We start from the raw sequence: 111,112 nt of genomic DNA, 5'->3' as shown, positions 1-111,112 counted from the left end.
GCGCGGCTGAGCCTCTGGCTCGACGCCAGCCGTGCGCAGGACATGCTCGCTGCGCTGACGCAAAGGATGGCAGGGCAGGATCTGGCGGACCGGTTGCAGCTTGTGCGGTTGCTGATTGCCGATGGCGGTCCACGCCTTTGGACCTTGCTCACCTATGGTCTGCTGCACGGTTCCTGGGTGCATCTGATATCGAATGTCGTCTGGCTCGCGGCCTTCGGCAGTCCTGTGGCGCGTCGCCTTGGAACCGGGCGCTTCCTCAATCTGATGGCGCTTTCCACCATCGGCGGCGCTCTGCTGCACTGGTGGTCACGCGATCTCGATGTACTGCCTTTGGTTGGCGCCTCCGCCGCCGTTTCAGGAGCCACCGCCGCTGCGATCCGCTTCGTCTTCGCATCCGGCTTGCGCTTCGGCGGGTTGGCGGATGACGCTGTGGTGCGCTCGATTCCAGCCGAGCCCTTCGGGCAGCTCTGGCGCAACCCGCGCGCCTTGATCTTCATCGTGATCTGGTTCGCCACGAATTTCCTGTTCGGAGCGGGGCTTGTTCCGATCCTGGGCGAGGACACCAGCATTGCCTGGGAGGCGCATATCGGCGGCTTTCTCGTCGGACTCCTGGTCTTCCCGCTGATCGACCGCGGTGCGGTACGGCGCTGAGCGCTCCCCAAGCTGCCAATCGGACTGCCGAAGGCCTGCGGCTCTATGCCATTCGCCTTGCCGTCGCCCCGGTCTTCGCCCACACTCCCGATTCTGCGAAGGGCTTGCGACGGCCTTTTTGGCGACTTGACCCGTCATCGGCCGGGCAACGCTCCCGTTGATTTCGCGCGCCAGGGCGATGGTGTGCCAAACAGGAGGAACGCGTTCATGAACGTCGCGCAGATTCTCGGAAAGAAGGGGCACGATGTCATTTCGGTGCAGCCGCACCGTACGCTCGCGGAGGCAATCCGTACGCTCGGCGAGAAGCGCATCGGCGCTGTCGTGGTTGCTGGCGCCGACGGCGGCCTGCTCGGTATCCTGTCCGAAAGAGACATCATCCGCGCTCTTGCCGAAAGTGGGACGGCTGCATTGGAGAGCCCGGTCTCGCGGGTCATGACCGCCAAGGTCGTTACCTGCCGTCATGAGACCAGCGTTGACGAGTTGATGGAACTGATGACGGTGGGCCGCTTCCGCCATGTGCCGGTGCTTGAAAACGGGCGGGTCGCGGGCATCGTCTCGATCGGGGACGTCGTGAAGCACCGTGTCGCCGAGATCGAGGCCGAGAGCCGTGCGATGCGGGACTATATCGCGATGGCCTGAAGTCGTCGGCCTTGGGGAGGGGCGCGGCCGGAATCAGTCGGCCGCAATGTAGTTGCTCGCGACCATGGCTGCGATTTCGTCGAGCGCGCGCCTCGCGGCGACGCGGCCGAGTTCCATGGCCTCGTCGGCCCGATGGAAGTCGAATAGGCCGACCTTGGCGAGCTTGGGCCCGATCATGACGTCGGGTGGGTCGCCGGCCAACCGGGAGCGTGAGATACGATCCTGGGTGATGTTGAAGGCATCGACCATTACGCCGGCGAGGCCCGGCTGGTCGTTGCTGGCGCGGCCGAGGAAGCCGCGCATGCGCCGTGCTGCACCGCTGATGCCGTCGAGCCAGCGCGAAGTCGGGCGAATGTCGAGCTCCGGCAGGGGCGCGGGGTCCGGATCCGAGCTGTGGTTCTGGATAGTGGTGCCACGTCCCGAGAGATCGCTGTTGAGGTTGACGCAGATCACGACATCGGCGCCAAGGGCGCGTGCGGCGGTGACCGGCACCGGATTGACCAGCGCGCCGTCCATCAGCCAGCGCCCGCTGAGTTTGACCGGATCGAAGACGCCGGGCAGCGCGTAGGAGGCGCGCAGGGCCTCGACGAGCGGGCCATGGGTCAGCCAGATTTCGTGGCCGGTGCCGAGTTCGGTTGCCACGGCGACGAAGCGCTGGGGCAGGGCCTCGATGCGGATGCCGACAAGGTCGCGTTCAAGCAGCCGCTTCAGGCGACCACCGGAGATGAGCCCCGCTCCGCCGATGTGGAAGTCCATCAGTCCGACGACACGGCGCTTGGTCAGGCCCATGGCGAACTCGGTCAGCGCCGGCAGCTTTCCGGCGGAGAAGCAGCCGCCGACCACAGCGCCGATCGATGTTCCGGCAATGACGTCCGGGCCGAAGCCAGCTTCGGTCAGGACTTCAAGCACGCCAATGTGAGCCCAGCCGCGCGCAGCACCGCCACCGAGAGCAAGGCCGATCCTGGGTCTGCTGCCGCGCCGCGGCAGTGGTTCGATACTAAGGTCGTTCATAGAGGCCACGCCGCCGCCCATTCCAAAGGCCCGTCGAGCAATACCGTCCCATAACATGATCCCGACCCTCCGCGGGGGGATCATCGTCTCGCGAGAACGTGAGGAGAACCTGAACCGGACGCGCGACGGTTGCGCCTAACAAGTGGATTTGACAGAAAAATGTTAGATTGGTGAAAGGATTGCCAATGTGGCGCGTGCGTCACGTGGCGACAAGGGTGAGAGGTTCTGCCGCGGCACCGCGCAGCGGCTTCACCCGGTAAAAGCATGAGTGCCGACCGGTGTGGCAGCAGCCGCCGTCGCCCGCGACCTTCACCTTCAGCCAAATCGCATCCTGGTCGCAGTCGACCCGCATCTCGAGGATGGTCTGGACCTGTCCGGAGGTGGCGCCCTTGTGCCAGAGTGCCTTGCGCGAGCGCGACCAGTACCAGGCCTCCCCCGTCGCAATGCTGAGTTGAAGCGCCTCGGCATTCATATGGGCGACCATCAGGAGTTCGCCCGTCTCGGCGTCGGTCGTCACGCAGGTGACGAGGCCGCTCGTGTCGAAGCGCGGCGCCAGCGTTGTACCTTCCTCGAGCGCATGCTTGTCGGACAAAACGGGGAAGCTGGACATCGGCGGCTCCGCAACAGGACAAGGCGCATCCCGCGATGCGCCCTTGATCATTGCAGCGATGGTTATCGCCAACGCCGCATCGCACCAACCCTACAGGCCAGGCGACTTGACCATGGTGAAGAAGCGGACCTGTTCGGCAGGGTCCTTGAACACGCCGGTATATTGCGTGGTCAGCGTCGATGAGCCCTGCTTCAGCACGCCCCGCATCGACATGCACATATGTTCGGCTTCGACCAGAACGGCGACGCCACGGGGCTCGAGTGCCTTGTCGATGATCCGGGCGATCTGCGCCGTCATCGCCTCCTGTGTCTGGAGGCGCCGGGCGTAGACATCGACGATGCGAGCCAGCTTCGACAGGCCGACCACCCCCTTCGCGGGGTAGTAGCCGATATGTGCCTTGCCGACGAAAGGCACCATATGGTGCTCGCAATGCGAATGGAACGGGATGTCGCGGACGAGGACCATGTCCTGATAGTTTTCGACCTCCTCGAAGACGCGGTCGAGGATGTCGTCGGGATTTTCGGAGTAGCCCCTGTAGAATTCCTTGTAGGCCTTGGCGACGCGCTGCGGAGTTTCGAGCAGCCCTTCGCGAGATGGGTCGTCGCCCGCCCAGAGAATGAGGGTGCGCACAGCCTCCTCGGCCTGTTCCTGCGTCGGACGCCTGTCCAGAAACTTGTCAGCGGAGGGGCTCAGAGCCCTCTCGACGGACAAGGACTTAACCACAGGGATCATGTGGTGCCTCCCGTTACGGTTCGTGTCCCAAGGCCTAGCGATGCAGGTTCGGCGGGTCGCCGTGACATCGCGTCGCCTCGCATGAATTGCGACAAGTACTGCTCCTGCGGCATCATCGGGCGCTACCCATCTCCCGCACACAGGCGTTCCACCCTATATTGGAACCGCGCGCCGGTCATTCCAGAGCCGGCGAGGACCAAGTCATGCTGAGCGACGTCTACAACAAGCGAATCCTGGAACTGGCCGGAAACATCCCGCTGCTCGACCGATTGTCGGCGCCGGACGCGACCGCGACCGCGCATTCCAGGCTGTGCGGCTCCACCGTTACCGTCGATCTGACAATGGAAGACGATGTCGTCACCGGCTTCGGGCATGACGTCAAGGCCTGTGCGCTGGGACAGGCCTCCTCCTCGATCATGGCGCGCCACGTCATCGGTTCCACGGCCGGCGAGCTTCGCGCGGTTCGCGAGCAGGCTCGTGCGATCCTGAAGGAGAATGCCGATCCGCCCGCCGGCAAGTGGGGCGATCTCGCTGTCCTGGTGCCGGTTCGCGACTACAAGGCACGCCATGCCTCGACCATGCTGACCTTCGATGCCGTGGTCGACGCGATCGGCCAGATCGAGGCGGCGCGCGAGGCCGCAGCGCCAGCAGCCAAGGTTGCGGCGCTCAGGTGAGCCCCAGGGACTTTCGGATTTCGGGGCGTGTTTCGTCGAAGCGCTGCCTGAAAGCGCGATCCGCCAGAAGCGCCTCCGCAACCTGTCGACCGACTTTTTCGCCCGCCACGAGATCGCTGGCATAATGGAAGCCGCAAACCAGCCGGCTCTCGCCATAGCTTGTGATGCGCTCCGCGAACTTGTCCTTCAGCTCCGGAGCGGCATCGCTGAGCAGCGCGGCATAGAGCGCGGCAGTCGCGGCATGGCCGGCGGGGAAGGAGGTCCCTTCTGGCCTGCCGCCAGGGCAGGGCTTGACCCTGACCTTGTTCCACATCGCGAAGGGACGCGTTCGCGAAGTCATGCGGCGCACGCTGAGGAGCACGATGCCGAGTTCGATATTGGCTTCGCGGAAAAGCAGGCGAACCTCACGGTGTTCGGAGAGATGCGCGTCGATTCCCATGCCTTCGAGGAAGCGGGCGAGCGTCTGATATTGATCCGCGATCGCGGCCTTCTCGCGCTCCGGTGTCCGGTTCAACGTGATCTGAAGAACCTCTTCGAACTCCTTCCTGTGCTCGGGCGAATTCATTGCCGGTGGCAGGCCGATGATCTTGGCGACGTCGATCTTGCCGGGCTCAAGCCAGAGGAGGCTGTTCCTCTGCTGGCCGGGTGCTGATGTCATCGACAAAAGCAAGGCAGCGGGAACCAGAATGGAGGCCGCGCCGATGCGGAAGCGGGAGGCCGATCGCGGAGCGGAGCAAAGCATGAGCGAATCTCAAAATGAAACAGGTAATGACGAAGAACGATGAAATGACATCGGTGCGCATGTTGTCACGTCTTTTTGCGCGTGCGCCCCGTTCTGGCGCGCATTGGTTGATTCGCGGTTACCAGCTCAGCGTCTCGATGCTGATCGGACGGCAATGCCGACATTGGCCGAGCTGCTCGAACTACACGGACGAGGCGATCCAGCGCTTCGGGCTCTGGCGCGGCGGCTGGATCGGTGCCGCGCGGATCTGCCGCTGTACGCCGTTTGGCACCAGCGGCATCGATCTCGTCTGCGAAGAGCTGCCGCCGAACTCCGCCTGGTACAGGCCGTGGTCCTATGGTCGCTGGCGCGGAGTGAATGCGCCGCCTCCGCTCGACGAGTGATCCGCGACGTCGATTGCCTGCGGCTGCCGGCTGGTATAGGCGAGGCGGGCGAAATCGGCTCGATCCCATTCGGCGCTTCGCAAAGCGTGAAGCCCTTGAACCGGATGCGGGTCTTTGCGCGTTTCCCCGAACAGTATCCGGCCTTGGCTTACGGGGTTCGTTTCCCCGAGTGAGCAGGAGCGCGACCGATGACGATCTCCCTGACCTTTCCCGATGGCGCCAAGCGCGAGTTTCCTTCCGGCATCACCGGAAAGGAGATTGCCGGCGGCATTTCCCCCTCTCTGCTGAAGCGCACCGTCGCCATGGCGCTCGACGGCACCGTCGTCGATCTCGGCGATGCAATCGATCGCGATGCGAAGATCGAGTTCCTCAACCGCGAGGATCCGCGCGCGCTCGAGCTGATCCGTCATGATTGCGCCCACGTGCTCGCCGAGGCTGTGCAGGAACTCTATCCCGGTACGCAGGTCACGATCGGCCCGGTGATCGAGAACGGCTTCTTCTACGATTTTTTCCGGAACGAGCCTTTCACTCCAGAGGATTTTGCGCCGATCGAGAAGAAGATGCGCGAGATCATTGCGCGCGACAAAGCCTTCACCAAGGAAGAGTGGAGCCGCGACAAGGCGAAGCAGTTCTTCCGCGACAAGGGCGAGGCCTTCAAGGTCGAGCTCGTCGATGCGATACCCGAAGACCAGACGCTGAAGATGTACGCTCAGGGCGACTGGATCGACCTCTGCCGCGGACCGCACATGACTTCGGTCGGTAAGGTCGGAAACGCCTTCAAGCTGATGAAGGTGGCTGGCGCTTATTGGCGCGGCGACAGCAACAATCCGATGCTGACGCGGATCTACGGTACCGCCTTCGCCAAGCAGGAAGAGCTCGACGCGCATCTCAAGCAGATCGAGGAGGCGGAAAAGCGCGACCACCGCAAACTCGGCCGGGAAATGGACCTGTTCCATTTCCAGGAGGAGGGGCCGGGCGTCGTCTTCTGGCACTCGAAGGGCTGGCGCCTTTTCCAGGAAATCATTGCCTATATGCGTCGGCGGCTTGCCGCCGATTACGAGGAGGTCAATGCGCCGCAGATCCTCGACAAGTCGCTCTGGGAAACCTCGGGCCACTGGGGCTGGTATCAGGACAACATGTTCGCGGTGAAATCGGCCGGCGCGCTCGAGCATCCGAATGATCCGGAGAAGGACCAGCGCATGTTCGCGCTGAAGCCGATGAACTGCCCCGGCCATGTCCAGATCTTCAAGCACGGGCTCAAGAGCTATCGCGACCTGCCGATCCGGCTCGCGGAGTTCGGCGCAGTGCATCGCTATGAGCCCTCGGGCGCGCTGCACGGGTTGATGCGCGTGCGCGGCTTCACGCAGGACGACGCGCATATCTTCTGCGCGGAGAACGACCTGGCGGCGGAGTGCCTGAAGATCAATGACCTGATCCTCTCGGTCTATGCCGATTTCGGCTTTACCGACGATCTCGTCATCAAGCTTTCGACCCGTCCGGAGAAGCGCGTCGGTACCGATGCGATGTGGGACCACGCCGAAGACGTGATGACCAAGGTGCTGGATCTGATCGCCCGGCAATCCGGCAACCGGATCAAGACGGAGATCAACCCAGGCGAGGGCGCCTTCTATGGCCCCAAGTTCGAGTATGTCCTTCGCGATGCCATCGGGCGCGACTGGCAGTGCGGCACGACGCAGGTTGATTTCAACCTGCCGGAACGCTTCGGCGCGTTCTATATCGGCTCCGATGGCGAGAAGAAGACGCCCAGCATGGTGCACCGCGCGATTTGCGGTTCGCTGGAGCGTTTCACCGGCATCCTGATCGAACATCATGCCGGGCATTTCCCGCTCTGGCTCGCACCGGAGCAGATCCTGGTCTGCCCGATCACCTCCGAGGCCGATGCCTATGCCGAGCAGGTCACCATTGCCTGCATGAACCAGGGCCTCAGGGCACGCGCCGATCTTCGCAACGAGAAGATCAGCTACAAGGTGCGAGAGCACTCGCTCGCCAAGGTTCCGGTGATTCTGGCCGTCGGCAAGCGCGAGGCCGAGGAGCGCACGGTGACCATGCGCCGTCTCGGCAGTCAGCAACAGACGGTGATGAGCCTCAGCGAAGCACTGGCGGCGTTCACGGCCGAGGCGATGCCTCCGGATCTGGCTCGCCGCAAGGCCGAGATCGTGGCGTCCTGACGATGCGCATTCATGCGGGGCTCGCCAAATCCGGGTCCCGCATGCCAGAGTGTCGGGGATGCTGACGGGATCTTATCGCAAGCGGCTCGAAGCCGATTTGAGTCGCTGGGTCGCCGAGGGGCTGGTCAGCTCCGGCAGCGCGACCACAATTCGTGAGTCTCTGCAGCGTGATGGCGGCTTTCGACTGCCGGGTCTGCTCGGGATGCTCGGCGGGCTGCTCATTGCGGCCAGCGTTGCAGCCTTCGTTGCAGCAAACTGGGAGGAGATTCCGCGGCTGACGAAGCTGGCGATGATCCTGGCTGGCATCGTGGTCGCGCTCGGCCTTTCGGCCCGCCTCGAAACCCAAGGTTCCGAACTTGGTGCCGATGCTGCTTCGACCTGCGGCGTCCTCTGCTTTGCCGCCGGCGTCGCGCTCGTCGGCCAGATGTATCATTTGCCGACAGATTGGCCGGGTGGCGCGCTCCTGATCGCACTCGGTGCATTGGCGGTTGCCTTCCTGCAGCGCTCGGACGGCGCCTTGATCGTCGCGTTCATCGCGCTGGCAAGCTGGAGCTGGGGGCGCTGGCAGGATAGCGGCGGCTCGCTCCACCTCTATTTCCTGCTCGGCTATGTGCCGGCGCTGTGGATGGCATTGGGGCGCCGAGCCCGGCTCGTGCATCATGTCGCGGTCCTCTCGCTCGCGTGCTGGCTGGCGCTCGTGCCCGGCGACTGGCTGCGTGGTTCGTTCGACTATTGGCTCCTGGCCTATGGCCTCGCGCTCTCGACCTCCTATGTCGTGCTCGGCGCGGTGGCGCTGGATCGCGGCGGCCCGGCTCTCCTGACCGCCTGCCTGCCCTGGGGGGTGCTGGGGCTGATGGTGGTGCTTGATGTCGAGTTGATCCGCATCCTCGATTCAAGCTGGTCGCGCGGCGGGCAGGCGAGCTGGCCGGTTTATCTCGCCTATGCCGTCGCCGTACCTGGCGTGGTCGCCTTCGTCGCACTGGCACGCGAGCGGCGCTTCGCCGTTCCGCTCGGTATCGCCCTCCTGCTTGCACTCCTGGTGCCGACGATCTTCTGGATGGGCGGGGCGGTGCGCCTGCCCGGCAAGGTGGTGGTGGCGAGCCTTGTTCTGGCGAGTGCCGTGGGGCTGATCGCCGCCGGAGCGTTGGGCGGGATCCGGCGTCTGGTCGTGGCCGGTGCGGCATTGTTTGGGGTCGCCATCCTGATCCTGCTCTGGCAGACCATCGGCAGCCTTCTTGACCAGTCGCTGTTCTTCCTGATCGCGGGCGCGGTGCTGCTTCTGCTTGCCAGCGGTGCGCGTCGGCTCTTCGCGCGCCTCGCCCGGCCGGTTGGAGAGGCGGCGTGATGCGCGCGCTTGCCGCCGACCGGATCGTCGTCCGCGTGCCGGCCATGTTCCGGGCTCTCGTCTCCATGCTCGTGCTCTGCGGCGCGATCGGGATTATCGTCGAGGGCCGGGCCCGCATTCTGCGCTCCGGCAGCGAGGTGAGGCTGAAGACGGCCCCAGTCGATCCGCGCGATCTGTTTCGCGGCGATTATGTCGTCCTGAACTATGATATCAGCACGCTCGATCTTTCGGGGCTCCAAGGCGACCGCGACTTCGGTCGCGGCGATCCCATCCATGTTCAGCTCACGCCCGGCACCGATGGCTTCGCCCGTCCTGTCGGAGCCTACAAGATCAGGCCGCCGGTAAACGGGGCGGATGTGGTCATCGAAGGTCATGTGCTGACCGCTGGCGCGTGCCCGCGAGCGGAGAACGGTACGGTCGATTGCTCGCGAACCCGCAACGGAGTGCGTGTCGCCTACGGGCTCGAGAGCTATTTCGTGCCGCAAGGGACCGGGCTCGCGATCGAGCGCACGGAACGCAGCAGGCTCGAGATCGTTGCGGCGGTTGCGCCCTCAGGCAGTTCCGCGATCAAGCGGCTGCTGATCGACGGCAAGCTGGTCCACGCCGAGCCGCCCTTCTAAGGCATCGGCCCGAAAAGTGGATTGCGGTTTTCGGGAAAGCCGATGCAAACACAGAAGGTTAAATTGTTGGACCGGATACGATATCCGGTCCGATGATCTAGCGCAGGGCTCGCGCCCGCGCTGCCCAAGGGCAGTGCGTGTCTGTGCTTGAATGCCAATGTTCTCAAAGTGTTGCTGACGGGGCTCGCCAGTCGCGGAGACGTGATTGATCGAGCCGCCGCCATTTTCGGCGAGTGTGCGGCGGCCGCCATCTTCCGCGCATATTCCGGAGACACATAGATGTGATCCCGCTTCCCCGTAGCGGGGGAGTCGGTAGCGTTATATGAACGTGAGATGAACGGAATCGGCAGGTTCCGTTCATGTTTGGCCCGACCTGTCGGGCCGGGTGGTTGGCCTGAAACACCGATGGCCGTGTTCCGGAGAAGCTGCTGGTGTCGCATGTCCCGTCATTCGGGCACTACCTTCTTCGCGGTGCAGGAGCATTGGCCGCGACACCGGTGGGGCGCGACATGCGGATCGATGCTGTCCGCGGGCTCGTGCTGTTGATCATCTTCATCAACCATATGCCGGGAAACGTCGTTGCCACCGTGATGCCGCATAATTTCGGCTTCTCGGATGCGGCTGACATCTTTGTTTTCCTGGCCGGCGTCTCGGCCACGCTCGCCTATGGCTCGGTGATCGAGCGCCGCGGCCTCGGCATGGGAGCGCTGCGGATCGGCGGCCGCATCTGGACGCTCTACATTGCTCACATCGCGGTCTTCGTGATCGTCTGCGGGGTCGTGGCGCGGGCCGTGACGACCACCCAGAACCCGCTCTATATCGAAGCGATCAATATCCAGCCCTTCTTCAACGACACGCTGTCGGCACTGGTCGATGCGCTGACGCTGACCTACCAGCCTCATTATCTCGACATCCTGCCGCTCTATATCGTGCTGCTGGCTGCCTTTCCGCTGATCTATCGTGCGGTACGCTTCAACCCTGCGCTCACGCTCCTGGGTTCCGTACTGGTCTGGCAGGTCGCGGTCGCTTTCGAGGTGAACCTGCCGAATACCGGTACGCCGGGCTGGTTCTTCAATCCCTTCGCCTGGCAGCTCGTCTTTACGCTTGGCGTGGTGGTCGGGCGCGGCGTGCAGATCGGCGTCGCAATGCCAAGGTCGGCCATCATCGATGCCCTCGCGCTTGCTGTTGTCGCGTTCGCTCTGGTCATCAAGGTTTCATCGGGAAACCCGCTTGGCATCACGGCCCTGAACGAGTGGGTCGAGCACCTGCAGATCGGCAGCGACAAGACCAATCTGGCCTGGACGCGCCTGCTGCATCTGGCGGCTCTTGCCTGGCTCTTCGCTCGTTTCGTGCCGGCGCAGTCGGTGCTGGTTTGCGGAATGGTTGGACGGCGACTGGCAGTATTGGGCCGGCATTCCCTCGAGATCTTCTGCACCGGTATCGTGCTCGCGATCATCGGACAGATCATTCTTGCCGAAACCTATTTCGCACTGAGCATTCAGTTGCTGGTTTGTCTCGGTGGCATTACGATACTGACAGTGCTAGGAAATTTCCTGTCGTGGTATCAGTCCAACGCGCTCCGTGGTTCCGCAGAGAAGCCGGCTTCCGGGCTGCACGGTTCTGCGCCGCAATCCTGACGACAGTATTTGTCACCAGCTCGGTTCTGGCTGGACCCTTGACGCTCGCCGGCCGGGCCGATCTACGCTGCCGTTCGGGGGCAACCCAGGTTCCTTTCCAACCGATGCTCCCGGCCGCCAAGAAGGTCCTTCGGGAAACAGGCAAGCTCACCATCGTGGCGCTCGGTTCGTCGGCCACCGCCGGAGCAGGGGCCAGCGAGATCAGCCACAGCTATCCCTCGGTTCTCGAGGCCGAACTCAAACGCCGGCTGCCCGAGGCCGAGGTCAAAGTCATCAACAAGGGCGTTGGCGGCCAGTCGGCCTATGACATGCTGCAGCGAATGGACACAGAGATCCTTGAGGAGAAACCGGCGCTGTTGATTTGGCAGACGGCGGTCAACGACGCTGTCCGCGACATCGGCGAGGAGAAGTTGGCGAAAATCCTGCGCAAGGGCATTCACAAGCTCCGTGATGCGGAGGTCGACGCCATCCTGATGGATCTGCCCTGGCTGCCGCGCGAAGAGCGCTATCCGAAATATGACGACTACCGCGCTGTCCTGGCAAAGGTCGCGGAGGAGCAGGGTGTTTCGCTGTTCCCGCGCTACGGCATCATGAAAGGCTGGGCGAGATCGAAGCAGTTCACGGCCGAGGAGCTCGTTGGCATGGACGGGCTCCATATGGTCGATGCGGGCTATCGCTGCCTCGCAATCAGGATCGCGGACGGGATTGCCGCCGAACTGACCGGGGCCAAACTGGGGCTTGCGGGAGCTCCCGGGGCCAGCAACTGAGCGTGGCGACTCCTGGCGGAGTGCGGGGTCACTTCGTCGCGATGACCTCGATATCGCGATCGAGTCCGCTCTCGACCTTGAAGTCCTTCGAGAAGATCTGGCCTTCCTGACGCGCAATCAGCACGTAGTCGCCTTCGGCCAGGATTACTTGCGGGAAAGCACCGATTGCTTCGCGAATGACGTCGCCGCCGGGTGTCAGCACGCTGAAGGCGGTGCCGGCGAAAGCCTCGCCGCCGGGGGACGCGACGAGCTTCAGCGTTACCCGTGCGGCGCGGTGGTGCAGCGTGGCGTCGGTGACCTTCCCCGATTCCACGGTCACATCTGCTCGCTGGATTGCGTTGGAATCGCCGTAGGTCGAGACCACGTGATAGGTGCCTTCGGGCAAGCGGATCAGTTCGCCTGCCTTGGCATTGCCGACGAGGCGGCCTTCCGAATTCCCCTGCAACGGTACGAAGATCGAGAATGAGAGCTGCGCGGCCTGGATCGGCGTCTCGCCGATCGAGCCTGCGAGGGTGAGGCCGCCGGCGCTGATCGGAATCTGTTCGCGCGTTCCTTGCGGGCCGAGCACGACCCGCTTGGTGCCGCTGGCGAAGCCATAGGCTGCGTGCAGCACATAGGAGCCGGGCTCGAGGGAGAACACCGGCTCTGCATCATTCGAGCGGGCGACGATGCGCGGCGGCGAGCCGTCGACGGACTCGACCAGGACACGCCAGACGAGGCCGGAGCGGATCGGCTTGCGGTCAGTGGCGAATTGCGCGCTGGCGCTCAGATTGGCCGAGCCGATCGTCGCTGTGTTTCCCGGCGCCGGCAAGGGGGGGATCGCCGGGGTATTCGGTGGCGAGGGAGACAGTGGAACGATCTGTGCGACCGCAGCCGTCAGGGAGATGAGCAGCGCCATGACGGCCGAAGACAGGCGCGCCAGCATTCGCGCATGCGGCGCACTGGTCCGGACTCGTCTCTGGAAACGATCCAATTCAAACATGCTCATGGTCCTTGACGCCCTTGCGCCCGCGTCTGAGCAGGCTTGCTTGTCCTCTTCATGGCAAACCACTAGTTCAGATGCCAGTGGCGCTGGCGGCCCTGTCCGCTCCGCCGGCCGTTTCTCTCGCCCGGAAGTCTCATGACCGATACGCTCGCCCTGCTCAAGCTGCGCCGTTCGGTGCCGCCGCAATTCCTGACTGCTCCCGGCCCCAGCATCGACCAGCTCCGCGACCTGCTGACCATCGGCGCGCGCGTGCCCGATCACGGCAAGCTTGCGCCGTGGCGCTTCGTCCTGTTCGAGGGCGCCGCCCGCGAGATGGCAGCCGATGTGGTCGCAAAGGTGTTTCGCATCCGGAATCCCGATGCCGACGACGAGAAGGTTGCGTTCGAGCGGAAGCGCCTGACCTATGCACCACTGATCATCGGCGTGGTTTCGCGCGCGCGGCCACATGTCAAGATTCCGGAATGGGAGCAGGAGCTTTCCGCTGGCGCCGTCTGCATGAACATCCTCGTCGCTGCTCACGCGATGGGTTTTGGCGCTTCCTGGCTGACCAACTGGTTCTCGTTCGATCGCGACGTGCTCTCCGCGTTCGGGCTGGCTGATGACGAGCGCATGGCGGGCTTCATCCATATCGGCACGCCCGAAACCGTCCCCGCCGACCGGGACCGGCCGGTGCTCGCCGATATCGTCAGCCGTTACGGGGCCTGAGCCGATGATCTACTCAACCGCACTCCAGGACCACGGCCTGCCGCATGACCCGTTCAAGGCGATCGTGACGCCGCGTCCGATCGGCTGGATCACCGCGCTGAGTGCCAAGGGTGAGATCAATCTCTCGCCCTACAGCTTCTTCAACGCCGTCTCGTCGCGGCCGCATATCGTGATGTTCTCCTCCGAGGACAGGAAGGACGCGGTTTCCTTCATCGAGGAGACGGGTGAGTTCACTTGCTCGCTAGTCACCAAGACACTGGCGCAGCAGATGAACCTGACATCGGCTCCGCTGCCGCGCGGGGCGAGTGAATACAAGCATTCCGGGCTCGCAATGGCCGAGTCTAAATTCGTGAAGCCTCCGCGTGTTGCCGGTAGCCCGGCCGCACTCGAGTGCAAGCTGCTCTCCATCCAGCAGCTCAAGGACCTCGACGACCGGCCGGTGCCGCGCTGGATGGTGCTGGGTCAGGTCGTTGGTATCTTCATGGATGACGCCTATGTCCGCGACGGACGTTTCGACACGGCGGCGGCCCACCCCATCGCCCGCTGCGGCTACGCGGACTATGCCGAGGTCGACCACCTGTTCTCGATCATCCGCCCGACCGGCGGCTGAGCAGGGCCCGTGCCGCGGCCGCCTGACGAGGATGACGCCTGGCGAATGACCGTCAATCTGCTTGCGATCATCGCCACGCTTCTGCTGCTTGGCGCCGGAATCTGGCTGCTCTTCGAACTCGATCGCGCGCGGAAGGCCCAGGATTGCCTGTCCTCGACACAGCGCAACTGCCGCCAGATCCGCATTCCCTGATCGGATGGCCGAGAAATCGATTCTTCAGAATCGGTTGTGCCTGCTCATTGACCCAGTTTCTCGGCCCGCGCCTTCAGGCGCTGCGCCCTGACAAGGTGAGGGCGGTCGAGCATCTCGCCGTTGAGCCCGATCACGCCCACACCCGGATTGGCCGCGAACAGGGCGATGATGGCATCGGCCTTGGCGACGTCCTCAGGCGCCGGAGCGAAGACCTGGTTGATGACCGGAACCTGCGCCGGGTGGATCGCCATCTTGCCGGTGAAGCCGTCGCGGCGGGCGGCGGTGCATTCGGCGCGAAAGCCATCGGCATCACGGAAGTTTGTGAAGACGGTGTCGATCGCATCGACCTGTGACGATGCGGCGGCGAAGAGCGTGAGCGAACGGGCGAGGCGGTAGGGATCGGTATAGGAGCCGTCGCTCAGCCGGTTGGTCTCGGCGCCGAGATCGGCAGACAGGTCTTCCGCCCCCCAGGTCAGAGCCGCGAGCCGATGGGTTGCGCCGGCATAGCTGCCGAGGCCGAATATGCCCTTTCCGGTTTCGGTGGCGATGGGAATGATCCGCGTCGCGCCGTCCGGAAGTTCGCATTCGGCCTCGCGAACTGCGATCCGGGCCGCGAGATGCGAGACATCGGTGCCGCCCTCGGATTTGGGCAGCATGATCGCATCGGGAGCACCCGGCATGATCATGTCGAGATCGGCATCGCTGAGACTCGTCGTGAGCGCATTGATACGCACGATCAGGAGGGGCCGCTTCGCCTGCTGGCGAGCCGCCTTGAGGAAATCCAGACTGATTGTGCGGGCCAGGGCCTTGCCGTCGAGTGCGACAGAATCCTCCAGGTCCAGGATCAGCGCATCGGCGCCGCTCTCCAGGCCCTTCTGGAGCTTCTTCGGGTTGTCGCCCGGTACGAAAAGGAGCGAGCGCATCCGGTCAGACCGCGATCGTCGTGGCTTCGGGGTGCTTACGCATGAAGGCCTGGCGGCGGCACTGGGCGACCAGGGTTCCGTCCTGCTTATAGGCGCGATGGTGGAACTCGACGATCCCGGCATCGGGGCGCGAGCGGGATTCACGCTTGCTGACGATTTCGGTGACGCAGTTCACGGTGTCGCCCTCGAATAGCGGGGCAGGGAAGGTCACGTCGGTCATGCCGAGATTGCCAATGGTGGTGCCGACTGTGGTGTCGTTGACGGAAATTCCGATCATCAGCCCGAGCGTGAACAGGGAATTCATCAGCGGCTTACCCCATTCCGTCTCGGTGGCGCAGAAATGCGCATCGATATGAAGGGGTTGCGGGTTCAAGGTCATGTTCGAGAAGAGCATGTTGTCCATCTGGGTCACGGTGCGCGTAAGCCCGTGCTCGATGACCGCGCCGACCTGGAAATCCTCGAAATAGATTCCGCCGCGCTTGTGCCGCTTCACCTCGGTCATGAACGCTCCTCCAATGCCACATTCCGGCGCTGCGAGCCGGCTCGGTGATTCCGCGTGTTTAACGGTTCGCTTACCATAATCGGGCCAGTCTCCACAGGAGCTCCCGCACCTTGCGCTCGGGCTGCCCGAGAGTCTGCATGTTCCTGTTCACTACGCCTACGACTCGCGAGACTGCACCGGCCAATCCGGTCGTCAATGCCATTCGCGACGGCGCCGAACGGAGCGGTGCCGGCTTCGATTACCTGCTGAAGACGGCGCAGCGCGAATCGGCGCTTGATCCGGATGCGAAAGCCAAGACCTCGAGCGCCACGGGGCTGTTTCAGTTCATCGAGCAGACCTGGCTTTCGATGGTGAAGCAGGAGGGGCCGAAGCAGGGGCTTTCCGATTATGCCAATGCGATCAGCGCCGACGAAACCGGCCGGCTCAGCGTGCCCGACGCTGCAACGCGAGAAAAGATCCTGCAGCTGCGAAATGATCCGCAGGTTGCCGCTGTCATGGCCGGGGCGCTGACCCAGAAGAACCGCGACCAGCTTGCCTCGACGCTCGGCCGCCAGCCGAATGCCGGGGAGCTCTACATGGCGCACGTGCTTGGCTCGCGCGGCGCGAGCGACCTCATTCGCGCCGTCGGCAACGATCCGATGCGAATCGCAGCCAAGGACTTTCCCGAGGCGGCCTCGGCCAATCGCAACATCTTCTTCGACAAGGCCGGCCGCGCCCGTACGGCTCAAGAGGTCTATGGCGTTCTGGCGGCGAGCCATGCCAACACGCAGCTTGCCGCGGCAACCACGACAGGGAGCGTCAAGTCCGCTGCCGGTGCTGACCAGGCGGTGCCGATCGCTGCTGCGCTGGCGCCTGACCGGGCCAAGGGGCTGATCGGCCTGTTCTCGACCGAGGGCTCGCGTCAGCCGGTGTCGAAGGCGGTGGCCAATCTCTGGACCACGCCGCGCAGCGATGCTTCGCGCCTGGCGGCGCTCGATCCGGCCGACCGCTATTTCCCGCGGCAGGGCGCGAGCGACGCCGCGCCAACCACCGCCTCCGCCTCACCCGCGCCGGCGAATCCACCGACTGCCACAACCGCTCCCTTGCCGCCCTCGCGCCCCGTCGATCTGACACAGGCTGGCAACGCTGCCCCTAAAACCGCAGCGAAGCCGCGTCGTGCCCCGCTCGATCTTTCCGCCTTCATGGTCCAGCGGAGCGGCACATGATCGTTCGCCGTTTCCTGCTCTGGGCCCGCACGGCCAATGCCGAGGCCCGCGCCTCCGGCGCAGCAGCGCTCGCCGGCGCCTATTTGCACTCCGGCATGTCCGACGAGGATCGTCGCGAAGCCGAAACGGCGCTGATCGCTCTGATCGACGACCCGTCGCCCCTGGTTCGCCGCGCCATAGCCGAGGAGGTCGCGACCTCGCCGCGTGCGCCGCGTGCGCTGATCCTGAACCTCATCGCCGAGCAAAGCGAGGTGAATGCTCTGGTCCTGGCGCATTCACCGGTACTGACCGAAGCGGATCTCGTCGATGCGGCTGCCGTCGGCGATGCTCTGGCGCAACGCGCGATCGCACAGCGGCCCTGCCTGCCGACCAGCGTCTCGGCCGCGCTTGCCGAGGTCGGCTGCGAGGAAGCGCTGCTGGCCCTGGCAGGTAATCGCAGCGCGGGGATTCCGACATTCTCACTGGAGCGGATGTTCGAGCGCGCGGGCGGCTCCGGGGCCTTGCGCGAGGCGCTGCTTGCCCGGAACGATCTGCCCGCGGGGCTACGTCAGGCCATTGCAGGGCGGATGTCGGATGCGTTGGCGAGCTTCGTCTCCGACTGCGGCTGGCTGACGCCGGAACGCAGCGCAAGGCTGGCGCGCGAGTCGACCGAGCGGGTTGCCGTCGCGCTCGCAGCAGGCGGCGAAGACAGCGATGCGCCTGCGATCGTGGAATGTCTGCGCGAGAACGGCCGGCTGACCCCGGGGCTGATGCTGCGGTCGCTCCTGAGTGCAGAGCCAGCCCTGGCAGAGGCGGCGTTCTCGTCGCTCTCCGGTCTGCCGCTCGCCCGCGTGTCGGCGATCCTCCGGGACCGGAGCGGCGCAAGCTTGCGCGGGCTCTATCGCAAGGCCGGCATGCCGGACTCGTTGCTGCCGGCCTTCGCGGCGGCGATCGCTGCGTTGAACATATCCGGCTTCGAGCGTGTGAGCGGTACGCGGGGGATCGACCGCGCCATCATGGCAAGCGTCATGAGTCGCTGCGAGCGGCTCGAAGGCAGCGAGGCCGATTCGCTGAACGGGCTGCTGCGGCGGCTCGATGCCGAGGCGGCGCGCGAGGAAGCGCGGCTGATGGCGGATTCGTTTGCAGACGATGCGGCGTTCGCCTTGCTGGTCGAGGCCGATCCGTCCCTGCTCGTCGAACTCGACGAGGCGGATCTTCGAACCGCCGCCTGAGGCGTCGTCATCGGGCCGTCAGTAGCCGAATTGCTCGCGTAGGATGCGTTCATCCAGGCTGTGGCCGGGATCGTGCAGCATGACGAGGTCGATGCTCCGGTCGATTGCAATCGCGACGGAGACGACATTGTCGATCTGGATGTGGTCGGCCATGGCGCTGACCGGGCGTTTTGGTGCTTCGAGCACCTCGATCATGACCTGCGCCTGGTCGGGAAGCAGCGCCCCGCGCCAGCGCCGCGGGCGAAATGCGGCGATCGGGGTCAAGGCCAGCAGAGGCGCGTCGAGCGGCAGGATCGGACCATTGGCCGAGAGATTGTAGGCTGTCGAGCCCGCAGGTGTTGCCAGCAGGATGCCGTCGGAAATGAGTTCTTCCAGCCGTACCTGGCCATCGACCGAAAGCCGCAGCTTCGCCGCCTGGTAGGAGCGGCGCAGCAGGGACACTTCGTTGATCGCCCTGGCACGGTATTCCCGGCCATTCTCGTCGATAGCGAGCATTGAAAGCGGGTGGACGATGCTGCGATGGGCGGATTCCAGCCGCTTGGTCAGGCCACGCTCGCGGAACTCGTTCATCAAGAAGCCGACCGAGCCGCGATTCATGCCGTAGATCGGCTTGCCGGTACCGATGAAGCGATGCAGCGTCTGCAGCATCAGCCCGTCGCCACCAAGCGCAACGATGACATCGGCGCTGTCGCAATCGGCATTGCCGTAGCGCGCGACGAGCTTTTCCAGCGCGGCTTCGGCCTCTGGCGTCTCACTGGCGACGAAGGAGATGGCTGCGAAGCGCGCGGTCATCAAGGGGTCCGGATCAGCCAGGCTCAGGGGCAAGGAACGGCTGGCATAGCACGGCGGTGACAGAAGGGGCGAGCCAGGCGGACATAAAAAAGCCGGGGTCGCCCCCGGCTCGATGTGCGGCGATGCCGTATGTCTCAGATGGACGTGCTCCATTGCACGGGCACGAGCTCGAAACCGTTGCCGGATTTCGCGATGAAGCCGGTGGCCGGGAATGGCGCATGGTAGAATGCGACCTGCATCTTGTCGGCAGAGACCATGTCGAGCAGCTTGCGGCGTGTGGCGGCGGCCTGCGGGCCGTCCAGATCGAACACCGCCGACCAGTCCGGATTGCGCACGAAGAGGGCTGGGTGGTTGGTCGTGTCCGACATCACCATCATCCTTGCCGAGCCGGAGCTGAGCGCGAAGACGGTGTGGCCGGGCGTATGACCGGGGGCCGCAATGGCGGTGATGCCGGGCAGGATCTCCTTGCCGGCCTCGAACTGCTTCACATCCTTGGCGACTGGGCCGAAGACGCGGCGGACGCCGCCAAACGCCCCCTTCATGGCCTCGGGCGCGGCGCTCATCCTGGCGTCGTCCATCCAGAAGGCCCATTCCGCGGCGGGGACCATGACCTCGGCATTGGGGAAAACGGCCGAGCCGTCCTTCAGGCGGAAGCCGTTGATATGGTCGCCATGGAAATGGCTGAAGACGACGGTGGAGACATCCTTGGGATCGAAGCCGGCGGCGCGGAAATTGGCGAGCCAGGTTCCGGAGGTCGGCGCGCCCGAATCGCCATTGCCGGTATCGATCAGGATGACCTTTCCACCGCTCTGGATGGCGAGCGTCGTGAAGGTGATGTTCAAGGCATCGGCGGGCAGGAAGGCCTGCGCCATCGCCGTCTTGACCTCCGCGAGCTCGGCATTGCGGACGAAGCCTTCGAGCGGACGACGGGCGAAGCCGTCATTGATCGCGGTGAGGGTCAGGTCACCGATCTTGTAGCGATAGAATCCGGGTGCCTGATTCACGGGGGCTCCTTGCGCTTGAGCCGGTGTGAACCCGGCGGGCAAATCCAACGTAGCGGCAGCAGCGAGCGCGCCGGCACCGGCAATCACGGTGCGGCGCGACGGACTAAAAGGCAGCATTGCAGTCTCCCTAGGCACGTCTTCGGCCTGCGCAGCAGCCTAGCGTCCGATCTCTGGGCTTCAACCGCGCGGGATCGTTGCGAGGTCAACTTTCCGTGAGTGGTGCACTCTGGCCGTTCTGGCCGTCGGCTGGCTCGCGGTGCTCTTGCGAAGGCGAGCCGGCGACCATCAGCCCGTCATAGCGGGCGAGGGCTCGCAACATGGCCGCGCAAAGGGCCAATGAGCCAAGCATGGCGTTGCCCGAGCATTCCGCGACCAGGGCCTGGAAGGCCGCGCTGTCTTCCTCGGCCAGGCATTTCAGGCTCCAGCTCCAGTCCGGAGCCTTCTGGCGCAGGAGATTGATCGCGACGTCGATATTGGCGCTGACCAAGCCGAGCGCCTTCCAGAGCGAACCCTGCTGATAGATGCCGCCCATTGGCGTGCGGCGGCCGACGAGATGGCTCGGCTTGCGACGCACGGTGAAGCCCAGCGCTTCATAGATATCGGCATCGAGCGCGCGGTCGGGCCGCTCGGCGGTTTCGCAGCGCTCGGCCAGCGCAAGCAAGTGTTCCCGTCTGTCCATGGCCGTTCGCCTAGCCCGGAGGCTCTCACACCATTGCTTGCACGTCTGCGCCGCAGACCGGCCGCACGAAGCGAGCCAGAGATGTGTGGTGCCGGATGAGGGGATTGAACCCCCGACCTTCGGTTTACAAAACCGCTGCTCTACCGCTGAGCTAATCCGGCCCGGTCAGTCAGAAGCGGTTACCAGCCGCGCGCGGCGAGGGCAAGATCGGGAACTGCTTGCCCAAAGAAAAGCCCCGCCTCGAGGAGGCGGGGCTCGCATTCATCGGTGAGGGGCCGATCAGTTGTTGTCGTAGGTGAGGATGTCGCGATCCTTGGTCTCGGGCACGAAGAGCATGCCGATGACGAAGGTCATCATCGCGATCACGATCGGGTACCAGAGGCCGTAGAAGATGTCGCCGGTGCCGGCCACCATGGCGAAGGAGGTCGCCGGCAGCAGGCCACCGAACCAGCCGTTGCCGATATGGTAGGGCAGCGACATGCCGGTGTAGCGGATGCGGGTCGGGAAGAGTTCGACCAGGGCGGCGGCGATCGGGCCGTAGACCATCGTCACATAGATGACGAGGATCGTCAGGATGCCGATGATGGTCAGCGACTGGGCGTTGAACAGCGCATTCGTGAAGCCGGTCTTGACGATGCGGGCGTCGCCCGCCGCGGGATAGCCGGCGGCCACCGCTTCCTTCGCGATGCTGGCGGCGAATCCGGCATCGATCGCGACATCCTTGCCGTTGACCGTGACCTTGGCTGCGGTGCCGGCGGGGGCCGGGACCTGGGTGTACTGGATCGCCTGCGAGGCGAGCGTGCGGCGGGCGACGTCGCAGGGCTGGGTGAAGGTGCGCACGCCGACCGGGTCGAAGACCGAGCCGCAGGTCGCCGGATCGGCAACGACCTGGACCTTGACGTTCTCATGCGCGGCGGCGAGGCCGGGATTGGCAGCCTTGGTGAGCGCGCCGAAGAGCGGGAAATAGGTCAGCGCCGCGATCAGGCAACCGGCCAGGATGACGGGCTTGCGGCCGATCCTGTCCGAGAGCGAGCCGAAGACGATGAAGCCGCCGGTGCCGAGGATCAGCGACCAGGCGATCAGCACATTGGCCGAATAGAGATCGACCTTCAGGATGCTCTGGATGAAGAACAGGGCGTAGAACTGCCCGGTGTACCAGACCACGGCCTGGCCGGCGGTGAGGCCGAACAGCGCGAGCAGGGCGATCTTAGCGTTCTTCCACTGGCCAAAGGCCTCGGAAAGCGGCGCCTTCGAGCCGCTGCCCTCTTCCTTCATCTTCTTGAAGGCCGGGGATTCCTGCATCTGCAGACGGATCCAGACCGAGATCGCCAGCAGGAAGATCGAGGCCAGGAACGGAATGCGCCAGCCCCAGGCGGTGAATTCGGCCTCGCCCATGGTGGTGCGGATGCCGAGGATGACGATGAGCGAAAGCAGCAGACCGAGCGTCGCCGTGGTCTGGATCCAGGAGGTGTAGAAGCCACGACGGCCCGGAGGCGCGTGCTCGGCGACATAGACAGCCGCGCCGCCATATTCACCGCCGAGCGCCAGGCCCTGCAGCATGCGCAGCGCGATCAGGATCACCGGTGCGATCCAGCCGATCGAGTTGTAGCTGGGGAGCAGGCCGACCAGGAAGGTCGAGGCGCCCATGATCACGATGGTGACGAGGAAGGTGTATTTGCGGCCGATGAGATCCCCCAGGCGGCCGAAGAACAGCGCGCCGAAGGGGCGGACGAGGAAGCCGGCGGCGAAGGCGAGCAGCGCGAAGATGGCGCGCGTATTCGGATCGAAAGCCGAGAAGAAATGCGCGCCGATCATCACGGCGAGCGACCCGTAGAGATAGAAATCATACCATTCGAAGACGGTACCGAGCGAGGAAGCGAGAATGACGCGCTTCTCTTCCTTCGTCATGGGGCGTCGCGTCGCCGCAGCCCCCGATGTCTGTGCTGCCATGCTCATGGCGTTCTCCCCTGAATAGTGCCCGGCATCGGGAATATCCCCCGGGCTGCCCGTTTCCCTGTGGCTCGATTTCTTGCGACACGATGCCACTGCCTGCCGGGTGAAGTATCGCTTGCACTGATCCGGCAATTGCACAGGAATGCGCTTACGTGAAACGGTGTGCAATCAAGCACTTGGTCTTGCATCGTTCGGCGTAAGACTTAAGGCGTAGAGGTCTTGCCTCCATTTATGCGCCCAGCGGATTTTGCCGGATTGGCAGTGTGGCGCTGACCGTCCTATAGTCGGCACGAAGCTGAATTGATGCGGGGAAAGGGAGCGCGCCGATGCCGCGCATCCATGCAACGTTGCCGCTTCTAGCATTCATCGTTTTCCTGAGCCCTGCCAACGAGGCTGCTGCGGCTGGGCCGGGCAGGGCTTTCGCGCCGGCCGCGCCGCCGTCGTTTGCGCCGCGAATGGCTCCCGGCTTTCGGCACATGGCGCGCCGGAACGGAGCGATATTCCGGCATGGGCATGCCCGGCGCTTCCTCGGCCATCCGGGATTCGTCGGTGGTCCCTGGTACTCCCCCTTCGATTCCGGCCGCGACACCGTGATCCTGCAGGAGCGCGAGTCGGAGCGGACCGTCGATCGCTCCCTGGATTACACGCCGGTGATGGTGGGTATTCCGCGGCCGCCGACGCCCGAACCGGTGATCTACCGGCTGGAAGGTTCGCGCCAGCGGCCGGTCGTCCGCATCATCCGGTTCGGCGAACAGGGGGGCTATGCCCGCGCCGAGGAAGGCGCGCGCATCCGCAGTGTGCCCCGGCGCTGAACGTCGTCAGCGCCGGCGGCTCGCAGCGTAGAGCGCGATCGCGGTGGCGTTGGAGACGTTGAGGCTGGTGATCGCGCCCGGTACTTCCAGCCTTGCCAGGTGATCGCAGAGCTCCCGGCTGCGCTGACGCAGGCCTTTGCCTTCAGCGCCCATGACCATGACGAGCGGCCGTTGCAGGGTGATTTCGTCGAAGGCCGTCGCGCCCTCCGAATCAAACCCGATCCGCTGGAAACCGCGCTTGCCGAGCTGGTCCAGCGCATCGCCGAGATTGCGCACGGCGATCAGCGGGACATGTTCGAGCGCGCCGGATGCCGATTTTGCCAGCACGCCGGTTGCTGCCGGAGAATGGCGAATCGTGACGATCACTGCGGCGGCGCCGAAGGCCGCGGCCGAGCGCAGGATCGCGCCGACATTATGCGGGTCGGTGATCTGGTCGAGCGCGAGCACGATCGCATCGGCGGGCAGGCTGTCCAGATCCGGCGAGGGCAGGGGATCGCAGACCAGATAAAGTCCCTGGTGCACGGCGTCGGGGGTGAGCAGGCGGTCGATCTCGGAAGGGCGGACCAGCTCGGGTTCGAGCGGCAGCGCGCCGACCTCCTCGCTCAGCCGCTTCAGGGCGTTCTCTGTGGCAAGCAGGCGCCGAAAGCGCCGGTCAGGGTTGCGCAGCGCCTCGATGACGGGATGGACACCGTAGAGCACGGCCTCGTCGATATCGCCTGGCCGGTGCGGCGGAGGCCCGGCATCGCGGTCGCGGCGTGCAAAGGGCTTGCCGCCGGGCCTGGCCGGCTTGGAGCGGAACGGCGCGGGCATGGTGGACCTCCGAAGCGTGACAGCCCATGCCCTGCCATGACGGGCGGCGCTTTGCCAGCCTGGGCGACGGATTTTCCGTGTCGTGCAGCGGCGGGCGCTGCCGCAGGTAAGAGGGTTTGAGAAGGACCGAGATGGCCAAGACAGAGGATGTCGAGCGCTTCGTCGTGATTACCGGTGGGCCCGGTTCCGGCAAGACGACGTTGATCGAGGCGCTTTCAAAGCGAGGATTCGCGAGTTTTCCAGAAGCCGGCCGCGCCATCATTCGCGATCAGGTGGCGATCGGGGGGCAGGCATTGCCCTGGGCCGATCGTGAGCTCTTCGCCGAACTGATGCTGGGCTGGGAATTGCGTTCCCACGAGGCTGCCAGGGAACGGGCTGGGCGGATCATCTTTGATCGAGGGGTTCCCGATATTGCGGGTTATCTGAGTCTCTCGGGGCTTGCCGTTCCTGCACATGTGGACAACGCGGCAAGACAGTTCCGCTACAGAAGCGAGGTCTTCATCGCGCCGCCCTGGCGCGAGATCTTTGGGCAGGACGAGGAGCGCAAACAGGATTTCGCCGAGGCCGAACGCACCTACCAGGCGATGGTCGCGACCTATGGCGATTATGGCTACCGGCTGTGCGAAGTGCCGCGGTGTCGTGTCGAGGAGCGCGTGGATTTCATTCAGGCCCGAATTGCAGGCGATTCCTGAGGCTCGGGCCATGCCGGCACCGGGAAGGGGCCTGGGGAAGGATACAAGGAAACGTGGGTGAACGGTTTTTTGCCGTTGACACGCCGGAGCCCGGTCACCATAAGTCCGGCCGCGCCTGTTGCCCGTCACGAAAGTGAAACAGGCGCTTGGACGACGCTGCTTCACGGCGCGTGTCCGCGACACGGCGGGGGAATGTCCCGAGCGGCAAAGGGGGCGGACTGTAAATCCGCTGGCTATGCCTTCGCAGGTTCGAGTCCTGCTTCCCCCACCATCGTGTCCTGTCTATGTTGATGCTGCCGTCAGGCGGCGTCGCACCCGGCGCGGGTGTAGCTCAATGGTAGAGCAGCAGCCTTCCAAGCTGAATACGAGGGTTCGATTCCCTTCACCCGCTCCAATCTTTTCAAAGACTTACCTGCAATCGCGCAGCCAAGAGAATTCACCGGCCAACGCCGGGCCAACAGCCGCGCCCGAACGCCGCGCCGATGCGAGGGACGAATCACTGGGGATCGCGTCCCCGGCCGCGCGACGGGGGCTAGAGCCGCAGGCAGCAGACAGGTGCATGAGCAGGACGACCGTCGTCATCGCCACGCGGGCTCTGCTGGCGAGCATCGCATCGGCATCGGCTTTCTGTGGCGGCTAGACCTATGGGCCTGACGGCAAGCCGAGAGGGATCGCCATACTCGACTGCTTCCCGCCCAAGGCCGACAGCCAAAGCCAGACCATGGATGGCGCGGACGGCCAGGTGACCAGCCGGTCCTCGACCGACAACCAAGGCGCGACGGCGTTTTTGGCGCGCGGGTGGATGCAGTCGCGCGGCAGGTCAAAAAAATGTTGAGTTATCGAGCGATACATCGTCAATTTCGCCGGAGAAAAAGAACTATCTGAGACCTTACTGTGCCTCATATGGTTATCGAGATCGCGCGGCCGGGTAGCCGGATAAATTGAAACTGTTCGCAGCGAAGCTATTGAATATAGCTCGCAACAGGAGCCAGGACGATGGGAACGGTTCAACGGGTATGCCTGCTGATCGCCAGCGGGATTTTGTTGTCGGGCTGCCAGGCGACGCAATACAGGAGCGCGCAGCTTGCTCCTGTCTGTGCTATTCCGGTCAATCGAACAATCCAATCCATGTACTGGCCTGAATGCCTGTCGGTCTATTCGTCCTCAGACCGCTATTCGAAGCACTATTAGGAGCCGGCCGAGCGTTGGACGCGCGCTACCCGCCGACCAGCGTGAACCAGCCTGCCTCGTCGATCACCTGCATGCCAGCAGCAAGGCTGCGCGGCCGGGCACCGCGTGGCCAGCGCCTTGCGGCCCCGAGATCCCCCGAAGAGCTTTAGAGCGGGCTATCGCTTGCTGGGGGGGCAAGTTTTTCGCCTAAGTATTTGATAATGATTGTTAATTTCTGGCTTTCCAAGTTGAGCGCGGGGGGCGATTCCCTTCACCCGCTCCCTTCCCTGCAGGCATATGGGCCCATTCCAAGTTTCCTGACCCTGAGCCGGACTAACGCGTCGCCAATGTCGAGGTGGTGCGCTCATGGTTGCGCTCCTCCGGAGGCGCTATGCGCCGACAGTTGCGTTACGCCCACGCTCGGCCCGAAATACTGCCCTGCACGCCGCTCACCCCCCACGCGAATTCGGGTGGATGTTCAAGGCGCGCGATCTCGCCTAGTTCTTTTCGGCCCTTCAGCCGCACGGACTCGCGCGCCGCATGACCCTGACCGATATCGCGACGAGAACCTACAACCACGGCTGGCGGCTCGACCCGATCATTCGCAGCCTGCTCGACACGGATTTCTACAAGCTGCTGATGCTGCAGATGATCCGGAGCTTTCATCCGGATGTGCAGGTCACCTTCTCGCTGATCAACCGTTCGCGCCACTTCCGGCTCGCCGATCTCGTCGATGAGAACGAACTCAGGGCGCAGCTCGATCATGCCCGCGGTTTGCGCTTCAGCAAGAAGGAGTTGATCTGGCTCGCGGGCAACAGCTTCTACGGCAGGACGCAGATGTTCTCGCCGGATTTCCTGGCCTGGCTCGCCGAATTCCAGTTGCCGGAATACGAGCTCAGACGGGTGGACGGCCAGTATGAACTGCATTTCAGCGGTCCCTGGACCCACAGCACGATGTGGGAGGTGCCGGCGCTGGCGATCATCAACGAGCTGCGCGCGCGCCGGGTCATGGTTGGCCAGAAGCGCTTCTCGCTCGATGTGCTCTATGCCCGCGCCAAGGCCAAGATGTGGGCCAAGGTCGAACGCCTGCAGCAATTGCCGGAGCTGCGCCTCTCGGATTTCGGCACGCGGCGCCGGCACGGGCATCTCTGGCAGCGCTGGTGCATCGAGGCGCTGAAGGAGGGGCTCGGACCGCGCTTCACGGGCACGTCGAATGTACTGCTCGCCATGGACAATGATCTCGAGGCGATCGGCACCAACGCACATGAGCTGCCGATGGTGCTCGCGGCGCTGGCCGATAGCGACGAGACGATGCTGGCTGCGCCCTACCGCGTGCTTGAGGAGTGGAGCAAGGTCTATGGCGGCAATCTGCTGATCGCATTGCCTGACGCCTTCGGGACCGCGGATTTCCTGCGGCGCGCGCCCGACTGGGTTGCGGACTGGACCGGGTTCCGTCCCGATAGTGCCCCGCCGATTGCTGCCGGCGAGCAGATCATCGCCTGGTGGCGCGAGAAGGGGCGCGATCCGCGCGAAAAGCTGCTGGTTTTCTCGGACGGGCTCGAGGTCGCCGCGATCGAACGGGTCTACCAGCATTTCAATGGAAAGGTGCGCATGGCTTTCGGTTGGGGCACCGATCTCACCAACGACCTCGTTGGCTGTTCGCCGGACGGCTCGCGCGCGCTCGATCCGATGTCGCTGGTCTGCAAGGTGACGCGCGTGAACGGCCGGCCGGCGGTGAAGCTCTCCGATAATCCCGAGAAGGCCTCGGGAGAGGCAAGCGAGGTCGCGCGCTATCGGCGGGTATTCGGGGCGCACGCGGTATCTTCGCAATAAGGCGAAGCGAACGCCGGCACATAGGGGCGGTTTTCCAGCGAGCCCAATACCTTGGTCCAACTGGTGCAATGATTTCGGGATTGTTAACGCCCGCCAGTCGCATTTCGGGCCGGGGGGCTTTTCGACGCCATGATTCGATTTCTGCTTGCAGCCGTTCTGGGAACGGCGCTTGCCGGCTGCGTTACGCCGGACCGGGGACTGACCTTCTCGGAGATACGTGATCTCAGGATCGTCGACGTTATCGTCGAAACGCCAAAGCCTGTCGGCGGTCAGGCTGCCATAGTCTGGCCGAAGGCTGGAATGGCCTATGCCAGTACACAGATGCCGGTATCGACCCGCCCCGTTTCCGCGGGGCGTGATCCTGCCGGGGCGGGCAATGGGCCGACGCCGGAGGAGGCTGCGTGGGATGAGAAGTTCATGGCCCTCAGCCGGAGCGCGGCCGCCCAGACGCAGATGTACAGCACGCTGGCGCAGATCACTCGCGACAGCTTTCGCAAACGCTTTACCGAACAGCCTTCGGGCAAGCACGCGGCCAAGCTGAAGGTCGTGGTGAAATCGCTGATAGCTCCCGGTGGACAGGCGAATTTCAGCGCCGACGTGATCGTGCTCGATGGGGTGACCGGGCGGCCGCTGACGCAATACCCGAACCTGACTGGCGTCAGGGCCGCATCGACCGCGGTCGTGCCGGCCACGCCTGTGGGTATCCTCATCGGCTTTGCTGCGCTCGCCATTGCCGACCAGATTCGCGGTGATCCGGCGTACGAGGCGATAGACAGTGCCTCCGCGTCGTTCTCCGGTTGGCTCCTGCGCGAGTAGTTGCGGCCAGTTTCCGTCGGTTCGGGGCGGTAATCGATTGCTCTCGCGCAGGGGCGTGCAGTCCTTGGCGCTGCCCAATCATAGCAGCCGGCGGCATGGCGCCGGTGGGCTTTGCCTGGTGCCCGCGTGCTCGACCGGCGCCGATTGGCGGTCTCTTGCCAAGGCCCGGGATAGGGGCTGCGCGCCAAGCCGCTTCCGCTAACCCGCTGACCGACGGCGGCAGTCTTGAGATCACGCCCTGGGCGCAGGGCTGAGGCGGTTGGGGCGGAGCACTGCTTAGCGCGCGGCATCTCGCCCGCCATGGCTTGCATCGACGCGTAAAACCACCTAATGCGACCCCGTTTTCCGGCCGGGGATGGCCGTCGTCGAGGAAAAGGTGTCATGGCCAAAGAGAAGTTTGCGCGGACGAAGCCGCACTGCAATATCGGAACGATTGGTCACGTTGACCATGGCAAGACGTCTTTGACGGCTGCGATCACGAAGGTTCTGGCCGAGACCGGCGGCGCGTCGTTCACGGCGTATGACCAGATCGACAAGGCGCCTGAGGAGAAGGCCCGCGGCATCACGATCTCGACGGCTCACGTCGAGTACGAGACGGCGAACCGGCATTATGCGCATGTCGACTGCCCCGGCCACGCCGACTACGTGAAGAACATGATCACGGGTGCGGCGCAGATGGACGGCGCGATCCTGGTTGTGTCGGCGGCCGACGGCCCGATGCCGCAGACCCGCGAGCACATCCTGCTGGCGCGCCAGGTCGGCGTTCCGGCGCTGGTGGTGTTCATGAACAAGGTCGATCTCGTCGACGACGCCGAGCTGCTCGAGCTGGTCGAGATGGAGATCCGCGAGCTTCTGTCGAAGTACGACTTCCCGGGCGACGACATCCCGATCACCAAGGGTTCGGCCAAGGCTGCGCTGGACAACGTCTCGCCCGAGATCGGCCATGACGCGGTTCTCGAGCTGATGAAGACGGTCGATGCCTATATCCCGCAGCCGGAGCGTCCGATCGACCAGCCGTTCCTGATGCCGGTCGAAGACGTGTTCTCGATCTCGGGCCGCGGCACGGTGGTGACCGGCCGCGTCGAGCGCGGCATCGTCAAGGTCGGCGAGGAAATCGAGATCGTCGGGCTGAAGGACACCGTGAAGACGACGGTGACCGGCGTCGAGATGTTCCGCAAGCTGCTGGACCAGGGCCAGGCGGGCGACAACATCGGCGCGCTGCTGCGCGGCACGAAGCGCGAGGACGTCGAGCGCGGCCAGGTGCTGTGCAAGCCGGGTTCGGTGAAGCCGCACACCAAGTTCAAGGCCGAGGCCTACATCCTGACGAAGGAAGAGGGCGGCCGCCACACGCCGTTCTTCACCAACTACCGCCCGCAGTTCTACTTCCGCACGACGGACGTGACCGGCGTGGTGCACCTGCCTGAGGGCACCGAGATGGTGATGCCTGGCGACAACATCGCCATGGAAGTGCACCTGATCGTGCCGATCGCGATGGAGGAGAAGCTGCGCTTCGCCATCCGCGAAGGCGGCAGGACCGTCGGCGCCGGCGTCGTCGCCAGCATCATCGCCTGATCGACAGCACGCCATCGAGATCGGAAAGGGCGGCGGAAACGCCGCCCTTTCCTTTTGCTCACAGCCTTGTCGATATCGGTTCGTTTTCGACTTGAAATGCGCGGCGGGTTGGGGCAAAGCACTGCGCGACTACAGGGGTGTAGCTCAGTTGGTAGAGTACCGGTCTCCAAAACCGGGTGTCGCAGGTTCGAGCCCTGCCGCCCCTGCCAGTCTCGCGATCATGCTGCGATGACGCAGAACATCTTTGACGCCGAGACCTTTTTCCAAGGCTACAGTCAGATTCCGCGCTTGATCCACGGTCTCGATGGTGACCGCATGGGCTTTGCTGCACCGCTTCCTGCCGGAGCTGCGTAGCAAGCGCCAGATTGATTTCGGCTGTGGCTTTTTGCTGGTTCTGCTTTTCCTCCTGATCGCCTGCCGCAAGTTCCGGGCGCCTTGAGGCCGGCAAAGGCGCTTCGGATCAAAAGCGCTTGGCTAACGTGCCGGGGCGTTGTAAGAGGCCTAAAGACGGCGCGCGGCTCCCTGAGCCCCGCGCCGCGAATCTTTCAGGACGTCCGAATCGGGCGCGGCCCGAAACCGAGGTGACCACTCAATGGCGAAGTCCAACCCCTTCCAGTTCCTGCAGGAGGTGCGCTCCGAGGCCGCGAAGGTTACCTGGCCGTCGCGGCGCGAGACGCTGATCACCACCGGCCTCGTGCTGGCCATGGTCGTGGCTGCGAGCCTGTTCTTCCTCTTTACCGACACGATCATTCGCTGGTCGCTCGGTTTCATCCTCGGCGCACGCTGAGCGGAGTTTTGACGTGAGCACCCGCTGGTACATCGTCCACGCCTATTCCAACTTCGAGAACAAGGTCGCGCAGTCGATCCGCGATCAGGCGGCGCAGCGCAATCTCGCCGACAAGTTCGACGAGGTGCTGGTCCCGACCGAGAAGGTCGTCGAGGTTCGTCGTGGCCGCAAGGTGGACGCCGAGCGCAAATTCTTCCCCGGCTACGTCCTGGTGAAGTGCGAGATGACCGATGAGGTCTATCACCTGATCAAGAACACGCCGAAGGTCACCGGCTTCCTGGGGGCCGACAAGGCCAAGCCCATGCCGATCCCCGAGCACGAGGCGATGCGGATCAAGGGCCAGGTCGCCGAAGGCATCGAACGCCCGAAGCCGACGGTGGTCTTCGAGGTCGGCGAACAGGTCAAGGTCGCCGACGGCCCCTTCGCCTCGTTCAACGGTGTCGTCGAGGATGTCGATCACGCGCGTGCCCGCCTCAAGGTCGCGGTCTCGATCTTCGGCCGCGCCACGCCGGTCGAGCTCGAATACGGGCAGGTCGAGAAGATCTGATCGCTCTCTTGCGCGATCGCCGCATTTTTTCTGCGGCGGCTTGTTGGTTAAGCCACTTTTAAGCCATGCTGACGCAAGGTCCGCGCCGAAAATTCGGCGCGGGCTTGCATGTTTCCGAAGAGCTTCAAGGCAACTGTCGGTCAGCGTCTTGCCGTCTGGGGGGCGCTGCTTGGCCTTGTTGCGCTTCTCCTTGCGGCGGCTGACGTCATCAGCTCGATACGCCTGACACAGTTCTCGCGGGATCTTGTGGCCTATGCTGGCGCGGGCGATGCGCTTGCCGGGGCCGATTCCGCCTATCAGCGCCTGAACGCCTCGCTTCTGTCCGATAGTGGACCGCCTGCAGACAAAGCCGATATCGAAGTGGTGGCGCGGAGCATCGCCGATATCGCCATGCGCCTTCACGGCTCCGTCCATGCACGTGCGCAGGAGGCCGTCGATCTCCTCGGGGAGCTTTCGGGGCAGGTCGGATCGGACCATATCGGAGCCCGCGAATCGCTGAAGCGGCTTGCGGCGAAGCGAAACGAACTGCGCGTCGCCCTGAACGAGGGGATGACCGAGGTCAGCGGTCGGCTGGCTCTTCATGTCGACAGCGCCCGGCAGAACAAGCTGCTGCTGTCGCTGCTTGGCGTGTTCCTGGTCGTCCTGGTCATCACGCTGGAACATCGCTGGCTGGTGCGGCCGATCACGGGGATGGCGCGCGCCCTTGGCGCGGTCGAGCGGGATCGGGCGTGGATCGGCAAGCTGGCGATCCGGCGCGATGAGATCGGCATGCTGGCGCGGGCGCTGCTGGCGCATCTGCGGGGCGAGCAGGCCCAGCAGGAGGCGGCCAAACAGCGTCTCGAGGCGCTGTCGCACGAGGTCGAGCGGCGTGATCGTCTCCAACTGCAGGGGCAGGCCTTCCAGCAGCGCATCGCCTCGATCGCAACGGTGCTGGAGCAACATGCGGCGCGCATGTCGGGCGCGTCGGGCGAACTTGCACGCTTCTCGGGCTCCGTGGATGAGCGAGCGGCCACTGCCGCTGGTTCGACACAGCGGGCCTCGACCCATGTCGATGACGTCTCGTGCTCCCTGATCGATATCTCGCGCCTGTTGACGACGACGGCTGGCGAGGCGCAGCGGACGACCGAGGTTGCGACCGCTGCCAAGGTGCTGGTCGAGGAGGCCACCGCCGATACGGTCGTATTGTGCGAGGCGGTCGGGGCCATTTCGGAGATCATCACGATCATCGGGACGGTCGCGAACCAGACCAACCTGCTTGCGCTCAACGCCACGATCGAGGCGGCGAGGGCCGGAGAAAGCGGCCGCGGCTTCGCTGTGGTTGCAGCCGAGGTCAAGCAACTCGCAAACCGCTCCGCCGAAGCGACCAATCAGGTCCGGAGCGGGCTCGATTCCATCAATGTCGCGGCTCAGCGCATCACCATGCGGGTCGGTGCGCTGGTGACCTCGGTCAACCAGGTGGAGCGCGCTGCGGATTCGATCGCCGATCTGGCGCGCAAGCAGGATGCGAGCTCTCGCTCGATCAGCGAGAGCACAAGCAAGACCGCCGGTGATGTCCGTCTCGTGGCGGAGCAGGTCGATCAGGTCGCCGGGATGGTCGAGGATTGGCGCCGGACCGCCGAGACGGTCACGCACGCGTCCGCCGATCTCGGCCGCCAGGCCGCCGAACTGCGTCAAGCTGTTGATGGCTTCATGTCCGAAACGCAACGGATGCGCACATGACCGTGCCGATATCGCCGTCCCGCGAGGGGTTTGTCATGGGGGGTACCGCAGCTCGCGGGGGGCAACGCAGCTTCCCATTCCTGGCAAAGCTGCTGCATTGGGCGACCGCAGCGCTGGTCCTGGTGCTCTTCTGCTCCGGCGTCTTGATGAAGCAGATCGGCGATGGGCCGACGGCGGACACGCTCTACACCTTGCACAAGACGACCGGTGCGGGGCTGTTCGGACTCGTGCTCTTCCGCATGGCCTACAGGGTGCTGGCGCGCCTGACCGGGCACTGGCGGGAAGGGGGCGGGGACAGGGCGGTCCATGGTGTGCTCTATGCCGCGCTGATCATCGTGCCGGTGCTTGGCTGGGCCGGCGTTTCCGACTTTGGTGCGCGGGAACTTGCCTTCGGCCTGACGCTGCCGGCGATCTGGCCGGAAGAGGCCGGCTATTCCGAGCAATTGCTCAAGAGCCATGCCTGGCTTGCCTTCGCCCTGATGGGGCTGGTCGTCCTGCATATCGGCATCGCGCTCGGCGACTATGTTCAGCGGGGGGCGGGACGCCCTTCCAGGGCGGCGGCAAAGATGCCGCAGCGCGAAAGCTCTTCCCCTTCATTCCCGAATATGCCATAGGCCGCGCCTCACATGCGTGGAAGGCGTGCCGGTTTGCCAACCGGATCTCCTCGCCGCACCACGCTCTGCAACCACCCCGGCCCGGGACGCGTTTTGTCCGGGAGGGGTCGTCGTCGTTCCGGTAGGCACCGGTTCGGACGGCAGGAGCAGCCATCATGGCAAAGAAGATCACGGGCTACGTGAAGCTTCAGGTTCCGGCGGGCGCGGCCAATCCGTCGCCCCCGATCGGTCCGGCGCTGGGTCAGCGCGGTCTCAACATCATGGAATTCTGCAAGGCCTTCAATGCGAAGACCGCGCAGATGGAAAAGGGCATGCCGATCCCGGTGATCATCACCGCGTATCAGGATCGCTCCTTCACCTTCGAGATGAAGCAGCCGCCGGTGTCGTACTTCCTCAAGAAGGCGGCTGGCCTGACTGCGGGTTCGAAGACCCCGGGGCGCGGCGGCAATGTCGGCAAGGTCACCTCGGCGCAGCTCAATGAGATCGCCGAGAAGAAGATGGCCGATCTGAACTGCGACAACGTCGAATCGGCTGTGGCCATGATCCGGGGTTCTGCCCGGTCCATGGGCCTGGAAGTCGTGGGCTGAGGGGGACGGATCAATGGCACACGTCGGAAAACGCGTCGTCAAGGCCCGTGAGGGCATCGACCGCACCAAGCTCTACCCGCTCACCGAAGCCGTTGCCCTGATCAAGGGCCGCGCCACCGCCAAGTTCGACGAGACCGTCGAAGTCGCGATGAACCTCGGTGTCGATCCGCGTCACGCCGACCAGATGGTCCGTGGCGTCTGCAACCTGCCGAACGGCTCGGGCCGCGTCCTGCGCGTCGCCGTGTTCGCTCGTGGCGCCAAGGCCGAGGAGGCCAAGAAGGCCGGAGCCGACGTTGTCGGCGCCGAGGAACTGGTCGACATCGTCTCGAAGGGCACGATCGATTTCGATCGCTGCATCGCGACCCCGGACATGATGCCGCTGGTCGGCCGCCTCGGTAAGGTGCTCGGCCCGCGCGGCCTGATGCCGAACCCGAAGGTCGGCACGGTGACCATGGACGTGACCAGCGCTGTCGCGGCCTCCAAGGGGGGCTCGGTCGAGTTCCGCGTCGAGAAGGCCGGCATCGTGCATGCCGCCGTCGGCAAGGTCTCGTTCACGGCCGAGAAGCTCGAAGAGAACATCCGCGCCTTCGCGGATTCGGTTGCCAAGGCGAAGCCCGCCGGCGCCAAGGGCACCTATGTCCAGCGCGTCGCGATTTCCTCGACCATGGGTCCGGGCGTCAAGATCGAGCCGAACACGGTTCTGGGCGGCTGATAGACTCCAATGCGGCCGGCTTTGCGCCGGCCGCAAGCTCGTCTTGATCTCGCGGGATCAAGACACCACTTGGCAGAAGCGAGGGAAGTCGCTATGACATCCCGATGTTTCCATAAGTGATCAGGGCTTCCGCGTGCTTTGCACGAGGAGGTCCGTTTCGCGTTTTTCGACGGTTTACCGTCGAAGAATGGGTTTTTCGGGCGCGTGGAGCGATCTTCGTGCCGGAATCACCCAGTCCTGTCTGAGACTGCAGGTGCGCTTCGGGTTCGCCCGAGGGCATAATTTCGCCAAGAGGCCTGCATAGACGGTGCAAGAGCTTACCCGAGGTCGAGAGACCTCGAGACGGTTCGAACCATCTCGCCCGACCGTGGCTGATGCCGGGGAAGGGGACAGGGCACTGAGCGTCGCGCATGTGACCGGCCGGTGTCAATCGGCCAAGCCTGCGCGACAAGTGCAACTGGCGGCAAGGTTTCGTCTTGCCGCCTACCGGAGAGAGCCCAGTGGAAAGAGCGGCAAAGAATGATGCCGTCGCGACACTGAACGGCGTGTTCGCAAACACGTCGGTCGTTGTCGTGGCCCACTATGCGGGTTTGACGGTGGCACAGTTCCAGAAGCTTCGTCGCGAGATGAAGGCCAATGGCGCCACTGTTAAGGTCGCAAAGAACCGGCTGGCCAAGATCGCTCTTGAAGGCACCGACGTCGCGTCCATCAGCCCGCTGCTGAAGGGCCCCACCCTGATCGCTTATTCCAGCGATCCGGTCGCGGCGCCGAAGGTCGCCGTCGCTTTCGCCAAGGACAATGACAAGCTTGTCATCCTCGGCGGCGCGATGGGCAAGACCTCCCTGAACCCGGATGGTGTCAAGGCCCTGGCCACGATGCCCTCGCTCGACGAACTGCGCGCCAAGTTGCTCGGCCTTCTCCAGGCCCCGGCAACCAAGATCGCCCAGCTCTCGACCGCGCCTGCTGCAAAGCTCGCTCGCGTGTTTCAGGCATATGCCGACAAGGATGCGGCCTAAGGCCGTCTGCCAACCTGATCAACGTTCGAACCTCTTTATCGTAGGAACATACCATGGCTGATCTTGCTAAGCTCGTTGACGAGCTGTCCTCCCTGACGGTCCTCGAGGCCGCTGACCTCGCCAAGCTTCTCGAAGAGAAGTGGGGCGTTTCCGCCGCTGCCGCCGTCGCCGTTGCGGCTGGCCCGGCCGGTGGCGCTCCGGCTGCCGCTGTCGAAGAGCAGACCGAGTTCACTGTCGTTCTCGCCGCTGCCGGCGACAAGAAGATCGAAGTGATCAAGGAAGTCCGCGCCATCACCGGTCTCGGCCTGAAGGAAGCCAAGGATCTGGTGGAAGCCGCTCCGAAGCCGCTCAAGGAAGGCGTGACCAAGGACGAGGCCGAGAAGCTCAAGAAGCAGCTCGAGGCCGTCGGCGCCAAGGTCGAGCTCAAGTGAGCAGGGCCGGCTGATGCCGGTCCGACCCTAGTCGTACACGACAGTCCCGGGGCGGTCATCCGCCTCCGGGGCTGTTGCGTCGTTTCCGGCAAGTGGAATGCGGCGCAAGGAATGCAAGAGGCTTTCCGGGGCACAAGCCCTATCGGGAAGGCCAGTTCAGTTGATGTCGGCGCGCCGAGGCGCCGAACGGCTCCCCCGGCGGCCTGTGGCTGCCAAGACTGGTCCGCGAGCGGGCCGCCGGGTGAGCCGTCCGAGAGAGATCGCGAGGAACAACATGGTCAATTCGCTCCAGGGCCGCAGGCGCGTCCGCAAGTTCTTCGGAAAACTCAAGGAAGTCGCGCAGATGCCGAACCTCATCGAGGTTCAGAAGGCGTCTTACGACCAGTTCCTGATGGTGGACGAGCCCAAGGGCGGCCGCTCCGACGAGGGCCTGCAGTCCGTCTTCAAATCGGTGTTCCCGATCGGCGATTTCGCGGGCGCTTCGCTGCTCGAATTCGTGAAATACACCTTCGAGCCGCCGAAATACGACGTCGACGAATGCCGTCAGCGCGGCATGACGTTCTCGGCTCCGCTCAAGGTGACGCTGCGCCTGATCGTGTTCGATATCGATCCCGATACCCAGGCGAAGTCGGTCAAGGACATCAAGGAGCAGGATGTCTATATGGGCGACATGCCGCTCATGACGGATAACGGCACCTTCATCGTCAACGGCACTGAGCGCGTCATCGTCTCGCAGATGCACCGTTCGCCGGGCGTGTTCTTCGATCACGACAAGGGCAAGACCCATTCTTCGGGCAAGCTGCTCTTTGCCGCGCGCATCATCCCCTATCGCGGCTCCTGGCTCGACATCGAGTTCGACGCCAAGGACATCGTCTACGCGCGTATCGACCGGAAGCGTAAGATCCCGGTGACGTCGCTGCTGTTTGCTCTCGGCATGGACGGCGAGGAGATCCTCAGGCGCTTCTACAACCACATCACCTACGCCAAGGATAAGCAGGGCTGGCGCGTTCCCTACGATGCCGAGCGCATGAAGGGCTTCAAGGCGACGGTCGACATGATCGATGCCGACACCGGCGAGGTCGTGGTCGAGGCCGGCAAGAAGCTGGTCGCTCGTACCGCCCGCCAGCTCGCCGAGAAGGGCCTGAAGTTCCTGCGCGCGACCGACGAGGATCTCTACGGCCAGTACATTGCCGAGGATCTGGTCAACCCGGCGACCGGCGAGGTCTTCGCCGAAGCCGGCGAGGAGATCAGCGAGAAGCTGCTCAAGCTCTTGACCGATGAAGGCTTCGACGAGATCCCGGTGCTGGACATCGACCACATCACGGTCGGGCCCTACATCCGCAACACGTTGAACGTGGACAAGAACTCGCGCCGCGAGGAAGCGTTGTTCGACATCTACCGCGTGATGCGTCCCGGCGAGCCGCCGACGCTCGAGACCGCCGAGAACATGTTCCAGTCGCTGTTCTTCGACTCGGAGCGCTACGACCTCTCGGCTGTCGGCCGCGTGAAGATGAACATGCGTCTCGATCTCGACGCCGAGGACACCGTGCGCATCCTGCGCAAGGAGGACATCTTCGCGGTCGTCAAGGCGCTGGTCGATCTGCGCGACGGCAAGGGTGAGATCGACGACATCGACCATCTCGGCAACCGCCGTGTGCGCTCGGTCGGCGAGCTCATGGAGAACCAGTACCGTCTGGGCCTGCTGCGCATGGAGCGCGCCATCAAGGAGCGCATGTCGTCGGTCGATATCGACACGGTGATGCCGCAGGATCTGATCAACGCCAAGCCGGCGGCTGCCGCTGTGCGCGAGTTCTTCGGCTCGTCGCAGCTCTCGCAGTTCATGGACCAGACGAACCCGCTCTCGGAAGTGACTCACAAGCGCCGTCTTTCGGCGCTTGGCCCGGGTGGCCTGACCCGCGAGCGCGCCGGGTTCGAGGTGCGCGACGTGCACCCGACGCATTACGGCCGCATCTGCCCGATCGAGACGCCGGAAGGCCCGAATATCGGCCTGATCAACTCGCTCGCCACCTTCGCGCGGGTGAACAAGTACGGCTTCATCGAGAGCCCCTACCGCCGCATCCGCGACGGCCAGCTCACCGACGAGATCATCTATCTCTCGGCGATGGAGGAGGCGAAGTACAACGTCGCCCAGGCGAACGCCGCGACCGATGCGAGCGGCCGTCTGACCGACGACCTGATCGTCTGCCGCCGCGCCGGTGAAGTCATCGTCACGCCGGTCGACAAGGTCGACTTCATGGACGTGTCGCCGAAGCAGCTCGTTTCGGTCGCCGCGGCGCTGATCCCGTTCCTCGAGAACGACGACGCCAACCGCGCGCTGATGGGCTCGAACATGCAGCGCCAGGCGGTGCCGCTGGTTCGCGCCGATGCGCCCTTCGTCGGCACCGGCATGGAAGCGGTTGTCGCCCGTGACTCGGGCGCGGCCATCGCTGCCCGCCGCGCCGGCATCGTCGACCAGGTCGACGCGACGCGTATCGTTATCCGCGCCTCTGACGAGATGGACCCGACCAAGCCGGGCGTCGACATCTACCGTCTGCAGAAGTTCCAGCGCTCGAACCAGTCGACCTGCATCACGCAGCGTCCGCTGGTGCGCGTCGGCGACATGATCAAGAAGGGCGACATCGTCGCCGACGGCCCGTCGACGGAGCTCGGCGAACTGGCCCTAGGCCGCAACGTGCTCGTCGCGTTCATGCCGTGGAACGGCTACAACTTCGAGGACTCGATCCTGCTCTCGGAGAAGATCGTCTCGGACGACATCTTCACCTCGATCCATATCGAGGAATTCGAGGTCATGGCCCGCGATACGAAGCTGGGTCCTGAGGAAATCACGCGCGACATTCCGAACGTTTCGGAAGAGGCGCTGAAGAACCTCGACGAAGCAGGCATCGTCTATATCGGTGCGGAGGTCGCTGCGGGCGACATCCTGGTCGGCAAGATCACGCCGAAGGGCGAAAGCCCGATGACGCCTGAAGAGAAGCTTCTCCGCGCCATCTTCGGCGAAAAGGCTTCGGATGTCCGCGACACCTCGCTGCGTGTTCCGCCGGGCGTGCAGGGCACCATCGTCGAAGTGCGCGTGTTCAACCGCCACGGCGTCGACAAGGACGAGCGCGCACAGGCGATCGAGCGCGAGGAGATCGAGCGTCTCGCCAAGGACCGCGACGACGAGCAGGCGATCCTGGACCGCAACACCTTTGCGCGTCTGGCCGAGATCCTGACCGGCAAGACCGGCCTCGCCGGTCCGAAGGGCTTCAAGAAGGACACGGTCATCACCCGCGAGGGGATGAGCGAGTTCCCGCGTTCGCAGTGGTGGCTGTTCGCCGTCGGCGACGACGCCCTGATGACCGAAATCGAGGCGATGCGGAAGCAGTACGACGAGTCGAAGAAGCGCCTCGAGCAGCGCTTCCTCGACAAGGTCGAGAAGCTGCAGCGCGGCGACGAACTGCCTCCGGGCGTGATGAAGATGGTCAAGGTCTTCGTCGCGGTGAAGCGCAAGATCCAGCCGGGCGATAAGATGGCCGGCCGCCACGGAAACAAGGGCGTCGTCTCGCGCATCGTTCCTGCCGAGGACATGCCCTTCCTCGAGGACGGCACCCATGCCGACATCGTGCTGAACCCGCTCGGCGTGCCGAGCCGCATGAATGTCGGTCAGATCCTGGAGACCCATCTGGGCTGGGCCGCTGCCGGTCTCGGCAAGCAGATCGCCAAGGCCATCGACGTCTACAAGAAGGCGCATGACGGCAAGGCTCTGCGGGCAAGCTTCGAGGCCGTGTACGGTGACAACGAGATCGTTGCGTCGATGGACGATGCGGAGCTGGTCGAGATGGGCCAGAACCTGCGCCGCGGCGTTCCGATCGCGACCCCGGTCTTCAACGGCGCCAAGGAGTCGGACATCGAGCATCTGCTCGAGCAGGCGGGGCTCAACAAGTCCGGTCAGGTCACGCTCTATGACGGACGGACCGGCGAGCCCTTCGATCGCAAGGTCACGGTCGGCTACATCTACATGCTGAAGCTGCACCATCTGGTCGACGACAAGATCCACGCGCGTTCGATCGGCCCGTACTCGCTCGTTACCCAGCAGCCGCTGGGCGGCAAGGCGCAGTTCGGCGGTCAGCGCTTCGGCGAAATGGAGGTCTGGGCGCTTGAAGCCTACGGCGCCGCCTACACCCTGCAGGAAATGCTGACGGTGAAGTCGGACGACGTGGCAGGCCGCACCAAGGTCTACGAGTCGATCGTGCGCGGCGAGGACAATTTCGAGGCGGGCATCCCCGAGAGCTTCAACGTTCTCGTCAAGGAAATGCGTTCGCTCGGCCTCAATGTCGAATTGATCAGCAACAAGCAGAAGCCGGGCGAATTGCCGCCGGCGGAAGCTGCCGAATAAGGGGGCGGGCCCGTAAGGGCCGCCTCGAGACGAACACAGCATGCCGGCGACACTCACGCCGCCGGCTTATTCGCATGATGGCCGGGCAGGGCGGTTCACTCCCCCGCCGGCGGCAGGAGACAGGCGATGAAGCAAGAGGTCATGAACCTTTTCGGCCAGCAGCCGACACAGCAGGCGTTCGACGCGATCAAGATTTCGATCGCGAGCCCGGAAAAGATCCTGTCGTGGTCCTATGGCGAGATCAAGAAGCCCGAGACCATCAACTACCGTACCTTCAAGCCCGAGCGCGACGGCCTGTTCTGCGCCCGCATCTTCGGGCCGATCAAGGACTACGAGTGCTTGTGCGGCAAGTACAAGCGCATGAAGTTCAAGGGCGTGATCTGCGAGAAGTGCGGCGTCGAAGTGACGCTCGCACGCGTCCGGCGCGAGCGCATGGGCCATATCGAGCTCGCCGCTCCGGTTGCCCATATCTGGTTCCTGAAGTCGCTGCCGTCGCGCATCGGCCTGCTGATGGACATGCCGCTCAAGGAACTCGAGCGCGTGCTCTATTTCGAGTCGTATGTCGTCATCGAGCCGGGCCTGACGCCTCTCAAGGATCGTCAGCTCCTGTCCGAGGAGGAGTATGTCCGCTGCCAGGAAGAGTATGGCGCTGACACCTTCACGGCTATGATCGGCGCGGAAGCCATCCGCGAGATGCTGCGCGCGCTCGATCTCGACAAGATCAACATGGATCTGAAGCACGAGATCGCGACGACGACCTCGGAGCTGAAGCCGAAGAAGCTGATGAAGCGCCTCAAGATCATCGAGGCGTTCCAGGAGTCCGGCAACAAGCCGGAATGGATGGTGATGACCATCGTTCCGGTGATCCCGCCCGATCTGCGTCCGCTGGTGCCGCTCGACGGCGGTCGCTTCGCGACCTCGGATCTGAACGATCTCTATCGCCGCGTCATCAACCGCAACAACCGCCTGAAGCGCCTGATCGAGCTGCGCGCGCCTGACATCATCATCCGCAACGAGAAGCGGATGCTGCAGGAGTCGGTCGACGCATTGTTCGACAACGGCCGCCGCGGTCGCGTCATCACGGGTGCCAACAAGCGCCCGCTGAAGTCGCTCGCCGACATGCTGAAGGGCAAGCAGGGCCGCTTCCGGCAGAACCTGCTGGGCAAGCGCGTCGACTATTCCGGCCGTTCGGTCATCGTCGTCGGCCCGGAGATGAAGCTGCATCAGTGCGGCCTGCCGAAGAAGATGGCGCTCGAGCTGTTCAAGCCGTTCATCTATGCGCGCCTCGACGCGAAGGGCTACTCGACCACGGTCAAGCAGGCCAAGAAGCTGGTCGAGAAGGAGAAGCCGGAGGTCTGGGATATCCTGGACGAGGTCATCCGCGAGCATCCGGTGCTGCTGAACCGCGCCCCGACGCTGCACCGCCTCGGCATCCAGGCCTTCGAGCCGGTGCTGATCGAAGGCAAGGCGATCCAGCTTCATCCGCTGGTCTGCGCCGCGTTCAACGCTGACTTCGACGGCGATCAGATGGCCGTGCACGTCCCGCTGTCGCTCGAGGCGCAGCTGGAAGCACGCGTGCTGATGATGTCGACCAACAACATCCTGCACCCGGCGAACGGCCAGCCGATCATCGTGCCGTCGCAGGATATCGTGCTCGGCCTGTACTACCTCTCGATTATCTCGGATGGCGAGCCGGGCCAGGGCAAGATCTTCGGCGATTTCGGCGAGCTCGAATACGCGCTGCACGAGAAGGTCGTGACGCTGCATTCGAAGATCAAATATCGCTGGACCGGCGTCGGCCAGGACGGCAAGCCGTACACCAAGATCTACGACACCACGCCCGGCCGCGTGATCCTCTCGACCGCGCTGCCCGAGCACCCGGCCGTGACCTTCGACGTCGTCAACCGCCTGATGACGAAGAAGGAGATCTCCGGAATGATCGATGCCGTCTATCGCGGCTGCGGTCAGAAGGAATCGGTGATCTTCTGCGATCGCGTCATGGGCCTCGGCTTCAAGCACGCCTTCAAGGCCGGCATCTCCTTCGGCAAGGACGACATGGTCGTGCCGGAGAACAAGTGGGAGATCGTCGACACCACCCGTGCGCTCGCCAAGGACTACGAGCAGCAGTATCAGGACGGCCTGATCACCCAGGGCGAGAAGTACAACAAGGTCGTCGACGCCTGGGCAAAGTGCTCCGACAAGCTCGCCCAGGAGATGATGGCGCGCATCTCGACCGTGAAGAAGGACGAGACCGGCCGCGACAAGCCGATCAACTCGATCTACATGATGAGCCACTCGGGTGCCCGTGGTTCGCCAGCCCAGATGCGCCAGCTTGCCGCCATGCGCGGCCTGATGGCCAAGCCGTCCGGCGAGATCATCGAGAGCCCGATCATCTCGAACTTCAAGGAAGGTCTGGACGTGCTCGAGTACTTCAACTCGACGCACGGCGCCCGTAAGGGTCTGGCCGACACCGCGCTCAAGACGGCGAACTCGGGTTATCTCACCCGCCGTCTCGTCGACGTGGCGCAGGATGCCATCATCTCCGAGGTCGATTGCGGCTCGGACAACGGCATCAAGATGCGCGCCATCATCGATGCCGGTCAGGTCGTGGCTTCGCTCGGTATCCGCATCCTCGGCCGCTCCGCGGCGGAAGACGTCACGGATATCGACGGCAACGTCCTCGTGCCGAAGGGTACGATGATCGAGGAAAGCCATATCGAGAAGATCAACGCTGCCGGCGTCCAGGAGGTGAAGATCCGTTCGGTTCTCACCTGCGAGACCAAGAATGGCGTCTGTGCCACCTGCTACGGGCGCGATCTTGCCCGCGGCACGCCCGTCAACATGGGTGAGGCGGTCGGCGTCATCGCGGCGCAGTCGATCGGCGAGCCGGGCACGCAGCTCACCATGCGTACCTTCCACATCGGCGGCGCGGCGACGATCGCGGACCAGTCGTTCATCGAGTCCAATTTCGAGGGCACGGTGAAGATCCGGAACCGCAATGCGGCGCGCAACTCGGATGGCGACCTGATCGCCATGGCGCGCAACATCGCCATCGTGATCGTCGGGCCGGATGGCGCCGAGCGCGCGGTGCACCGTGTCCAGTTCGGCTCGAAGATGCGGGTCGACGAAGGCGACAAGGTCAAGCGCGGCCAGCGCCTGGCGGAGTGGGATCCCTATTCCCGTCCGATCCTGGCCGAGGTGGACGGCTCGGTCGGCTACGAGGATCTCGTGGACGGCATGTCGATCACCGAGACGACCGACGAGGCGACCGGCATCAGCAAGCGCGTCGTCATCGACTGGCGTGGTTCGGCCCGGACGTCGGATCTTCGTCCGGCGATCACCGTGCACGGCCCTGACGGCAAGGTTGCGAAGCTCGCCCGTGGTGGCGAAGCCCGCTACATCCTGCCCGTCGACGGCATCATCTCGATGGAGCCGGGCCAGATGACCAAGGCAGGCGACGTGCTCGCCCGTGTCTCGACCGACTCGGCCAAGACCCGCGACATCACCGGCGGTCTGCCGCGGGTGGCGGAGCTGTTCGAGGCGCGTCGTCCGAAGGATGCGGCGATCATCGCCGAGAAGGCCGGCGTCATCGGCTTCGGGAAGGACTACAAGAACAAGCGCCGGGTCACGCTGACCCCGCATGACGGCTCGGACGGGCTCGAGTACCTGATCCCGAAGGGCAAGCACATCCATCTCCAGGACGGCGACGTCGTCGAGATGGGGGACTACATCCTCGACGGCAATCCGGCGCCGCACGACATCCTGGCGATCAAGGGCGTCGAAGAGCTTGCGGCCTATCTCGTCAACGAGATCCAGGAGGTCTATCGCCTCCAGGGCGTGGGCATCAACGACAAGCACATCGAGGTCATCGTCCGGCAGATGCTGCAGAAGGTCGAGATCACCGAGTCCGGTGATACCGACATCATCACCGGCGACCAGATCGATCGCATCGAGCTGGAGGAGATCAACGCCAAGATGCGCGAAGAGGGCAAGAAGCCGGCCAGCGGCGTTCCGGTCCTGCTCGGCATCACCAAGGCGAGCTTGCAGACGCGCTCCTTCATCTCGGCGGCGTCGTTCCAGGAGACCACCCGCGTCCTCACCGAAGCGGCGGTCAACGGCAAGTACGATACCCTCGAAGGCCTCAAGGAGAACGTCATCGTCGGCTCGCTCATCCCGGCCGGCACCGGCGCCCAGGTCGCCCGCATCAAGCAGGTGGCGTTGCGCCGCGACGATCTCATCGTCGGCCAGAAGGCGGATGCGGCGGCCAAGGCCGCAGCTGCGGCGGCCGCTCTTCCGGCAGCCGAGTAAGGCACCGCCGAACACGACTTGCGAAAGGGCCGCCTTCGGGCGGCCCTTTTTGTTTTGTGCCTGCTCTCGGGGCTGTTCGTGGCGGTCTCAGCGACGAAAGGAGAATTTCGTCTCCGCGCCCAGCTGTGATCTAACATGTTAATCAGTTGGGAGGTCGTCCATGGACGGTCAGCGCTTCGTGAGTGCAGTGGAGGCGGTCTATGCGGCTGCGGCCACGCCGTCTCTTTGGCCGGCTGCTCTGCAGACTATTGCCGATTGCTTCGACGATGTTGGCGCTGTGCTGATCTACCAGCGGGACGATGGCAGCTACGGGATCATTGTCTCGCCGACCCTCGTCGAGGGGCAGAAGGAGTATGACCGGGACGAATGGTGGCGGCACGATGTGCGCTTCTCCCGCTCGCGCGAGCGGGGATACCTGACCCGGACCGATGCGATCACCGAGCGTCACATCGCAACGTCCGAGGAACTCGAAACCCTGCCGTTCTACAGCCAGTTCCTCAAGCGTCAGGGGCTGAAATGGTTCGCGGGCGTCAGCATCTCGCCGGATCCCCATGTCGCGGTTGCGCTCTCGGTCCAGCGCGCCGACAGCAAGCCGGCCTTCGCCGAGGAGGAGCTTGCGACGCTCAGCCAGTTGGGGCGGCATGTCGAGAATGCGCTCAGGCTCGGCATCCGGCTGATCACCGCAGAAGCGACCCAGCAGTCATTGGCCGACGTGCTGGCTCGACTCAGCGTCGGGGTGTTCCTGCTCGATGCTGCCGGCCATGTGATCTTCGCAAATCCTGTTGCAGAGCAGTTATGCGGTGATGCGCTCCTGGTCTCGCAAGGGCGACTGGCGGCGCGCTCCATCCTGCCGCAGGAGGCCTTGTCCGAAGCGATCGCACGAGCGAGCGCGGCGAGCGCCGATACCTTGACGGCGGTGCCGCGGCCGCTGCTGATCCCTGGACTGGACCGCGACGGGACGCTTGCCGTGCACGTCCTGCCGGTCTGTGCAGCCGCTGCCACGGGGGTGGAGCGCATGCTCTCAGAGACCAGTGTGATTGCAGTCGTGACCAGCGCGCAGCCAGGCGAGCCCGCCGATCCGGCGCTTGTGCGCGACCTGTTCGGCCTCACATTGGCTGAGGCCCGGATCGCGGCGCTGGTTGGTGCGGGACTTGCCCCTCGCAACGCGTCCCAGGCGCTGGGGATCTCGGAAGAGACGGCCCGTACGACGCTCAAGCGCGTCTTCGCCAAGGTGGGCGTTTCCCGCCAGAGCGAGCTATCCGCCCTGCTGGCCAGACTGGTGCTGCGCTAGCCCTGTTCTGTTGATGAGACCATGCCGAGGCAATCGTGGTCGAACACCGCCCCCAAATGGGAGTTGCCCGTACGGCAACCCGTCACCGCATGATCGACGTGGAAGAGGGGAGTGGCGATGGTGGTGTTGCGCGGCGTTTCGCTCTACCTTGCCCTGACGGCATTGGTGATCTTCACCCTTAGCCGCCTGCCACTTTCCGGCGGTCCGTGAGAGCCCGGCCGGCCTTTAGCAGGGTGGTGGTTAACGCTTTCGCTGCGAATGCGAATTCGGGGTTGACGCGAATCTCCACCTGAGTCATAAGCGCGCCACTGTCGACGGTTGTCGGACACGTTTGTCGCTTGCCTTTGCTGCGAGCGAATTTCGCGACCGAAACGCCGTCGTAAATTCCTGCGTCGATTGACGACATGGCAAGACGCATGAATGCGGACGAGTTCCGTGTTCCTCTGCTTGGCGAACGCGCCTGAGGCCCCCGAGGGGAGCCGACGGCGCGGCTTCGTTTATGTCATGGCTTTGACCGGTTCGGGGAGCGACCGAAAAGAATTCCAACCGCTCAGTGGAGCGAGAGGCCAGAATGCCGACAATCAGCCAGCTGATCCGCAAGCCACGCTCGCCCGTCAAGGCGCGCAACACCGCTCCGGCGCTTGAGTCCTGCCCGCAGAAGCGCGGCGTCTGCACGCGCGTCTATACGACGACCCCGAAGAAGCCGAACTCGGCGCTTCGTAAGGTTGCCAAGGTGCGTTTGACCAACGGCTTCGAGGTCATCGGCTACATCCCGGGTGAGGGCCACAACCTTCAGGAGCACTCGGTGGTGATGATCCGTGGTGGTCGCGTCAAGGACTTGCCCGGCGTGCGCTACCACATCCTGCGCGGTGTGCTCGATACGCAGGGCGTCAAGAACCGTAAGCAACGCCGTTCGAAGTACGGCGCCAAGCGTCCGAAGTGATTTTCTGCCCGACCGCCGAGGCTTGATGCTGAGGCGGTTCGCAGCTTTTAAGATTTGACCGGAGACTAGACGATGTCCCGCCGCCATAGCGCCGAAAAACGCGAAGTTATCCCGGACCCGAAGTTCGGTGATATCGTAGTCACGAAGTTCATGAACTCCGTGATGTACGAAGGTAAGAAGTCGACCGCTGAGCGGATCGTCTACGGCGCTTTCGACATCATCGAAGGCAAGACCAAGAGCGATCCGCTCTCCGTCTTCAAGAGCGCGCTCGAGAACGTCGCTCCGGCGATCGAGGTTCGCTCGCGTCGTGTCGGTGGCGCGACCTACCAGGTTCCGGTCGAGGTTCGCACCGAGCGCCGTCAGGCGCTGGCGATCCGCTGGCTGATCTCGGCTGCTCGCGGCCGTAACGACAAGACCATGGTCGAGCGTCTCTCGGCCGAGCTGATGGACGCGGCGAACAACCGCGGCAACGCAGTGAAGAAGCGTGAAGACACGCACCGGATGGCGGAAGCCAACCGCGCCTTCTCGCATTACCGCTGGTAATCTGCGGCACCCGACGAAAGACAGAGCACTCTCATGCCCCGTTCCCATCCCATCGATCGGTACCGCAACTTCGGTATCATGGCGCATATCGACGCCGGCAAGACGACGACGACTGAGCGTATCCTGTTCTATACCGGCAAGTCGCATAAGATCGGCGAAGTCCATGATGGCGCAGCCACCATGGACTGGATGACGCAGGAGCAGGAGCGTGGCATCACGATCACCTCCGCCGCGACGACCTGCCTGTGGCGCGACCATCGCCTGAACATCATCGACACTCCTGGCCACGTCGACTTCACCATTGAAGTCGAGCGTTCGCTGCGCGTGCTCGATGGTGCCGTCTGCGTGCTCGACGGCAACCAGGGCGTCGAGCCCCAGACCGAGACCGTCTGGCGCCAGGCTGACAAGTACGACGTTCCGCGCGTTGTCTTCGTCAACAAGATGGACAAGATCGGCGCCGATTTCTATCGCTGCGTCCAGGACATCATTGACCGTGTCGCCGGCAAGCCGGTCTGCCTGCAGATCCCGATCGGTTCAGAGGCGGAATTCGCCGGCGTCATCGACCTGGTGAAGATGAAGGCGATCGTCTGGAATGGCGAAGCGCTGGGCGCCTCCTTCGAAGAGAAGGAGATCCCTGCCGATCTCGCCGACAAGGCTGCCGAGTATCGCGGCAAGCTGGTCGAAGCCGCCGTCGAAATGGACGATGCGGCAATGGAAGCCTATCTCGAAGGCACCGAGCCGTCTGCCGACACGCTGCGCAGGCTGATTCGCACCGCGGTCCAGCGTCGCGCCTTCCATCCCGTGCTCTGTGGCTCGTCCTTCAAGAACAAGGGCGTTCAGCCCCTGCTCGACGCGGTCGTGGATTACCTGCCGTCGCCGGTCGATCGTGGCGACATCAAGGGCATCGATTTCAAGACCGAAGAAGAGACCGTTCGTCATCCGCGCGACGAAGATCCCTTCTCCATGCTCGCCTTCAAGATCATGGACGACCCCTTCGTCGGCACGATCACCTTCTGCCGCGTCTACTCGGGCAAGATCGAGACCGGCGCCGGCGTGATCAACTCGACGCGCGACAAGAAGGAACGTGTCGGTCGCATGCTGCTGATGCACGCGAACAACCGTGAAGACATCAAGGAGGCCTTTGCCGGCGACATCGTCGCCCTGGCCGGCCTCAAGGACGTCCGTACCGGCGATACGCTGTGCGATCCGACCCACGCGGTCATCCTGGAGCGGATGGAGTTCCCCGAGCCGGTCATCACGATCGCGATCGAGCCGAAGTCCAAGGCCGACCAGGAGAAGTTGGGTCTCGCCCTGTCGAAGCTCGCGAACGAGGATCCGTCCTTCCGCGTCTCGACCGACCAAGAGAGCGGCCAGACCATCCTGAAGGGCATGGGCGAGCTGCATCTCGACATCAAGGTCGACATCCTGAAGCGCACCTACAAGGTCGACGCCAATATCGGCGCGCCGCAGGTCGCCTATCGCGAGACGATCACCAAGAAGGCCGAGATCGACTACACCCACAAGAAGCAGACCGGCGGTACGGGCCAGTTCGCCCGCGTCAAGCTGATTGTCGAGCCGAACGAGACCGGCAAGGGCTTCGAGTTCGAGTCGAAGGTCGTCGGCGGCTCGGTGCCGAAGGAATACATCCCCGGCGTCGAAAAGGGCCTCAACTCGGTCATCGGCTCGGGCGTGCTCGCCGGCTTCCCGGTCGTGGACGTCAAGGTCCAGCTGGTCGACGGTGCCTTCCACGAAGTCGACTCGTCGGCTCTTGCCTTCGAAATCGCATCGCGGGCCGGCTTGCGTGAAGCACTCCAGAAGGGCGGTTCCGTCCTGCTCGAGCCGATCATGAAGGTCGAAGTCGTGACCCCGGAAGACTACACCGGTTCGGTCATCGGCGATCTGAACTCGCGTCGTGGCCAGATCCAGGGCCAGGACATGCGCGGCAACGCCGTCGTCATCAACGCGATGGTGCCGCTGGCGAACATGTTCGGCTATGTCAACCAGCTGCGCTCGTTCAGCCAGGGACGCGCCAACTACACGATGCAGTTCGACCACTACGAGCAGGTTCCTTCGGCGGTCGCCGCCGAGGTTCAGGCCAAGTACGCCTGATCCACCCATTCGACTGAACATTTGAACAAGATCTGACGGAGGCTACGATGGCCAAAGAGAAGTTTGCGCGGACGAAGCCGCACTGCAATATCGGAACGATTGGTCACGTTGACCATGGCAAGACGTCTTTGACGGCTGCGATCACGAAGGTTCTGGCCGAGACCGGTGGCGCGTCGTACACGGCGTATGACCAGATCGACAAGGCGCCTGAGGAGAAGGCCCGCGGCATCACGATCTCGACGGCTCACGTCGAGTACGAGACGGCGAACCGGCATTATGCGCATGTCGACTGCCCCGGCCACGCCGACTACGTGAAGAACATGATCACGGGTGCGGCGCAGATGGACGGCGCGATCCTGGTTGTGTCGGCGGCCGACGGCCCGATGCCGCAGACCCGCGAGCACATCCTGCTGGCGCGCCAGGTCGGCGTTCCGGCGCTGGTGGTGTTCATGAACAAGGTCGATCTCGTCGACGACGCCGAGCTGCTCGAGCTGGTCGAGATGGAGATCCGCGAGCTTCTGTCGAAGTACGACTTCCCGGGCGACGACATCCCGATCACCAAGGGTTCGGCCAAGGCTGCGCTGGACAACGTCTCGCCCGAGATCGGCCATGACGCGGTTCTCGAGCTGATGAAGACGGTCGACGCCTATATCCCGCAGCCGGAGCGTCCGATCGACCAGCCGTTCCTGATGCCGGTCGAAGACGTGTTCTCGATCTCGGGCCGCGGCACGGTGGTGACCGGCCGCGTCGAGCGCGGCATCGTCAAGGTCGGCGAGGAAATCGAGATCGTCGGGCTGAAGGACACCGTGAAGACGACGGTGACCGGCGTCGAGATGTTCCGCAAGCTGCTGGACCAGGGCCAGGCGGGCGACAACATCGGCGCGCTGCTGCGCGGCACGAAGCGCGAGGACGTCGAGCGCGGCCAGGTGCTGTGCAAGCCGGGTTCGGTGAAGCCGCACACCAAGTTCAAGGCCGAGGCCTACATCCTGACGAAGGAAGAGGGCGGCCGCCACACGCCGTTCTTCACCAACTACCGCCCGCAGTTCTACTTCCGCACGACGGACGTGACCGGCGTGGTGCACCTGCCTGAGGGCACCGAGATGGTGATGCCTGGCGACAACATCGCCATGGAAGTGCACCTGATCGTGCCGATCGCGATGGAGGAGAAGCTGCGCTTCGCCATCCGCGAAGGCGGCAGGACCGTCGGCGCCGGCGTCGTCGCCAGCATCATCGCGTAACGCGTTTTCGTGAGGGCGAAGGCCCTTCCTAGGGCCTTTGCCTTTTCACGTCACGGAGAGAACAAGACCATGAACGGTCAGAACATCCGGATCCGCCTCAAGGCGTTCGACCACCGCATCCTCGACGCCTCCACGCGCGAGATCGTGTCGACGGCGAAGCGGACAGGCGCCCAGGTTCGCGGGCCCATCCCGCTGCCGACGCTTATCGAGAAGTTCACGGTCAACCGCTCGCCCCACATCGACAAGAAGTCGCGCGAGCAGTTCGAAATGCGGACCCACAAGCGGGTCCTGGACATCGTCGATCCGACCCCCCAGACGGTCGACGCCCTCATGAAGCTCGATCTCGCCGCCGGCGTCGACGTCGAAATCAAGCTCTGATCCATCGTCGGGTCCTCTGTTTCCGGATACCCCGGATGGACATGACCCCAAGAGAAGGTATGCACCGATGCGTTCCGGTGTGATTGCACAGAAAGTCGGGATGACCCGCATCTTCACGGATGCCGGTGAACACATCCCAGTCACCGTGCTGAAGCTCGACAGCTGCCAGGTTGTCGCGCATCGCACGATCGAGAAGAACGGCTATGTCGCCGTTCAGCTCGGGTCGGGCTTGGCCAAGGTCAAGAACGTCTCGAAGGCTGAGCGCGGCCATTTCGCCGTGGCCAAGGTCGAGCCCAAGCGCCAGGTCGTGGAGTTCCGCGTCAGCAACGATGCGTTGATCCCCGTCGGCGCCGAGCTGACTGCCGATCACTTCGTCGTCGGCCAGTTCGTCGATGTCAGCGGCACCACCACCGGTAAGGGTTTCGCCGGCGGTATGAAGCGCTGGAACTTCGGCGGTCTGCGCGCCACGCACGGTGTCTCGGTTTCGCATCGTTCGATCGGTTCGACCGGCGGTCGTCAGGACCCCGGCAAGACCTTCAAGAACAAGAAGATGCCGGGCCATCTCGGTGCCGAGCGCGTGACCACGCAGAACCTGCGCGTCGTCCAGACGGACGCCGAGCGCGGCCTGATCCTGGTCGAGGGCGCCGTTCCCGGCGTTGCCGGCGGCTGGATCCATGTCCGCGACGCCGTCAAGCGCGCCCTGCCGAAGGATGCGCCGCTCCCCGGCAAGTTCAAGGTTTCTGGTGAGACCACGCAGGCTCCTGCGGCTGAAGCAGTTGAGGAGAACGCGTGATGAAGCTCGATATCACCACTCTCGAGGGCGGCAATGCCGGCTCGGTCGAGCTTTCTGACTCGATCTTCGGCCTTGAGCCGCGCGCCGATCTTCTCGCCCGCATGGTGCGCTACCAGCTCGCCAAGCGTCGCGCCGGGACCCACAAGTCCAAGGGCCGTTCGGAAGTCGATCGCACCCGCAAGAAGATCTACAAGCAGAAGGGCACCGGTGGCGCTCGTCACGGTGCAGCCTCGGCTCCGCAGTTCCGCGGCGGCGGCAAGGCCTTCGGTCCGATCGTGCGTGATCATACGCATGATCTGCCGAAGAAGGTGCGTGCCCTGGCTCTGCGCCATGCGCTCTCGGCCAAGGCCAAGGACGCCGGCCTGATCGTCATCGACGACGTCACGCTCGCCGAGCCGAAGACCAAGGTCCTGCTCGGCCATTTCAGCAAGCTGGACCTGTCCAGCGCGCTGGTGATCGGCGGCGCCGAGATCGATGTGAACTTCGGCCTGGCCGCTCGTTCGATCCCGAACGTCGACGTCCTGCCGGTTCAGGGCATCAACGTCTACGACATCCTGCGTCGCGATAAGCTCGTGCTGACGCGCTCGGCTGTCGATGCGCTGGAGGCGCGCTTCAAATGAGCCAGTCTGCAAAGAACCTGGATCCGCGCCACTACGATGTCATTCGTGGCCCGGTGATCACCGAAAAGGCGACCATGCTCTCCGAGCACAACAAGGTCGTCTTCAAGGTCGCGAAGACCGCGACCAAGCCGCAGATCAAGGCGGCTATCGAGAAGTTGTTCGATGTCAAGGTGAAGAGTGTCAACACGCTGGTCACCGAAGGCAAGGTCAAGGTCTTCCGGGGCCGGCTCGGACAGCGTTCGGACGTCAAGAAGGCCGTAGTGACCCTCGAAGAAGGTCACTCGATCGACGTGACCACGGGCCTCTGAGGAAGGATCGTCATCATGGCTTTGAAAAGTTTCAAGCCGATCACGCCGAGCCTTCGCCAGCTCGTGATCGTCGACCGCAGCGAGCTCTACAAGGGCAAGCCGGTCAAGGCTCTCACCGAGGGCAAGTCCTCGAAGGGTGGCCGCAACAATCTCGGCCGCATCACGGTTCGTTTCCGTGGCGGTGGACATAAGCAGACCTACCGGATCGTCGACTTCAAGCGTCGCGGCAAGCCGGGCGTGGCAGCGACGGTGGAGCGGATCGAATACGATCCGAACCGCACCGCCTTCATCGCTCTGCTCAAGTACGCCGATGGCGAGCAGGCCTACATCCTGGCGCCGCAGCGCCTGGCTGTTGGCGACAGCGTCATTTCCGGCGACCAGGTCGACATCAAGCCCGGCAATGCTTCGCCGATGGGTGCGATGCCGATCGGCACCATCGTCCACAATGTCGAGCTCAAGATCGGCAAGGGCGGGGCGCTGGCACGGTCTGCGGGCAACTACGCCCAGATCGTCGGTCGCGACCAGGGCTATGTCATCGTTCGCCTGAACTCGGGCGAGCAGCGCCTGATCAGCGGCCTGTGCTATGCTACAGTGGGCGCGGTTTCGAACCCCGACCACATGAACACCAACATGGGCAAGGCCGGTCGCTCGCGCTGGCTCGGCCGTCGTCCGCATAACCGCGGCGTCTCGATGAACCCGGTCGACCACCCGCACGGTGGTGGTGAGGGTCGTACCTCGGGCGGTCGTCACCCGGTCACGCCGTGGGGACTGCCGACCAAGGGCAAGAAGACCCGCTCGAATAAGCGGACCGATACGTTCATCGTGTCGAGCCGTCACGCCCGCAAGAAGAAGAACTGAGGTCCGTCATGGCGCGTTCGATTTGGAAAGGTCCGTTCGTCGACGGATACCTTCTGAAAAAGGCCGAGGTCGCCCGTTCGGCGAGCCGGGCCGAGGTGATCAAGATCTGGAGCCGCCGCTCCACGATCCTTCCGCAGTTCGTCGGTCTGACGTTCGGCGTCTACAACGGTCACAAGCATGTGCCGGTGAACGTGTCCGAGGAAATGGTGGGCCACAAGTTCGGCGAGTTCTCGCCGACGCGCACCTTCCACGGCCACGCTGCCGACAAGAAGGCGAAGAGGAAGTAAGCCATGGGTAAGCCATCCGCCCCCCGTGCGCTGCCGGAGAACGAAGCCGTTGCGGTTGCCCGCAACCTTCGCGTCAGCCCGCAGAAGCTGAACCTCGTCGCTCAGCTCATCCGTGGCAAGAAGGTCTCGACCGCGCTCGCCGATCTCGAGTTCTCGCGCAAGCGGATCTCGCTCGACGTTCGCAAGTGCCTGCAGAGCGCCATCGCCAACGCCGAGAACAATCATGATCTCGACGTCGACGATCTCGTCGTTGCGCAGGCTTTCGTCGGCAAGGCCCTGGTCATGAAGCGCTTCCACGCCCGCGCCCGCGGCCGTGGAGCCCGGATCATGAAGCCCTTCGCGAACATCACGATCGTGGTGCGCGAAGTCCAGGCGGCCAAGGCCTGAGGAGAGAACGATGGGTCAGAAAATCAATCCGATCGGCCTTCGCCTCGGCATCAACCGCACCTGGGACTCGCGCTGGTTCGCGCAGAAGGGTGAGTACGGTCAGCTGCTGCACGAAGACATGAAGATCCGCGCCGCGCTGATGAAGCTGCTGAAGCAGGCGGCGGTCTCCAAGATCATCATCGAGCGCCCGCACAAGAAGTGCCGCGTCACCATCCACTCGGCTCGTCCGGGCGTGGTGATCGGCAAGAAGGGCGCCGATATCGAGAAGCTGCGCAAGGAAGTCTCGAAGCTGACCAAGGCCGATGTGACGATCAACATCGTCGAGGTCCGCAAGCCCGAGATCGACGCCACCCTGGTGGCCGACTCCATCGCGCAGCAGCTCGAGCGTCGCGTCGCGTTCCGCCGTGCCATGAAGCGGGCCGTTCAGTCGGCCATGCGTCTGGGCGCCGAGGGCATCCGCATCAACTGCTCGGGCCGCCTCGGCGGCGCGGAGATCGCGCGCCTGGAATGGTACCGCGAAGGCCGCGTGCCGCTGCACACGCTGCGCGCCGATGTGGATTACGGTGTCGGCACCGCCTTCACCACCTACGGCACGTGCGGCATCAAGGTCTGGATCTTCAAGGGCGAGATCCTCGAACACGACCCGATGGCCCAGGACAAGCGTCTCTCTGACGAAGGTGGTCGCTCCGGCGGTCGCGATCGTCGCGAGCAGGCTGCGTAAGGCTGATCGAGAAGAGCCATGTTGCAACCAAAGCGAACCAAGTTCCGCAAGCAGTTCAAGGGACGCATCTCAGGCGTTGCCAAGGGCGGCACGGACCTCAATTTCGGCCAGTTCGGCCTGAAGGCCCTGATGCCTGAGCGCGTCACTGCCCGTCAGATCGAAGCTGCCCGTCGCGCGATCACTCGCGCCATGAAGCGTGCTGGCCGTGTCTGGATCCGGATCTTCCCGGACGTACCGGTTTCGAAGAAGCCGACCGAAGTCCGCATGGGCAAGGGCAAGGGCGCGCCTGAATTCTGGGCAGCCAAGGTCAAGCCTGGGCGAATCATGTTCGAGATCGACGGGGTGGAAGAGGAGACGGCGCGCGAGGCGCTTCGTCTCGGCGCCGCCAAGCTGCCGATCAAGACCCGCTTCATCCAGCGCATCGCCGAGTAAGGAGGGCGACATGAAAGCTACGCAACGCCTGTCCGATCTCAAGGTGATGAGTGTCGACCAGCTCCAGGACGAACTCCTGAAGCTGAAGAAGGAGCAGTTTAACCTGCGTTTCCAACGCGCTACCGGCCAGCTCGAGAATACCGCTCGGGTGACTGAGGTGCGTAAGGATATCGCTCGCATCAAGACGCTGCAGCGGTCGAAGACCGTTGCAGCGAGCGCCTGAGGAGTAGGACAATGCCGAAGCGCGTGCTGCAGGGCGTCGTCGTTAGCGACAAGCAGAACAAAACTGTTGTGGTGAAGGTCGAGCGGCGCTATACGCACCCGCTCCTCAAGAAGACCGTTCGCCGGACCAAGAACTATCACGCCCACGATGAGGCGCAGACGTTCAAGGTTGGAGATTCGGTCTGGATTGAGGAATCCAAGCCCATTTCCAAGCTGAAAAGCTGGGTTGTGCTCGACAACGCTCCCAAGGCGTAAGTCACTTTATTGAGGCCAGGGGGCGATCGACCCCCGTCAGTCGTAGTCCGGGTCGGCGCTGACGCCGCGCCCGGAAACCGCGCTGATACAGTTTGGAAGGATCAAGGCCATGATCCAGGTGCAGACGAATCTCGAGGTCGCGGATAACTCCGGCGCCCGTCGTGTGATGTGCATCAAGGTTCTCGGCGGGTCGAAGCGGAAATACGCCGGTGTCGGCGATATTATCGTCGTTTCGATCAAGGAAGCCATTCCCCGCGGCCGCGTGAAGAAGGGCGACGTCATGAAGGCGGTCGTCGTTCGGACCGCCAAGGACGTGAAGCGCGCCGATGGTTCGGTGATCCGTTTCGACCGCAATGCGGCCGTGCTGATCAACAACCAGAAGGAGCCGGTGGGCACCCGTATCTTCGGACCGGTTCCGCGTGAACTTCGCGCCAAGAACCACATGAAGATCATCTCGCTTGCGCCAGAGGTGCTGTGATGGCTGCGAAGATCAAGAAGGGCGACAAGGTCGTCGTGTTGGCCGGCCGTGACAAGGGCAAGGCCGGCGAAGTGCTCCAGGTGCTTCCGAAGGATGCCCGCGCCGTGGTGCGCGGCGTCAACCTCGTGAAGAAGCACACCAAGGCCTCGGCGCAGTCCGAGGGTGGCATCATCAGCAAGGAGGCCACGATCGATCTGTCGAACCTGGCCGTTGCCGATCCGAAGGACGGCAAGCCGACCCGCGTCGGTTTCAAGGTGCTCGATGACGGCCGCAAGGTGCGTTTCGCCAAGCGTTCGGGAGATCTGATCGATGGCTGAGAATCAGCAGGCGGCCCTCACGCCGCGCATGAAGAAGCATTACGAGGACGTGGTCCGTCCGGCGATGATCGCCGAGTTCGGCTACAAGAACGTGATGGAAGTCCCGACGATCGAGAAGGTCGTCATCAACATGGGCGTGGGCGAAGCGACGGCCGACCGCAAGAAGGTCGACAGTGCAGCTGGCGACCTCGCCATGATCGCCGGCCAGAGGCCGGTCATCACCAAGTCCCGCCTCGCCATCGCCGGCTTCAAGCTGCGCGAGAACATGGCGGTTGGCTGCAAGGTCACGCTGCGCAAGACCAAGATGTTCGAGTTCGTCGACCGGCTCGTCACCATCGCCTTGCCGCGCGTGCGCGACTTCCGTGGTCTCAACCCGAAGTCGTTCGACGGGCGCGGCAATTTCGCGCTCGGCATCAAGGAGCACATCGTGTTCCCTGAGATCAACTACGACAAGGTCGACCAGGTCTGGGGCATGGACGTGATCGTCTGCACGACTGCGAAGTCGGATGACGAAGCGCGCGCTCTGCTCAAGCACTTCAACTTCCCGTTCCGGCAGTGAGCCTTACCGCTCATACGCGGAAACCAGGAGAGATCGATGGCTAAGAAAAGCTCCGTCGAGAAGAACGAACACCGCAGGCAGCTCGTGAAGAAGTACGCGGGCAAGCGGGCGCGTCTTCTCGCGATCGCGAATGACGAGAGCCAGTCCATGGACGAGCGTTTCCTTGCTCGCCTCAAGCTGGCTGAACTGCCGCGCAACTCGGCCGCAAACCGGGTGCGCAACCGCTGCGAAGTGACCGGCCGTCCGCGCGCCGTGTATCGCAAGCTGAAGATGTCGCGCGTTGCTCTGCGCGAGCTCGGCAACAAGGGGCTGGTTCCCGGCCTCGTCAAGTCGAGCTGGTGAGGAGGACGCATCATGGCGATCATTGATCCGCTTGGCGATATGCTGACCCGCATCCGCAATGCGCAGATGCGGCGCAAGTCGCGCGTGACCACCCCGGGCTCGAAGCTGCGCGCCCGCGTGCTCGACGTGCTTCAGGCCGAGGGGTACATCCGCGGCTATTCCACGACCGAGTTCGGCAATGGCCGGACCGAGTTCGACATCGAGCTGAAGTACCATGAGGGACAGCCGGTCATCCGCGCCATCTCTCGGGTCTCGAAGCCCGGCCGCCGCGTCTACTCTTCGGTGGACACGATGCCGCGCGTGGCCGACGGCCTCGGCGTGACCATCGTCTCCACGCCGAAGGGCGTGATGCCCGATCATCTTGCCCGCGAGCAGAACGTGGGCGGCGAAGTGCTTTGCAAGGTCTTCTGACCTTCTGCGCCGCTCATCAGGAGAAATCCAATGTCTCGTATCGGTAAAAAGCCTGTTCCGGTTCCCGCTGGCGTCACCGCCAACGTGTCCGGCCAGCTCGTGAGCATCAAGGGCTCGAAGGGGGAACTCTCCTTCTCGGTGCCCGACGATGTCTCGGTTGCGCTCGAGAACGGCGCCATCGCCGTTCAGCCGCGCTCGCAGAGCAAGCGTGCGCGCTCGCTCTGGGGCACGTCCAGGGCACGCGTCGCCAATCTGGTGACGGGCGTCACCAATGGCTTCGAGAAGAAGCTTGAAATCAACGGCGTCGGCTACAAGGCCGCCGTCACCGGCAAGGTGCTCAAGCTGTCGCTCGGCTACAGCCACGACATCGACTATGCGATCCCGGCTGGGGTCGCGATCGTCACGCCGAAGCCGACTGAAATCGTCATCACCGGCATCGACAAGCAGGTGGTCGGCCAGACCGCCGCTGAGATCCGCGACTATCGCGGCCCCGAGCCCTACAAGGGCAAGGGCGTCAAGTACGCCGGCGAATTCATCTTCCGCAAGGAAGGGAAGAAGAAGTAAGGACGCGAGCCATGAGCAAGCAGACAGAAAATACTGCGCGCCGCCGGGCCCGTGTCCGTCGCGCCATCAAGGCGGTCGCCAATGGCCGCGCTCGCCTGTCGGTGCATCGCACCGGCAAGCAGATCTATGCCCAGGTCATCGACGACGCGAAGGGCATCACCCTCGCATCGGCCTCGAGCCTGGACAAGGACATCCGCGGCGACATCAAGTCGGGTGCGAATGTCGAGGCCGCGGCCACGATCGGCAAGTTGGTTGCCGAGCGTGCTGTCAAGGCCGGCGTGAAGGACGTGGTCTTCGATCGCGGTTCCTATATGTATCATGGCCGCGTCAAGGCGCTGGCCGATGCGGCTCGCGAGAGCGGGCTGAATTTCTGACATCCCATCCGGGATGCTCGAGCGAGCGGCGCTGCATCAGGCAGCGTCCGCGCAAGTAAGAGGATGACATGGCGAGAGAACCTCGTGACCGTCAGGATCGCGATGAGCGCGATTCCGAATTCGTGGATCGTCTGGTCCACATCAACCGCGTCGCCAAGGTGGTGAAGGGCGGCCGTCGCTTCGGCTTCGCTGCCCTCGTCGTCGTCGGTGACCAGAAGGGCCGCGTCGGCTTCGGCCATGGCAAGGCCCGCGAAGTGCCGGAAGCCATCCGCAAGGCGACGGAAGCCGCCAAGCGCGGGCTGGTCCGCATTCCGCTGCGCGAAGGCCGCACGCTCCATCATGACGTCCAGGGCCGCCACGGCGCGGGTCGCGTCGTGCTGCGCGCTGCTCCGGCCGGTACCGGCATCATCGCCGGTGGTCCGATGCGCGCCGTCTTCGAGGCGGTCGGTATGCAGGACGTCGTGTCGAAGTCGCTCGGCTCGTCGAACCCCTACAACCTCGTGCGCGCCACCTTCTCGGCGCTCAAGAACGAGGACAGCCCGCGTGGCGTCGCCGCGCGCCGCAGCCTGAAGGTCTCGGCCCTGCAGTCGCGTCGCCGCGATGCCGGCACCGACGCCGCGGCCGAAGCGTGAGGGCTGCACCATGGCAAAAGCTGAAAAAACCGTTGTCATCGAGCAGATCGGTAGCCCGATCCGCCGCGAGGCTTCGCAGCGCCAGACCCTGATCGGTCTCGGGCTGAACAAGATCCGCCGCCAATCGACCCTGCAGGACACCGCTTCCGTCCGTGGCATGATCGAGAAGGTCAAGCACCTCGTCCGCGTCGTCGACGCGAAGTGAGGGGGATTGTCCGATGAAACTCACAGACATTCGTGACAACGAAGGCGCCCACAAGTCCCGCATCCGTGTCGGCCGTGGTATCGGCTCCGGCAAGGGCAAGACTGGTGGACGCGGCGTCAAGGGTCAGAAGGCCCGTGCCGGCGTGGCGGTCAAGGGCTTCGAAGGCGGTCAGATGCCGCTTTATCGTCGCCTGCCGAAGCGCGGCTTCCACAACCTCTTCGCCAAGGAACTGAACGAGGTCAATCTCGGTCGGATCCAGCAGGCGGTCGAGGCCGGCAAGCTCGACGGCAAGGGCGTGGTCACCATCGAGGCGCTGGTTTCGGCCGGCGTGATCTCGAAGGCGGCACGTGACGGCGTCAAGATCCTCGGCGTCGGCGAACTGAAGACGAAACTTGCTTTCGAAGTGGCTGGCGCGTCGAAGTCGGCGGTCGAGGCCATCGAAAAGGCTGGCGGCTCGGTCAAGATCCTGGCGGCTGCTGCTTCACAGGCGTGACAGCGACGCTTACATGAGCGATTGCGAACGGCGGCCAGGCCAGAAGCCTAGGCCGCCGTTTGACTGTTTGACGTTTATTCCGATCAAGGACCGGACGCATGGCATCGGCGGCTGAACAGCTTGCGGCAAACCTGAATTTCGGCGCGCTCGCGAAAGCGGACGAGCTCAAGAAGCGGATCTGGTTCACGCTGGGGGCGCTGATCGTCTACCGGCTCGGTACCTATATCCCGCTGCCGGGGATGAACCCCGACGCCGTTGCCGACCTGTTCAAGCAGTCGCAGACCGGCGTGCTCGGCCTGTTCAACATGTTTTCGGGCGGCGCCGTCGGGCGACTGGCGATCTTTGCGCTGGCGATCATGCCCTATATCTCCGCCTCGATCATCATCCAGCTCCTGTCGAGCGTGGTGCCGACCTTCGAGGCGCTGAAGAAGGAAGGCGAGCAGGGCCGCAAGGTCCTGAACCAGTACACCCGCTACCTGACCCTCGTGCTGGCCGTGTTCCAGGCTTACGGCATCGGCGTCGGCCTGCAGGGCTCTGGCAATCTCGTGCTCGAGCCCGGCCCGTTCTTCCTGCTCTCGACCACGATCACGCTGGTTGGCGGCACGATGTTCCTGCTCTGGCTCGGAGAGCAGATCACCAGCCGCGGCATCGGCAACGGCACCTCGATGATCATCTTCTCGGGCATCATCGCCGAGTTCCCGTCGCAGCTCGCCCAAACCCTCGAACTCGGCCGTCAGGGCGCGATTTCGACCGGCCTGCTGCTGCTGATCCTGGTCATGGCCGTCTGCGTCATCGCCTTCTGCGTGTTCATGGAGCGCGCACAGCGCCGGTTGCTGATCAACTATCCCAAGCGCCAGGTCGGCAACCGCATGTATGAGGGCCAGACCTCCTTCCTGCCGCTGAAGCTCAACACGTCGGGCGTCATCCCGCCGATCTTTGCTTCGTCGCTGCTGCTGCTGCCGACGACGATCGCCAGCTTCTCTCAGGCCTCGGGCGGCACCGGCATGCTGTCGACGGTCGCGACCTACCTGGCGCATGGCCGGCCGCTGTTCATGATCCTCTACGCAGCGCTGATCATCTTCTTCTGCTTCTTCTACACCGCGATCGTGTTCAATCCGGTCGAAACGGCGGACAACCTCAAGAAGCATGGCGGCTTCATGCCGGGCATCCGCCCGGGCGAGCGCACCGCCGAGCATATCGACCGCGTGCTGACCCGGATCACCGTTCTCGGCGCAGGCTATCTGACTATTGTCTGCCTTATCCCCGAGTTCATGATCACTTATGCCCAGATTCCGATCATCCTCCTGGGCGGCACCTCGCTGCTCATCGTGGTGACGACAACCATGGATACCGTGGCGCAGGTTCACGGGCATCTGCTGGCCCACCAGTATGAGGGGCTGGTCAAGAAGGCGAAGTTGCGAGGGGCGAGGCGCTGATGCGATTGATCTTCCTGGGGCCGCCGGGGGCGGGCAAGGGTACTCAGGCAACCCGTATCGTCGAGAAGCACGGCATTCCGCAGCTCTCGACCGGCGATATGCTCCGGGCCGCCGTCGCGGCCGGGACGCCGGTGGGCCTCAAGGCCAAGGCAGTGATGGATGCCGGCGGGCTGGTCTCGGACGATATCGTCATCGGGATCGTTGCCGATCGCATCGAGGAGCCGGACGCGAAGACGGGCTTCATCCTCGACGGCTTTCCGCGCACGCTGGCCCAGGCCGAGGCGCTCGACGCCATGCTGGAGCAGAAGGGGCTGAAACTCGACGCCGTCCTGGAGCTCAAGGTCGACCAGGACAAGCTTGTCGACCGGATCATTCGCCGTGCCGAAGAGGCGAAGGCGGCCGGGCAGCCAGTGCGCAAGGATGACGATCCGGTGGTCTTCAAGGCCCGGCTCGAAGCCTATAACCGCGATACCGCGGTGGTTGCGCCCTACTATGCAAAGCGCGGCCAACTCACCGCCATCGACGGCATGAGGCCGATCGACGAGGTGACGGGCGCGATCTGCAAGGCGCTCGGCGCCTAGCAATGCGCGGGCAGCGGCTTGGCATCGGGCTCGGGCTTCTGACCTTGCTGCTGTCAGCGCATCAGCCCCGGCGGAGACGGTTCTCGTCGCGCCGGGGCTTTCTGTTTCGAAGAGGGCGTATGACGCGCCTGTCAACGAAGCCCGCGTAGCGCGCTCTGGCTGCGCTGAACCAGATGGCAGGCTGCTGGCCCAGTAAGGCAGGCTTTGAGAGAGCTGGCATGATTCTTGGTTTTGGCGGGTTGACTCAAGAGCTTCGACCGACTAACGACCCTCATCCGGTTGCATGTGGCGATGCCGTTACCTTCGCGAGGAGGGGCGACGTCGCGTTCTCGCATGGAATCGATTCAACGCTCGCAGGGGCCGGCCTCCACCGGACGCGGGTAGGTTTTCACTGCCGGGCAGCCATCGGGCGCCTCGGCCGACAATGGAGAAGAGACCATGGCTCGTATCGCGGGCGTTAACATTCCGACCGGCAAGCGCGTCGTCATCGGCCTGCAGTATATCCACGGCATCGGTGCCCAGAAGGCCAAGGAAATCTGCCAAAAGGTCGGCATTGCCGACGAGCGTCGCGTCAACCAGCTGACCGACGCCGAGGTGCTTCAGATCCGTGAGACGATCGACCGCGACTACCTGGTCGAGGGCGACCTGCGCCGTGAAGTCTCGATGAACATCAAGCGCCTGATGGATCTCGGCTGCTATCGCGGCCTGCGTCATCGTCGCTCGTTGCCGGTCCGTGGCCAGCGCACGCACACCAATGCGCGCACCCGCAAGGGCAAGGCCAAGCCGATCGCCGGCAAGAAGAAGTGAGTTTCGGCGGGCCGGTCATCCGGCCCGCTGTCTATTCTATGCGTCGCCTGACCCGTTCTAGGGCAGGCGACATCCCCAGCGCCTGGCATGACGGGCGCGCCTGAAGGATGAAAGAAAGAGACTATGGCCAAGGAAGCCCAGCGCGTTCGTCGTCGTGAACGCAAGAACATCGTTTCCGGCGTCGCGCATGTGAACGCCTCGTTCAACAACACCATGATCACCATCACCGACGCCCAGGGCAACACGATCTCGTGGTCGTCCGCCGGCACGATGGGCTTCAAGGGTTCGCGCAAGTCGACCCCCTATGCCGCCCAGGTCGCGGCTGAGGATGCTGCCCGCAAGGCTGCCGAGCACGGCATGCGCACCCTCGAAGTCGAGGTGACGGGTCCGGGTTCGGGGCGTGAATCGGCTCTGCGCGCCCTCCAGGCCGCCGGCTTCACCGTGACCTCGATCCGCGACGTGACGCCGATCCCGCATAACGGCTGCCGGCCGCGCAAGCGCCGTCGCGTCTGACGCCCGGATTGGATTGCGGCGCTCGCACTGGCGAGCGCCGGTACGGGGCGGCCCGTCGCCGCCGAGAGATGAAGCACCAGGAGTGCGGTCGTGATCAGCAAGAACTGGCAGGATTTGTCCAAGCCGAACAAGCTCGAAATCAAGGTCGGAGACGACCCCAAGCGCCATGCTACCGTGATTGCTCGCCCGCTCGAGCGCGGCTTCGGCATGACGCTCGGCAACGCGCTGCGGCGCGTGCTGCTCTCCTCGCTCCAGGGCGCTGCGGTCACCGCCGTCCAGATCGACGGCGTGTTGCATGAGTTCTCGTCGATTCCCGGCGTTCGCGAGGATGTCACCGACATCGTCCTCAACATCAAGGCAATCGCCGTCAAGATGCAGGGCGAGGGCCCCAAGCGCATGACCCTGCGCAAGTCTGGCCCGGGCACCGTCACTGCCGGCGACATCAACACCGTCGGCGATGTGTCGATCCTGAACCCCGAACTCGTGCTCTGCACGCTGGACGAGGGGGCGGAGATCCGCATGGAGTTCACGGTCAATACCGGCAAGGGCTATGTTCCCTCCGAGCAGAACCGCCCCGAAGATGCACCGATCGGCCTGATCCCGGTCGACAGCCTCTACTCGCCGGTCAAGAAGGTCTCCTATCGCGTCGAGAACACCCGTGAGGGCCAGAACCTCGACCGCGACATGCTGACCCTGCAGATCGAGACCAACGGCTCGGTCACGCCCGAGGACGCGCTGGCGCTCGCCGCCCGCATCCTGCAGGACCAGCTTGCCGTCTTCATCACCTTCGAGGAGCCGCGCAAGGAAGAGGCCGTCTCGACCGCGCCGCAGCTGCCCTTCAACCCGGCGCTGCTCAAGAAGGTCGACGAGCTCGAGCTTTCGGTGCGTTCGGCGAACTGCCTGAAGAACGACAACATCGTCTATATCGGCGACCTGATCCAGAAGTCGGAAGGCGAGATGCTTCGCACCCCGAACTTCGGCCGCAAGTCGCTGAACGAGATCAAGGAAGTGCTCGCGACCATGGGCCTCCATCTCGGCATGGACGTCACCGGCTGGCCGCCGGAGAACATCGAAGAGCTGGCGAAGCGCTTCGAAGAGCATTACTGATCCCGCTGGCGCGGAGCTCGTCTCCGCGCCAGATTCCCGCACGGCGCGCGAGCGCCGGAGCATAATGAACGGCCGTACCGTGGCACGGCGGCCGTAATCACAGGAGAGCCAAATGCGTCACGGTTTCCGCGGTCGTCGTTTCAACCGCTCGGCTGAGCACCGCAAGGCGATGTTCGCCAACATGTCCCAGGCCCTGATCAAGCACGAGCAGATCACCACCACGCTCCCGAAGGCCAAGGACCTGCGTCCGGTCGTCGAGAAGCTGGTGACGCTCGCCAAGCGCGGCGATCTGCACGCCCGCCGTCAGGCGATCGCGCAGATCAAGGACGTTGCGCTCGTCGGCAAGCTCTTCGCGGTCCTCGGCCCGCGCTACAAGGAGCGCAACGGCGGCTATCTGCGCATCATGAAGGCAGGCTTCCGCTTCGGCGACAACGCCCCGCTCGCCGTGATCGAGTTCGTCGATCGTGATGTCGATGCCAAGGGCAAGGATTCCGGCCCGGTCTTCACGGCTGAAGACGAAGCCGCCTGAGAAAGGCTGCATTCCCCGGGGATTTGAAAGGCGGCCGCGAGGCCGCCTTTTCTTTTACGCTGGAGCCAGAGCGGCCCCGACCTGGATGTCGGCCGTCTCGATGGCGCGCGGCTGCAATTCGGAAAGGCCTCCAGAATGTCGAATATCGGCGTGAAATGAGGGCTCACGTGGCGAGCCGACAGAGATAGCGGCCGTGGAAGATGGTCATCAGCCTGTCATCCGGCTTGGTGGAGCAGGGAGGCCATCCAGGACCCGATGCCCAGGGCCTCTTCACTGCTGTCGATACGGATGACAGGAACCAGCGGCCAGCGGCGATCTTCGAGCCGTCGCCCTTTCGCTTCGGGAGACATTGAATCGGCGACTGATGTCGAAGATTATTGCTCGAAACGCTGCTTGTGCGCCACAATGGGCAATGGTCATCCTTCGGGGTGAAGCCCGTCCCGCAAGAGGCGGCCTCGGAGGGAGAGACTGATGATTTCAAGGCTATTGACCAGGCGGAGGCTTGCGCTGACGGCGATGTTGGCGCTGGCGGTCCCCGCCTTGGCGCAGGACGGCTATCCCAACAAGCCGATCACCATGATCGTGCCATTCGCGGCCGGAGGCTCCTCCGATGTGATCGCACGCCTCGTCGGCGACGAGATGGGGCGGGTGCTCGGCCAGCGCATCGTCATGGAGAACATGGCCGGAGCCGGGGGCGCGACGGCCCTGACGCGCGCCGCCAAGGCTGATCCTGATGGCTATACGATCGTTATCGGCAATAGCGGCACCAACGCCGCGTCCTACTCGATCTATCCGGACCTGAAATATACCCAGTCCGATTTCGCGCCGATCGGCCTCGTCGCCAAGACGTCGCCGATGATCGCGCTCAAGCTGGATTTTCCCGCAAAGAACCTGATGGAATTCGTCGACTATGCCAAGAAGAACCCGGGCAAGGTCAGCCTCGGCCATGCCGGCGTCGGCTCGTCGAATTATCTGATCTGCCGGAACTTCATCAAGGCGGCTGGCGTCGAGGTCGCGCTCGTCAGTTATCGCGGCGCAGGGCCCGCTTTGAACGACCTGATGGGTGGGCAGATCGACGGCGTCTGCGACGCTGCAACCTCGCTCTCGGGCGCGGTGCAGGGCGCCAAGGTCAAGGCGCTCGTGGTCGCAACACCGAGCCGGCTCGACAGCCTCCCGGATGTGCCAACCTCCAGGGAGGCAGGGCTACCGGCCTTCGAAGCCCAGGGCTGGAACGCGCTCTTCGGTCCGAAGAACCTGCCTGAACCGATCGTCACCAAGCTGAATCAGGCTTTGCGGACAGCGCTTTCGAGCCCGAACCTGCAATCTCGATTCAAGGAGCTTTCGTCCGTCCTGCCCGCAGAGAACGAGCTCACGCCGGCCCATGTCGGGGCGATGGTCCCCGGAGAGATCGAGAAGTACAAGATCCTGCTTCAGGACAAGTGAGGCGTTTTTCCTATGCTCGCTGGCGGGCAAGTTCGCCAGCGAGATCCAATAGTACAGTGGCAGGCTGGATCGGGAATCGGCCCCTGGCGTGACTCCGTAAGGGCTGGAAACGAAGTTCGCGGCCTCGGCATGTTCGGCGAGGCTCATCGACCTGTCTGAAAGGGCCGCAATCTGCTCTTCCACCGGCAGGCGGATCCCGGCGTGGCGCAGATCGACCACGATCCGGCCATATGTCTCCGCGACATTACGCGCTTCGCCTTCGAGCATCGGCGCGAAGGCCCCGGGCGTCACCAGGAGAAATCCCGTCACTTCGTCCTGTGCGTTCAGCCGGTCAGCCTCCTCACTGTGATTGCCCTCGACGAGGCGACTCGGGCTGGCATAAACAAGGCGTATCGAACACAAGGGACCAGCTCCTGTCGCGGATTTTTGCTCGACTGACCCGTTTAAGATCTGGATGTCGACAGTGTCGGCGCGGGCGAAGAGATTTCCCGGGAATGGTTCGTATTCGAAGACTTGGAACGCCGCCAACGGTGTTTAGTTTCAGCGTGGAGACAGGAATGAAGCGCGGGATCATGCAGGTCCGTTTTGGAAGAACTGCCTTACCGGCTGCCTTGATGCTCTTTGCAAGCCTTGCTCCGCTGCCATTGCTTGCTCAGGCGCGGCAGGTTCCGGAAAGCCGCCAGCAGGTTCAGCTTTCCTTTGCGCCGATCGTGCAGAAGACCGCTGGATCGGTTGTGAATGTCTATGGTGCCCGCGTCGAGCGCCGGGCTCAGAATCCCTTCATGGACGACCCATTCTTTCGCCGCTTCTTCGGGGATGACGGGTTCGGCGTGCCGCGCGAGCGCGTGCAGCGTTCGCTTGGCTCGGGCGTGATCGTCGATGCGAGCGGGCTCGTGGTCACCAATAACCACGTCATCGAGGGCATGAGCGAGGTCAAGGTCGCGTTCGCGGACAAGCGTGAGGTGGAAGCCACGATTGTCCTGCGCGATCCACGTACCGATCTTGCCGTGCTGAAGCTGAACGGTGCCAAGGATTTGCGCTCGATCGATCTTGCCGATTCCGACCAACTTCAGGTCGGCGATATCGTGCTGGCGATCGGCAACCCCTTCGGTGTCGGGCAGACCGTGACGCAGGGCATCGTTTCGGCGCTGGCTCGCACACAGGTCGGTGTCGCCGATGCGCAGTCCTTCATCCAGACCGATGCAGCGATCAATCCCGGTAACTCCGGTGGTGCGCTGGTCGACATGGAAGGCCGGCTGATCGGCATCAACACCGCGATCTTCTCGCGCTCGGGCGGCAGCCACGGCATCGGTTTTGCAATCCCCTCATCGATGGTTCGCGTCGTCGTCGAAAGCGCCAAGGCCGGAGCAGCCTCGGTGCGCCGGCCGTGGTTCGGCGCCAGGCTGCAGGCGCTGACGGCCGATGTCGCCGACGGACTTGGGCTCGACCGCCCGGCTGGCTCCGTCGTTGCCAGCGTGGTCGAGAAGGGGCCTGCTGCCGACGGCGGTCTCAAGCGTTCGGACGTCATCCTCGCGCTCGATGGTGTCGCCGTCGATGATCCCGAGGCCTTCGGTTATCGTTTCGCGACTCGCCCGATCGGCGGTACGACCTCTCTGTCCGTGCTGCGCGCCGGCAAGCGCCTGGTGGTCCCGGTGAAGCTCGTTCCAGCGCCCGAGACGCGGCCGCGCGAATCCGTGATGCTCTCGGGCCGCACACCGCTTTCGGGGCTGACGGTGCTCAACCTGTCGCCGGCGGTTGCCGAGGAACTCTCGATCGATGCCGGAACCGAAGGCGTCGTGGTCAGTGCCATCGAGGAGGGCAGCTTGGCGGCGCGCGTCGGCTTCCAGAAGGGCGACGTCATCCTTGCCCTGAATGGAGAGCGCATGGAGCGCTCACGCGATGTCGAGGCGGCGCTGCGCCAGCGCAAGCGCGCCTGGGAGGTGACGATCTCGCGCGGCGGACAGACCGTGACGTCGGTCTTCCCGGGGTGAGTGACCTTTTTTCCGCTTCCGGCCTCGACAAGGCGGGGCCGCGCCCGCTTGCCGACCGTCTGCGGCCAACGACGCTGGCCGAGGTCACGGGCCAGGAGCACCTGACGGGTCCCGATGGCGCACTCACGCGGCTGCTCGCCTCCGGCTCGATTGGCAGCCTGATCTTCTGGGGGCCGCCCGGCACCGGGAAGACGACGGTCGCGCGCCTCCTTGCGGGTGCCGTCGATCTCGGTTTCGAGCAGATCAGCGCGATCTTTTCCGGGATCGCGGACCTCAAGAAGGTGTTCGAGACTGCGCGTGGGCGACGACTTGGAGGCAAGGGCACGCTGCTCTTCGTCGACGAGATCCATCGCTTCAACCGCACCCAGCTTGATGCGTTCCTGCCGGTCATGGAGGACGGCACGATCACGCTGGTCGGTGCCACCACCGAAAATCCGTCCTTCGCGCTCAACGCTGCGCTTCTGTCGCGGGCGCGGGTGTTGGCATTTCAGTCCCTCGACGAAAACGCGCTACTCTTCCTGCTCGGCCGAGCCGAGGTGCTGGAGGGTAAGGAACTGCCCTTGACGCCGGAAGCGCGGCTGGCGCTCGCCCGCTTTGCCGATGGCGACGGGAGGGCGGCGCTGACGCTGGCCGAGGAAATCTGGCGTGCCGCCAAGCCGAGCGAGATCTTCGACGAAGCCGGCCTCGGCGAGGTGATCCAGCGTCGCGCACCGATCTACGACAAGGCACAGGACGGCCATTACAATCTGATCTCGGCGCTGCACAAGACGATCCGCGGCTCTGATCCGGATGCGGCTCTCTATTACTTCGCCCGCATGCTCGATGCCGGCGAGGACCCACGTTTTCTGGCGCGGCGGCTGGTGCGCATGGCGGTCGAGGATATCGGGCTCGCCGACCCGCAGGCGCTCATCCATGCCCGCGCCGCGGCCGAGACCTATGAACAGCTCGGCTCACCTGAAGGGGAGCTCGCACTCGCCAATACGGTGATCTACCTGGCGACGGCGCCGAAATCGAACGCGGCCTATATCGCCTACAAGGCGGCGCGGCGCACGGCCAAGGAGGGTGGCTCGCTGATGCCGCCCAAGACCATTCTCAACGCGCCGACGAAGCTGATGAAGGAAGAGGGCTACGGCGCCGACTACGCCTATGACCACGACGCGCCCGATGCCTTCTCCGGCCAGAACTACTGGCCCGACGCGCTCGGCCGGCAACTCTTCTACGATCCGCCCGAACGTGGTTTCGAGCGCGAGATCCGGAAACGGCTGGAATACTGGGAAAAGCTCAGGACCGAGCGCAGCAAGTAGAAGGTTAGATCATCGGACCGGATATCGTACTCGGTCCGATGGCCTAACCTTCTGTGTTTGCATCGGCTTTCCTGAAGTCGACCGTGAAGAACGCGTTCACGCGGCCTGAGGCCGGGATTTTGCCGTCGACATGGCGGCAACTGCGGCGGTGATCCAGGCGCACAAAAACATCAGCCAGCGGATGAGGAGCTTGAAGTTGAAGCCGGCCGCGGCAAGGACGGCGTTGGCGGCGTCGCCCTGGGTTCCGACGAGATAGTTGCGGTTCATGCGGTGTTCGTTCTTCAGGTGGCCGATGACGGGCTCGATCGCTGATCGTCGCCTGAAGGCGCGTTTGATGGCGGCGGTCAGGCCGCGCTTTTGGCCGGTGACATGAACCTTGAAGGCTTTGTCCTTGGGCGCGTTGTGGCCGCGATAGCCGGCGTCGGCGACGATCTTGCTCAGGCTGGCGCCGAGATTGCTCTCGATCTCGGGAATGACGGTCGCGAGCGTATGGCCGTCATACGGATTTCCCGGCATCGCCTTCACATGGGCGGCGAACTGGCCGCCCTTGCAGCGGTTGAGCGGCGTCGCGACGCTCACCTTGCAGCCGAACTCGTAGGGTTTGTGCGCCTTGCCCTTGCCAATACACTCCACTTCCGGCGCATGCAGCGAATAGATCTTCTTGCCGCGCTCGCGCTGCCGTTGATCGCGCACCTGCCGGGCCAGCGAGAGCGGTAGCGCAAACGCCTCGGCCAGCGCCGGACTGTCCGCAACCCTGCGGCCAATGTCGCGGATCACGCGTCCCAGCATGGTTCGCAGGGCGCGCAGCGCTCGGTTCGCCCGCTTGAACTGCTTGGCGTGGGCGTAGCGCTGATGCTTGATCAGCGCGAGCTTGCCGACCCGGGTATAGGACTGGCGCAACTCCACGCCCTTCGCTTTCGCCAGGCGCACCAGCCGCTCCCGCGCCTTGTGCATGAGTTTGGCGTCGGTCGGGAAGGTGATCGCCTTTTCCTGCACCGTCGTGTCGACAATCACCTTGACGAAGTCGGCAGGCTTGGCCGCGCCGGTGCGGACCGCCGCCGCCAGGCTTTCCTGGATCAGCGCCGCCAGCTTCTGCGCGCCCATCCGCTGCCGCCAGCGGGTCAACGACGAGCGATCGAACACCAGCCGATGCTGGAAGAATTCTTCGCCGCAAAACAGCTGCATATAAGGATTCTCGACCCAACGTTCGCACAGAACCTCGTCCGACAGATCATGCATGTGCTTCAGGATGGCGAGGCCCGCCATCAGCCGCGTCGGCAGAGGCGGCCGCCCTGGGTCATCGTCATAGACCGCGCCGAAGCGCTCTTCCAAAAAGCGCCAGTCGATCGAGCCCGACAGCTTCACCAGGGCATGACTGGGGTCGACGATCTGATCGAGCCGGGCCTTGAACAGATCGGTCTGGCCGCTCTCGCGACGGTCTTTCGGGCGCATCCGAATCCTCGCCAACGCTGCGTCACAGCGATGGAATCACGCCCGCAGCGCTAAATCAATTTGCCAGAAAATCGGGGGGACGCCGCTCAAATCCGGCAAAAACGAATACTTCAAAGCGCCGGAAACACACGCCCCATCAAGCCCTTACACGTTCTTCACGCTCGACTCCTGAAAACCGCAATCCACTTTTCGGGCCGATGCCTTAGAACGCGCGCTCTATGAAGACCTGCGTCGAGATCAGACGCCCCGCCAGCCCCGCCGCGATCTGCCGCCCGGTCAGCGATAGCCGGGCATGGGCGATCGACGCCTCGATCCCGGCCTTGAGGCCCTCGACCGGCGTCCAGACCAGATTGGCGGCGGCGCGGTCGATGCTGATCTTGCCCTTCGCCTGGTCGATGAGCGGAACCGAGAGCTGGTAGCGGCTGACGTAAAAATTGGTCGCGATTTCGTCGGTCCATTCCCGGTGCATGACAAAGGCGGTCGAGAAGCCGCGGGTCGGGTCGCTGCCGAGCAGAACCGTTCGAACGACGGCGGCGTCCAGTTGCGAGCCGATATAGGGCGCTGCGTCGACGGCGCCTGCAATCTGGGCCGTGAGACTGCCGGGGCGCCCCAGCATCTCGGCCTCATAGGTAACGCCCAGAATTCCGGCACGTCCCAATCGGGAGTGTCGGCCGGGGATGTCGCGCAGCGCCAATGCGCCATGCAACGTCCATGCGCCTGACTGGTAGACGAGCCGTGCCACGCCATCCGGCACGCGTCCGGCCGCAACCGGCAGGGACGAGGTCGTGCCCAGTGCGGGATCTTCCATCGCAAGTGTCGCGACCCAACTCTCCGTCAGGGGCAGCTCCACGGCCAACAATCCGACCGTCCGACTTGGCACCCGCGTGCTGAAGATGAACTCGTCGCCTGTCCAGAAGCTGAAGCGTGAGGTGTCCAGGCCGAAGGTCCAGGGCCCGACCAGCACAGTCGCCTCGTCGAGGGTCAGGCCCGCGACATCGTCGACCGGGTCCTGCATGGTGAAGGAGAAGGCACTGCCGACCCGCAGCCCGGAGGCGAGATCATGCGACGTCGCGATGCGAATATTCGCGCTTGTCGGGAAGGTCGTCAGACTCGACTGCGGCAAGGAAACGGAGCGTGATGCCCGGATGCTGTCATTTTGCAGGCCGGCACTGACGGTGCCCGACACCGAGAGGCAGGTGGCTGAGCCGGGCAGGATCAGGCCGGGGATGGTGTCGTCATCCTCGTCCTCATCGTCATCGCTGTTCTCGTCGCTGTCTTCGTCCTCCTGCTTCTGCTGGGGAACGGCCTTACTGGCGAAGAGGGGTTCAAGCTCGGCCGGCGTGATCGTGCAACTGCGCGCAAGGCTCGGGGCCCGGGCGGGTTTCAGGCTCTTGGGCGGGGGGAGTGCGACTGCTTCGCCCGCGAATGTCGCCAGGGCCGGCAAGCCAAGGAAAAGCGAAGCTGCGATCGCCCAGGCGCGATGCAAGCTCGGCTTCTCACTGGAGCTGCCTGTCACGGCGGTCATCGGTGGCTGGCGACTCCAAGGCTCTCTCGTCATCTGTCGTCAGGGGCTTCGCGTGTGTCAATTGCGCCGTCAGGGGACGCACTCCCGTGATTGTCGCGTGCTGGGACCGGAATTCGTTTGTGCAGGCCGGGTGTGCTGGCTATTGCAGGACGATGACATCCACGTTTCTTGTTTTCCTGGGCGCCGGCATCGGCGGCGCGCTGCGACACGGCGTCAACTACACCTCGCTGAAATGGCTGGGGATGGGTTTCCCCTATGGCACGATGGCGATCAATATCCTCGGTTCGGGGATCATGGGACTGATCGCCGGCTGGCTCGCTTTCAAGGCCGGCGAGGGCTGGACGCACCAGGCACGTCTCTTCCTGACCACGGGCGTCCTGGGCGGGTTCACGACCTTCTCGGCCTTCTCGCTCGAGGCTGTTCTGCTCTGGGAGCGCGGTGAACTGGGCCTCGCGACCACTTATGTTCTGGGCTCCGTCGTGCTGTCTCTGGCAGCGCTGGTCGGTGGGCTCGCACTCGTCCGGGGGCTATCATGAGGCAAGGTGGCAAAGGCTCCGGTGGCAAGGGGCAAACGGGTCGCAGCGGCAGGCCTCCGGCAGCGGGTGCCGGCAAGAAGCGGCCGAGCCATGACGCGCGCCGGCAGGCGCGTGCGTCGGGCCAGGCCAGGCCGGGTCCGGCTGAGGACGTCACGCGTAGGGCTCCAGCGGCCAAGGCGCCGGTGCAACGGGCACCGCGTCCGGCTGGACCGACACGCGCAGAGGTCAAGGCTGTTACCGCGGAGGTGCTTGCCACAGGCGTTCAGCAGCTCGTCGTGACGCCGGACGAGAACGAGATGCGGATCGACCGCTTCCTCGAGGCGCGCTTTCCGCAGCTGTCCTTCAGTCATATCCAGCGCATCGTCCGGAAGGGCGAGCTGCGCGTCAACGGCAAGCGGGCCGACAGCAAGGACCGGCTCGAGGCTGGCCAGACCGTGCGCATCCCGCCGCTGAAGCTCGAGCAGCAGGCAGAGCGCCCGCGTTCGGCCAAGGCCGATTCCGACACCGTGGACTTCCTGCGCTCGATCACGCTCTACGAGGATGATGATGTCATGGTCCTCAACAAGCCTGCCGGCCTGGCCGTGCAGGGCGGCTCGGGCACCACGCGCCATGTCGACGGCCTGCTTGACGCGCTGACCGGGAAGGACGGCCAGAAGCCGCGCCTCGTGCATCGGCTCGACAAGGATACTTCCGGCTGCCTCGTCATTGCCAAATCGCGCTTCGCAGCGGCGACGCTGGCAAAGACCTTCCGTTCGCGCTCGGCCCGCAAAGTCTATTGGGCGCTGGTTGCGGGCGTCCCGCGCGTCCGGCAGGGCCGGATCTCGACCTATCTTGCCCGCGAGGAAGCCTATGACGGCGATCAGCGGATGGCGGTCGCCAAACATGGCGACGATGGCGCGATGCATGCCGTGACCTATTACGCCGTGGTCGAGACCGCGGCGCAGAAGCTCGGCTGGCTGTCGCTGAAACCCGTGACCGGCCGCACCCATCAGCTGCGCGCCCACGCGGCCCATATCGGTCACCCGATCGTCGGTGATCCCAAATATTTCAACATTCAGAACTGGGAACTGCCGGGCGGCATCCAGAACAAGCTGCATCTGCTGGCGCGCCGCATCGTGCTGCCACATCCACGCGGCAAGGGCACGATCGATGTCAGCGCGCCGCTGCCGCCGCATATGCGCCAATCCTGGAACCTGCTCGGCTTCGAGGACGAGCGTTATGACCCGATCGTGGACGCGCCCGACGAGTAGGGTGGAGCCTTGCTTTCATGACCTTGCGTAAGAGAACGCTTGCAGAACAAAATCGGATATGTTCTAATTTTGTTCTCGTCACTCTTACGCAGGTGCTCCGATGACGCGTTTCGCCTTCATTCTCGCCGGCCTGACCCTTTCACTCGCAACATCCGCCGCTGCGCAGTCACCAGCAGCCCCACAAACGGCTGCCGCAGCCGGCGATGAGCCGGTGCCGCGCGTCGAGCGCGCCAAGGCGCGGCAGGATTGTGTTGCCGAACATGTTGCGCTGAGCGGCGACGATCTGCGCCAGGCGATGCGCGATTGCATGCAGGCGAAGTTTCCGGGCGTCCAGCTCTATGCCCGCGATGGGCTGACGCGCGACGGCAAGCCGACGGCCGCGACGGCGCGTACCGCCTGCAAGACGGAAGCTGATGGCGGTGGCCTGACCGGGGCCGCGCGGCGCGAAGCACTGGCCGCCTGTTTCAAGGCGAAGCGGCCCGATCTGGCGGCCCGCGCCGAATGTCGCAAGGAGAGCCGGGCGAAGGGGCTCGACGGCGACGACCTGCGCAAGGCGGTAGCGGATTGCTCCCGCGAGAGCCGGTCATGACGGAGCCGCGCCGGGCGCAGTGGATCGCAGTAGCGATCCACGATACACCGCCGGCATGAACCTCGTCATATTCGATCTCGACGGCACGCTGATCGATTCAGCGGCCATCATCCTCGGCGCCCAGGTCGAGACCTTCAAGCGTTGCGGCCTGGTCTACCCAGGCCGCGAGGCGGGGCTCGGCATCGTCGGGCTGACGCTCGATATTGCGCTGATGCAGCTTGCGGGGCTGGAGCGGCCCGACGACCATCTGACGGAAACCTACAGGGAGGTTTTCGGCGCAATGCGGCAGCAGGCCGAAACCGATCCAAGCCTCGCCGAGCCGCTCTTCCCGGGCGTTGCCGCCATGCTGGAGGCGCTGGCTGCGCGGCCCGATACAATGCTCGGCATCGCGACCGGCAAGTCGCGTCGTGGTGCTGATTACATCGTCGAGCGCTATGGCTGGCGGCAGCACATGGCGACGATCCAGACGGCCGATGATGCGCCGTCCAAGCCGCATCCCGGCATGATCCTGCAGGCGATGAGGGAAACCGGCGCGCAGCCGGAACGCACCCTGATGGTCGGCGACAGTTCCTTCGATATCGAGATGGCGGTTGCCGCAGGTGTAACCCCGGTTGCCGTGTCCTGGGGCTTCCAGCCGGTCGCGTCCCTGCAGGCACTGGGCGCGCGCCATGTCCTCACCGATTGCGTCGAGTTGACGGCGATCATTGACGGGCTCGCGGTGGCTGAGCCGGCCTGAGGACGGTAAAAGGCGTAGCGAAATGTCCGTTCCGATCGGGTTTTTCAGTCTCCCGGCGTCGACGGATTGGATCGGAAGCTGATCCACGTCATCGCTCCGGCGCTTCACATCCCGGGCGAACTGCAAATCGTGCCCAGTCGCGCTGCCGAGACGTCCGATCCCGGAAGGAGACGCGCGGAGGGGCAGCCGTCGCGGGGAGGCGGGCGGCGTGCCCGAGCGGAAACCGGCGAGATGCGGGATTTCGACTGCGGCCCGGCCTATGCGCCATCCCTCAGTAACATCCTCGCAACCACGTCCGATCAGGGCCGTTTAACCTGAACAGAAGTTCAGATTTAGCCGTTAACCACCTGCTGTCTGGTGCTGCATCATGGTGTTCCCACAACAGGAACGCACCGGCGGACAATAAAGCTGGGCAGGAGTCGAACGATGATTGGTCATGAGCTCCGTGAATTCGTCGATCGTGTGATGGAAAAGCACGCGATCGACGATCAAGATACCAATATACTCCAGCGCGGAATCTTGCTCGACAACGTGATGACGCGTGATGTCATCGATATTCTGATTGCGCTCGATCGCGCCGTCGTCGCGACCTGCGCATCCTTCGCCAATTACCTGGTCACGCTGGTCGTCGACTTCGCTGTCTGGGAAAGCCGCCCGACCGGGGTGATCGATCGCGAGAAGGCACATTGGCTGGTGACGACGCTCTCTGCAGGCGACGGCCCGACCGAGACGGCACGACGCATCGCCTTCGAGATCGTGCGTGAGGCTGATCGCTGCGACGAGATGCTGATCGCCTTCGCGATGCGCAAGAGCGCGTTCATGGCGCCGGGGCAGCGCATCGAGCGCGTTCTTCGGACCAACTGATCAGGCGGTCGCGCACAGCCCGCCGCCCATTCCCGAACTTTCGCATCAGTGGACGCGGGCTGCAGCCTCCAATAAACCCCGACTGTCACAGTGTTTTCAGACAGTCGGGAGACGCCACCCATGTTCACGAAGATTCTAATCGCGAACCGTGGCGAGATCGCCTGCCGTGTCATCAAGACCGCGCGGCGAATGGGTATTAAGACCGTCGCCGTCTATTCGGATGCCGACCGCGACGCGCTCCATGTCGAGATGGCGGATGAAGCGGTGCATGTCGGCGCTGCGCCCGCGGCCGAATCCTATCTGCTAATCGACAGGATCATCGCTGCCTGCAAGGCGACAGGGGCAGAGGCTGTCCATCCCGGTTATGGTTTCCTGTCCGAGCGCGAGGCTTTCGCCCAGGCGCTCAAGGATGCCGGTATCGTCTTCATCGGCCCCAATCCCGGCGCGATCGCTGCGATGGGCGACAAGATCGAGTCGAAGAAGGCGGCGGCGGCGGCCAAGGTCTCGACCGTGCCAGGCCATCTTGGCGTCATCGAAAACCCGGCCGATGCGGTGAAGATCGCCGACGAGATCGGCTATCCCGTGATGATCAAGGCCTCGGCCGGTGGCGGCGGCAAGGGCATGCGCATTGCCCATTCGGCCGGTGAAGTCGCCGAGGGCTTTGCCCGGGCGAAATCAGAAGCCGCGTCCTCCTTCGGAGACGATCGCGTCTTCATCGAGAAATTCATCGTCGATCCCCGCCATGTCGAGATTCAGGTGCTCGGCGACAAGCACGGCAACGTCATCTATCTCGGCGAGCGCGAGTGCTCGATCCAGCGCCGCAACCAGAAGGTCGTCGAGGAGGCGCCGTCGCCGCTGCTCGACGAGGCGACACGGCGGAAGATGGGCGAGCAGGCCGTGGCTCTGGCCAAGGCAGTGAATTATGATTCGGCGGGCACGGTCGAGTTCGTCGCAGGGCAGGACCGCTCCTTCTTCTTCCTCGAGATGAACACGCGGCTTCAGGTCGAGCATCCCGTCACCGAGATGATCACCGGCATCGACCTCGTCGAGGAAATGATTCGTGTCGCCTATGGCGAAAAACTCCGGCTGACGCAGGCCGATGTGAAGCTGAACGGCTGGGCTGTCGAATCCCGCGTCTACGCAGAGGACCCGACCCGCAATTTCCTGCCTTCGACGGGCCGGTTGGTGACCTATCGCCCACCGGCCGAAGGACCGGATGGCGAGGCGACGGTCCGCAATGACACGGGTGTCTTCGAGGGCGGCGAGATCTCGATCTATTACGACCCGATGATCGCAAAGCTCGTCACCCATGCGCCGACGCGCGAGGCGGCGATCAAGGCGCAGGCCCGTGCTCTCGACGCTTTCGCCATCGAGGGTATCCGCCACAACATCCCGTTCGTCTCGGCGCTGATGCAGCATCCGCGCTGGATCTCCGGACAATTGTCGACGGGCTTCATCGCCGAGGAGTTTCCGGACGGCTTTTCCCTGCCGCAGCCGAAGGGAGAGATCGCGTTGCGCATGGCCGCGATCGCGATCGCCTGCGACCACCGTCTCAACCAGCGCAAGCGACATGTCTCGGCCCAGATGGAGGGGTGGCGCAGGGTCGAGTTCGAGCGCACCCGCATCGTGACGCTCGGCGGCGAGCGCTTCGAGGGCATCGTGGCGGAGCAGGGCGAGACGATCCTTGTCAGCTTCGGCGACCGCTCATTGGCGATCGCTTCCGATTGGCGGCCGGGCGAGCCGGTCTGGCGCGGCACGCTCGACGGTGTCTCGCTTGCGGCGCAGGTGAGGGCGATCCTCAACGGCGTATCGCTCGGCCATGCCGGCGCCTATGCCAACGCCCATGTCTATACGCCGCGCGAGGCCGAACTTGCGGCGCTGATGCCTGAGAAGGTTGCGGCCGATACCGGAAAGTTCCTGCTCTGCCCGATGCCGGGGCTGGTCAAGGCGGTGTCGGTGAAGGTTGGCCAGGAGGTCAAGGCCGGGGAGGCGCTCTGCATGGTCGAGGCCATGAAAATGGAGAACGTGCTGCGCGCCGAGAAGGACGTCACGATCGCGAAGATCCTCGCCAAGGAGGGCGATTCGCTGGCGGTCGATGCCGTGATCATGGAATTTGCCTGAGCGAGAGGCAGCACATCGCCTGCGGATGGAACGATTTGCTTTCCGCGCCGTCAGGCAGGAAAGTCCTTCCCGCCAAGAGATGACGGGGAGCTCTTCATGCTGACGATCTGGGGCCGGATCAGTTCCATCAATGTGCAGAAGGCCGTCTGGGCGGCCGGCGAGGTCGGCCAGAGTTTTGAGCGGATCGATCTTGGCGGTGCCTTCGGAGGCAACCGTGAGCCGGCCTATCTCGCGAAGAACCCCAACGGCATGATCCCAGTTCTGGAAGACGGCGATGTCTGCATCTGGGAGTCCAGCAGCATCGTGCGCTATCTCGCGGCCCGCTACGGGGCAGGCTGGATCTGGGAGGAGGATCCCTCGCGCCGCGCCGAGGCCGATCGCTGGATGGACTGGATGATTGCCGAGTTGCAGCCGGCGATGGCTCCGGCCTTCCTCGGTCTGATGCGGACACCGGCCGAGAAACGCGACATGGCCGTGATCGAGGCCTCGATCGCCAAGACGGAGGCGAAGCTGGACATCCTCGAGGCGCATCTCGCCTCGCGTGAGTACCTTGCCGGCTCGCGCTTCGGGATGGCGGACATCACCGTCGCGCCGGGCGCGCATCGCTGGCTCAACATGCCGGTGCCGCGCGCGTCCCGGCCGAATGTCCAGCGCTGGTATGAGACAGTGGTTGCCCGGCCTGCTGCGAAGCCGGCGCTGCCCCTGCCGATCACGTGAGCGTGTCGCCGCCTTGCCGTCGCTGCGGAGGTTGACGTGATGGTGCCCATGATCCGCTCCGGAATCCTTGCATTCGGCTTGGCAACAATGGCTTCCGGCGGCGCCTGGGCGCAGTCGCCTCCCTCGAACCCGGTGCTGTCGGCCGACCGCATGCAGATGGTGTCCTGCCTGAGCCAGAGCGGTACCGCAGCCAGTTCCTGCATCGGTTCGGTGGCGGTCACCTGCGTGCGAGCGGCCTCAGGCGATCGGCGCGCTGCCGAAACCGACTGCGCGAGGCGGGAAGAGGTGGTCTGGCGCGAGCGCCTGACCTTCGCCAGCCAGGCGGTGATGCGCAATGCCGACAGCGGCGCGCGCGGCCAGTTCGCCGCGCTGCAGGTCGCCTGGGAAGGCTATGCCGCGCAGAAATGCGCGTTCTACGGGAGCATGCAGCCGTCGGTTCGCATGGCCGGGATGCAGGCAGGCTGCATGTTGCGCGAGGTGGCCAGCCGTTCGCTCGAGCTCGAGCGGATGGTCGGGCAGCGCAACCTGGTGCGCCGACCCTCCAATCCACCCAGCATTATCCGTTGAGCGTCGTGTGTCGTTAATGCAGCGTCGTCTCTTCATCGCTTAGATCATCGTACCGGATATCGCATCCGGCACTATGATCTAACCTTCCATGTTCGCATCGGCTTTCCCGAAAACCGCAATACACTTTTCTGACCGATGCTCTAGACAGTCAGTCCGCTCCGGGGGCTGCCGATGTTTTTCGTCCTGTCCAAGATTATCTGGTTCCTGTTTTCGCCGGTGAATCTGCTGATCCTGCTGGCTGCCGTAGCGGCGCTGCTGGCCTTCACCCGCTTCGCGCGTCCGGCGCGCTGGCTCGGCGGATTTGCCATGCTCGGCATCCTGGTTCTGTCGTTCAGTCCGCTGCCGCGCATCATCGTGCGGCCACTGGATAATCGCTTTCCCCAGCAGGAGGCCGCCAGGGGGCCGGTGGCCGGCGTCATCGTGCTGGGCGGCGCAATCGGCGTGGCGCGCGGCGACATCGTGCTGAACCACGCCGGTGCCCGCATGACCAAGGCGGTCGAGCTCGCCCGGTTGCATCCCGAGGCCAGGATCGTTTTCACCGGGGGCGGCGCCAATCTGCTCTCGCCCGTGATCAAGACCGAAGCCGATGGCGCCAAACTGCTGTTCGAGGGGTTGGGCTTGCCTCCGGAGCGGCTGGTGCTTGAGGATAAGTCGCGCAACACCCGAGAGAACGCGATCTTCACCCGTGACCTCGTGATGCCGAAGCCGGGCGAGCGCTGGCTGCTCCTGACTTCGGCCTGGCACATGCCGCGCGCGATGGGCGTCTTCCGCAAGGCCGGGTTCGCGGTCGAAGCATTCCCGGTCGATCATCTCTCGGGCAATGAGCCTGCCGATTTCTTCCGGCCCTATCGTGAGGCGTCCCTCGGCCTCGACATTGCACAGCTTGCCTTCAAGGAATGGGCTGGTCTCGTTGCCTATTACGCTGCCGGCTACACGGACGCGCTGTTCCCTGCTCCCTGACGCCGCGGGATGCTGCGCGAGGCGGGCTTATTCGCTGCTCGGCAACGAGAGCCGGTAGACGCCGCGGAAATCGTCCGGGTCCACCGGGCGCCCCTTCCGGGTAATGACCAGCCGGCCTTCCTTCATCAACCGCACGGCGACGCGCCGGATCGGCTGCATCAGCGGCCCCCAGCCGTCCGGGTGGTCGCCGCCGACGCGGCGCGCCGCATCCATGGCACTGATCGTACGGCCCGCTCCTGCTTCCGTGAGCAGGTCGAGTATGGCGGCTTCGAGCGCGTCAACTTGGTCGGTCATGCTGCCCAGAAAGGCAGGGATGAAGGATTCGTCAAGCGGTGAGGCCTTGGCGCTGGGATCGGCTTGCCCGGCCGCTTGATGTCGAAGGCACAGTGACGAAGGGGCTCAAGCCGGCGCGGTCTCCTTCGCTGCTTCGTCGATCAGAGCTGCGACTTCTTCAGCTTTGGAGGCGAGCGAAGCGTGGCTGGCGGCGAGCGTGATGACCTTTCGCGCGTTGAGCCGGGCCGACATGCGCTCCTGGTTTGCAGGCGCGATCATCCGGTCCTCGCTGGAGATCTGATACCAGGACGGTTTCTTCTTCCAGGCTGGCGCGGTGATCGTGTTGCCGAAGGTGCTGGCGAGCGGGGCCTTCTGTGTCACACTCATCACGAAACCCTCTTCGGGCGTCAGGTCCGGGCAGAAGCTCTCATGGAATTTGTCGGGCAGGACCCAGAGATAGCCGTCGCTGTCGGGAGAGAGGTTCGCTGCTGCCTCTGGCGGGTGTTGCTGGGTAATGCCGCCCGGGCTCTCGCCAGCATCCGGCGCAAAGGCCGCGATATAGACGAGACCCACCACGTTGGGCAGATCTCCGGCTTCCGTGATGACCGCGCCGCCATAGGAATGCCCGACCAGGAGCACAGGGCCATTCTGCTGCGCGACCATCTTGCGGGTGCGCTCGGCATCATCGGCCAGCGAGGTCAGCGGCATTTCGACGGCATGGAGCGATGTGTAGCCCTTGCGGGAGAGCTTGAGGATCACCCTGTTCCAGTGTGAGGCGTTGCCCCAGAATCCATGCACCAGGACAATCGCTGTCTGCTTGCTCATGCTGGCCTCCCTGATCCGCGGATCGGCTCGCCCCCCGTTGACGGTCTCACGGAGGTTCCGCCGGTGTCCAGCGCAATCGCGGCGGCTAGGCTGCGCGAATCAGTGACCGGGACTTGTGAAGATTCGCGCGGATTCCGAAGCGAACTGGCGGCGCCACATTGCCGTCAGCACGGCGGCCGTTGCGGCAAGGAACAGCCAGGGATCGATGAACCAGCCGAGATAGGCGAGCGCAAAGAAGAAGGCGCGCTGGCCGCGGTTGAAATGCCGCCCGGCGGCGATATTCATCGCGATGGTCTCGCGGACGGCGTCCTTCGTCTCCTGCTCTTCCCGGCGTTCCATGGGCGGGATCGCGCCAAGAAGGATCGCGCAATAATTGAAGAGCCGGTAGCTCCAGGCGAATTTGAAGAACGCATGGGCGAAGATCACGGCAAGCCCGATCACCTTGATCTCCCAGGCCGCGCGAGACGTCGGCGCGGTGAAGGGCAGGTCGGCGAAGATCGCGACGACGCGGTCGGTGGACTGCAGCAGAGCGAGCGAGCCGCCGATTGCGATCAGCGAGGTCGAGGCGAAGAAGGCGGTGCCGTTCTGCAGCCCGTTCATCACCTGGGTATCGATGATGCGGTTTTCGCGCCGTACCGATTCCTGGATCCAGCGCGCGCGGCGGATATTCATCCGGGCGTTGAGGCTTCGCTCCGCATGCGGACCCTGCTCCACGGCCAGGCCATAGCCAAGCCAGGAGGCAACGAAGAAGATGAAGGCGATCGTGTCGATCGTCGTGAAGCCGGCCATGAATCGCCTCCTTTGGGCCAGAGTGCTGTCGGCATGGCCGCGCTGCAAGCCCGCGATTGACGCGATGTGCACGAGCAGCCACGGTGCCGCCGACGAGATGGAGGCTGGCAATGCCGCAAGTGATCACCAAGGGCTACAAGGCGTTGCTGGCGGAAGCCGAGGCCAAGGTCGAGACGCTCTCCGTCGAGCAGGCGAGTGCACTGGTCGGCCATGACGACGTCGTCTTCGTCGATCTGCGCGATCCGCGTGAACTGGAGCGGGAAGGGCGCATGCCGGGGGCCTTCCACTGCCCGCGCGGCATGCTCGAATTCTGGATCGATCCCGAGAGCCCCTATGCCAAGCCGGTGTTCCAGCAGGACAAGCGCTTCGTCTTCTTCTGCGCCGGCGGCTGGCGTTCGGCGCTTGCTGCGCAGGCGGCGCAGGAGATGGGGCTGAAGCCGGTGGCGCATATTGCCGGCGGGTTCGGCGCCTGGAAGAAGGCGGGTGCGCCCTTCGATGCGCCGGAGCCGAGGAACGCCGGCGACAAGGGCTAGGCCTGCATCTTGTCCCACATCCTGATCGTTCTGCTCGTCGCCGGCTTCATCTTCCGCAAGCCGCTTGGGCGCCTGCTGGCTCGCCAGTTTCCCGATCGCGCCAAGCGCCAGCAGGTGCTCGGAACCATCATTGTCGCCTTTCTGCTGGTGATCGCTGCCAGGCTGCTCGCGTTGTTCTGGTAGGAAATCCGGCAAGCCACGTATCGTCTGGGCGAGAACCAGAACCATACTTTTGCGGGAGATGCGACGGGGTGCGTTCCGCGAGGCACCGCCGTTCCGCTTTCTTGGGTTGCCCCAGGATTGCCTGTGCCATCGACGCCACACATGCCCCGGTTGCAGTACGGGCAGCTTGCGCGTTAGCTGCCGATGCGGCATGTTGTCTGCCTTGGCTTTCAACACGCGAAAGGGGAGGGCTGAATGCAATTCATCATCATCGTCGCCACTCCCCCACGAATGTCCCGCCACTAGGTCGGACATTGCCGCGGCCCGCCTGAGGCGGTCCCCAGCCAGGGTTTTTCATCTCTACGTTTCATCCGGAGACGATTGCACTCGCATCGGCTCCACCTGATTTGGAGTCGGCTCCCGCGTGGCGCCGAATGACCTCTATGTCTCTTCAATCCTCAACCGGGCGGCAGGAGCCGTTCCGGGCCGTTCTCGGCTTCACATTCCGGCATTGGGCACGCCAGCCGGGGCCCGTCCTCGGCGTTGCCGGTTCCATGATGGCGGCGACTGCCGCGGACCTGTTCATGCCGCTTTATGCCGGCCGCCTCGTCGATGCGGTGGCGGGCGAGGGCGCGAGCGCGCTCGATGCGGCGCTATGGGCGCTGGGCGCGATGCTCGTGCTCGGTGCGGTCAGCGTGCTGTTCCGGCATCTCGGCTTCATCGGCATCACCGGCATGACGCTGCGCACCATGAGCGAGACGGCGCAGGAGGCGTTCGCACGCCTGCAACGTTTCTCGACCGATTGGCACGCCAACAACTTTGCCGGCTCGACGGTGCGCAAGATCACGCGCGGGATGTGGGCCCTCGACCTGCTGACCGACACGGTCCTGATCGCGTTGCTGCCGTCGCTGGTCGTGCTGGTGGGCACGACGGCGCTGTTGGCATGGCATTGGCCGGCGATGGGCCTCGTCGTCCTCCTCGGCTCACTGGTCTATGTCGGTGTCACGATCGCGCTGTCACTTGGCTATGTCGCGCCCGCGGCGCGGCTCGCCAACAGCTGGGACACGCGTGTCGGCGGTGCGCTGGCAGATGCGATCTCGTGCAACCCGGTGGTCAAAGCCTATGGCGCCGAGCTGCGCGAGGACGGTCGCCTGGCCGGTGTCCTGGCGAAATGGGCGCTCAGGACCCGCCGGACATGGGTGCGCGGCACGACCTCGGGTACAGCCCAGCAGATCGTGCTGCTGGCGCTCCGCGCCGCGGTCATCGGCCTCGTGATCTGGCTCTGGGCCAACGGCCAGGCCACGCCGGGCGACGTCGCCTTCGTGCTGACCTCCTATGCGGTCGTTCACGGCTATCTGCGTGATGTCGGCCAGCACGTGCACAACCTCCAGCGTTCGGTGAACGACATGGAGGAACTCGTCGCCATGCACGCCCATCCCTATGGCGTGCCCGATCGCCAGGGGGCGACCGACATGGTGGTGCCGGCGGGTGAGATCGCTTTCGAGCGGGTGACTTTCCATTACGGAGGTCATGCAGAGCCGCTCTATCGCGATTTCTCGCTGACGATCCGGGCTGGCGAGAAGGTGGGTCTGGTTGGGCGCTCCGGCTCCGGCAAGACGACCTTCGTCAAGCTTGTGCAACGGCTCTACGACGTCTCCGACGGGCGCGTCGCCATCGACGGGCGCGACATCGCGGATGTGACGCAGACCTCCCTGCGTGCGCAGATCGCGATCGTGCAGCAGGAGCCGGTGCTGTTCCACCGGTCGCTGGCGGAGAACATCGCCTATGCCAAGCCGGGCGCCTCGATGGCCCGGATTGTCCAGGCGGCGAAGCTCGCCAACGCGCATGACTTCATCATGCGCCTGCCCAAGGGCTACGCGACGTTGGTCGGCGAGCGTGGTGTCAAGCTCTCGGGTGGCGAGCGCCAGCGTGTTGCGCTCGCCCGTGCCTTCCTGGCCGATGCGCCGATCCTGATCCTGGACGAGGCGACCTCGAGCCTCGATTCGGAATCGGAGGCACTGATCCAGGAGGCGATGGAGCGCCTGATGCAGGGGCGCACAACCATCGTCATTGCCCACCGGCTCTCGACCGTGCGCGCGATGGACCGCATCCTGGTCTTCGATCGCGGCAGGGTGGTCGAGGAAGGTGGCCACGAGGCGCTGCTGACCCGCGAGAACGGCGCCTATCGCGCGCTATTCGAGAAGCAGGTCAGCGAACTGGCGAAGGGTCTGGCGGCATAAGCCGCCAGACTGCCTGGCGGAGCGCCCTTTGCGTATGGTCGGGCTTGCCCCGACCATACGCGTCTTCGTCCACTGTGGGGGGATGGGGGTGGTTCCGGGCGACCTATTTCGGAGCCAAGGCTCGCGGCCGGACGCCCGCGACCGGGCCAGGCGGAAGCTCTGCGTTCGCATCTGGATTCAACGACTTCATGTCGAGATTCGGTTTGGTCAGAAATCGATTCAGGCCCGTGACGTAAGTCTCTGGCAACGCCCAGTGTTTGGCGCTGGCGATGACGGTTTCCATGTAGCCGGGGCGTGGCTTTCCGAGCGTGCCGGAGCGGCCGACATAGACGAGGGCCCGCTTGGCGCCGCCCTCGACGATGACGGGCTGATTGATCTTGACATAGAGACCGCTGGCGATGTCCTCGAACTTGTCGAGTGCGCGGATGTCGCCGAGCGCGCAGTCCCAGAGCACGCCATGGACGGCCTCGCGCGGGTCGCGAATGACCGAGGCATAGCCGTCTGTCGTCACGATGAAGCGGTGCCGCGGCAGGCGCGCGAGACCGAGTGGCTTCGAACCGGGACAGCGCTTGGCCATCCCGGCGATGTCCATATTGAGCCCGTAGGCGAAATAGAGGGGCACTGGTCTATTTCGTCTTCTGGAACAGTTCGCGGCCGATCAGCATGCGGCGGATCTCGCTGGTGCCGGCTCCGATCTCGTAGAGCTTTGCGTCGCGCAGCAGGCGGCCAGTTGGATAATCGTTGATATAGCCGTTGCCGCCCAGAAGCTGGATGGCGTCGAGCGCGATCTGCGTCGCCTTCTCGGCCGCGATCAGGATGGCCCCGGCGGCATCCTCACGCGTGGTCTCGCCGCGGTCGCAGGCCTTGGCGACGGCATACACATAGGCCTTGCAGGCGTTCATCATCACGTACATGTCGGCGACCTTGCCCTGGACGAGCTGGAATTCGCCGATCGACTGGCCGAACTGCTTGCGCTCATGGATATAGGGCATGACCACGTCCATGGCCGCCTGCATGATGCCGAGCGGCCCGGCCGAGAGCACGACGCGCTCATAGTCGAGGCCCGACATCAGCACGTTGACGCCGCGCCCGACCTGGCCGAGCACGTTCTCCTCCGGCACCTCGCAGTCCTCGAAGACGAGCTCGCAGGTGTCCGAACCGCGCATGCCGAGCTTGTCGAGCTTCTGGGCGGTCGAAAAGCCCTTCATGCCCTTCTCGATCAGGAAGGCGGTGATGCCCTTCGCGCCGGCGGCGGGGTCGGTCTTGGCATAGACCACCAGCGTCTCGGCGATCGGGCCATTGGTGATCCACATCTTGTTGCCGGTCATGACGTAGCGGTCGCCCTTCTTCTCGGCCCGTGTCTTCATCGAGACCACGTCCGAGCCGGCGCCGGGCTCGGACATGGCGAGCGAACCGACATGCTCGCCCGAGATCAGCTTTGGCAGGTACTTCGCCTTCTGGGCGGCGTTGCCGTTGCGGGCGATCTGGTTGACGCACAGGTTCGAATGGGCGCCGTAGCTCAGGCCGACCGAGGCGGAGGCCCGGCTGACCTCCTCGATCGCCACGACATGCTCGAGATAGCCGAGGCCCGCGCCGCCATCCTCTTCCTTGACCGTGATGCCATGCAGACCGAGCGCCCCCATCTCTGGCCAGAGATCACGCGGAAACTGGTTCGAACGGTCGATCTCCTCGGCGCGTGGGGCGATTTTCTCCTGCGCGAAGGCGTGGACCGTGTCGCGGATGGCGTCGGCGGTCTCGCCGAGATCGAAATTGAACGGTCGCGGGGCGTTGGCGAGCATGGTGGCCTCCCGGAAGTTGCCGCGCGTCGGGCACGGCTTTGCAGCGTTATAGCGCGCTTTGCGGCGCTGTCAGGCTGTTCCAGCGCCTCCCCCGGATGGGTGTGGCCACACAGGCGGGTGATCTGCGATGCTACGGGAGCACCAGCCATCGATTTACCTATCCTATCCCCAAAGGGGCGGAAATCGCCGACCTGCATCTCTGGCAGGTCGGGCCGGGCCATTGCTCGGCGATCGTCTCGGTGGTGGCCACCAACCCGAAGCCGCCCGCTGCCTACAAGGCGCTGCTCGCCGGATTGCCGATGCTGTCCCATGTCACCGTCGAGGTGAACCCACGTATCGCCGCGATGTGACGCATCGGGAGCCTGCCTGGGCTCAGTGGATCATGTCGCGGCGCTTGAGCAGCAGATACACGCTGAGCGCCGCCAGCGCGCACAGGATCACGACATAGACGAAGCCCCACTCATTCTCGAGAAAGGGCAGGCCCTTGGTGTTGACGCCGAACAAGCCGGAGATCAGCGTCGCCGGCATCAGCGTCGCGGTCAGGATCGAGAGCACGTAGAGATGGCTGTTGGTCTGGGCCGTCAGGCGCGAGGCGATCTCGTCCTGCAACAGGCGCGCGCGCTGCTGCACGATCTGCACGTCCGTCAGCATGGTGTCGACACGCTGCAGCAGGCGGCTTGCAGCGCTCTTCACGGTCTCAGGCGCGGCCCGCGTCGAGGCATTCTCGGAGAAGCGGCGGAAGAGCTGGTGCAGGCCGTTGAGCTGGCGATGCAGCCTGACCGTGCGCCGACGGATCAACCCGAGCCGGCGCGCCTCGTCGCTGACGCGCTCGTCGATGACATGGTCCTCGATCGAGTCGGTATCCTCGGTCAGCTGCATCACCGCTTCGGCCACATCCTCGATGACGAATTCGATGATGCGCTCGAACAGCATGACCGGCGAGCTCGCCCGATAGCCGGCCTCCAGCGCGTCGCGCGTCAGGCGCGTCGCCTGCATGGCCTGTCGCCGGCCCGTCAGCAGGAACCGGTCGGCGATGATCCAGTGCAGCATGCCCATCTCATCGGCGGGGCTGTCGACCTCGCGGATCTGGTCGAAGGTGATGCCCCAGGCGAAATCGCGATTGTGATGCAGGCGCTGATGGTCGTCCTGGGTCAGGAACAGGGTTTGCGCTTCGGCGGGCAGCGCGGTGCAATCGGCGACCCATTGCTTGGCGCGGCCATGCACGAGATCGAGATGGATCCAGACGAACTCGGCCTCTGAGAGGGCAAGGTCGGGCATCTCGCGACGGGGAAGGAGATGCGCATAGCCGTCGGAATCAAAGCGGTAGACCCAGACGAACCCGGCCCGGGATTGCAGATCATGGAGCATTCCGGCCACGCCCAGACGGGCGATTTCTCATGAGGGGTTGCGCTGCCGCGGATCAGGGCGCGCGTCTCATGACAGCTTCGTGACAGCGCAAGGGATGCCGTAACGTCAATCTCGGGCAAGAGAACCGGTCACTTGTGGATCACGGTTGGCGATCGCCTTGGCCGGGACGCGCGCGGGAGGCAGCATCCTCAGTGGCGTCCCACCGGCTGCCTGCGGAGCCCTGGAGCCGGCCGACGTTACAGGTGCCCGGTTGCCGGCCACCTTCGGTTCGCCACCCCGCCATTTCCGGGCCCCGATGTCGAAGCGGCCCTCGCGCCAGGCGGCGAATTCCCGCTCGGTGCCGAAGAAGGCGTTGCGGTCGACATCGCCGGTTATGCCGGGCACGCGCCCTGTCGTGGTGAACTGCCAGAATTCCCATTGCTTGCGCTCATAGCGATGGCGCAGCGGCGCGGCGGTCGAGCGCAGCCAGTAGGGATGGTCGTTGAATTCGCCTTCCAGCACATCTTCGTGGAAGGTGATGTCGGTGTAGATGATCGGCTTCTTGCCAGTGTGTTCCTGCAGACCCTTCAGCATCTCGCTGATCTTGGCGAGCGCCTTTTCGCGTGGGATCTTCTTGCCGCAGCTCTCCGATTCACCGTTCCACTCGACATCGAGCACCGGCGGCAAGGCATCCGGGTCCTTCGGGATATGGCGCTTGAACCAGCGCACCTGATCCTTGGCCGGGCGGCACCAGTAGACGAAATGGTAGGCGCCGCGCGCCACGCCGGCCTTCTTCGCCCCCTCCCAGTTCTTGCGGAAATTGGGATCGATGTGGTCGCCGCCCTCGGTTGCCTTGATGAAGGCAAAGCGGGTGCCGGCATCCTTGACCTTGGCCCAGTCGATCTCGCCCTGCCAGCGCGAGATGTCGATGCCCTGGATGGCCTGGCGGCGTGCGTCGCGGACGCCGTGATGGGGCGAGGCGTCGCCCTTCTTGGGATAGAGCGCGAGGGCCGGACCCGAGCAGCCGAGTGCAAGGCCGAGGACTGCAAGAAGGCACCGCAGCCCCTTGTAATCGGTCTTCATACGCGCTGGCATCCGCCCCTCCTGCATGCATGCAGTGGTGCGGCAGTCGTGGTTAAGGCGCGGTAAGCGTTCGCTCGGATGCGAGCCGATGATTTCAGGGTTGGTTAACCGGCGCGCCTGCAAGAGCATGCTGCGAAAAAGTGGCAACGGTTTTTCGCATCAAACATGCTCTAAACTATGAGAGTCGATCACGTTTTCTGCGTTTGGACGATTTCATCCAAACGCAGAAAACGTGATCTGAGGCATCGGCCCGAAAACTGGATTGCGGTTTCCGGGAATGCGAACACAGAAGGCTGGATCATCGGACCGGATCCGATATCCGGTCTGATGATCTGGGCGCCGCTATTCGCCGGTCTGCAGCGAGGAGGGCACTGGCCTCAGCGCGCCGGGGATGACCGGGGCGGGCGGAGCCTGGCTGACCGGGGGCTCGAACTCCGGATCATTAACGATGCTGGGGCTCGGTTGCGCCGGCGAGGCACGCCGCTTGGTCCATTGCCTACGGCCGATGTCGAACTCGCCATTGATCCAGCCGATGAACTGTTCTTCGTCGCCGAAGAACGAGTTGCGGTCGACATCGCCCTTGATGCCGGGCACGCGGCCGGTCGTGGTGAATTGCCAGAAGGCCCAGGGGCGGTTTTCGTAGCGGGTTTCAGGCTTGGCTGCCGTCGAGCGGATCCAGTAGGGATATTCGTTGAACTGCCCTTCCAGCACGTCCTTGTGGAAGGTGATGTCGGTATAGATGATCGGCTTCTTGCCGGTGAGCTGCTCGAGCTCGGTCAGCATGAGCTGGATCTTCTCCAGCGCCAGCGAGCGGTCGATCTTTTGTGGGCAGGTCTTGGAATGGCCATTCCACTCGACATCGAGCACGGGCGGCAAGGCGGCCGGATCGTTCGGGATGTGCTGCTTGAACCAGACCGCCTGCTCATGGGCGGGGCGACACCAGAAGACGAAGTGGTAGGCCCCGCGCGGCACGCCGGCTCGGCGCGCGCCTTCCCAGTTGCGTAGAAAGGCGGGGTCGATGTGGTCGCCGCCCTCGGTCGCCTTCATGTAGACGAAGCGGGTGCCGGCGCCCTTGACCGCTGCCCAGTCGATCTCGCCCTGCCAGCGCGAGATATCGATGCCCTGGACCGGATAGTTCAGTGCGCTCGCGACGCCGGGATGCGGCCTGACATCGCCCTTCTGCGGATACCGGCCTTCGAACGCCACGCAGCCGCCAAGGACCGCAAGCGCGGCGGCGGCAAGAATGAATGGGGCTACACGGAGGCGGGACATGCGACGGGCGATCATCTCGCGGAGAATTGCGGAGAAAACTTGACGCCCGGTTTACGTTACCAAAGTTTTCGCCTGCGTCACGCCAGGCCGAGCAGAAGCGTTGCGATTCCCAGGAAGGCAAAGAAGCCGACGACGTCGGTAACCGTGGTGACGAAGGTCCCGGATGCAATCGCCGGATCGATGTCGAGCTTATCGAGCACGAGCGGAATGAGAACACCGGCGACGGCGGCCGAGATCAGGGTGACGACCATTGCGATCGCGATGACGGCACCGAGGCCTGCGCTCCCGAACCAGGCTGCGGCGATGGCGCCGGTGATCACGGCGAAGCCGAAGCCGTTCACCAGACCGACGATGAGTTCGCGGGTGAAGAAGCGGCGTAGGTTCCAGGCGCCAAGCTCCTGCGTGGCCAGGGCGCGGACGGCCACCGTCATGGTCTGGGTGGCGGCGTTGCCGCCCTGGCTCGCCACGATCGGCGCCAGGATTGCCAGTGCGACGACCTTCGCGAGCTGATTTTCGAACAGGCTCATCACCGCCGCGGCGAGAAAGGAGGTCATCAGGTTGACGAAGAGCCAGCTGAAGCGGCTCCAGATGATCTTCCGGACCGGGTCCGAGAGCTCTTCATCGGGATTGACGCCGCCGAGCTGCTTCACATCCTCGTCCGCGGCTTCCTCGATGACATCGACGATATCGTCGATGGTCAGCACGCCGACGAGGCGGCCGGTCGCATCGACTACCGGTGCTGCAACCAGATTGTAGCGCTGGAACAGCCGCGCGACGTCTTCCAGTTCGTCCGTTGCCTCGACGACCCGCCGGTCTTCCTCCAGCAGCTCGGATATCACCACGGGGCGCCGATTTCGCAGCAGCCGGTCCAGCCGCACCGTGCCGACGAAATGATGTGCCGGGTCGGCCACGAATATCTCGAAGAATCGGTCAGGCAGGTCCGCGGTGTCGCGCAGGAAGTCGATGGTCTGGCCGACGGTCCAGAAAGGCGGCACGGCGATGACCTCGCTCTGCATGCGCCGGCCGGCAGTGTCCTCGGGATAGTCGAGGCCCTGCTGCAGGGCGATGCGCTCGGAGGGCGTGAGCTTGTCGAGGACCTCCTGCTTGTCCGCCTCGTTGAGGTCCTCGAGAATGTAGACCGCGTCATCGGTGTCGAGCTCCCGTACGCCTTCAGCGACGGCCTCGGCCGAGAGCTCTTCGAGAATCTCCTCGCGAACGGTGTCGTCGACTTCGGTCAGGGCCGTGAAGTCGAAATCGGCGCCGAGCAGCGAGATCAGGCGCGGGCGTTCGTCAGCGTCGAGCGCTTCCAGCAATGCGCCGAGATCGGCTTCGTGCATATCGGCGACGATGCCGCGCAACGCCGTGATGTCCGAGAGCAGAACGGCCTGCGAGACCTGTTCGACCAGCACGGGGTCGATTGCGCCATCCTCGTCGCGGATCCTGCGGGTGGCGGATTCGTCGGGAGCGTTTTCGGCTTCGACCATCGGACCGGCTCCGCGATTCGAGGAAAGGGCATGGATTCGAGGGAAGGGCCCTTTTGGCAGCCGTGGGCTGTGCTGGCAACGCGCGGAGGCGACCTTGCGTTGCATTGCCGGTGGGGCCGAAAACCAAAACGGCGACCCGTGAGGGTCGCCGTTTCAAGGCATCAGCCTGAATTTGGTGCGGTCAAGAGGACTCGAACCTCCACGGGTCTCCCCGCTACCACCTCAAGGTAGTGCGTCTACCAATTCCGCCATGACCGCAGCGGCTAAGAGAAAACCGCGGTGAGGCGGTGAACTCCGGAGCGGCGCGGGTCTAGCAAATCGAATCCGTCGCCACAAGCTCGTTGTGTGGAAAACTTCGAAATCCTTTTCAGGCGGCCTCGGCAATGGTCTGCGCACTGACGACCGTGGGGCGTTTCAGGAGCTCGGTAATCTCGACGGAGATGCGCGCACCGCTGACGACGACATTGCCGCGGGCGAAGGGGTGATTGTTGGCGAGAATCTGCACTTCGTCGTTCTCGGTGGCGTTGAGCTCGATGATCGCGCCGCGGCCCATGCGCAGCAATTTGTAGATCGGCATCTGAGTCGAGCCCAGAACCACGGTGAGCTCCACCGAAACGAGATCGAGATCGGCCTTCAAGTCCTGCCTCCGAAACCCTACTTGCGAATTCAACCAACGAAACTTGCCTGCCGGCTGGCTTCGGCGCATGAGCCTGGGCGCATGAGCCTGCCGACGACAGGCAATAGCCGGTTAGCGATCGTTGAACAAACAGAGTTAATGCACCGTGAAGACACGTGAGGCGCTTGCGGTTTCGTTCCTGCCGCAGCCGGGCTCCGAGCCCGTCGAATGGGTCAATGCCGAGGGGCTTGTCGGCTATGACGAGGCTGTCGCCGAGATGGACGCGCGTGCGGCGCTGATCGCGGATGGCAAGGCGCGCGAGCGCGTCTGGCTGATCGAGCATCCGCCACTCTACACTGCCGGCACCTCGGCCCGCGAGGCTGATCTGATCGAGCCCGAGCGCTTTCCGGTGCATCAGAGCGGCAGGGGCGGGCAGTTCACCTATCACGGTCCCGGCCAGCGCGTGGCCTATGTCATGCTCGACCTGAAGCGTCGCGATCCCGACCTCCGGCGATTCGTCGCCGCCCTCGAAGGCTGGCTGATCGGTACGCTCCAGCGCTTCAATGTCCGCGGCGAGCGGCGCGAGGACCGCGTCGGCGTCTGGGTGCGCCGGCCCGAGAAGGGGGCGGACTGCGAGGACAAGATCGCCGCGATCGGCATCCGCGTTCGGCGCTGGGTCTCGTTCCACGGCATCTCGCTCAATGTCGAGCCGGAACTCTCGCATTTCGGGGGAATCGTGCCCTGCGGCGTCAGCGACCAGGGCGTGACCTCGCTGGTCGATCTCGGGCTGCCGGTGACGCTTCCGGAAGTCGATTCGATGTTGCGCGCCGAGTTCGAACGGATCTTCGGGGCGACCGTTCTCGCCTGAGCTCCGACCAGGCCTTCATCCTTCGTTCACCATCCATTGACCAAAGCCGGACAACCTCCCGCCTTGGGATGAAACGGAAATGAGGACGACGATGATCCGGACAGTGATGTTCGCGGCCGCCTGCGCGGTCGTGCTGGGCGCCTGCACCACCACCGACAAGCGCATTGCCGGCGCGGCTGCAGGGGCCGGCACGGGGGCCCTCATCGGCGGGCCGATCGGGGCGGTCGCCGGTGGCGCGATCGGCGCTGTGGCAGCCCCTGCGGTGGTGCGCTGAGAGCGGGCGGATTTGCGCTCGCGCCCCTGCGCATCCGCGCCGGTTGGCGTTTTTCGCGTAGCGCGCCATAACCCGGCGAGGACATCTTCGCTTAAGGGAGCGTGCCGTGGCGGTCATCGAGAGCAAGGTCGATCTCAACTCGGCCCAGACACGCGCCAATGCCGAGGCCTGGGACGGCCTGCGCACTGAGTTGGCCCGGCACCGCACAACCGCCGCGCTCGGCGGCAATACCAAGTCGCGAGAGCGCCACACCGCGCGCGGAAAGCTGCTGCCGCGGGAGCGGGTGCTGCGCCTGCTCGATCCGGGTTCGCCCTTTCTCGAGATCGGGGCGCTGGCCGCCTTCGAGATGTATGACAAGGAGATCCACGGCGCAGGCATGATCGCTGGGATCGGCCGTGTTGCCGGGCGCGAGGTGATGGTCGTCTGCAACGACGCCACCATCAAGGGCGGCACTTATTATCCTATGACGGTGAAGAAGCATCTGCGCGCGCAGGAGATCGCACGCGAGAACCGGCTGCCTTGCATCTATCTCGTCGATTCCGGCGGCGCGAACCTGCCGCATCAGACCGATGTCTTCCCCGACCGCGAGCATTTCGGCCGGATCTTCTACAACCAGGCGACGCTTTCGGCCGAGGGCATCCCGCAGATCGCCGTCGTCATGGGCTCCTGCACCGCCGGCGGCGCCTATGTGCCGGCGATGTCGGACGAGACGGTGATCGTGCGCCGGCAGGGCACGATCTTCCTCGGCGGTCCGCCGCTGGTGAAGGCGGCGACCGGCGAGGTTGTCTCGGCCGAGGACCTTGGCGGCGCCGATGTCCATGCCAGGCTGTCCGGCGTCGCCGACCATTATGCCGGCGACGACACCCATGCTCTCGCCATCGCGCGCCGCATCGCCGCCAACCTGAACAGCGTCAAGCGCCCCGACATCGACATCGCCGAGCCGGTCGAGCCGCTCTACGACCCCGCCGAGCTCGAGGCGGTGGTGCCGACCGACCTGAAGAAGCAGTACGACATCCGCGAGGTCATAGCCCGACTCGTCGACGGTTCCGAATTCGACGAGTTCAAGCGGCTCTATGGCACGACGCTGGTCACCGGCTTTGCCCGCATCCACGGCATGCCGGTCGGCATCATCGCCAATAACGGCATCCTGTTTTCGGAGAGCGCGCTGAAGGGCGCGCATTTCATCGAGCTCTGCTGCCAGCGCCGCATTCCGCTGCTCTTCCTGCAGAACATCACCGGTTTCATGGTCGGCCGCGATGTCGAGACGCGCGGCATTGCCAAGGACGGCGCCAAGCTGGTCACGGCAGTTGCCTCGGCCCGCGTGCCGAAGATCACCGTGCTGGTTGGCGGCTCCTTTGGGGCCGGCAATTACGGCATGTGCGGGCGGGCCTATTCCCCGCGTTTCCTGTTTACCTGGCCCAACTCCCGTATCTCGGTGATGGGCGGCGAGCAGGCCGCGAGCGTGCTCGCGACCGTCCGCCGCGACAATATCGAGGCCGAGGGCAAGTCCTGGTCGGCTGAGGAGGAGGAGGCCTTCAAGGCCCCGATCCGCAACAAATACGAGGATGAGGGCTCGCCCTATCACGCAACCGCCCGGCTCTGGGACGATGGCATCATCCTGCCCTCGGAAACCCGCCGCGTGCTGGCGCTGGCCTTCTCCGCCTGCCTCAATGCCGAGGTGCCGGAGACCCGCTTCGGCGTGTTCAGGATGTAAGGCGGGGGCGTTGGCAGCGGGCTGAGAACGCAACCATCAGGCTCGCCTATATGGCGAGCACCCACGTCCTGAACGGAACCTGCTACAGGCGAATGCGCGGAGGCTCGGGACAAGCCCGAGCATGATGGGCACGGCTCATTCCTGCCGCTCTCCTTCCATGACAGGGGATACGCCGCATCACTTCTCGCCGAACTGGCGCTCCTTCTCGGCTATCTCCCGTAGCACCTGCTTTTTGGCCTGCTCGAACGGCCCCCTGCGACATCAGCGCGAGCACCGCCTTGTAGACCACACGGTCGCGGTCGGTCATCAGCGTGCGCATGGCCTCGCGATAGAAGAAGGCGTCCTCGCGTATGCAGGACCGGTGACGCCTGCCGCGCGGCTGGGGCAGAACTGCCAGAGCCCGGCGCGGTCGCCAATGCCGCGCAAGATCGCTTCGCGCTGCGCCTGGGCGGCCTGGAGCTCGGCGCCCGCTCGAGCCTGACGGAGGATTTTTCGTCATGGGGCATCGGTGGCTGCTGTTAGGGGCGCGATTTTCCTTCTCCCCCTGCGGGAGAAGGTGGCCGCGTAGCGGCCGGATGAGGGATTGCGCAACGCGTAGGACATTCGGCGCTTGATCTTTCCGGATTCCGGAACGCGCAGCGCGACCCCTCACCCCGACCCTCTCCCGCAGGGGGAGAGGGTGCGTGTAGCGCACGGCAAAACCCGCCCGTGCCGTCGCACGAACGTCGATCATCAGGGGCTGACGGACGCCGCGAGGCGCGAAACTTTTATCCGCTTCTGTTGAGCCAGGAATCCGCGCTCGAGTTTGTTCGCCCTGCCGGGCCGTTAATTTGCCGGGGCTTGAAGTTCGCTTTGGGCAATTGAAGACGCGGATGGTCAGGACAAGCCCCCGACCATGATGGGAGGCGGTTGGGCTGAGGTCAGTAGCCGGCTAGCCCAGCACAAAAGCCTCGTGCACGGCGCTCTGGACGCCACCGCCCATGATCGGTCCGCCGCCGGCGACGTGGATGGTGTCTCCGACCAGCGCAGCGCCGAGCCCGTGGCGGGGCGTCAGCATCGGGGCGTATTGCTCCCAGGCATCGGCAGCGGGGTCATAGGCCTCCATCTGGCCGAAGACGCGGTTGGTGCCTTCGCCGCCCATGACGAAGACCTTTCCACGGTAGAGCACCGCGCCATGGCCGGAGCGAGCGGTCGGCAAGGGGGCTCGGGGTGTCCATTTGTCGGTCGCCGGGTCATAGGCGTGGTGCAGGTTGGAGTTGGTGTGGAATGAGTCGACGCGGCCGCCGATGACATGAATCACGGGGCCAATGGCGAGCGTGCCGGTATGGTCGCGGCCGGTCGGCAGCGGCGCGACATGCTCCCAGGTGTCGGCCTTGGGATAGTAGACCAGGTGCCAGTCGACCGATTTCTTGGTGTCGAACGTGTCGCCGATGGCGCCGCCGATCGCATGCAACCGGCCATTCAGGCTGACGATCGCGGCTGAGCCGATGGCGCGGGGCAGCGGGCAGATCTCGTCCCAGACATTGCGCTTCGGGTCATAGACGAAGCAGCCGGAATGCGGCTTGCGATTCTGCTCCAGGAAGCCGCCGATCGCGTAGAGCTTTCCATCCAGGAAGGCGACGCCGACATGGTTGGCGCCTTGCAGCAACGGGGCGGCATCGCTCCAGCGATCGGAGGCCGCCTCGTAGACATGGTGATAGGGGCGGTCGACGCGCTGCTCGGCATACCCGCCGACGATGTGCATCTTGCCCTCATGCGCCGTCGCCCAGGCCATCTCGGAGCGCGGCATCGGCAGCGGCGCCTTCGTCTGCCAGCGGCCGGGGTTGGCGGCCTTCGGCGCAGGGGAGTCGAAGACGTTCTGCGTCTTCGCGAGTTCCGGCCTGTCGATGCGGCCGGGCTGATTCAGCCGCTCATAGGCGCCGCCATGGTGCTCGTGGCCCGGCTGCTGGGCCAGTACGGGTGCGGTTGCAAGCGTTGCGGCTCCGGTGGCGATGAAGCGGCGGCGGCTCAGGCTGGTCATGACGCGTCCTCCCTCGCTACAAGACTATGTCAGCCGCGGGCCTTGGCAAGCGAAAGGGCGGGGACAGGCTTGCGCCAAACCCTGTTCCGCATACTGCATACGCTGCTATGGTCCGGCCGCCTGAAACGGTTGAAATCACGGGAAACGCGAGGATACGCATGTCTGGGCACAACAAGGTCGCCATCATCACTGGCGCGGGTTCGGGCGTCGGTCGCGCCGTCGCGATCGCCTTCCTCAGGGACGGGTATCGCACGGTCCTCGCCGGGCGCCGGGCGGACGCGCTGGAAGAGACGATCAAGCTCTCGGGCGCCCCGGCCTCGCAGGCGCTCGCCGTTTCGACCGACGTGACCGACCAGGCCTCGGTGAGGAACCTCTTTGCCAGGACGAAGGAGGCTTTTGGCCGCCTCGACGTGCTGTTCAACAATGCCGGCGTCAATGCGCCGGGTGGCATCCTGCTCGAGGATCTATCACTGGAGCAGTGGCAGGCGGTGGTCGACACCAACCTGACCGGGCCGTTCCTGTGCACGCAGGAGGCCTTCAAGCTGATGAAGGACCAGAGCCCGCGCGGCGGTCGCATCATCAACAACGGCTCGATCTCGGCGCAGGTGCCGCGCCCGAACTCGGCCGCCTATACCGCGACCAAGCATGCGATCAGCGGCCTGACCAAGACCGCCTCGCTCGACGGGCGCAAATACGACATCGCGGTCGGCCAGGTCGATATCGGCAATGCACTCACCGAGATGGCGCAGAAGATGACGACCGGTGTGCCGCAGGCCGACGGCTCGACCAAGGTCGAGGCGGTGATGGATGTGGCGCATGTCGCCTCCACCGTGCTGCACATGGCGAGCCTGCCGATCGAGGCCAATGTGCTGTTCGTCACCGTGATGGCGACCAAGGCACCGCTGGTCGGGCGCGGCTGACATTATGGCGTCATGGCCGGGCCTGTCCCGGCCATGACGCCTTGCGTCGCCTCCTCTTTGCAGGACAGTGGGATGCCGGCCTTGAGGAGCGTCTTCCATGTCCGCGTTCGAGTCGAACACGCCGTTTGAAGACATGGATGGTCGGGATGCGCGAGGCCATGACAGCAAGGCGCAGGCGCGCATTGCCCGCGCCTATCGCCTGACCATCTGGGGCATCGCGCTCGGCATCTTCCTGTTCGCCGCGCATGTCGTGCTCTGGGCGCGCGGCATCGGCAACACCCAGCTGCTCAAGGATGGCGTCGACTGGGTTTATGACGTCCTGCTCTACGGGATCGCCGCACTGGTCTTCGGCCGCGACGAGCGGGCCGAGCGCTTGGCTGCGCTTGGCATCGGAGCCGTCATGGCAGTCGCCGGTATCCACACGCTCTATGATCTCTGGGACAAGATCGTCAGCCCAAGGCCGATCGAGGTCTGGACGCTCGGGTTCTCCGCGGCGAGCGCGATCGTCATCGCCATCCTGATCGTCGGCCTGCTCTGGCGCTTCCGCCGCGAGACCAATCCGGTGATCAAGGCAACCTGGCTGTCCAGCCGCAACGACGTGATCTCGACCACCGGCTTTGCGCTGCTTGGCCTCGTCGCCCGCGTCGCACCGGTGCGTTGGCCGGAATATCTGTTCGACCTCGTCGTGGTCGGCATCTGCTTCCAGGCGACCTGGGCGATCTGGAAGGCCGCCCAGCCTCAGGATAAAAGCCTCCCGGCGGAAGCCTGAGGAGGCGTTTTCGGAAAGGATCTTCCCTAAGGCGGTCGCCGGAGGACGGCTCTTGTGCGCGTCCGGCAAACCAAGAATCCAGTTCGGCTTGTTCCGCGCCTCCTCGCGAAGGCTGGGAGGGACGTAGCGCGAAGAGCTGCGCATCCGTAGATGCGCAATGGCGCGCAGACATCGCTGTGCGGATTGCTATAACGGGGCAGACGTTCAAAGGACGCCGCCCATGACGATCGCCGAGAAACTGCCTTCCATCCTGATTGCCAATCGCGGCGAGATCGCCTGCCGCGTCATCCGGACAGCCAGGCGCCTGGGGCTGCGCACCATTGCGGTCCATTCCGACGCCGATGAGGATGCGCTCTTCGTGCAGATGGCGGACGAGGCCTATCGGATCGGTCCCGCGCCGGCCCGCGAAAGCTATCTCGACGCCGAGAAGATCCTGGCCGTTGCCCGGCAGGCGAATGCCGCCTGCATCCATCCGGGCTACGGCTTCCTCTCCGAGAACGCCGATTTCGCCGATGCCTGCGCCGCTGCCGGCATCGTCTTCGTCGGCCCGCCGGCCTCGGCGATTCGCGCCATGGGCTTGAAAGACGCAGCCAAGGCTCTGGTCGAGACGGCAAAGGTGCCGGTGGTGCCGGGCTATCACGGTGTCGAACAGGATGTCGGCTTCCTCGCCAGGCAAGCCGAAGGCATCGGCTATCCCGTGCTGATCAAGGCGGTCGCGGGCGGCGGCGGCAAGGGCATGAAAAAGGTCGACCGACCCGAGGATTTCGCCGACGCGCTCGCCAGCGCCCAGCGTGAAGGCAAGAGCGCCTTTGGCGATGCGCGCGTGCTGGTGGAAAAATACGTGCTCTCGCCGCGCCATGTCGAAATCCAGGTCTTTGGCGACAGCCATGGCAATGTCGTCCACCTCTACGAGCGCGACTGCTCGCTGCAGCGCCGGCACCAGAAGGTGATCGAGGAGGCACCGGCACCGGGCATGAGCGCCGAGGTGCGTATGGCGATGGGCAAGGCAGCCACCGAGGCAGCGCGTGCTGTCGGTTACGTTGGCGCCGGCACGGTCGAATTCATCGCGGATGGGCGCGAGGGCCTCAAGGCTGACCGCTTCTACTTCATGGAGATGAATACGCGGCTCCAGGTCGAGCATCCGGTCACGGAGGCGATCACGGGGCTCGATCTGGTCGAGCTCCAGCTCAAGGTCGCGGCCGGCGAGCCGCTCGGCTTCACCCAGGCCGATGTGAAGGCGAACGGGCATGCGGTCGAAGCGCGGCTCTATGCCGAGGATCCCGAAAAGGGATTCCTGCCGTCGACCGGCAAGCTCTGGGCGCTGCAATTCCCCGAGGGAGAGGGTATCCGCATCGATACCGGCGTCGAGGCCGGCGACACGGTGACGCCGTTCTACGATCCGATGATCGCCAAGGTCATCGCCCATGGCGCCGACCGCGATGAGGCGCTCGACCGGCTGGCAGAGGCGCTGGGCGAAACGATCGTCGCCGGACCGCGCACCAATCTCGCCTTCCTCAAGCATCTGGCCGAGGCCGAGGGCTTCCGGCAGGGGCCATTCGATACCGGTTTCATCGACCGCAATCTCGATGCGTTGGGTGCCGTGCCGCAGCCGCTCGATGCCGCGGCGGTGGCTGCTGCCGCCCTGCAGCTCGAGGAGCAGCGCCAGGAGGCCGGCATCGTCGCAGCGGCAGCCCATGAGGGCGGGGCGCTTTCGCCCTGGGTGGTTCCCGATGCCTTCTCGCTGATGCCACGCCAGCCGCTCGGCCTGCCGCTCTCAGTCGATGGCGAACGGATCGATGCCCGGATCGAGTGGCATGACGAAGGTGCGCGCGTCAGCCTGCCTGGCCATGAGATCGATGAGGGCGAGCACGAGATCACGCTGGCGCAGGCCGAGCGTGGCGTCTGGTTCGCGCTGCACCGCGGGCGACAGACCACGGTTTCGCTCTTCAATCCGTTCTCGGTCGATCTCGATGCGGCCGCGGGCTCTGGGGGCGTCATCAAGGCGCCGATGCATGGCAAGCTGATCGCGCTCTTCGTCCAGCCCGGCGAGCTGGTCACCAAGGGCCAGCGGCTCGCGATCGTCGAAGCGATGAAGATGGAGCATGTGCTGACGGCTCCGCGTGACGGCACCGTGACCGAAGTCGCAGGCCAGCCGGGGGCGCAGGTGGCGGAGGGTGCCAAGGTGGTGGTGCTGGGGGAATAGAGCTCGAGCTGACTTCGCTCATCCCAGCGTTGCTGACCTGCTATCGTTGATCCCGCTGCTGCGCTCCAACGGGATGGCGTAGCGTCAGCCGAGAACCTGCCCGGCTCTAGGTTTCACCGAGGAGCGCTGCAGCCCTCTCCGCGATGGCGAAATTGATCTCTGCCGGATCGTCGTCGCCGAGAAACCAGGCGGCCGACAACCCGCACCAGGCCAGGATCTAGCGGAGTAGTCGGCGGCGTTCCAGCCCCGATTTCTCCAGAACGATCTCCAGCCGACGCTCGAAGTAGCCCGGGACGATGGCGACCGGCGGATCGGGGTCGGCGAGATCGGGATCGCAGAACAGGATCGTGTACTCGAAGGCTCGGTCGCCGATGACGCATTTCGGGTCGATGGCGAGCCAGCCGCGCGTCTCGAAATCGAGCACGTTGTCGTGGTGGAGATCGGCATGCAACGGCACGATCTCGTGCTGCGCCGCCAGTAGTTCTGTCGCAGCCGCGGCAGAGTGCGCCAGGATGCCTCCCCTCTGCGCCGCCATTGGAAACAGGTCGGCAAACCAGGTTTCGAGCGGGATGAGGCCGGCCGGCGCCGGGCCGCGCGGCTTGTGCAATGCTGCGATCGCCTCGCACAGGATCGCCGTCGCCTCATCATCGGTATCGGCGCCGCTGCGAGCCATGGCGGAAAGTGAACGCCGGCCGGTCGCGCGTTCGAGCAGCATGGCGTCGCCGGTGGGACTGCGGGCGAGCAGGCGCGCCGCACCCTCGCCAGCCCAGTATTCCAGCGGCAGGTAGCCGAGGCGCTCGTCCGGCACCTCCGGCAGCTTCAGCATGGTCGGCGCGCCGTCATGCCTGACGGGGAGGAGGTGGCTGCTATGGGTGACGATCGGGGCACCATCCGGCTCCAGGCCCCAGCGTGCGAGATGGGCGGCGAAGTCATAGGCCGGCATGGGGTCTCAGGTGGTCTGCGTTCGATTGCGGCCGATCAGCGGATATTGCTCGACCTCGTAGATCTGGCCCGAGACCGGCGCGCTGTCATCGGAGAGCCAGAAGGCGGTGTGGGCGGCGATCTCGTCGGGCTGCATGATCCGGCCGGTCGGGGCGAAGATCGGCGAAACATGGTTCTGCCAGCCCGGCTCGCGCCCTTCGCGCTGCTGGGTCGCGTCCTCGTTCGCGGTGAAGGTCCAGCCGACATTCAGGGCGTTGACCCGGATGCGTTCCTGCCCGAGCGCATCGGCGAGATTGCGGGTCATCGTCGTCAGCGCGCCCTTCGACATGGAATAGACCGTCAGATCACTCTGGCCGCAGAGCGCGTTGATCGAACCGACCGTGACAATGGCGCCTCCGGATTTCTGCAGGCGGAATGCGGCGATGGCCGCCTCGGCGCATAGAAGCGGGGCACGGGTGTTGATCGCGAAGACATGGTCGAAGAAGGCGGCCGTGGTCTCGCCGATGATGCCGCGCGGATAGATGCCGGCGTTGTTGACCAGCCCGTCGATGCGGCCAAAGGCCCGGACGGTGGCATCGACGAGCACTTGGGCGGTCGCGGGTTCGGCGAGGTCGCCGGTCGCGCCCTGCGTGGAGGCTCCGAGCTTAGCGCAGGCCGCAGCAACGTGCTCCTCATCATGGCCATGAACCAGGACCTGGGCGCCGTCGGCGACGAGTCGCTCCGCCATCGCATAGCCGATGCCCGATGTGCTTCCGGTGACGAGAATGGCCTTGCCAGCAAGTCCGCGCATGTTCTGGGTCTCCTTCTCCTGTTAGTGAGGTATCGCGTCTCTCGGCCGTCGTCATCCCGGGCTAGCGCAAGCTGAGCCTGGACACGGCTGAGAGTGGGCGATTCCGCCTCTGTGGAGAAACTCCGGCAACGCTGGCCCGGTTCGCCGGCGGGGATTAATGTGCGCCCATGGCCTTGCATCTGCTCAAACTCTGCGTCGGCGCCGAATCCATCCGCGATCTCGAGGAATGGGTCGAGGAACAGATGGCGCTGATGCGCCGGCTCGGCCGGCCGGAGGAACAGACCCATACCACCCGTATGGTGCCGAAGCGCGTCGAGGAGATCGTGGATGGTGGTTCGCTCTATTGGGTGATCAAGGGGCAGATCTCGGCGCGCCAGCGACTGACAGATATCCGGCCTTTCACTGATGGCGAGGGCATCGGGCGCTGCCATCTGGTGATGGAGCCGGTGGTGATCCCGGTCGAACCACGGCCGTTCCGCCCCTTCCAGGGCTGGCGCTACCTGCAGCCCAAGGACGCCCCGCGCGACATCGGCCAGCATGGCGGCGACCTCGCCGAAATGCCTGAGGAGATGCGGCGCGAACTGGCTGGGCTGGGGCTGCTTTAGCCCCGTACTCTATGGCCGAGCCAGCTTTCATCCGGACAGCCGACGTATCTCGCGCGGTGGTCTTCCGCCGCACGCCAGAGCCCGGGCGTCGATCCCACGAACGGCAAGCTTGATGCCCGAGTTCGTTCCTAAAGGGAACGCGGGTTGGATCGCGTCCCGCGAGCGCGGATCCTGAGCTAACCCCTCACACGGAAATATTGTCGATCAGCCTCGTTCCGCCGAGGCGCGCCGCCACCAGCAGCCTGATCGGGCCGTCGGCCAGTCCGGTGACGGGCGCCAGCGTCTCGGCGTGGCGGGCCTCGAGATAGTCGAGCTCGAATCCAGCCGTGATGATTTCGCTTTGTGCCTCGCCAACCGCCTGGAAGAGCGGGTCCTCGTTGCGGATGCGCATGGCAAGGTTCTGCATGACACGGTGGAGCAGGGGCGCCAGCGCGCGTTCCTCGGGCGAAAGGTAGCGATTGCGTGAGGACATCGCGAGGCCGTCCGGTTCGCGATGGGTCGGTGCCGGGATGATCTCGATGCCGAGATCGAGATCTGCCGCCATCCGCGTCACCACCTTGAGCTGCTGGTAGTCCTTCTCGCCGAAGACGGCGCAATCAGCCCGACTCTGCGTGAACAGCTTGCAGCAAATTGTTGCGACACCTTCGAAATGCGTCGGGCGGAAGCGGTCGTCGAGGCCGACGGCGGCGGGCCCGAGCAGCAGCACGCGGCTGGCAAAGCCCGGTGGGTACATCTCCTCGACCGAGGGGAAGAAGATCGCGTCCGCCTGCGCCGTTTCCAGCAGGCTGCGGTCATTGTCGAACGTGCGGGGATATTTCTTGAAATCCTCGTGCGGGGCGAACTGCGTCGGATTGACGAAGATCGAGACCACAACACGCCGCGCATGCTGCTGGGCCAGTTTCACCAGCGCGATATGGCCCTCGTGCAGGGCGCCCATAGTCGGCACCAGGGCGACCCTTTCGCCTGCTGCGTGCCAGCCCGCTACCGCCCGGCGCAGGTCCCGGACCGTCTCCACCACTGCTACCTGCGTCATCGGTTCTTTCTCCATCGGCCGGAGACGGGTAGCAAATGCCGGGGCGATGGCCAATATCAGGTTTGGATTCGAGTTTGGCAGCCTGATGCGCCTGGGACCCTGATGACGCGAGAGACTGACAAGGCGGTAGGCAAGGCGGCGGGCGTTTCGCCCAGTGCGCCACAGGCCGGCCGTTCCGCGCCCGGCGAGATCGACAAATTCCTCGGCGCGGCCAAGCAGCTCGCGCCGCTCGCGACCGGGCAGGCCGGCCGGCTCGTTTTCGCGCTCGATGCCACGATGAGCCGCCAGCCGACCTGGGACTTGGCCTGCTCGCTCCAGGCAAGGATGTTCGAGGTCGCCGCCGGTTCCGGCGGGCTCGCCGTGCAACTTGTCTATTTCCGCGGCTTTGCCGAATGCCGCGCCTCGAGCTGGATTGGCGAGCCGCGCCGCCTGACCGGGCTGATGACGAAAATTGCCTGCGAAGGCGGGCAGACGCAGATCTCCCGCGTCCTCAAGCACGTTCGCGACGAGGCAAAGGCCGTGCCGGTGCGCGCCTTCGTCTTCGTTGGCGATGCGATGGAGGAAGATGTCGACACGCTTGCCGCTCTTGCCGGCGAACTCGGGCTGCGTGGCATTCGCGGTTTCATGTTCCAGGAAGGGGTCGATCCGGCGGCAAGCGCTGCGTTCGCCACCATCGCGCGGCTGACCGGCGGCGCATATGCGCGTTTCGACGCGAATGCACCGGGCTCGCTGCTCGATCTGCTGCGCGGTGCGGCCGCCTATGCCAGCGGTGGGCGCGAAGCGATGCTGAAGCTCGCCGGCGCGAGCCCTGCAGTGAAGGGCTTGATCGCCGCCATGGATGGAGGCCGTCGGTGACGCTGCTTTACGGGATCGCCGTCCTGATTCTGATCTGGTGGATTTCCAAGCTTTTCACCGGGGCCAATCCGCAGCTGCTGGCGAAGGCTCTGAAAACCCTGGGGGGCGTTCTTTCGCTCGGCGTCGCCGCTCTCATGATGCTGCGCGGCCGGCTAGACATGGCGATCTTCGTCGGCGGTATCGGGGCCTGGCTCCTCGGCTGGAGCGCCTATGGGCCGGGCGGAATGCGCTTTCCCTGGAGCGGCGGCTCCCGGGAGACACCGGGCGCGCGCTCGCGCGTCTCGTCGACACTGCTCGAGATGGAACTCGACCATGACAGTGGCGGCATGACCGGTAAGGTCAAAGCCGGCGCCTTCGCCGGTCGCGATCTCGATGCCTTGAGCCTCGACGAGATCGCCCGTCTGATGCGGGACTGCCTGGCGCAGGACCTGGAGGGAGCGCGGTTGCTAGAGGCTTATCTCGACCGCCGGACGCCCGGCTGGCGTGAACACGCTGATGGTCACCGCGACGCGGGGCAGGACGGCGCGGCGCGCCCGGGCGCGATGACGCAGCAGGAGGCCTACGAGATCCTGGGGCTTCAGCCTGGGGCGGGCGAGGAGGCGGTCCGCGAGGCCCATCGAGCCCTGATGAAGCGGATCCACCCGGATGCCGGAGGCACCAGCGGGCTTGCTGCTCGCGTCAATCAGGCCAAGGATGCTCTGCTGAAGTGAGATTCCGGGCTGGAACGACATGGCTGAGGTCCTTTCCCAGTTCGTTCAGCCGCGGGTGGCGAAGCAGGAGAAGCCGTCGCGCTTGAGCTTGGCGCAGGCATTCTGAGCGTCCTTCGGATCCTCGAAGCCGGCGAAGCGGGCGCGGAAGAGCGTGGTGCCGCCCTTCTCGACCTTCTCGGTGAAGGGGGACGCCTCGGCGAGCGGGCCGGCAGCCTTGGCGCGGGCCTTGGCCAGGATATCCTTGGCCTTGGCCTCGTCATCGGTGGCGCCGAGCTGGATCACCCATTTGCCGGACGGGATCGCGGTGGCGCCGCTGCGCGCATCGCTGGCCTTGCTGTTGTCCTGGGCCTTGGCGAGCGTGGTGGTGCCGGCAGAGGAGGCCTTTGGCTGGGCGATCGCCGGGGCGACTTCAGGCTGGCGCAGTTCGACCTTGGCGGGTTCAGGCGTCCGAGCGACCGGCTTTTCCTCAGGCTCGGCGACCTTCGCGATCGACGAGGTGACATCGACATTCGCCGGCGGGCGCAGGACCTTGCCGTCAACGGGCGGGGCGCCGATCGACCAGCGCATGGCCGAAGGCGTCGTCGTCGCGGTGACGGGACGCATGCCGGAGATCGGCAGCGGCTGGGCGCCGAGGTTGATCGGGCGCGGCGGCGCGATCGGTGTCGTGGTGGCCGCGGCATAGGCGCGGGCAGCCGCCGGAATTTCCGGTTCGCTCTCGACGCGCGGGCGCGGCACCGGCATCGGCGCGGGCTCGCTGGCGGCGACATGCTGGACGGGAGCGGCGGCGACCTGGGTCGCCTGACGCGGACGCTCCTGCACCGGCTCGGCCTCGGCGACCATCGGCGCGGACCGTCCGCCGGTCGCGGCGCGCGGCAGGTTGGCCACGACCAGATCGGCCATGATCTTGTCGCGGCTGGCGCCGGAGCGGCCGCCGAGCACGACCGAGACGATCTGGCGGCCGTCCGACTTGGCCGAGGTCATCAGGTTGAAGCCCGAGGCGTTGGTGTAGCCGGTCTTGATGCCGTCCACGCCCTCGACACGGCCGAGCAGCTTGTTGTGGTTGCGATAGGCGCCGCCCGCATAGTTGAACACACGGGTCGAGAACATCGGGTAATAGCGCGGGAAGCGTTCCTGGATCGCGCGGGCGAGAATGGTGAGGTCGCGCGCCGTCGTCAGGTTCGGTGGATTATGCGGCAAGCCATGCGGATTGTAGAAGCTGGTCCGGCTCATGCCGAGCGAGCGAGCGCGCGCCGTCATCATCCGCGCGAACTCGTCCTCGGAGCCACCGACATTCTCGGCCACCGCCATGGCGACGTCATTGGCCGATTTGGTGATCAGCGCCATGATCGCGTCGCGCACCTCGATCGTCTCGCCGGGTGCGAAGCCGATCTTGGACGGCGCCTGACGCGCCGCGTAGGACGAGACCGTCAGTTCGGAATTCATGTTGAAGCGGCCGCGCTCGAGCTGCTCGAACAGCAGATAGAGCGTCATGACCTTGGTGAGGGAGGCGGGGATGCGCGGGGCATCCTCATTGCTCGCGTGCAGCGTGCGACCGCTCTTCACGTCGACGACCATCGCCGCATAAGGGGGCGTGTAGCCGCCACCCACATGGCGCCGCTTCTTGCGTGCGGCCTCGGCAGGGGACGCGGCCACGCTGAGCGCGACGGCGACAACACCGATCAGTCCGACAAGTGCGCGAAGGCGCACGCGTCGGGAACCAACGCTACCAGAACTCATGCAACCCGCCTCAACCCAGTACTACTGTTCCCCGGTCTCCGCGGCGTCTGGCGACGTGGCGCGAAGGACACAGTTAGGAAGGTTAGGACGATGCGGTTACGGAGCCGTTAAACGGCGAAAGATCGTGAGGCGATCCCGCTCCCGGATGGGCTCCGGGCAGAATAATATTACGTAGCGTTTGATGCATTGCAGCGCGGCCTTGACTTTCATGTTGCGCTGCACAATATACCAGAAGTCCCCGGTGGTGAACAGTTTCATCAGGCCTTGGGGCATGGAAACAGGGCCTACGGGCTCGCCAGCAAGGAGGCAACGCTAACGCGTTGTGGGAAGTATGATCCAGCAGTTCGAGACGATCCAGAAGGCTTCCAAAGAGAACGTTGATGCGGCCCTGAAGGCCTTCGGCGTCACCTCGAAGGGCGTGCAGACCATTGCCGTCGAAACCACCGACTATGCCAAGAAGTCCTTCGAGGCCGGCACTGCCGCCATCGAGAAGCTGGCCGGCGTCAAGACGCTCGACAAGGCGCTTGAGATCCAAGCCGACTTCATCAAGACCTCGTTCGAGGGCGCCGTTGCCCAGATGACCAAGATGGGCGAGCTCTACAGCGCGCTGGCCAAGGATGCCTACAAGCCGTTCGAAGGCATTGTCGCCAAGGTCACCCCGACCGCCAAGTGACGCCTGGCCTGATGCGCGCCGCCTCACAGCGGCGCGATGCCAGGCGGTTGAGTTGAGTTTCGGGAGCCCGGCCATCTGGTCGGGCTTCTCTTTTGGGGCGGTAGGAGTCAAGCAAAGGCTCTCCTCGCGGGATGATAGAGCCCGCGGCTGATCGCGTTGGCTGATTGCCGACAAGCATCTGCAAAGCGCAGCGCGATGGCGAGGT

Annotated in this window: 116 protein-coding genes, 5 tRNA genes and 2 pseudogenes (1 of these 123 cut by a window edge); 91 read left to right on the top strand and 32 right to left on the bottom strand. The window is 64.6% G+C overall.

The features are described 5' to 3' along the window. Positions 1–651: the 3' portion of a rhomboid family intramembrane serine protease gene (locus FG93_RS19230; protein WP_052513934.1), read on the top strand. The gene continues 171 nt to the left of window position 1, outside the view; the window shows 651 of its 822 coding nt (coding positions 172–822); its start codon lies off the left edge, out of view; it ends in the stop codon at positions 649–651. 207 nt (positions 652–858) lie between these two features. After that, positions 859–1,290 carry a CBS domain-containing protein gene (locus FG93_RS19225; protein WP_043237173.1) on the top strand — a complete coding sequence of 144 codons (432 nt, stop codon included), beginning with the start codon at positions 859–861 and terminating at the stop codon, positions 1,288–1,290. Between the two features lie 33 nt (positions 1,291–1,323). Here FG93_RS19225 and FG93_RS19220 read toward each other — a convergent pair whose 3' ends face one another. The 3 genes from FG93_RS19220 to folE all read right to left on the bottom strand — a co-directional run bounded on the left by FG93_RS19220 (position 1,324) and on the right by folE (position 3,643). After that, complete coding sequence (locus tag FG93_RS19220) at positions 1,324–2,301, bottom strand: patatin-like phospholipase family protein (RefSeq protein WP_244448659.1); 978 nt, start codon at positions 2,299–2,301, stop codon at positions 1,324–1,326. A gap of 199 nt (positions 2,302–2,500) precedes the next feature. After that, positions 2,501–2,911, bottom strand: a complete 411-nt coding sequence (gene hisI / locus FG93_RS19215; protein WP_052513953.1) for a phosphoribosyl-AMP cyclohydrolase — start codon at positions 2,909–2,911, stop codon at positions 2,501–2,503. 90 nt (positions 2,912–3,001) lie between these two features. Then, entirely contained in the window at positions 3,002–3,643 is a 642-nt protein-coding gene (gene folE, locus FG93_RS19210) for a GTP cyclohydrolase I FolE (RefSeq protein ID WP_043237169.1), read from the bottom strand. A gap of 203 nt (positions 3,644–3,846) precedes the next feature. Between folE and FG93_RS19205 the strand changes: the two genes are divergently transcribed. Then, positions 3,847–4,317, top strand: a complete 471-nt coding sequence (locus FG93_RS19205) for an iron-sulfur cluster assembly scaffold protein (RefSeq protein WP_043237167.1) — start codon at positions 3,847–3,849, stop codon at positions 4,315–4,317. Here the strand turns inward: FG93_RS19205 and FG93_RS19200 are convergent. Further along, positions 4,310–4,975 carry a phosphatase PAP2 family protein gene (locus tag FG93_RS19200; protein WP_161783845.1) on the bottom strand — a complete coding sequence of 222 codons (666 nt, stop codon included), beginning with the start codon at positions 4,973–4,975 and terminating at the stop codon, positions 4,310–4,312. The two genes, FG93_RS19205 and FG93_RS19200, sit on opposite strands and share 8 nt — an antisense overlap. A gap of 143 nt (positions 4,976–5,118) precedes the next feature. Here FG93_RS19200 and yidD point away from each other — a divergent pair, with 143 nt between their 5' ends. The 6 genes from yidD to FG93_RS19170 all read left to right on the top strand — a co-directional run bounded on the left by yidD (position 5,119) and on the right by FG93_RS19170 (position 12,000). Continuing rightward, complete coding sequence (gene yidD / locus FG93_RS19195) at positions 5,119–5,442, top strand: membrane protein insertion efficiency factor YidD (protein ID WP_043237292.1); 324 nt, start codon at positions 5,119–5,121, stop codon at positions 5,440–5,442. Between the two features lie 188 nt (positions 5,443–5,630). Then, the gene (gene thrS, locus FG93_RS19190) at positions 5,631–7,631 is read left to right on the top strand and encodes a threonine--tRNA ligase (RefSeq protein ID WP_043237165.1); all 2,001 of its coding nucleotides are present in this window, start codon (positions 5,631–5,633) and stop codon (positions 7,629–7,631) included. 58 nt (positions 7,632–7,689) lie between these two features. Beyond that, positions 7,690–8,976: a DUF2157 domain-containing protein gene (locus tag FG93_RS19185; RefSeq protein ID WP_043237164.1), complete on the top strand. Its 1,287-nt coding sequence runs from the start codon at positions 7,690–7,692 to the stop codon at positions 8,974–8,976. After that, positions 8,976–9,596, top strand: coding sequence for a GDYXXLXY domain-containing protein (locus FG93_RS19180; RefSeq protein ID WP_043237163.1), 621 nt, complete (start codon positions 8,976–8,978; stop codon positions 9,594–9,596). Before FG93_RS19185 ends, FG93_RS19180 begins: the two co-directional genes overlap by 1 nt. A 431-nt stretch (positions 9,597–10,027) precedes the next feature. After that, a complete protein-coding gene (locus FG93_RS19175) occupies positions 10,028–11,233 on the top strand; it encodes an OpgC family protein (RefSeq protein ID WP_152579515.1) in 1,206 nt (401 codons plus the stop codon). 104 nt (positions 11,234–11,337) lie between these two features. Continuing rightward, positions 11,338–12,000 carry a GDSL-type esterase/lipase family protein gene (locus FG93_RS19170; RefSeq protein WP_052513933.1) on the top strand — a complete coding sequence of 221 codons (663 nt, stop codon included), beginning with the start codon at positions 11,338–11,340 and terminating at the stop codon, positions 11,998–12,000. Between the two features lie 28 nt (positions 12,001–12,028). Here the strand turns inward: FG93_RS19170 and FG93_RS19165 are convergent, their stop codons facing one another. Continuing rightward, complete coding sequence (locus FG93_RS19165; RefSeq protein WP_244448658.1) at positions 12,029–12,982, bottom strand: DUF4493 domain-containing protein; 954 nt, start codon at positions 12,980–12,982, stop codon at positions 12,029–12,031. A 138-nt stretch (positions 12,983–13,120) separates the two neighbouring features. Between FG93_RS19165 and FG93_RS19160 the strand changes: the two genes are divergently transcribed. Genes FG93_RS19160 through FG93_RS32950 form a run of 3 tightly spaced genes read left to right on the top strand, consistent with a single transcriptional unit; the run spans position 13,121 to position 14,492 of the window. Further along, positions 13,121–13,690 carry a nitroreductase gene (locus tag FG93_RS19160; protein WP_043237159.1) on the top strand — a complete coding sequence of 190 codons (570 nt, stop codon included), beginning with the start codon at positions 13,121–13,123 and terminating at the stop codon, positions 13,688–13,690. Between the two features lie 4 nt (positions 13,691–13,694). Continuing rightward, on the top strand, positions 13,695–14,300 hold the full coding sequence (locus FG93_RS19155) for a flavin reductase family protein (protein WP_043237158.1): 606 nt from the start codon (positions 13,695–13,697) through the stop codon (positions 14,298–14,300). Positions 14,301–14,345: 45 nt separating this feature from the next. Continuing rightward, positions 14,346–14,492 carry a hypothetical protein gene (locus FG93_RS32950; protein WP_161783844.1) on the top strand — a complete coding sequence of 49 codons (147 nt, stop codon included), beginning with the start codon at positions 14,346–14,348 and terminating at the stop codon, positions 14,490–14,492. A 44-nt stretch (positions 14,493–14,536) separates the two neighbouring features. Here FG93_RS32950 and FG93_RS19150 read toward each other — a convergent pair whose 3' ends face one another. After that, positions 14,537–15,415, bottom strand: coding sequence for a CoA ester lyase (locus FG93_RS19150; protein WP_043237157.1), 879 nt, complete (start codon positions 15,413–15,415; stop codon positions 14,537–14,539). A gap of 4 nt (positions 15,416–15,419) precedes the next feature. Then, the gene (locus FG93_RS19145) at positions 15,420–15,917 is read right to left on the bottom strand and encodes a MaoC family dehydratase (protein WP_043237156.1); all 498 of its coding nucleotides are present in this window, start codon (positions 15,915–15,917) and stop codon (positions 15,420–15,422) included. Between the two features lie 137 nt (positions 15,918–16,054). Between FG93_RS19145 and FG93_RS19140 the strand changes: the two genes are divergently transcribed. After that, on the top strand, positions 16,055–17,122 hold the full coding sequence (locus tag FG93_RS19140; RefSeq protein WP_043237155.1) for a hypothetical protein: 1,068 nt from the start codon (positions 16,055–16,057) through the stop codon (positions 17,120–17,122). Continuing rightward, on the top strand, positions 17,119–18,333 hold the full coding sequence (locus tag FG93_RS19135) for a DUF2336 domain-containing protein (RefSeq protein WP_043237154.1): 1,215 nt from the start codon (positions 17,119–17,121) through the stop codon (positions 18,331–18,333). The genes FG93_RS19140 and FG93_RS19135 overlap by 4 nt, the downstream gene beginning before the upstream one ends. A gap of 18 nt (positions 18,334–18,351) precedes the next feature. Here FG93_RS19135 and FG93_RS19130 read toward each other — a convergent pair whose 3' ends face one another. The 5 genes from FG93_RS19130 to FG93_RS19110 all read right to left on the bottom strand — a co-directional run bounded on the left by FG93_RS19130 (position 18,352) and on the right by FG93_RS19110 (position 22,764). Then, complete coding sequence (locus tag FG93_RS19130; protein WP_043237152.1) at positions 18,352–19,125, bottom strand: NAD kinase; 774 nt, start codon at positions 19,123–19,125, stop codon at positions 18,352–18,354. Positions 19,126–19,259: 134 nt separating this feature from the next. Next, on the bottom strand, positions 19,260–20,129 hold the full coding sequence (locus FG93_RS19125; RefSeq protein ID WP_244448657.1) for an MBL fold metallo-hydrolase: 870 nt from the start codon (positions 20,127–20,129) through the stop codon (positions 19,260–19,262). A 202-nt stretch (positions 20,130–20,331) separates the two neighbouring features. Then, on the bottom strand, positions 20,332–20,808 hold the full coding sequence (locus FG93_RS19120) for a hypothetical protein (protein ID WP_152579513.1): 477 nt from the start codon (positions 20,806–20,808) through the stop codon (positions 20,332–20,334). 86 nt (positions 20,809–20,894) lie between these two features. Continuing rightward, positions 20,895–20,969, bottom strand: a tRNA-Thr gene (locus tag FG93_RS19115). A 118-nt stretch (positions 20,970–21,087) separates the two neighbouring features. Beyond that, entirely contained in the window at positions 21,088–22,764 is a 1,677-nt protein-coding gene (locus tag FG93_RS19110) for an MFS transporter (protein WP_244448656.1), read from the bottom strand. Positions 22,765–23,237: 473 nt separating this feature from the next. Between FG93_RS19110 and FG93_RS19105 the strand changes: the two genes are divergently transcribed. Beyond that, positions 23,238–23,573 (top strand): hypothetical protein, encoded by a 336-nt coding sequence (locus FG93_RS19105; protein ID WP_152579512.1) that lies wholly within the window; start codon positions 23,238–23,240, stop codon positions 23,571–23,573. A gap of 6 nt (positions 23,574–23,579) precedes the next feature. Here FG93_RS19105 and rlmB read toward each other — a convergent pair whose 3' ends face one another. Further along, positions 23,580–24,383: a 23S rRNA (guanosine(2251)-2'-O)-methyltransferase RlmB gene (gene rlmB / locus FG93_RS19100; RefSeq protein ID WP_043237145.1), complete on the bottom strand. Its 804-nt coding sequence runs from the start codon at positions 24,381–24,383 to the stop codon at positions 23,580–23,582. Between the two features lie 131 nt (positions 24,384–24,514). Between rlmB and FG93_RS19095 the strand changes: the two genes are divergently transcribed. From FG93_RS19095 to FG93_RS18845, 51 genes are all read left to right on the top strand, one after another. Next, positions 24,515–25,075 (top strand): AAA family ATPase, encoded by a 561-nt coding sequence (locus FG93_RS19095; protein WP_052513932.1) that lies wholly within the window; start codon positions 24,515–24,517, stop codon positions 25,073–25,075. Between the two features lie 186 nt (positions 25,076–25,261). After that, a tRNA-Tyr gene (locus tag FG93_RS19090) sits at positions 25,262–25,346 on the top strand. 49 nt (positions 25,347–25,395) lie between these two features. Further along, positions 25,396–25,469, top strand: a tRNA-Gly gene (locus tag FG93_RS19085). Between the two features lie 1,316 nt (positions 25,470–26,785). Continuing rightward, positions 26,786–28,078, top strand: a complete 1,293-nt coding sequence (gene pncB / locus FG93_RS19080) for a nicotinate phosphoribosyltransferase (protein ID WP_043237143.1) — start codon at positions 26,786–26,788, stop codon at positions 28,076–28,078. A 300-nt stretch (positions 28,079–28,378) separates the two neighbouring features. After that, complete coding sequence (locus FG93_RS19075) at positions 28,379–28,894, top strand: hypothetical protein (RefSeq protein ID WP_152579511.1); 516 nt, start codon at positions 28,379–28,381, stop codon at positions 28,892–28,894. A gap of 381 nt (positions 28,895–29,275) precedes the next feature. Continuing rightward, complete coding sequence (gene tuf, locus FG93_RS19070; protein WP_043237140.1) at positions 29,276–30,466, top strand: elongation factor Tu; 1,191 nt, start codon at positions 29,276–29,278, stop codon at positions 30,464–30,466. A 133-nt stretch (positions 30,467–30,599) separates the two neighbouring features. After that, positions 30,600–30,675: transfer RNA gene (locus tag FG93_RS19065), tRNA-Trp, on the top strand. Between the two features lie 95 nt (positions 30,676–30,770). Then, a complete protein-coding gene (locus FG93_RS33870; protein ID WP_280114149.1) occupies positions 30,771–30,905 on the top strand; it encodes a hypothetical protein in 135 nt (44 codons plus the stop codon). Between the two features lie 153 nt (positions 30,906–31,058). Further along, positions 31,059–31,253, top strand: a complete 195-nt coding sequence (gene secE / locus FG93_RS19060) for a preprotein translocase subunit SecE (protein WP_043237138.1) — start codon at positions 31,059–31,061, stop codon at positions 31,251–31,253. Between the two features lie 13 nt (positions 31,254–31,266). Continuing rightward, positions 31,267–31,800, top strand: a complete 534-nt coding sequence (gene nusG, locus FG93_RS19055) for a transcription termination/antitermination protein NusG (protein WP_043237137.1) — start codon at positions 31,267–31,269, stop codon at positions 31,798–31,800. Between the two features lie 108 nt (positions 31,801–31,908). Beyond that, entirely contained in the window at positions 31,909–33,519 is a 1,611-nt protein-coding gene (locus FG93_RS19050; RefSeq protein WP_043237136.1) for a methyl-accepting chemotaxis protein, read from the top strand. Then, a complete protein-coding gene (locus FG93_RS19045; protein WP_081881656.1) occupies positions 33,516–34,133 on the top strand; it encodes a cytochrome b in 618 nt (205 codons plus the stop codon). The genes FG93_RS19050 and FG93_RS19045 overlap by 4 nt, the downstream gene beginning before the upstream one ends. 155 nt (positions 34,134–34,288) lie before the next feature. After that, positions 34,289–34,720, top strand: a complete 432-nt coding sequence (gene rplK, locus FG93_RS19040) for a 50S ribosomal protein L11 (RefSeq protein WP_043237133.1) — start codon at positions 34,289–34,291, stop codon at positions 34,718–34,720. Positions 34,721–34,733: 13 nt separating this feature from the next. After that, positions 34,734–35,432: a 50S ribosomal protein L1 gene (gene rplA / locus FG93_RS19035; RefSeq protein WP_043237132.1), complete on the top strand. Its 699-nt coding sequence runs from the start codon at positions 34,734–34,736 to the stop codon at positions 35,430–35,432. 500 nt (positions 35,433–35,932) lie between these two features. After that, positions 35,933–36,448, top strand: a complete 516-nt coding sequence (rplJ, locus tag FG93_RS19030) for a 50S ribosomal protein L10 (protein ID WP_043237131.1) — start codon at positions 35,933–35,935, stop codon at positions 36,446–36,448. Between the two features lie 53 nt (positions 36,449–36,501). Next, the gene (rplL, locus tag FG93_RS19025; RefSeq protein ID WP_043237129.1) at positions 36,502–36,879 is read left to right on the top strand and encodes a 50S ribosomal protein L7/L12; all 378 of its coding nucleotides are present in this window, start codon (positions 36,502–36,504) and stop codon (positions 36,877–36,879) included. A gap of 274 nt (positions 36,880–37,153) precedes the next feature. Then, on the top strand, positions 37,154–41,275 hold the full coding sequence (gene rpoB / locus FG93_RS19020) for a DNA-directed RNA polymerase subunit beta (protein ID WP_043237127.1): 4,122 nt from the start codon (positions 37,154–37,156) through the stop codon (positions 41,273–41,275). Positions 41,276–41,401: 126 nt separating this feature from the next. After that, a complete protein-coding gene (gene rpoC, locus FG93_RS19015) occupies positions 41,402–45,583 on the top strand; it encodes a DNA-directed RNA polymerase subunit beta' (protein ID WP_043237125.1) in 4,182 nt (1,393 codons plus the stop codon). 160 nt (positions 45,584–45,743) lie between these two features. Continuing rightward, entirely contained in the window at positions 45,744–46,874 is a 1,131-nt protein-coding gene (locus tag FG93_RS19010) for a helix-turn-helix transcriptional regulator (protein WP_043237124.1), read from the top strand. Between the two features lie 571 nt (positions 46,875–47,445). Continuing rightward, on the top strand, positions 47,446–47,817 hold the full coding sequence (rpsL, locus tag FG93_RS19000) for a 30S ribosomal protein S12 (RefSeq protein ID WP_038358286.1): 372 nt from the start codon (positions 47,446–47,448) through the stop codon (positions 47,815–47,817). Between the two features lie 72 nt (positions 47,818–47,889). Next, on the top strand, positions 47,890–48,360 hold the full coding sequence (gene rpsG, locus FG93_RS18995; protein WP_043237120.1) for a 30S ribosomal protein S7: 471 nt from the start codon (positions 47,890–47,892) through the stop codon (positions 48,358–48,360). A gap of 33 nt (positions 48,361–48,393) precedes the next feature. Then, positions 48,394–50,469, top strand: coding sequence for an elongation factor G (gene fusA, locus FG93_RS18990; protein WP_043237119.1), 2,076 nt, complete (start codon positions 48,394–48,396; stop codon positions 50,467–50,469). A gap of 47 nt (positions 50,470–50,516) precedes the next feature. Next, positions 50,517–51,707 (top strand): elongation factor Tu, encoded by a 1,191-nt coding sequence (gene tuf, locus FG93_RS18985; protein ID WP_043237117.1) that lies wholly within the window; start codon positions 50,517–50,519, stop codon positions 51,705–51,707. 69 nt (positions 51,708–51,776) lie between these two features. Beyond that, the gene (rpsJ, locus tag FG93_RS18980) at positions 51,777–52,085 is read left to right on the top strand and encodes a 30S ribosomal protein S10 (protein WP_043237115.1); all 309 of its coding nucleotides are present in this window, start codon (positions 51,777–51,779) and stop codon (positions 52,083–52,085) included. Between the two features lie 67 nt (positions 52,086–52,152). Then, complete coding sequence (gene rplC / locus FG93_RS18975) at positions 52,153–52,878, top strand: 50S ribosomal protein L3 (RefSeq protein ID WP_043237113.1); 726 nt, start codon at positions 52,153–52,155, stop codon at positions 52,876–52,878. Beyond that, a complete protein-coding gene (gene rplD / locus FG93_RS18970) occupies positions 52,878–53,498 on the top strand; it encodes a 50S ribosomal protein L4 (protein ID WP_043237111.1) in 621 nt (206 codons plus the stop codon). Before rplC ends, rplD begins: the two co-directional genes overlap by 1 nt. Then, a complete protein-coding gene (locus tag FG93_RS18965) occupies positions 53,495–53,806 on the top strand; it encodes a 50S ribosomal protein L23 (RefSeq protein ID WP_043237110.1) in 312 nt (103 codons plus the stop codon). Before rplD ends, FG93_RS18965 begins: the two co-directional genes overlap by 4 nt. A 15-nt stretch (positions 53,807–53,821) precedes the next feature. Further along, positions 53,822–54,664 (top strand): 50S ribosomal protein L2, encoded by an 843-nt coding sequence (gene rplB, locus FG93_RS18960; RefSeq protein ID WP_043237108.1) that lies wholly within the window; start codon positions 53,822–53,824, stop codon positions 54,662–54,664. 8 nt (positions 54,665–54,672) lie between these two features. Beyond that, on the top strand, positions 54,673–54,951 hold the full coding sequence (gene rpsS, locus FG93_RS18955) for a 30S ribosomal protein S19 (RefSeq protein WP_043237107.1): 279 nt from the start codon (positions 54,673–54,675) through the stop codon (positions 54,949–54,951). A gap of 3 nt (positions 54,952–54,954) precedes the next feature. After that, complete coding sequence (gene rplV / locus FG93_RS18950) at positions 54,955–55,338, top strand: 50S ribosomal protein L22 (protein WP_043237105.1); 384 nt, start codon at positions 54,955–54,957, stop codon at positions 55,336–55,338. A gap of 10 nt (positions 55,339–55,348) precedes the next feature. Next, entirely contained in the window at positions 55,349–56,059 is a 711-nt protein-coding gene (gene rpsC / locus FG93_RS18945) for a 30S ribosomal protein S3 (RefSeq protein ID WP_043237104.1), read from the top strand. Between the two features lie 18 nt (positions 56,060–56,077). Next, the gene (rplP, locus tag FG93_RS18940) at positions 56,078–56,491 is read left to right on the top strand and encodes a 50S ribosomal protein L16 (RefSeq protein WP_043237103.1); all 414 of its coding nucleotides are present in this window, start codon (positions 56,078–56,080) and stop codon (positions 56,489–56,491) included. Between the two features lie 10 nt (positions 56,492–56,501). Beyond that, complete coding sequence (gene rpmC / locus FG93_RS18935) at positions 56,502–56,714, top strand: 50S ribosomal protein L29 (protein WP_043237102.1); 213 nt, start codon at positions 56,502–56,504, stop codon at positions 56,712–56,714. A gap of 11 nt (positions 56,715–56,725) precedes the next feature. Continuing rightward, positions 56,726–56,968 carry a 30S ribosomal protein S17 gene (gene rpsQ, locus FG93_RS18930; RefSeq protein ID WP_043237101.1) on the top strand — a complete coding sequence of 81 codons (243 nt, stop codon included), beginning with the start codon at positions 56,726–56,728 and terminating at the stop codon, positions 56,966–56,968. Positions 56,969–57,077: 109 nt separating this feature from the next. Beyond that, complete coding sequence (gene rplN, locus FG93_RS18925; RefSeq protein ID WP_043237099.1) at positions 57,078–57,446, top strand: 50S ribosomal protein L14; 369 nt, start codon at positions 57,078–57,080, stop codon at positions 57,444–57,446. Further along, positions 57,446–57,763 carry a 50S ribosomal protein L24 gene (rplX, locus tag FG93_RS18920; RefSeq protein ID WP_043237098.1) on the top strand — a complete coding sequence of 106 codons (318 nt, stop codon included), beginning with the start codon at positions 57,446–57,448 and terminating at the stop codon, positions 57,761–57,763. Before rplN ends, rplX begins: the two co-directional genes overlap by 1 nt. Then, positions 57,756–58,322 (top strand): 50S ribosomal protein L5, encoded by a 567-nt coding sequence (rplE, locus tag FG93_RS18915; RefSeq protein WP_043237096.1) that lies wholly within the window; start codon positions 57,756–57,758, stop codon positions 58,320–58,322. The genes rplX and rplE overlap by 8 nt, the downstream gene beginning before the upstream one ends. Positions 58,323–58,358: 36 nt before the next feature. Beyond that, a complete protein-coding gene (rpsN, locus tag FG93_RS18910; protein ID WP_043237095.1) occupies positions 58,359–58,664 on the top strand; it encodes a 30S ribosomal protein S14 in 306 nt (101 codons plus the stop codon). A gap of 12 nt (positions 58,665–58,676) precedes the next feature. Continuing rightward, the gene (gene rpsH, locus FG93_RS18905; RefSeq protein ID WP_043237093.1) at positions 58,677–59,075 is read left to right on the top strand and encodes a 30S ribosomal protein S8; all 399 of its coding nucleotides are present in this window, start codon (positions 58,677–58,679) and stop codon (positions 59,073–59,075) included. A gap of 30 nt (positions 59,076–59,105) precedes the next feature. Then, positions 59,106–59,639: a 50S ribosomal protein L6 gene (gene rplF, locus FG93_RS18900; protein WP_043237092.1), complete on the top strand. Its 534-nt coding sequence runs from the start codon at positions 59,106–59,108 to the stop codon at positions 59,637–59,639. Between the two features lie 11 nt (positions 59,640–59,650). Continuing rightward, on the top strand, positions 59,651–60,013 hold the full coding sequence (gene rplR / locus FG93_RS18895; protein WP_043237090.1) for a 50S ribosomal protein L18: 363 nt from the start codon (positions 59,651–59,653) through the stop codon (positions 60,011–60,013). 68 nt (positions 60,014–60,081) lie between these two features. Continuing rightward, complete coding sequence (gene rpsE, locus FG93_RS18890; protein ID WP_043237088.1) at positions 60,082–60,645, top strand: 30S ribosomal protein S5; 564 nt, start codon at positions 60,082–60,084, stop codon at positions 60,643–60,645. Positions 60,646–60,655: 10 nt separating this feature from the next. Continuing rightward, positions 60,656–60,850, top strand: a complete 195-nt coding sequence (gene rpmD / locus FG93_RS18885) for a 50S ribosomal protein L30 (protein ID WP_043237284.1) — start codon at positions 60,656–60,658, stop codon at positions 60,848–60,850. Between the two features lie 13 nt (positions 60,851–60,863). After that, positions 60,864–61,343, top strand: a complete 480-nt coding sequence (rplO, locus tag FG93_RS18880; protein WP_043237087.1) for a 50S ribosomal protein L15 — start codon at positions 60,864–60,866, stop codon at positions 61,341–61,343. A 98-nt stretch (positions 61,344–61,441) separates the two neighbouring features. Beyond that, positions 61,442–62,779: a preprotein translocase subunit SecY gene (gene secY / locus FG93_RS18875; protein WP_043237085.1), complete on the top strand. Its 1,338-nt coding sequence runs from the start codon at positions 61,442–61,444 to the stop codon at positions 62,777–62,779. Further along, complete coding sequence (locus FG93_RS18870; RefSeq protein WP_043237083.1) at positions 62,779–63,360, top strand: adenylate kinase; 582 nt, start codon at positions 62,779–62,781, stop codon at positions 63,358–63,360. The genes secY and FG93_RS18870 overlap by 1 nt, the downstream gene beginning before the upstream one ends. Positions 63,361–63,798: 438 nt before the next feature. Beyond that, positions 63,799–64,167: a 30S ribosomal protein S13 gene (rpsM, locus tag FG93_RS18865; RefSeq protein ID WP_043237082.1), complete on the top strand. Its 369-nt coding sequence runs from the start codon at positions 63,799–63,801 to the stop codon at positions 64,165–64,167. A gap of 123 nt (positions 64,168–64,290) precedes the next feature. Next, positions 64,291–64,680, top strand: a complete 390-nt coding sequence (gene rpsK, locus FG93_RS18860) for a 30S ribosomal protein S11 (protein ID WP_043237079.1) — start codon at positions 64,291–64,293, stop codon at positions 64,678–64,680. Positions 64,681–64,770: 90 nt separating this feature from the next. Then, positions 64,771–65,787: a DNA-directed RNA polymerase subunit alpha gene (locus tag FG93_RS18855; protein WP_043237077.1), complete on the top strand. Its 1,017-nt coding sequence runs from the start codon at positions 64,771–64,773 to the stop codon at positions 65,785–65,787. Positions 65,788–65,899: 112 nt separating this feature from the next. Next, the gene (gene rplQ / locus FG93_RS18850) at positions 65,900–66,316 is read left to right on the top strand and encodes a 50S ribosomal protein L17 (RefSeq protein ID WP_043237075.1); all 417 of its coding nucleotides are present in this window, start codon (positions 65,900–65,902) and stop codon (positions 66,314–66,316) included. Between the two features lie 471 nt (positions 66,317–66,787). Beyond that, positions 66,788–67,759, top strand: a complete 972-nt coding sequence (locus tag FG93_RS18845) for a tripartite tricarboxylate transporter substrate-binding protein (RefSeq protein WP_043237073.1) — start codon at positions 66,788–66,790, stop codon at positions 67,757–67,759. Positions 67,760–67,984: 225 nt separating this feature from the next. Here FG93_RS18845 and FG93_RS34055 read toward each other — a convergent pair. Then, positions 67,985–68,050: pseudogene (locus FG93_RS34055) on the bottom strand (hypothetical protein); the annotation flags it as partial. Between the two features lie 323 nt (positions 68,051–68,373). On the opposite strand from FG93_RS34055, the gene FG93_RS18835 reads away from it, so the two are divergent. Continuing rightward, a complete protein-coding gene (locus FG93_RS18835) occupies positions 68,374–69,750 on the top strand; it encodes a DegQ family serine endoprotease (protein WP_043237282.1) in 1,377 nt (458 codons plus the stop codon). Then, positions 69,747–71,054: a replication-associated recombination protein A gene (locus tag FG93_RS18830; RefSeq protein ID WP_043237070.1), complete on the top strand. Its 1,308-nt coding sequence runs from the start codon at positions 69,747–69,749 to the stop codon at positions 71,052–71,054. Before FG93_RS18835 ends, FG93_RS18830 begins: the two co-directional genes overlap by 4 nt. Positions 71,055–71,150: 96 nt before the next feature. Here the strand turns inward: FG93_RS18830 and FG93_RS18825 are convergent, their stop codons facing one another. Then, positions 71,151–72,506, bottom strand: coding sequence for an IS5 family transposase (locus FG93_RS18825; RefSeq protein WP_043237069.1), 1,356 nt, complete (start codon positions 72,504–72,506; stop codon positions 71,151–71,153). 202 nt (positions 72,507–72,708) lie between these two features. Beyond that, entirely contained in the window at positions 72,709–74,031 is a 1,323-nt protein-coding gene (locus FG93_RS18820) for a hypothetical protein (RefSeq protein ID WP_043237068.1), read from the bottom strand. A gap of 152 nt (positions 74,032–74,183) precedes the next feature. Here FG93_RS18820 and crcB point away from each other — a divergent pair, with 152 nt between their 5' ends. The 9 genes from crcB (at position 74,184) to FG93_RS18775 (ending at position 82,371) form a co-directional block, all read left to right on the top strand. Then, positions 74,184–74,567: a fluoride efflux transporter CrcB gene (gene crcB, locus FG93_RS18815; RefSeq protein WP_043237066.1), complete on the top strand. Its 384-nt coding sequence runs from the start codon at positions 74,184–74,186 to the stop codon at positions 74,565–74,567. Next, complete coding sequence (locus tag FG93_RS18810) at positions 74,564–75,817, top strand: RluA family pseudouridine synthase (protein ID WP_043237064.1); 1,254 nt, start codon at positions 74,564–74,566, stop codon at positions 75,815–75,817. Before crcB ends, FG93_RS18810 begins: the two co-directional genes overlap by 4 nt. A gap of 100 nt (positions 75,818–75,917) precedes the next feature. Continuing rightward, entirely contained in the window at positions 75,918–76,406 is a 489-nt protein-coding gene (locus tag FG93_RS18805) for a hypothetical protein (RefSeq protein ID WP_043237063.1), read from the top strand. 55 nt (positions 76,407–76,461) lie between these two features. Then, positions 76,462–77,142: an HAD-IA family hydrolase gene (locus FG93_RS18800; protein WP_043237062.1), complete on the top strand. Its 681-nt coding sequence runs from the start codon at positions 76,462–76,464 to the stop codon at positions 77,140–77,142. A 426-nt stretch (positions 77,143–77,568) separates the two neighbouring features. Then, positions 77,569–78,006, top strand: coding sequence for a hypothetical protein (locus FG93_RS18795; protein ID WP_052513931.1), 438 nt, complete (start codon positions 77,569–77,571; stop codon positions 78,004–78,006). 120 nt (positions 78,007–78,126) lie between these two features. Beyond that, complete coding sequence (locus FG93_RS18790; RefSeq protein WP_043237061.1) at positions 78,127–80,127, top strand: acetyl/propionyl/methylcrotonyl-CoA carboxylase subunit alpha; 2,001 nt, start codon at positions 78,127–78,129, stop codon at positions 80,125–80,127. A gap of 96 nt (positions 80,128–80,223) precedes the next feature. Beyond that, positions 80,224–80,844, top strand: coding sequence for a glutathione S-transferase family protein (locus tag FG93_RS18785; protein ID WP_043237059.1), 621 nt, complete (start codon positions 80,224–80,226; stop codon positions 80,842–80,844). Positions 80,845–80,883: 39 nt separating this feature from the next. Continuing rightward, complete coding sequence (locus FG93_RS18780) at positions 80,884–81,411, top strand: lysozyme inhibitor LprI family protein (RefSeq protein ID WP_081881654.1); 528 nt, start codon at positions 80,884–80,886, stop codon at positions 81,409–81,411. Between the two features lie 171 nt (positions 81,412–81,582). After that, the gene (locus FG93_RS18775) at positions 81,583–82,371 is read left to right on the top strand and encodes a YdcF family protein (protein ID WP_043237057.1); all 789 of its coding nucleotides are present in this window, start codon (positions 81,583–81,585) and stop codon (positions 82,369–82,371) included. 27 nt (positions 82,372–82,398) lie between these two features. On the opposite strand, the gene FG93_RS18770 is transcribed toward FG93_RS18775, so the two are convergent. From FG93_RS18770 to FG93_RS18760, 3 genes are all read right to left on the bottom strand, one after another. After that, the gene (locus tag FG93_RS18770) at positions 82,399–82,665 is read right to left on the bottom strand and encodes a DUF3253 domain-containing protein (RefSeq protein WP_043237055.1); all 267 of its coding nucleotides are present in this window, start codon (positions 82,663–82,665) and stop codon (positions 82,399–82,401) included. 105 nt (positions 82,666–82,770) lie between these two features. Next, on the bottom strand, positions 82,771–83,469 hold the full coding sequence (locus tag FG93_RS18765) for an alpha/beta hydrolase (protein ID WP_043237053.1): 699 nt from the start codon (positions 83,467–83,469) through the stop codon (positions 82,771–82,773). Between the two features lie 99 nt (positions 83,470–83,568). After that, entirely contained in the window at positions 83,569–84,258 is a 690-nt protein-coding gene (locus FG93_RS18760) for a DUF599 domain-containing protein (RefSeq protein ID WP_043237052.1), read from the bottom strand. 110 nt (positions 84,259–84,368) lie between these two features. Here FG93_RS18760 and FG93_RS18755 point away from each other — a divergent pair, with 110 nt between their 5' ends. From FG93_RS18755 to FG93_RS18750, 3 genes are all read left to right on the top strand, one after another. Beyond that, positions 84,369–84,791, top strand: a complete 423-nt coding sequence (locus FG93_RS18755) for a rhodanese-like domain-containing protein (protein WP_043237050.1) — start codon at positions 84,369–84,371, stop codon at positions 84,789–84,791. Between the two features lie 9 nt (positions 84,792–84,800). Beyond that, entirely contained in the window at positions 84,801–84,974 is a 174-nt protein-coding gene (locus tag FG93_RS32945; protein ID WP_161783843.1) for a hypothetical protein, read from the top strand. 422 nt (positions 84,975–85,396) lie between these two features. Continuing rightward, positions 85,397–87,193 carry an ABC transporter ATP-binding protein gene (locus FG93_RS18750; RefSeq protein WP_043237048.1) on the top strand — a complete coding sequence of 599 codons (1,797 nt, stop codon included), beginning with the start codon at positions 85,397–85,399 and terminating at the stop codon, positions 87,191–87,193. A 103-nt stretch (positions 87,194–87,296) separates the two neighbouring features. Here FG93_RS18750 and FG93_RS18745 read toward each other — a convergent pair whose 3' ends face one another. Continuing rightward, positions 87,297–87,815, bottom strand: coding sequence for a gamma-glutamylcyclotransferase family protein (locus FG93_RS18745; RefSeq protein WP_081881653.1), 519 nt, complete (start codon positions 87,813–87,815; stop codon positions 87,297–87,299). Positions 87,816–87,819: 4 nt separating this feature from the next. Then, positions 87,820–88,992, bottom strand: coding sequence for an isovaleryl-CoA dehydrogenase (locus FG93_RS18740; RefSeq protein ID WP_043237047.1), 1,173 nt, complete (start codon positions 88,990–88,992; stop codon positions 87,820–87,822). A gap of 182 nt (positions 88,993–89,174) precedes the next feature. On the opposite strand from FG93_RS18740, the pseudogene FG93_RS33315 reads away from it, so the two are divergent. Continuing rightward, positions 89,175–89,342, top strand: a pseudogene (locus FG93_RS33315) (cation transporter); the annotation flags it as partial. Between the two features lie 22 nt (positions 89,343–89,364). On the opposite strand, the gene FG93_RS18730 reads toward FG93_RS33315, so the two are convergent. From FG93_RS18730 to FG93_RS33655, 6 genes are all read right to left on the bottom strand, one after another. Further along, a complete protein-coding gene (locus FG93_RS18730; RefSeq protein ID WP_052513930.1) occupies positions 89,365–90,360 on the bottom strand; it encodes a CorA family divalent cation transporter in 996 nt (331 codons plus the stop codon). 105 nt (positions 90,361–90,465) lie between these two features. After that, the gene (locus FG93_RS18725; RefSeq protein WP_244448655.1) at positions 90,466–91,434 is read right to left on the bottom strand and encodes a GH25 family lysozyme; all 969 of its coding nucleotides are present in this window, start codon (positions 91,432–91,434) and stop codon (positions 90,466–90,468) included. 330 nt (positions 91,435–91,764) lie between these two features. After that, on the bottom strand, positions 91,765–92,694 hold the full coding sequence (locus tag FG93_RS18720; protein ID WP_244448654.1) for a GH25 family lysozyme: 930 nt from the start codon (positions 92,692–92,694) through the stop codon (positions 91,765–91,767). A gap of 77 nt (positions 92,695–92,771) precedes the next feature. Then, on the bottom strand, positions 92,772–94,178 hold the full coding sequence (gene mgtE, locus FG93_RS18715) for a magnesium transporter (protein WP_043237043.1): 1,407 nt from the start codon (positions 94,176–94,178) through the stop codon (positions 92,772–92,774). A gap of 173 nt (positions 94,179–94,351) precedes the next feature. Then, positions 94,352–94,436, bottom strand: a tRNA-Leu gene (locus FG93_RS18710). Positions 94,437–94,545: 109 nt separating this feature from the next. Next, a complete protein-coding gene (locus FG93_RS33655) occupies positions 94,546–94,815 on the bottom strand; it encodes a FliM/FliN family flagellar motor switch protein (RefSeq protein ID WP_043237041.1) in 270 nt (89 codons plus the stop codon). A 145-nt stretch (positions 94,816–94,960) separates the two neighbouring features. Between FG93_RS33655 and lipB the strand changes: the two genes are divergently transcribed. From lipB to FG93_RS18690, 3 genes are all read left to right on the top strand, one after another. Further along, positions 94,961–95,662: a lipoyl(octanoyl) transferase LipB gene (lipB, locus tag FG93_RS18700; protein ID WP_043237039.1), complete on the top strand. Its 702-nt coding sequence runs from the start codon at positions 94,961–94,963 to the stop codon at positions 95,660–95,662. 91 nt (positions 95,663–95,753) lie between these two features. Beyond that, positions 95,754–95,936, top strand: coding sequence for a hypothetical protein (locus FG93_RS18695; RefSeq protein WP_152579510.1), 183 nt, complete (start codon positions 95,754–95,756; stop codon positions 95,934–95,936). A 106-nt stretch (positions 95,937–96,042) separates the two neighbouring features. Further along, a complete protein-coding gene (locus FG93_RS18690; protein WP_043237038.1) occupies positions 96,043–97,650 on the top strand; it encodes a carboxyl transferase domain-containing protein in 1,608 nt (535 codons plus the stop codon). Between the two features lie 931 nt (positions 97,651–98,581). On the opposite strand, the gene FG93_RS18685 is transcribed toward FG93_RS18690, so the two are convergent. Continuing rightward, positions 98,582–99,670, bottom strand: a complete 1,089-nt coding sequence (locus FG93_RS18685; RefSeq protein WP_043237036.1) for a kelch repeat-containing protein — start codon at positions 99,668–99,670, stop codon at positions 98,582–98,584. Positions 99,671–99,828: 158 nt separating this feature from the next. Between FG93_RS18685 and FG93_RS18680 the strand changes: the two genes are divergently transcribed. The 3 genes from FG93_RS18680 (at position 99,829) to FG93_RS18670 (ending at position 103,562) form a co-directional block, all read left to right on the top strand. Further along, positions 99,829–100,590 carry an SDR family oxidoreductase gene (locus FG93_RS18680; protein WP_043237034.1) on the top strand — a complete coding sequence of 254 codons (762 nt, stop codon included), beginning with the start codon at positions 99,829–99,831 and terminating at the stop codon, positions 100,588–100,590. Between the two features lie 97 nt (positions 100,591–100,687). Then, positions 100,688–101,359 carry a cation transporter gene (locus FG93_RS18675; protein WP_052513927.1) on the top strand — a complete coding sequence of 224 codons (672 nt, stop codon included), beginning with the start codon at positions 100,688–100,690 and terminating at the stop codon, positions 101,357–101,359. 220 nt (positions 101,360–101,579) lie between these two features. Continuing rightward, positions 101,580–103,562 carry an acetyl-CoA carboxylase biotin carboxylase subunit gene (locus tag FG93_RS18670; RefSeq protein WP_043237033.1) on the top strand — a complete coding sequence of 661 codons (1,983 nt, stop codon included), beginning with the start codon at positions 101,580–101,582 and terminating at the stop codon, positions 103,560–103,562. Between the two features lie 217 nt (positions 103,563–103,779). On the opposite strand, the gene FG93_RS18665 is transcribed toward FG93_RS18670, so the two are convergent. Together FG93_RS18665 and FG93_RS18660 are read right to left on the bottom strand one after the other, a co-directional pair. Beyond that, positions 103,780–104,505, bottom strand: coding sequence for an aminoglycoside phosphotransferase family protein (locus FG93_RS18665; protein WP_244448653.1), 726 nt, complete (start codon positions 104,503–104,505; stop codon positions 103,780–103,782). Positions 104,506–104,511: 6 nt separating this feature from the next. Next, positions 104,512–105,294: an SDR family NAD(P)-dependent oxidoreductase gene (locus tag FG93_RS18660; RefSeq protein ID WP_043237032.1), complete on the bottom strand. Its 783-nt coding sequence runs from the start codon at positions 105,292–105,294 to the stop codon at positions 104,512–104,514. A 167-nt stretch (positions 105,295–105,461) separates the two neighbouring features. On the opposite strand from FG93_RS18660, the gene FG93_RS18655 reads away from it, so the two are divergent. After that, complete coding sequence (locus FG93_RS18655; RefSeq protein ID WP_043237031.1) at positions 105,462–105,899, top strand: DUF1489 family protein; 438 nt, start codon at positions 105,462–105,464, stop codon at positions 105,897–105,899. A 184-nt stretch (positions 105,900–106,083) separates the two neighbouring features. Here FG93_RS18655 and panC read toward each other — a convergent pair whose 3' ends face one another. Next, the gene (panC, locus tag FG93_RS18650) at positions 106,084–106,932 is read right to left on the bottom strand and encodes a pantoate--beta-alanine ligase (RefSeq protein ID WP_043237262.1); all 849 of its coding nucleotides are present in this window, start codon (positions 106,930–106,932) and stop codon (positions 106,084–106,086) included. Between the two features lie 102 nt (positions 106,933–107,034). On the opposite strand from panC, the gene FG93_RS18645 reads away from it, so the two are divergent. Next, entirely contained in the window at positions 107,035–107,787 is a 753-nt protein-coding gene (locus FG93_RS18645; protein WP_052513926.1) for a hypothetical protein, read from the top strand. Beyond that, a complete protein-coding gene (locus tag FG93_RS18640; protein WP_043237029.1) occupies positions 107,784–108,497 on the top strand; it encodes a molecular chaperone DnaJ in 714 nt (237 codons plus the stop codon). Before FG93_RS18645 ends, FG93_RS18640 begins: the two co-directional genes overlap by 4 nt. Before the next feature lie 45 nt (positions 108,498–108,542). Here the strand turns inward: FG93_RS18640 and FG93_RS18635 are convergent, their stop codons facing one another. Further along, a complete protein-coding gene (locus FG93_RS18635; RefSeq protein ID WP_052513925.1) occupies positions 108,543–110,234 on the bottom strand; it encodes an SPOR domain-containing protein in 1,692 nt (563 codons plus the stop codon). A gap of 331 nt (positions 110,235–110,565) precedes the next feature. On the opposite strand from FG93_RS18635, the gene FG93_RS18630 reads away from it, so the two are divergent. Continuing rightward, entirely contained in the window at positions 110,566–110,907 is a 342-nt protein-coding gene (locus FG93_RS18630) for a phasin family protein (protein ID WP_043237026.1), read from the top strand. Positions 110,908–111,112 lie beyond the last annotated feature (205 nt).

It is taken from the genome of Allobosea sp. LC85, assembly GCF_000735605.1.
GTDB lineage: Bacteria > Pseudomonadota > Alphaproteobacteria > Rhizobiales > Beijerinckiaceae > Allobosea.
This window is presented reverse-complemented; position numbering and strand designations above follow the sequence as displayed.

Bases quoted from the DNA above. Each gene is read 5' to 3' on its own strand.
- FG93_RS19225 (WP_043237173.1), top strand. From the start codon at position 859: ATGAACGTCGCGCAGATTCTCGGAAAGAAGGGGCACGATGTCATTTCG.
- FG93_RS19220 (WP_244448659.1), bottom strand. From the start codon at position 2,301: ATGAACGACCTTAGTATCGAACCACTGCCGCGGCGCGGCAGCAGACCC.
- hisI (WP_052513953.1), bottom strand. From the start codon at position 2,911: ATGTCCAGCTTCCCCGTTTTGTCCGACAAGCATGCGCTCGAGGAAGGT.
- folE (WP_043237169.1), bottom strand. From the start codon at position 3,643: ATGATCCCTGTGGTTAAGTCCTTGTCCGTCGAGAGGGCTCTGAGCCCC.
- FG93_RS19205 (WP_043237167.1), top strand. From the start codon at position 3,847: ATGCTGAGCGACGTCTACAACAAGCGAATCCTGGAACTGGCCGGAAAC.
- FG93_RS19200 (WP_161783845.1), bottom strand. From the start codon at position 4,975: ATGACATCAGCACCCGGCCAGCAGAGGAACAGCCTCCTCTGGCTTGAG.
- yidD (WP_043237292.1), top strand. From the start codon at position 5,119: ATGTTGTCACGTCTTTTTGCGCGTGCGCCCCGTTCTGGCGCGCATTGG.
- thrS (WP_043237165.1), top strand. From the start codon at position 5,631: ATGACGATCTCCCTGACCTTTCCCGATGGCGCCAAGCGCGAGTTTCCT.
- FG93_RS19185 (WP_043237164.1), top strand. From the start codon at position 7,690: ATGCTGACGGGATCTTATCGCAAGCGGCTCGAAGCCGATTTGAGTCGC.
- FG93_RS19180 (WP_043237163.1), top strand. From the start codon at position 8,976: ATGCGCGCGCTTGCCGCCGACCGGATCGTCGTCCGCGTGCCGGCCATG.
- FG93_RS19170 (WP_052513933.1), top strand. From the start codon at position 11,338: ATGCTCCCGGCCGCCAAGAAGGTCCTTCGGGAAACAGGCAAGCTCACC.
- FG93_RS19165 (WP_244448658.1), bottom strand. From the start codon at position 12,982: ATGTTTGAATTGGATCGTTTCCAGAGACGAGTCCGGACCAGTGCGCCG.
- FG93_RS19160 (WP_043237159.1), top strand. From the start codon at position 13,121: ATGACCGATACGCTCGCCCTGCTCAAGCTGCGCCGTTCGGTGCCGCCG.
- FG93_RS19155 (WP_043237158.1), top strand. From the start codon at position 13,695: ATGATCTACTCAACCGCACTCCAGGACCACGGCCTGCCGCATGACCCG.
- FG93_RS32950 (WP_161783844.1), top strand. From the start codon at position 14,346: ATGACCGTCAATCTGCTTGCGATCATCGCCACGCTTCTGCTGCTTGGC.
- FG93_RS19150 (WP_043237157.1), bottom strand. From the start codon at position 15,415: ATGCGCTCGCTCCTTTTCGTACCGGGCGACAACCCGAAGAAGCTCCAG.
- FG93_RS19145 (WP_043237156.1), bottom strand. From the start codon at position 15,917: ATGACCGAGGTGAAGCGGCACAAGCGCGGCGGAATCTATTTCGAGGAT.
- FG93_RS19140 (WP_043237155.1), top strand. From the start codon at position 16,055: ATGTTCCTGTTCACTACGCCTACGACTCGCGAGACTGCACCGGCCAAT.
- FG93_RS19135 (WP_043237154.1), top strand. From the start codon at position 17,119: ATGATCGTTCGCCGTTTCCTGCTCTGGGCCCGCACGGCCAATGCCGAG.
- FG93_RS19130 (WP_043237152.1), bottom strand. From the start codon at position 19,125: ATGACCGCGCGCTTCGCAGCCATCTCCTTCGTCGCCAGTGAGACGCCA.
- FG93_RS19120 (WP_152579513.1), bottom strand. From the start codon at position 20,808: ATGGACAGACGGGAACACTTGCTTGCGCTGGCCGAGCGCTGCGAAACC.
- FG93_RS19110 (WP_244448656.1), bottom strand. From the start codon at position 22,764: ATGAGCATGGCAGCACAGACATCGGGGGCTGCGGCGACGCGACGCCCC.
- FG93_RS19105 (WP_152579512.1), top strand. From the start codon at position 23,238: ATGGCGCGCCGGAACGGAGCGATATTCCGGCATGGGCATGCCCGGCGC.
- rlmB (WP_043237145.1), bottom strand. From the start codon at position 24,383: ATGCCCGCGCCGTTCCGCTCCAAGCCGGCCAGGCCCGGCGGCAAGCCC.
- FG93_RS19095 (WP_052513932.1), top strand. From the start codon at position 24,515: ATGGCCAAGACAGAGGATGTCGAGCGCTTCGTCGTGATTACCGGTGGG.
- pncB (WP_043237143.1), top strand. From the start codon at position 26,786: ATGACCCTGACCGATATCGCGACGAGAACCTACAACCACGGCTGGCGG.
- FG93_RS19075 (WP_152579511.1), top strand. From the start codon at position 28,379: ATGGCCTATGCCAGTACACAGATGCCGGTATCGACCCGCCCCGTTTCC.
- tuf (WP_043237140.1), top strand. From the start codon at position 29,276: ATGGCCAAAGAGAAGTTTGCGCGGACGAAGCCGCACTGCAATATCGGA.
- FG93_RS33870 (WP_280114149.1), top strand. From the start codon at position 30,771: ATGGTGACCGCATGGGCTTTGCTGCACCGCTTCCTGCCGGAGCTGCGT.
- secE (WP_043237138.1), top strand. From the start codon at position 31,059: ATGGCGAAGTCCAACCCCTTCCAGTTCCTGCAGGAGGTGCGCTCCGAG.
- FG93_RS19050 (WP_043237136.1), top strand. From the start codon at position 31,909: ATGTTTCCGAAGAGCTTCAAGGCAACTGTCGGTCAGCGTCTTGCCGTC.
- FG93_RS19045 (WP_081881656.1), top strand. From the start codon at position 33,516: ATGACCGTGCCGATATCGCCGTCCCGCGAGGGGTTTGTCATGGGGGGT.
- rplK (WP_043237133.1), top strand. From the start codon at position 34,289: ATGGCAAAGAAGATCACGGGCTACGTGAAGCTTCAGGTTCCGGCGGGC.
- rplA (WP_043237132.1), top strand. From the start codon at position 34,734: ATGGCACACGTCGGAAAACGCGTCGTCAAGGCCCGTGAGGGCATCGAC.
- rplL (WP_043237129.1), top strand. From the start codon at position 36,502: ATGGCTGATCTTGCTAAGCTCGTTGACGAGCTGTCCTCCCTGACGGTC.
- rpoB (WP_043237127.1), top strand. From the start codon at position 37,154: ATGGTCAATTCGCTCCAGGGCCGCAGGCGCGTCCGCAAGTTCTTCGGA.
- rpoC (WP_043237125.1), top strand. From the start codon at position 41,402: ATGAAGCAAGAGGTCATGAACCTTTTCGGCCAGCAGCCGACACAGCAG.
- FG93_RS19010 (WP_043237124.1), top strand. From the start codon at position 45,744: ATGGACGGTCAGCGCTTCGTGAGTGCAGTGGAGGCGGTCTATGCGGCT.
- rpsL (WP_038358286.1), top strand. From the start codon at position 47,446: ATGCCGACAATCAGCCAGCTGATCCGCAAGCCACGCTCGCCCGTCAAG.
- rpsG (WP_043237120.1), top strand. From the start codon at position 47,890: ATGTCCCGCCGCCATAGCGCCGAAAAACGCGAAGTTATCCCGGACCCG.
- fusA (WP_043237119.1), top strand. From the start codon at position 48,394: ATGCCCCGTTCCCATCCCATCGATCGGTACCGCAACTTCGGTATCATG.
- tuf (WP_043237117.1), top strand. From the start codon at position 50,517: ATGGCCAAAGAGAAGTTTGCGCGGACGAAGCCGCACTGCAATATCGGA.
- rpsJ (WP_043237115.1), top strand. From the start codon at position 51,777: ATGAACGGTCAGAACATCCGGATCCGCCTCAAGGCGTTCGACCACCGC.
- rplC (WP_043237113.1), top strand. From the start codon at position 52,153: ATGCGTTCCGGTGTGATTGCACAGAAAGTCGGGATGACCCGCATCTTC.
- rplD (WP_043237111.1), top strand. From the start codon at position 52,878: ATGAAGCTCGATATCACCACTCTCGAGGGCGGCAATGCCGGCTCGGTC.
- FG93_RS18965 (WP_043237110.1), top strand. From the start codon at position 53,495: ATGAGCCAGTCTGCAAAGAACCTGGATCCGCGCCACTACGATGTCATT.
- rplB (WP_043237108.1), top strand. From the start codon at position 53,822: ATGGCTTTGAAAAGTTTCAAGCCGATCACGCCGAGCCTTCGCCAGCTC.
- rpsS (WP_043237107.1), top strand. From the start codon at position 54,673: ATGGCGCGTTCGATTTGGAAAGGTCCGTTCGTCGACGGATACCTTCTG.
- rplV (WP_043237105.1), top strand. From the start codon at position 54,955: ATGGGTAAGCCATCCGCCCCCCGTGCGCTGCCGGAGAACGAAGCCGTT.
- rpsC (WP_043237104.1), top strand. From the start codon at position 55,349: ATGGGTCAGAAAATCAATCCGATCGGCCTTCGCCTCGGCATCAACCGC.
- rplP (WP_043237103.1), top strand. From the start codon at position 56,078: ATGTTGCAACCAAAGCGAACCAAGTTCCGCAAGCAGTTCAAGGGACGC.
- rpmC (WP_043237102.1), top strand. From the start codon at position 56,502: ATGAAAGCTACGCAACGCCTGTCCGATCTCAAGGTGATGAGTGTCGAC.
- rpsQ (WP_043237101.1), top strand. From the start codon at position 56,726: ATGCCGAAGCGCGTGCTGCAGGGCGTCGTCGTTAGCGACAAGCAGAAC.
- rplN (WP_043237099.1), top strand. From the start codon at position 57,078: ATGATCCAGGTGCAGACGAATCTCGAGGTCGCGGATAACTCCGGCGCC.
- rplX (WP_043237098.1), top strand. From the start codon at position 57,446: ATGGCTGCGAAGATCAAGAAGGGCGACAAGGTCGTCGTGTTGGCCGGC.
- rplE (WP_043237096.1), top strand. From the start codon at position 57,756: ATGGCTGAGAATCAGCAGGCGGCCCTCACGCCGCGCATGAAGAAGCAT.
- rpsN (WP_043237095.1), top strand. From the start codon at position 58,359: ATGGCTAAGAAAAGCTCCGTCGAGAAGAACGAACACCGCAGGCAGCTC.
- rpsH (WP_043237093.1), top strand. From the start codon at position 58,677: ATGGCGATCATTGATCCGCTTGGCGATATGCTGACCCGCATCCGCAAT.
- rplF (WP_043237092.1), top strand. From the start codon at position 59,106: ATGTCTCGTATCGGTAAAAAGCCTGTTCCGGTTCCCGCTGGCGTCACC.
- rplR (WP_043237090.1), top strand. From the start codon at position 59,651: ATGAGCAAGCAGACAGAAAATACTGCGCGCCGCCGGGCCCGTGTCCGT.
- rpsE (WP_043237088.1), top strand. From the start codon at position 60,082: ATGGCGAGAGAACCTCGTGACCGTCAGGATCGCGATGAGCGCGATTCC.
- rpmD (WP_043237284.1), top strand. From the start codon at position 60,656: ATGGCAAAAGCTGAAAAAACCGTTGTCATCGAGCAGATCGGTAGCCCG.
- rplO (WP_043237087.1), top strand. From the start codon at position 60,864: ATGAAACTCACAGACATTCGTGACAACGAAGGCGCCCACAAGTCCCGC.
- secY (WP_043237085.1), top strand. From the start codon at position 61,442: ATGGCATCGGCGGCTGAACAGCTTGCGGCAAACCTGAATTTCGGCGCG.
- FG93_RS18870 (WP_043237083.1), top strand. From the start codon at position 62,779: ATGCGATTGATCTTCCTGGGGCCGCCGGGGGCGGGCAAGGGTACTCAG.
- rpsM (WP_043237082.1), top strand. From the start codon at position 63,799: ATGGCTCGTATCGCGGGCGTTAACATTCCGACCGGCAAGCGCGTCGTC.
- rpsK (WP_043237079.1), top strand. From the start codon at position 64,291: ATGGCCAAGGAAGCCCAGCGCGTTCGTCGTCGTGAACGCAAGAACATC.
- rplQ (WP_043237075.1), top strand. From the start codon at position 65,900: ATGCGTCACGGTTTCCGCGGTCGTCGTTTCAACCGCTCGGCTGAGCAC.
- FG93_RS18845 (WP_043237073.1), top strand. From the start codon at position 66,788: ATGATTTCAAGGCTATTGACCAGGCGGAGGCTTGCGCTGACGGCGATG.
- FG93_RS18835 (WP_043237282.1), top strand. From the start codon at position 68,374: ATGCTCTTTGCAAGCCTTGCTCCGCTGCCATTGCTTGCTCAGGCGCGG.
- FG93_RS18825 (WP_043237069.1), bottom strand. From the start codon at position 72,506: ATGCGCCCGAAAGACCGTCGCGAGAGCGGCCAGACCGATCTGTTCAAG.
- FG93_RS18820 (WP_043237068.1), bottom strand. From the start codon at position 74,031: ATGACCGCCGTGACAGGCAGCTCCAGTGAGAAGCCGAGCTTGCATCGC.
- crcB (WP_043237066.1), top strand. From the start codon at position 74,184: ATGACATCCACGTTTCTTGTTTTCCTGGGCGCCGGCATCGGCGGCGCG.
- FG93_RS18810 (WP_043237064.1), top strand. From the start codon at position 74,564: ATGAGGCAAGGTGGCAAAGGCTCCGGTGGCAAGGGGCAAACGGGTCGC.
- FG93_RS18805 (WP_043237063.1), top strand. From the start codon at position 75,918: ATGACGCGTTTCGCCTTCATTCTCGCCGGCCTGACCCTTTCACTCGCA.
- FG93_RS18800 (WP_043237062.1), top strand. From the start codon at position 76,462: ATGAACCTCGTCATATTCGATCTCGACGGCACGCTGATCGATTCAGCG.
- FG93_RS18795 (WP_052513931.1), top strand. From the start codon at position 77,569: ATGATTGGTCATGAGCTCCGTGAATTCGTCGATCGTGTGATGGAAAAG.
- FG93_RS18790 (WP_043237061.1), top strand. From the start codon at position 78,127: ATGTTCACGAAGATTCTAATCGCGAACCGTGGCGAGATCGCCTGCCGT.
- FG93_RS18785 (WP_043237059.1), top strand. From the start codon at position 80,224: ATGCTGACGATCTGGGGCCGGATCAGTTCCATCAATGTGCAGAAGGCC.
- FG93_RS18780 (WP_081881654.1), top strand. From the start codon at position 80,884: ATGGTGCCCATGATCCGCTCCGGAATCCTTGCATTCGGCTTGGCAACA.
- FG93_RS18775 (WP_043237057.1), top strand. From the start codon at position 81,583: ATGTTTTTCGTCCTGTCCAAGATTATCTGGTTCCTGTTTTCGCCGGTG.
- FG93_RS18770 (WP_043237055.1), bottom strand. From the start codon at position 82,665: ATGACCGACCAAGTTGACGCGCTCGAAGCCGCCATACTCGACCTGCTC.
- FG93_RS18765 (WP_043237053.1), bottom strand. From the start codon at position 83,469: ATGAGCAAGCAGACAGCGATTGTCCTGGTGCATGGATTCTGGGGCAAC.
- FG93_RS18760 (WP_043237052.1), bottom strand. From the start codon at position 84,258: ATGGCCGGCTTCACGACGATCGACACGATCGCCTTCATCTTCTTCGTT.
- FG93_RS18755 (WP_043237050.1), top strand. From the start codon at position 84,369: ATGCCGCAAGTGATCACCAAGGGCTACAAGGCGTTGCTGGCGGAAGCC.
- FG93_RS18750 (WP_043237048.1), top strand. From the start codon at position 85,397: ATGTCTCTTCAATCCTCAACCGGGCGGCAGGAGCCGTTCCGGGCCGTT.
- FG93_RS18740 (WP_043237047.1), bottom strand. From the start codon at position 88,992: ATGCTCGCCAACGCCCCGCGACCGTTCAATTTCGATCTCGGCGAGACC.
- FG93_RS18730 (WP_052513930.1), bottom strand. From the start codon at position 90,360: ATGCTCCATGATCTGCAATCCCGGGCCGGGTTCGTCTGGGTCTACCGC.
- FG93_RS18725 (WP_244448655.1), bottom strand. From the start codon at position 91,434: ATGCCAGCGCGTATGAAGACCGATTACAAGGGGCTGCGGTGCCTTCTT.
- FG93_RS18720 (WP_244448654.1), bottom strand. From the start codon at position 92,694: ATGTCCCGCCTCCGTGTAGCCCCATTCATTCTTGCCGCCGCCGCGCTT.
- mgtE (WP_043237043.1), bottom strand. From the start codon at position 94,178: ATGGTCGAAGCCGAAAACGCTCCCGACGAATCCGCCACCCGCAGGATC.
- FG93_RS18695 (WP_152579510.1), top strand. From the start codon at position 95,754: ATGATCCGGACAGTGATGTTCGCGGCCGCCTGCGCGGTCGTGCTGGGC.
- FG93_RS18685 (WP_043237036.1), bottom strand. From the start codon at position 99,670: ATGACCAGCCTGAGCCGCCGCCGCTTCATCGCCACCGGAGCCGCAACG.
- FG93_RS18680 (WP_043237034.1), top strand. From the start codon at position 99,829: ATGTCTGGGCACAACAAGGTCGCCATCATCACTGGCGCGGGTTCGGGC.
- FG93_RS18675 (WP_052513927.1), top strand. From the start codon at position 100,688: ATGTCCGCGTTCGAGTCGAACACGCCGTTTGAAGACATGGATGGTCGG.
- FG93_RS18670 (WP_043237033.1), top strand. From the start codon at position 101,580: ATGACGATCGCCGAGAAACTGCCTTCCATCCTGATTGCCAATCGCGGC.
- FG93_RS18665 (WP_244448653.1), bottom strand. From the start codon at position 104,505: ATGCCGGCCTATGACTTCGCCGCCCATCTCGCACGCTGGGGCCTGGAG.
- FG93_RS18660 (WP_043237032.1), bottom strand. From the start codon at position 105,294: ATGCGCGGACTTGCTGGCAAGGCCATTCTCGTCACCGGAAGCACATCG.
- FG93_RS18655 (WP_043237031.1), top strand. From the start codon at position 105,462: ATGGCCTTGCATCTGCTCAAACTCTGCGTCGGCGCCGAATCCATCCGC.
- panC (WP_043237262.1), bottom strand. From the start codon at position 106,932: ATGACGCAGGTAGCAGTGGTGGAGACGGTCCGGGACCTGCGCCGGGCG.
- FG93_RS18645 (WP_052513926.1), top strand. From the start codon at position 107,035: ATGACGCGAGAGACTGACAAGGCGGTAGGCAAGGCGGCGGGCGTTTCG.
- FG93_RS18635 (WP_052513925.1), bottom strand. From the start codon at position 110,234: ATGAGTTCTGGTAGCGTTGGTTCCCGACGCGTGCGCCTTCGCGCACTT.
- FG93_RS18630 (WP_043237026.1), top strand. From the start codon at position 110,566: ATGATCCAGCAGTTCGAGACGATCCAGAAGGCTTCCAAAGAGAACGTT.